This window comes from Mesorhizobium sp. P2_F8, assembly GCF_056403655.1.
The window spans coordinates 168,809-280,660 of sequence record NZ_JBFUFB010000002.1 but is presented as its reverse complement, the minus strand read 5'-3'; the positions used below and the strand labels follow the sequence as shown (position 1 = coordinate 280,660).

Sequence of the window (111,852 nt, the reverse complement as noted above, 5' to 3'; positions counted from 1 at the left end):
ATCGACAAGATTTTATTACCCGGCTAATGTAATGTCGTCATCCTGGTCACTGCCATGAACATGATTCGCACCCTCGTTTCCCCCACTGATCGCCGCGCTTGTCGCATCGCGCACCCCGTTGTCCGCATGCGGAAAGCGACATGAGCGGTTCCGTCGTCCTTCTGCATCTGGCCGGCGCCGTGGCGCTGATGCTGTTTGCCACCCGCATGGTGAAAACCGGCGTAGAGCGCGCCTATGGCGACGTGCTGCGCCATCGTCTGCGCGCCACCATGCGCAATCCGATCATGGCGGTGCTAGCCGGCACCGGCCTCGCCATCGCCTTGCAAAGCTCCACCGCCGTCACACTACTGGTCGGCTCCTTCGCCGGCTCCGGCATCGTCTCGGGCGCTGCCGGGCAGCTTGCCGTGCGCGGTGCCGAAATCGGCTCGGCGCTGGTGGTCAAGCTGCTGACCTTCGATCTCACCCTGCTGGTGCCGCTCTGCCTGATCACCGGCACGGTGATGTTCATGGCCACCGAGCGGCGCGACTGGCGCCAATCCGGCCGCATCCTGGTCGGTATCGGCCTTTTGATCCTGTCGCTGGAAATGATCGGCCAGGCATCGGAGCCGCTGCGCAACAGCCAGCTCATGCCGGTCATCATCAACTACTTCTCCAGCGATTCCATCACCGCCTATCTGTTGGCGGCGCTGATCACCTGGCTGTTCCAGTCGAGCATCGCGGCGGTTCTGTTGATGGCGACGCTGGCCGGCCGTGGGCTAATCACGCCGGAACTCGGCGTCGTCCTCATCCTCGGCGTCAATCTCGGTTCCTCGATCATCGCGCCGATGCTGACGCGCTCGGCGGGGCCTGCCGTGCGCGTCGTGCCGATCGGCAATCTCCTAATGCGCGGGCTTGGCTCGCTGGTCGTGCTGATCCTGTTCATGACCTTCAGGCCGCATGTCGCCTTCCTCGGCACGACGGCGGCGGACCAGATTGTCAACGCTCACATCCTGTTCAATGTGCTGATCCTGCTCGCCGGCTTGCCGCTGGCCGGGTTCGTCTACCGCGCCTCGGAGAAGATCGTGGCACTTGGCACCAAGCCGGCGCCGGCCGCCACACTCGATGTCGTCGAGCTTTCCGCGCTCAACGAGAGCGCGCTGGACGTTCCAAGCCAGGCATTGGCCAATGCCACGCGCGAGGTGGTGCGGGTCTGCGAGACCGTCGAGATCATGCTCAAGCGCATCATCGAGCTGTACGAGAGCGCCGACGCCGACAAGATCAAGGCGCTGGCAGCACTCGACGACCGCGTCGACCGCAAGCACGCGGCGATCAAGCTCTATCTGGCCAAGCTTACCAGGAATCCGCTGACCGAGGACGAGGCGCTGCGTTGCCAGGAGTTGATCGGCGCCTGCGTCAAGCTGGAGCAGGTCGGCGACATCATCGTGCGCAACATGCTGGTGCATGTGAAGAAGAAGCTCGAGCGCGGGCTTGAGTTCACGCCCGAGGGCTGGCGCGAACTCTGCGCTTTTCACGCTTCGGTGCTGGCCAATGCTCGGCTCGCCTTCAACGTGCTGGTATCACGCGATCCCGAGACCGCCCGCCAGCTGGTGCTGGAAAAGGACCAGCTGCGCGACCGCGAGAAGGAAACCAGCGCCAGCCATTTCGTGCGGCTGCGCGACGGAACCGCCAAGAGCGTCGAAACCAGCTCGATCCACCTCGACACCATCCGCGACCTGAAGCAGATCAATTCGCTGTTGGCGTCGATGGCCTATCCGGTGCTGGAAGAGCGCGGCCTGCTCACTGGATCGCGGCTGAAGGCGAGCGGAGGTTGACCCTGCCGGTCTCCCCGCGAGGGAGATCGGCGTTCCACGCCCGCACGCCCACTCAAGAAAACCTAAAGTCGCGACAAAAATTTCTGGATTGCCCGCAACGCCCATCCGTGGTTTGAGGCCGTTCCAGCTAGGGCCTTCCCATGTCGCTTCCGCTCATCGCCCTGTTCATTGCTGCCTTCGCTTTCGGCACCACCGAATTCGTCATCGCCGGCGTGCTGCCGCAGGTGGCGGAGGGGCTTGGCGTCTCGGTTCCATCGGCCGGTTATCTCGTCTCGGGCTATGCCTGCGGCATCGCCATCGGCGGTCCGCTGCTGGCGCTCGCCACCAAGTCGCTGCCGCGCAAGACCTTGCTGCTCGGCCTTGCCGTCGCCTTCACCATCGGCCAGGCGGCCTGCGCGCTGGCACCCGATTTCACCTCGATGCTGTTGCTGCGCATTGCCGTGGCGATAGCGCATGGCGCGTATTTCGGCGTCGCCATGGTCGTGGCGGTCGGTCTCGTGCGCGAGGACCAGCGCGGCATGGCGGTCGCCGTCATCCTGTCCGGGCTCACCGTCTCCAATGTCATCGGCGTGCCGGCCGGCACCGCGATCGGCAACGTCTTCGGCTGGCGCGCGACCTTCTGGGTGATGGGTGCGCTGGGTGTCGCGGCAACGCTTGCCATGGCAGCGCTTTTGCCGCGAACCGCTGGATATCAGGCCAAGCCCGCCGGCCTTGCGCGCGAGGTTCGCGTGTTGGCGCGCCAGCAGGTCTGGACTTCGCTGATCCTGATGCTGATGCTGATGATCGGCCAGTTCGGCCTGTTCACCTACATCACGCCGACATTGCTCGAAATCACGGGCCTTGATGAAAGCCTGGTGCCGTGGGTGCTGCTGCTCAACGGCGTCGGCGCCACGCTCGGCGTCTTCCTCGGCGGCAAGCTCTCCGACTGGAAGCTGATGCCGTCGCTGATCACCATGCTAGCCCTGCAGGCGGTGACGCTGGCGGTGATCTATGCCGTCAGCCCCTACCCCTTGCCGATGGTTGTGGCGATCGTCGTCTGGGGCGGTCTCAACTTCGCCATCGGCACGCCGATCCAGACCCGTATCCTGGCCTGGACCGCCGATGCGTCCAATCTCGCTTCGTCGCTCATTCCATCCGGCTTCAATGTCGGCATCGCGCTTGCCGCATCGCTGGGCTCGGCAATGCTGAATGCCGGCTACGGCTACCGCAGCCTGCCGCTGCTTGGCGCCATCGCCATGCTGGTCGCCATCGCGGTGGCGCTCGCGTCTTATGTCTGGGAAGGACGCAGCAACGCCACGCCGCCGCTCACGGCCCCAGCCGAGTAGAGCACAAGACAAAAGCGCGTCACCCGCGCCAACGTAGCAGGCGCATGGCGTTGGCGGTGACCAGCACGGTGGCGCCGGTGTCGGCCAGGATCGCCGGCCACAGGCCGGTGATGCCGGCAATGGTGGTGACCAGGAACACCGCCTTCAGCCCGAGCGCCACGGTGATGTTCTGGCCGATGTTGGCCATCACCGCCCGCGACAGCCGCACCATGCGCACGACATCCATGACCCGGCCATGCAGGATCGCCGCATCGGCCGTTTCCAACGCCACATCGGTGCCGCCGCCCATGGCAATGCCGATGTCGGCGGCGGCGAGCGCCGGTGCGTCGTTGATGCCGTCGCCAACCTTGGCCACCCTCAGCCCCCCGCGCTGCAATTCGCCGACGATGCGCAGCTTGTCCTGAGGCAAGAGCTCAGCCCGCGCCTCGATGCCGAGCGAAGCGGCGATGGCTTCGGCCGTGCGTCGGTTGTCGCCGGTCAGCATCACAGCGCGGATGCCTTCGGCCTTCAGCGCCGCAATGCCGGCCGCCGCATCCGGCCGCGGCTCGTCGCGCATGGCGATCAGCCCGGCCACCACGCCATCGGCCACCAGCACCGAGACGGTCTTGTCCTGGCCGTTGAGGCTGTCGATGGCAAGACGCTGCGCCTCGGTCATCGTAGCGCGTTCGCCCGCCGCCTGGCCGGATCCGAGGAAGGCCGCGACGCCGCCGACGCTACCCTCGACGCCCTTGCCTGAAATCGCCTTGGCGGCCAGGGCCGGCGGCACCGGCGCCTTGGCGGCCTTGGCCTTGTCCAGTATGGCCACCGCCAGGGGATGGCTGGAGCCCTGCTCAAGTGCTGCCGCCAGCGCCAGCACGGTGCGTTCGTCGCGCCCATAGGCCACGATGTCGGTAACCACCGGTTTGCCCGCGGTAAGCGTACCGGTCTTGTCGAAGGCGACGGCTGTGATCCGGCGAAAGCCTTCCAGCACGGCACCGCCCTTCATCAACAGGCCATGCCGCGCGCCGGTGGCCAGGCCCGCGGCGATCGCCGCCGGCGTCGAGATGACCAGTGCGCAGGGGCAGCCGATCAACAGGATCGCCAGGCCTTTGTAGATCCATTCGTTCCAGTCGCCGCCGGCAACCAGCGGCGGCAGCAGCGCCACCAGCGCCCCAACCACCAGCACAGCAGGCGTATAGTACCGTGAGAAGCGATCGATGAAGCGCTCGGTCGGCGCCTTGGCTTCCTGCGCTTCCTCCACCAGCCGCACCACCCGAGCGATGGTGTTGTCCGACGCTGCTGCCGTCACCCGAACCTTGAGCACACCGTCGGTGCTGATCGTGCCGGCGAAGACACCGTCCGAGACACCCTTGCGCTTCGGCGTGCTCTCGCCGGTCACAGGTGCTTCGTCGATAGCGCTCGCTCCCTCGACGATCTCGCCATCGGCCGGGATACGATCACCTGGCCGCACCACGATCACATCGCCGACGGCAAGGTCTTTGGCTGGGACTTCGACCGTGCCGCCTGCCCGCTCGACGATTGCCGTCTTCGGCACCAGGTCGGCAAGGCGTTGGATGCTGGCCCGTGCCCGACCGGCAGCGACGCCTTCCAGCATTTCGCCGATCAGGAACAGCACAACCACTGCGGCGGCTTCCTCGGTGGCGCCGATCATCACCGCACCGCCGGCGGCGATGGTCATCAGCATCTCGATCGAGAACGGCGTGCCGGCCAGTGCCGCCATCAGCGCGCGCCGGGCGATCGGCACCAGGCCAACCAGCAGTGCGGCCAAGAAGACCCAGCGCTCGGCCGCCGGAAACAGATGGCCGATGCCGTAGGCGGCAAGAAGCGCTGCAACACAGGCCAGCGTCAGCGCCGCGCGGCGGCTGCGCCACCACGCCTGCCTCGACTCGGCATCGCCGTGGAGATGGGCGGAACCGACGGTCCGCTCGCCGACCGGCTCGCCGCCATGGTCGTGGCCTTCATGATCGTGATCAGCATGATCATCTGCCTTGGCCACTAAAGCACGCCCGTCGATCTTGGCTTCCGCCCTGGCGATGGCATAGCCAAGCCGCGTCACCTGCTGCAGCACTTTGTCTTCGGGCAGTACACCGCCGTGGCTGACCGTCATGCTGGCGCCGGTCACCGAAACCGAGACGTCGGCGACGCCATCGAGACGGCGCACCGCCGTCTCGATCTTGGCCGCGCAGGAGGCGCAGTCCATGCCGTCGATCTTGAACCGTGTCTGCCTGATACTTGGCTGCCTGAGGGGAGCCGTCATCGCATCACCTGTCTGGCTTGCCCGCGCGGCCTGCCGCCGCGTGAGTCTTGAACCCTGATGTCGGACACTGTAATTGCTCTAGTCACTAGAGCTTCAAGAGGCAAAATCATGTTTTCGATCGGCGATCTCTCCCGCCGCACCGGGGTCAAGGTGCCGACGATCCGCTACTACGAGCAGATGGGCCTGGTTGCCGCACCCGAGCGTTCGGAAGGCAACCAGCGCCGCTATGGCCGGCAGGAGCTCGAGCGGCTGGCCTTCATCCGTCACGCCCGCGACCTCGGCTTCGCCGTCGAGGATATCCGCTCGCTCATCGAATTGAGCGGCCACCCCGAGCAGCCCTGCGGCCATGCCGACCGGATCGCCGGGGAGCAACTGATCTCGGTGCGGGAAAAGATTGCCCAGCTGCAGCGGCTGGAGGCCGAACTCGAACGCATCGCATCTTGCTGCCACGGCAATACGGTCGGCGACTGCTACGTCATCCGCGCCTTGTCCGACCACGCGCTGTGCGCCGACGAGCACGGGTGAGGAGGGCTCGCGCGCCCGCTACAGCTCGATCCGGAACCGCAGGCTTTCCGCTCCGCCATAGGCGGCATCCTCGAAGAAACGCTCGACCAGCTTGCCGCCATTGGTCAGGATCACCTTGTGCGACGCCGGATTGCCCGGCTTGGCGGTGATCTCGACATAAGGCAAGGCGACCGCCCTCGCCTCGTCCAGCATCAGCCGCAGCGCCTCGGTGGCGTAGCCACGCCGTCGCTTCCACGGCACCACCGCATAGCCGATATGGCCGAGCACATGCGGCGGCAGCGCAGCCGTACCTGGCTGCCAGCGAAAGCCGATCGAACCTGAAGCTTCGCCGTCCCAGATCCAGCGCCGAAAGCCCGGCAGGCGCGGCACCTTTCTGCCGTCGGGCAAGGTTATAGGGCCGCCCTTGGCCAAGGGATCATCGAGGTCGGCGAGAAAGGCCACCGGATCCTTTTCGATGGCCGCAAGCTGCTCGCGCGTCGCTTGCTCGAGCCGCACATTGTCCGGCGACCAGCCGCGCTCGAGCGCCGCCTTGTAGGACGGCAAATGTTCAAGCGCGGGTTTGACGAGTTCGACCATTTTGCACCGGCGGAGTAGCTGCGCCGACAAAGTAGCAGCATTATCCGCGAAGGCACGGTCCACCGGGTGCGGCCTCTTGCGACAAGGCCGCATTCCCATCGCTGGAAACGCGGCCCTGGTCTTATCCCTTGGGAGGAAACGACGCTCTGGCGCAACCATTCCAGGCCGCGCCAGTGCCTTTTGCCGAGCTCAGGCGATATCAAAACGGTCGGCGTTCATCACCTTGGTCCATGCCACCACGAAATCCCTGGCGAATTTCGCCTTGGCGTCTGCGGTCGCATAAACTTCGGCCAGCGCGCGCAGCTGCGAATGCGAGCCGAAGATGAGGTCGGCACGGGTGCCGGTCCACTTGACTTCGCCGGTCTTGCGGTCGCGGCCTTCGAACACGTCCTTGGCGTCCGAGGTCGCCTTCCACTCCGTGCCCATGTCGAGCAGGTTGACGAAGAAGTCGTTGCTCAGCGTTTCCGGCAGCTTGGTGAAGACACCGTGCTTCGACTGCCCGGCATTGGCGCCGAGAACGCGCAGGCCACCGACGAGAACCGTCATCTCCGGCGCCGTCAGCGTCAGCAGTTGCGCGCGGTCGACCAGCGCCTCCTCGACGGTCAGCCGCTGCTTGCCGCTGACATAGTTGCGGAAACCGTCAACGGTCGGTTCCAGCGGTGCGAAGGAGTGGATGTCCGTCTGCTCCTGCGAGGCATCCATGCGGCCCGGCCAGAAGGGAACGTCGACGCTGTGGCCACCGTCCTTCGCGGCCCTCTCGACGGCGGCGCCGCCGCCGAGAACGATCAGGTCGGCAAGCGAGACCTTCTTGCTGCCGGTCTGCGAAGCGTTGAACGCCTTGCGGATCGCTTCGAGCTTGTCGAGCACCTTGGCGAGTTCCGCCGGCTGGTTGACGGCCCAGTCCTTCTGCGGCGCAAGGCGGATGCGCGCGCCATTGGCGCCGCCGCGCTTGTCGGAGCCACGGAAGGTCGAGGCCGACGCCCACGCCGCCGACACCAGCTGCGATACCGACAGGCCTGAGGCCAGGATCTCGGCCTTCAGCGCCGCAGCGTCCTCTTCGTCGATCAGCACATGATCGACCGCCGGAATGACGTCCTGCCAGGGCAGTTCCTCTTTTGGAACCAACGGGCCGAGATAGCGAACCAGCGGGCCCATGTCGCGGTGGGTCAGCTTGTACCAGGCGCGCGCGAACGCGTCGGCGAACTGAGCCGGGTTTTCATGGAAGCGCCGCGAGATCGTCTCGTAGGAAGGATCGAACCGCAAAGCGAGGTCGGTGGTCAGCATCGAGGGGGCGTGGCGCTTGGCCGAATTGTGCGCATCCGGCACGCTGCCAGCACCCGCGCCGCCCTTCGGCGTCCACTGGTGCGCCCCGGCGGGGCTCTTGGTCAACTCCCATTCGAAGCCGAACAGGTTGTCGAAGAAGTTGTTGCTCCACTTCGTCGGCGTCGTCGTCCAGGTGACTTCCAGGCCGCTGCCGATGGCGTCGCCGCCCTTGCCGGTGCCGAACGTGCTCGCCCAGCCAAGGCCCTGCTGCTCGATGTCGGCGCCTTCCGGCTCCACGCCGACCAGCGTCGCATCGCCGGCACCATGGGTCTTGCCGAAGGTGTGGCCGCCGGCGATCAGCGCGACGGTTTCCTCATCGTTCATGGCCATGCGCGCGAAGGTGTCTCTGATATCGCGCGCCGAGGCCAGCGGATCAGGCTTGCCGTTCGGTCCTTCCGGGTTGACGTAGATCAGGCCCATCTGCACGGCACCGAGCGGATCCTGGAGATCGCGGTCGCCGCTGTAGCGCTCGTCGGCCAGCCACTTGCCTTCCGGACCCCAATAGATGTCCTCCTCGGGCTCCCACACGTCGGCGCGGCCGCCGGCGAAGCCGAAGGTCTTGAAGCCCATCGATTCCAGCGCGACGTTGCCGGTCAGGATCAGCAGGTCGGCCCAGGAGATCTTGCGGCCGTACTTCTGCTTGATCGGCCACAACAGCCGGCGGGCCTTGTCGAGGTTGACGTTGTCCGGCCAGCTGTTCAGCGGCGCGAAACGCTGCTGGCCGGCTCCGGCGCCGCCGCGACCGTCGGCGATGCGGTAGGTGCCGGCGCTGTGCCACGCCATGCGGATGAACAGCGGCCCGTAATGGCCGAAATCGGCCGGCCACCACTCCTGCGAGTCCGTCATCAGCGCATGCAGGTCCTTGATCACGGCGTCGAGGTCGAGGCTCTTGAATTCCTCGGCATAGTCGAACGCCTCACCCATCGGATCGGACAGCGGCGACTGCTGGTGGAGAATCTGGACATTGAGCTGATTCGGCCACCAGTCGCGGTTGACCCTGCCGACGGCTGTGTGCACGACCGGGCATTTGCCCGTGCTGGGGTCGTCAGTTTGTGCGTCCATGTTTTTCTCCGATCGTGGCTGTGTTGAGCTGTTTCAACTGCTGCGTGAACAAGGACAAAGGATGTCCCTGGAAGCGGTCCGTTTCATGGCTGGCGCATGACCGTATGCCAGATACGCGACCGAATATCTTGGATGTTCCTGTCGCTGCGGGCACGCCCCGGACGAAGCCGTCCCGGCTGCTCCTCATCTCCCTTGCAGCTCCTATAGCAAAGCTGCGCGATTAATTTAAGTTGGATTTCCTGATTACAGCGATAAGGTGACATTATGACAAACCTGACGCTGAAGCAGCTGCGCTATTTCGAGGCGTTGGCGCGGCACAACCACTTCGGGCGCGCGGCCGACGCCTGCGCGATCTCCCAGCCTGCCATTTCGGTGCAGATCAGGGAACTGGAGGAAACGCTGGGCACGGAGCTTTTCGAAAGAGGCGCCAGACAGGTCCGGCTGACCAATTTCGGCGAAGAGTTCGCCTTGCGCGTCCGCGACATCCTGCGTTCGGTGGACGAGCTCGCCGATCTCGCGCGTTCCTCGCGCGACAGGCTGGTCGGCCGGCTGCGCATCGGCGTCATCCCGACGATCGCGCCCTACCTCCTGCCGACGATCATTGGCAACCTCTCGAGCATGCATGATGGCCTCGATATCCATGTGCGCGAGACGCAGACGCAGAAGCTGATCCAGGAACTGGCGGACGGTCGGCTCGATGCGGCCATCGTTGCCTTGCCGGTGTCCGAACCGTCGCTGACGGAAATCGTGCTGTTTGCCGAGGCCTTCGTCCTGGTCCGGCCCGGCGAAGACGAGGGAAAGCCGGTGCCCAATCGCGAAATGCTGCGTGAAATGCGGCTGCTTCTGCTGGAAGAAGGCCATTGCTTCCGCGACCAGGCGCTCTCCTTCTGCAACATGCATTCGGCACGGCCACGCGAGTTGCTGGACGGCAGCTCGCTGTCGACCCTGGTCCAGATGGTCAGCGCCGGCATCGGCGTCACCTTGATCCCGGAAATGGCCGTGCCGGTGGAGACGCGCTCGGCGTCGGTCTCCATCGCCCGCTTCAGGAGCCCTCAGCCGTCACGGACGATCGGCATGGTCTGGCGCAAGACCAGCCCGATCGCCAAACAGCTGCTGCGGATTTCGGAAGTCGTTCGGCAGTCGGCCGACGCACTGCGCGCACAGCACAATCCGACACCGATTGCGCACCTGCTGAACCTGACGGCAACCGCCTGACAAACACGCCTTGGTTTCCGGCTTCGCGTGGTTAGCTTGCGGATTGCCTGACCATTTTCAAAACACCGCTTGGGCGGCCTGCTAAACAAGTTGTGTTTCGCCGATTGGCGCGAGGCGATTTATAATCGATTCGCGGCGGCAACACCGCGGGGAATTGCGAACGGCGGGAGAAGTGATCCGGTGCGGTTGAGATCTGTCCCTCTGGGTATCGTCGCCAGCCTCCTCCTCGCTGTCATCGCTTTGACGGTGTCGGCGCGGTCGTTTGCCGCGCTTCCCGATGTTCCCGCCTGGTTGCAGGCCCATGTCGGCGACAGCGATGGTCAGATCTCGCAAGTGGTCCTGGAGCGGGCCCGCGCGCTTTACCTGAAAAAGGTGGCGCAAGGTGCGGTCAGAAACCCCTGCTATTTCGCCATGGACGCCACACGACCCGGCGATCTCGGCAATGGCGTGCTCGGGCGCCGGTATTATGTCATCTGCGAAGGCAGCCAGTCGTTTCGTGCAATTCCGTCGGGTCACGGCGGCGGCCGCAACCTCAAAGGCACTATCGATTTTTCAAATGGCAGGCGATGCTCGAAGAACTTCGGCAATGCCATGGATTCGGAACTGACCGCAGGCGGCGCCTATATGACCCGCGAGGCGAAAACTTCGTTCAAAGGCTTTTATCGCACCGGTGCGAAGCAGGACGCGGCCTTCCTGCGCACCTTCATACAGTTCGACGGCGAAGGCGAAGCCGCCAATGCCAGGCAGCGGGTGATCGGCGGCCATGCGGCGCAGGTGCTGCGCGCCCAGTGCATGCGCAAAAATCCGAACAGCTCATATGCCGACCATGACGGTTTGGTGCCGTTCGGCAAGCTGGTGGACTATCCTGGCGGCCGCAGCAATGGCTGCACTAGCTGGTCGCCGGCGGATGCACGGCAGATCATCTCGATGGTGAAGGACAACCCGACGACGCTCTACATCTATCCGGAATCACGCGACATTGCCGCGGTAGTGGCACACCGTTCGCAGTCGGGCGGTGTGCCCTACTGGAACGCATCCTGCCTGAAGGAAATCGGCGCGCCGAAATTCTGGCCGAGAAAAACCCTCGAGCCGATCATCGCCCAATACAAGACGGATCATCCGGCACCACCGCCCCAGCCACTGCCGATCTGCAAGGGGTCTTGAAGTCCGCACCCGGATAGGCTGCCGCCCAGCCAGGCGATGCTTTCGGCGCTCTCGGGAGAGCCTTTCAGGCAAGACGAGATCAGGCACCTGATCCGCATCGTTGTCGAAGGCATTGGTGAACGGTCAGGCCGAATTGGCAACCGCTGACGGTCGCAAGCCCCGGTCAGCGATGGGTGGCAAGCCTACTGCAGCAGGCCCTTAACGATGCCGCTCGCCTTGCCGAAGTCCATCTGGCCGGCATATTTCTGCTTCAGCGCGGCGATCACTTTGCCCATGTCCTTCTGGCTGGTCGCGCCCGTCGCCGCGATCGCCTCGCGCGCGGCCACGGCCACCGCGGCCTCGTCCAGCTGCGTCGGCAGGAAGGCGCGGATGATCTCCATCTCGCCGCGCTCCTGCGCGGCCAGTTCCGGCCGCTTGCCATCGTCGAAGGCCTTGGCCGACTCCTCGCGCTGCTTCACCATCTTGGCCAGGATCTGCAGGATTTCCTCATCGCTGGCAGGATCCTTGGCCGAACCACGATTGGCGATGTCGCGGTCGTGGATGGCCGCCTGGATCAGCCGCAATGTCGGCAGCCGGTGCTTGTCCTGCGCCTTCATCGCGCTCTTCAGGGATTCGGCGATTTTGCCACGCATGGTGCTTTCTCCTTCGATCGGCGCGGACAATAGCGCCGGGGACAGGCCAACGCAAACTCTGATATTGCCAGGCAAGCCACTGATATTGCTAGATGAAATAAATCGGAGCCGGATTGCGCATGGTCATTGACCGCTTTGCGCCCTTCCCCTATGTACTGGGCCTTGCATGAACTGAAGCTTGACTGCGTGGAAGCCGCGAAATCGCCGCTTCGCGCTATTTGCCGCGCACATGACCCGCCGGGCCGATTGCAGCGCGCAGACTGATAGGAGCGCCGCCATGGCTGAGATGACACCCGCTTGGGCAACCGAAAGGCCGACCGCCCTTCTGGTGCTGGCCGACGGCACCGTCATCGAGGGTCGCGGCCTGGGCGCCACCGGCTCCGCCGTCGCCGAAGTCTGCTTCAACACGGCGCTCACCGGCTACCAGGAAATCCTCACCGACCCGTCCTATGCCGGCCAGATCGTCACTTTCACCTTTCCGCATATCGGCAACATCGGCACCAATGAAGAGGACATCGAGGATCTCAATCCGGTTGCACGCGCCGGCGCTGTCGGTGCCGTGTTCAAGGCCGATGTCACCAACCCGTCCAACTACCGCGCCGGCACCGGTCTCGACCAATGGCTGAAGAAGCGCGGCATCGTCGCTCTGTCGGGCATCGACACCCGCGCGCTCACCGCGCTGATCCGTGAAAAGGGGATGCCCAACGCAGTCGTTGCGCATGCGCCCGACGGCGTCTTCGACCTCGACGACCTGAAGCAGCGCGCCGCCGCGTGGTCTGGCCTGATCGGGCTCGATCTCGCCAAGGAAGTCACTTCAGGTCAGTCCTCGGTCTGGCGCGAGACGCCATGGGTCTGGAACGAAGGCTTTGGCGAACAGGCCGAGCCTTCGATGCATGTCGTTGCCATCGACTACGGCGTCAAGCGCAACATCTTGCGCCTGCTCGCCGGCCTCGGCGCCAAGGTCACCGTGGTGCCGGCCAAGACCGGCGCTGAAGAAATCCTTGCCATGCAGCCCGACGGCATCTTCCTCTCCAACGGCCCCGGCGATCCCGAAGCCACCGGCGACTATGCCGTACCAGTCATCCGGGACCTGCTGAAGACCGACATCCCGGTGTTCGGCATCTGCCTTGGCCACCAGATGCTGGCGCTGGCGCTGGGCGGCAAGACGGCCAAGATGCATCAGGGCCATCACGGGGCCAACCATCCGGTCAAGGACCACACCACCGGCAAGGTCGAGATCGTCTCCATGAACCACGGCTTTGCCGTCGATGCGGACTCGCTGCCATCAGGCGTCGAGGAAACCCATGTCTCGCTGTTCGACGGCTCGAATTGCGGCATCACGCTGACCGGCCGTCCTGTGTTCTCGGTCCAGCATCATCCCGAGGCCTCGCCCGGCCCGCAGGATTCGCACTATCTGTTCCGCCGCTTCGTCAACCTGATCCGCGAAAAGCGCGGCGAAGAATTGCTGGCGGAGCGGGCTTAACCGGAAGCGGCGCGCGCCTCACGCGTCCGTCATCGCTCATATCTGCGCTCCATCTTCCGCCACGCTGGTGGTGACGTTTCTGACCGCCACCGGCTTTGCCACCTTGGTGACGAAGACGATGAGCGCCAGCGTCAGGAAAAACGCGCCAACCAGATAGGGCGCGCCGCCGAAGGTCACGGGCGCGCTCGGCCCGGTGAACCAGGAGAAGATCGCCGTATAGAGCAGCGGTGTGATGATCGAGGTGATCGAAAAGATCGAGGTCATCGCGCCTTGCAGTTCGCCTTGCGCCGAAGGCGGCACCTTGGCGGCGGCGAGGCTCCTCAGCGGCGGGTCGGCAAGCGCTTCCAGGCAGCCGACGACGATCACCGCATAGATCATCCAGCCTTGCGACGCGAAGGCGTATCCGAAGGCGCTGAGCGCCGTGAAGGCAAGGCCGATGGCTGCCGTCTTCCACTCGCCAAGCCTGAGGATCACGCGCGGCAGCACCGTCGCCATGACGATCGCCCCGCACAGGCCGAAGGCGCCGAGCGAAAAGCCGATCTGCTGCTCGCTCCAGCCATAGCGGTAGTTGGAGACGAACGACCACACCGCCGGGTACATCATGTGCCCGAGCGTCATCAGGAAGAAGACAAGCCCGATCCAGCCGATGCCTTTGTATTGGCGCATCTGCAGGAGCGTCCCAACCGGGTTCGCGCGTTTCCACTCGAAACGGCGGCGATGCTTGTCGTCGAGCGTTTCCGGCAACAGGAACAGCGCAATCAGGAAGTTCACGAAAGCCAGCCCGGCGGCGAAATAGAACGGTACGCGCGGCCCGAACGTACCGAGCAGGCCGCCCAGAACCGGCCCGATGACGAAGCCGACGCCAAAAGCGATGCCGAGCAGGCCGAAATTCTTCGCCCGGTTCTCATCATTGGAGATGTCGGCGATGAAGGCGGATGTGGTCGAATAGCTGGCGCCGGAAATGCCGGCCAGCACGCGCCCGATGAACAGCATGGGGAAGGACCAGGCGACGGCGCAGATCAGGTTGTCTATGGAAAAGGTCAGCACCGAGGCGAGCAGGATCGGCCGCCGTCCGAAACGGTCGCTCAAGCCACCCATGATGGGCCCAAAGAAGAACTGCATCGCCGCATAGACGAAGAACAGCCAACCGCCCTCGATCGCCGCTCCGCTGATGCTGACGCCAGTCAACTCCCTGAGATAGGCCGGCAACACCGGCATGATCATGCCGAAGCCGATGATATCGAGCAGCAACGTCGTGAAGACGAGCGCAAGGCCCCGTCTGGCGGTTTTGGGGTCGATCATAAAGGGTCAAGCTCCTCTGCTCGCCCTGGGGCGCAGGCGGACGCACCTTATAGGCGAGCTTGTCGCCCGGAACAATAAGGGAACAGGCTTGACATTTTCATCCTGACATCCCCTGACGGCGGTTCGCCCTCAGGTCGATCTCGGAAAACGGTCTCTCAGATCGGGCCGCTCAGCGTGTTGCAATCCGACAGCTTGCCGCTCTTGTAGCCGCGCGCCAGCCAGGTCTGCCGCTGCTGCGAGGTGCCGTGGTTGAAGCTTTCCGGCACGACATAGCCTTGCGTCTTCTTCTGCAGCGTGTCGTCGCCGATCTGCTTGGCGGCGTTCAGCGCGCTCTCTATGTCGCCCTGCTCCAATATGCCTTTCTGCGCGGTGTAATGTGCCCACACACCGGCGAAGCAATCGGCCTGAAGCTCGATGCGCACCGACAGTTGGTTAGCATCGGCTTCGCTCATGCCTTGCCGCATCTGGTTGAACTTAGACATGATGCCGGTCAGGTTCTGCACATGATGGCCGACCTCATGCGCGACCACATAAGCCCGGGCGAACTCGCCCGAGGCGCCGAATTGCTGGTCGAGCTGCTGGAAGAAGGTCATGTCGAGATAGACCTTGTGGTCGCCGGGGCAATAGAACGGTCCGGCCGCCGCGGAGGCAAAGCCGCAGGCCGAGCGGACCTGGCCGCTGAACAGCACCAGCTTCGGGTCTTCGTAGGTCAGGCCCTGCGATTTGAAGATGCCGGTCCAGGTGTCTTCGGTCTCGGCCAGCACGGTGGCGACGAACTGCTTCATCTCGTCGTTGGCGGGCGCACCCGCGCCGCTGTCCTGGCCGCCGCTGTCGTCGGTGATCTGCCCGCCGCCGCCCGGCAGCAGGCCGCCGTCGCCGCCACCCAGGATCGTCGACGGATCAAAGCCGAAATACCATCCGGCCAGCACCACCAGGATGACGAGGAAGATGCTGCCGCCGCCCCCGGCGCGACCACCGATGGGGATGCGGAACTGACCGGGGCTGCCGCCGCCGAGCCCGCCGCCGCTGTCGCTGCGGTCGTCCTCGATATTGTCACTCTGACGACGGCCTCTCCAGAGCATGGCAACTCCTCGCGCTGCGAACTTCCCCGTTGTTCCGGCAAGGCCGGCTCAACCCAACAAACAATTATCCCAATGGTTGCACCAAGTCACAGCATTTTTCGAGACTGCGCCCCTGCCGAATGGCTGCCTCGCCACTCTGGCAGAGACCACGGAAGGCCTGTAGCATCGCCGCAAACGGAGGGGTACGCGAGGCTTGAAGACGTTCGGTGAATTCGTGTCGCTGCTCGCGGCTCTGCTCTGCCTTGGTCTCGCAAGTGCCGGCGCGGTGACGCTTGATTCCAGTGTCGCCGTCACCGATCCCGCCACTTTGCAGGCACTGGAGCGTGGCGGCCTGTCGATCAGCCGCCTGCTCGGTCCGGCACTCGGCCTCACCCGCGAGGTCGACAATCGCGGCCTGTTTTCGGTGCCGGCGCTGGCCACCGTCCGCGACACCGTCAAGCTTGAGATCGCCGACGAACCGAAGACCAGCCCCGACCCCTATGTCGCGGCCATGGCAAGGTCGACCGACACCAGCCAGAAATTCAATCCGAAATACATCGACGACGACGGCTCGACGCTCGACCTGACCGGCGTCGTCAACCGCATGGACCGGGGCTATCTCGGCCACACCGAATGAGGCGAGATCCGGCTGATCTACCGCTTCCACTATTCGGTCGCGGAAAAGCTAGTGAAGGGAAAGGCGGGCCAGCGCATTTCTTCGCGCCTGCCGCTGACCATGAGCCTGGTGTTCAACGCCAAGCCCACGCGGGCCCAGGCCCGCGCTTCAAGGGATTTGCCGAGCGTAACGGACGTATCCTGCGCCGAAATCGCCAAGCGCTGGCTTGCCGCCGGGCAGAAGGATCTGCCGCCCGACCAGCTCGCGGCCTGGCTGCGCTCCGACGAAGGGCCGCTCTCCGGCTCCATGCTGAATTCGTCGCAGATCATGCGGCTTGAACTCAACATGCAGGTGCTCAGGCTATCGGCCTCGACGCGTCGCGATTTCGGCGGCCACGCCGAATATCTGTTGAAGATCTTCAAATGGAATCCGGCCACCTCGAGCTTCTACGAATCGAAAATGGAGAACCAGATCGACCGGGCGATCGTGCTGGCCGACAAGCCGTCCTTCGCCAAGTGGCTGCTCACCCACCGCAACATCTACGACCTCGATCATGGGCGGCTGGTCATCGACGAAAAGTTCCTGGCCAAGAGCGCCGTCTCCGTAGCACCCGGCGGCCTGAGCCGGTCGCAGAACAACATCGCCTATGGGCTGGTCGACGACGCCGATATCGACAAGGCGCTGAAGGACTACGTTGCCAGGGGCAACACGCTCTCCTCCGTCAAGTCGGTGGCTGGCTTCGACCTGCGGCTCAATGAGATAACCTGCACCGGCTGCCACCAGACGCATGGCATTGCCGGCTTCCACTATACCGGCGCCGACCCGGCCAGCGAGCCACGCCGCAACGCTGTCTTCGTGCCGGGCTCCGCCGTGTTCTTTGCCGACCTGCCGCGTCGACGCGCCATCGTCGAGCAGTTCGCCGCCGGCGGCCATCCGGATTTCACGCGTGGCTTTGCCGCCCGTCCGGACCAGAAATACGCCGAGGCGCTGAAGGGCACCGACCTCTACAATGGCTGGGGCTCGATCTGCTATCGCGGCGAGGATTTGAGCTTCAAGGACTGGAGCTGCGGCGAAGGCCTACGCTGCGCCGGCGTCCATGAAAGCGCCATCCATCCGGGGTTCGGCACCTGCGTCAGCGAGGCCGGGACGGCGGTCGGCGACCCCGTCGAGTTCGGCGAGATAAAAATGTCGACATGGGGCAACGACCAGTATTGCCGGCTTTCACCGGCCACCGCCAAGGCATGCGCCATCGATCCGGCGCGGGACAAGAAGCCGCTGGTCAAGCACGCCGGCTATGGCGCCGCACGCCAGCGCTACGACAATCCGCAGCAGAAGACCGGCGGCTTTCCCGGCGGCATGCTGCGCAAGGCAAGCTGTGACAAGCTTCCCGACGAGGCGACGTGCGGACGGTTGGCCAAAACCGGTTTCAACGACTGTATCGCGTCGGGCAAGGATCACAAATTCTGCACCAAGGAATTCACCAAGACCGCCGGCCTACGTGCCTGCGACAAGGCGCATCCCTGCCGCGAGGATTATATCTGCACCGCCGGCTATGACGACCTGCCCCAGGCCAAGCCTGGTGAAGGCACCTGCATCCCGCCCTATTTCATCTTCCAGTTCCGCGTCGACGGCCACCCCAAAAGCTGGGTGCAAGATGTCAGGGAGTGAGAGCCCGGTTTTGCCGTAGGGAAATTGATAGGCCCAGTGGTCCGTTCAAAGGGCTCGAACGCCGGGGCCATAGCCTAGGGACAAGCGGTCCTGCCACAACGAAGGTGCGGTTGCTACATCTCAGCAAACGGCTTTCGCCGACAATTGCCGATGTCTGCCCGACAGGCGCCTAATCCCTCTGCTTGGCGCCGGCGCTCTTACCATCGGAGCTCTTCGAGCGCTCCTCGAAACGCGCGGCGCCCTTCTTCAGGGGATGACCGGTCTCCGCCTCGGTCTTGCGCTCGTCCTTGGCCGCTGCCTGTTTCAGTCCCTTGGCCRCCTGCTTGCCCTTTGCGGTCGGTGCCTGTTCAACGCCCATCGCTTCCTCCCTTGGCGCGCGCCAATCGCGCGGTGTCAGGAGCAACGTGCGTAACATCAGGCGGTTCCCGCGCGGCTTCGTCGTTCGGGAAACGCGGCGCTGACGCAGCTCAGCGCGCCGCCGTCATCGCCTTGCGAAACGCTTCGAGCGTCTCGGCGCTGACATGGTGCTCGATGCCCTCGGCATCGATGCGCGCAGTCTCGGCGCTGACGCCGAGCGAGCGCAGGAAGGCTTCCACCGTCTGGTGGCGGATGCGGCTCTCCACCGCGACCTTGCGGCCGGCATCGGTCAGGAACACGCCGCGATAGGGTTTTCTGGACACCAGGCCGTCGGCGCACAGCCTGGTCAGCATCTTGGCCACCGTCGGCTGGGCGACGCCGAGCCGTGCGGCGATATCGACCTGACGCGCCTCGTTGCCGTCTTCGATCAGGTCGGCGATCAGCTCGACATAATCCTCGACCAAAGCGCTGCGGCGCGCTTCGCGCGTGTGCCTGAACCCCTCCGAATGGACATCGGCGTCAGGCAGCGGCTTTTCGCGCGGGACCGGTCTGTTCTTCAGCGCCAATGCGCGCCCCTCCTGGGAGTTTAGCCGTCCATGCATTCATAGCACGGGCTCTGATTCTTCAGGCCGTTTATTTGCATTCCGCCACAGGCGCAACCGGCGTTGTCGGCGACCGTTCCCGCGCCAGGTCACGGCTCGAACAAAAAGCACCGACAATGAAATATAGCATATTGCATAATGTTGAGCCATGGCATAGCTTAAGGGAATATCGATACGTCGCGCGGAAAGCCCCTCATGTCTGAAGTCGAAGCCACAGCCTCCCGATCCACTTGGCGGTTCGCCAGGCCCGAGGAGGACGACCAGCCGAGCCTGCGCGAGGTCAATTCTTCCATCGCGGTTCCGAATTCGGGCGTCTGGTTCCGCCGGCTGTTCGCCTTCATGGGCCCCGGCTACATGGTCTCGGTCGGCTATATGGATCCGGGCAACTGGGCGACCGACCTCGCCGGTGGCGCGCAGTTCGGCTACACGCTGCTCTTCATCATCATGCTCTCCAACCTGATGGCGATCCTGCTGCAGGCGCTGGCTGCCCGCCTCGGCATCGCCACCGGCCGCGACCTCGCCCAGGCCTGCCGCGCCTACTATCCGCGCCCCGTCAATTTCATGCTGTGGATCGCCTGCGAATTGGCCATCATTGCTTGCGACCTAGCCGAAGTCATCGGCACCGCGATCGCGCTGCAGCTTCTGTTCGGCATTCCGCTGATCGGCGGCGCCATGCTCACGGCGCTCGATGCCTTTCTCGTGCTTCTGTTGATGAACAAGGGGTTTCGCTATCTCGAAGCCTTCGTCATCGCGCTCCTGATCATCATCTTCAGCTGCTTTGCCATCCAGATCTTTGTCGCCGCCCCGCCGGCCGGCTCGATCCTGCATGCAATGTTCATTCCGTCGTCCGAGATCGTCACCAATCCGGCAATGCTCTACATCGCCATCGGCATCATCGGCGCCACCGTCATGCCGCACAATCTCTATCTGCACTCCTCAATCGTGCAGACCCGCGCCTATGAGCGCACCGACAAGGGCAAGCGCGACGCCATCAAATGGGCAACGACGGACTCGACCATCGCCCTGATGCTCGCCTTGTTCGTCAATGCCTCCATCCTGATCGTGTCGGCGGTCGCCTTCCACGACACCGGCCACCAGGATGTCGCCGAGATCGGCCAGGCCTTCGAGCTGCTGTCGCCGCTGCTGGGCCTCGGTATCGCCTCGATCCTGTTCGCCGTCGCGCTGCTGGCTTCCGGCCTGAACTCGACGGTGACGGCGACGCTGGCCGGCCAGATCGTCATGGAAGGTTTCCTGCGCCTGCGCATCCCCAACTGGGCACGCCGCCTGCTGACGCGCGGGCTCGCCATCATCCCGGTGGTGATCGTCACCGCGCTCTATGGCGAAAAAGGCACCGGCCAGTTGCTGGTGTTCAGCCAGGTGATCCTGTCGATGCAGCTGCCCTTCGCGGTTGTCCCGCTGGTGCAGTTCGTCTCCGACAGGAAGAAGATGGGCAACCTCGCCATTCCGCGCGGCGTCGCCGCACTGGCCTGGGTGGTCGCCGCGATCATCCTGGTGCTCAACTTCAAGCTGCTCTACGACACCATGTTCGGGGTCGGCTGAGACGCAAAATCGACTGCTCTGCTGAGAGATAGTCCGGCGACAAATCGGCAATCCGCGCTATCTTCTCCCGCGTCATGACCGGGATAGAAGACGTCAGGAAGTTCTACGCGAGGCTGATGGCCGCCAATGCCGGCTCGCCCGATCCGCGCCTGGAGGCGATCTTCGCCGAGGTGCCGCGCGAAGCCTTCCTCGGTCCTGGGCCGTGGACGATCATCGCCGGCAACGGCAAGATCACGACGCCGAGCGCGGATCCGGCTCACATCTACCAGAACGTGCTGGTGGCGCTCGACAACGACAAGGGCATCAACAACGGCGAGCCGTTCCTGCACGCCATGTGGATCGGCAAGCTTGCGCCGAAACCCGGCGAAGCCGTTTGCCATATCGGCGCCGGCACCGGCTACTATACCGCRGCACTGGCCAAACTGGTTTCGCCCGGCGGCACCGTCACCGCTTTCGAACTCGACAAAAACCTGGCCGAACTCGCACGACAAAATCTCGAAACCTATGGCAATGTGACCGTCGTCCATGGCGATGCCGTGACGTCGCCCTTGCCGCCATCCGACATCATCTACGTCAATGCCGGCGTCGCCGCGCCACCGGTGGGATGGCTGAAGGCGCTGCGGCCGGGCGGTCGCATGATCTTTCCCTGGCGCCCGGCCGAGCGCGTCCCGCTGGCAGTGATGGTGACCCGCACCGAAAAGGGCTTCGCCTGCGACCCCTTCATGCGCTCATGGTTCATTCCATGTGTCGGCGCCTCGGTTGCAGACCCCGCGGCGAAGATCCCGACGCGCGACCAGGCCGCGCGCAGCCGCTCGATCTGGCTGACGTCGGACAAGCTGCCGGACCGCACCGCCACGGCGATCTTCGGTGAGGTCTGGTTCTCCTCGCGCGTCCTGGATGCCAGGCCTCGCAGGTGACGCATCGACGGCGGGGCTGCCAAAATCTTGCCAGCGGTGTCGGACGGGCGGCGATCCGCGCGTCCTTGGGCTGAAGTCCAGCCGCGACGGCGTGGATTGAAGAAACCGGAGCATTGGAATGAGAAAGATCATCGCCGCGACATTCGTCAGCCTCGATGGCGTCATGCAAGCCCCAGGCGGTCCGGAAGAGGATCCGGCCGGCGGCTTCAAGTTCGGCGGCTGGACGTTCCACTACTGGGACGACGCCATGGGCGCGTTCATGGGCGAGACCTTCACCAAGCCCTTCGACCTGCTGCTCGGCCGCAAGACCTACGACATCTTCGCCGCGCACTGGCCGTACCAGGACAACGATCCGATCGCCGAAAGCTTCAACGCCGTCACCAAATATGTGGCGACGCACCGGCACGACACGCTGACCTGGAACAACAGCCAGTCGCTGGGCGACGACGTCGTGGCAACGCTGCGCAAGCTGAAGCAGCAAGACGGCTCGGACCTGCTCATCCAGGGTTCGAGCGACCTGATCCAGACCTTGCTCGCCAATGACCTGATCGACGAGATCAGCCTGCTGATCTTCCCGCTGGTGCTGGGCAAGGGCAAGCGGCTGTTCGGCAACGGCACAATGCCTTCCGCCTTGAAGCTGACCCGCTCGCAGGCCTCCAGCACCGGCGTCATCATGGCGACGTATGAGCGTGGCGGCGAGATCAAGACCGGATCGTTCGCGTCGGAAAAGCCATCCGAGGTAGAGATCGAGCGGCGCAAGAACTGGAAGTAGCTAGATCTGGTTTCAAGCCGCCATCAGCCGCCGCGCCAGCCCTTCGCGGATATGCCGCGCGAATTCCTGCGCTGCCGGCCCGACACCGTGCCTCGGCAGATGCAGGTTGATGGCAAAATTCGGCAGCGGCGGCAGGCCTGAATCGAACGGCAATATGTCGAGATCGGCCGGAACGGTGGAGGCCAGCCATGTGGTGACGGCGAGATCGGAACGCACTGTCGCCGTCGTCGCGTCGATGTTGCCGTTCTCGAACACGGTGCGCCATTCCAGCCCGTGCTCACCAAGCGCCGACAGCACCGCCGGCCGGAAGGCGCAGGTGTCGGCAACGATCGAAACCGGCAGCGGCCGCTTGGCGCGGGCAACGCCGCCCTTGGCGCCGACCCAGACCAGCCGGTCTATGGCCAGGCACTCGCCGGCCGAGGGGCCGACCCGTTCCTCGATCACCGCAAGGTCGATGGTGCCGGCCGCAAGGGCAGCAGTCAGTTCCGGTGACGAGGCGCAGACCAGCGATATCTCGACCTGCGGATAGGTCTCGGCATAGCGCTTCAGAACCGGCGCCAGCAAGGTGCCGACGAGATCGTAGGGCACGCCGAGCCGCACCTGGCCGGCCACCGGGGTGCCCGCCATGTCGGTCCAGATCTCGTCATTCAAGGCCAGCAGGCGCTTACCCTTGCCGAACAGCCGCTCACCGGCGCGCGTCAGTCTGAGGCCGCGCCGGTCGCGCTCGAACAGGCTGGCGCCGAGCGCCTCCTCCAGCCGCTTGACCTGCTGGCTGACCGCGCCTTGCGTCAGGTGCAGCGCATTGGCAGCCGCCGTCATGCTGGCCTTGTCGGCGACGGTGACGAAGGTGCGGATCAGCGCCATGTCGAGATTTCGGATCATAGCTGCATTATGTCTTCTAATGCCAAGCATAGCAAACATTGCATTTACTGAAGTTCTCGCGCGGCTAGGATGGCGGTGTCCGACAATGCATGTCGCCGAAAAGTGCGCAGCGGTTTTGGGAGAACGACATGCAGAAACAAAAACTTGAACCGTGTCGACGCGCTTAAGGGAAGCCGCATGCTCGAGCCGATCATCCCCCTCGTCCTGTTTGCGATCGTCGCCACCACCACGCCCGGCATCGCCACGACCTTGTCGACGGCCTCTGGCGCGCAGTTCGGCTTTCGCCGTTCCGTTCCCTTGCTGTTCGGCAGCGCCGCCGGCCTCGCCACAGTGACGGGAGCGGCCGCTGCCGGGCTCGCCGGCCTGCTGCTTGCGGTGCCCTCATTGCAACTGGCGATGAAGGTCGTCGGCTCGCTCTATCTCGTCTGGCTGGCGATCAAGATCGGCCGCAGCGGACCGCCCAACCTGGACGTCACCATGGCCAGTCCGAACAGCTTTCTGGGCGGTGCCGGTATTCAATGGATGAACCCCAAGGGCTGGGCGATGGGGCTCGGCGCGGCAGCCTCGTTCGCGGCTTTGGCCAGCGGCCCGCTGCAGCTTGCGCTGCTGCTCGGCGCCACCTTCGGCCTGGCGGCAGCGGCCTCGCTGTCGCTGTGGTGCATGGCCGGCATGCTGCTTGCCCGGCTGCTCAAGACCGAGTGGCAATGGCGCGGTCTCAACATCGTGCTGGCGCTGGTGCTTGCCGCCTCGATCATTCCGATGTGGCGGTCGGCCTGAACGCCAACCGCCACGCAGGGATCAAGCCGCGTAGCGCGCCGCCGGCTTGTTGGCATGCAGGCTGCCGTAGAAGGCTTGGCGCGCGCCGAGGAAAGTGTCCAGCTTGCTGGCGTCGGCAAGCCCCGGCACGGTGACCGTTTCGCCCTTGGCCAGGCCGACAAGTGCGGCATCGACCAGATCGTCCGCCGTCATGATGATCTCCTTCGGAAGGCTATCGATATCGCTGCCGGCAATTTCCCAGAAATCGGTCCGGGTCGCGCCTGGCAGCACGACCTGCGCTTTCACCTGCGTACCCGCAACTTCGCGCTGCAGGGCTTCGGTGAAGTTGACGACATAGGCCTTGGTGCCGCTGTAGATGCCGCCGAACGAGGTGTCGAAGGCAAGCACCGAGGCGATGTTGACGATGGCGCCACGGTTGCGCGCCACCAGACCTGGCAGCACCGCGCGGGTCAGCCGCGTCAAGGCGATGACATTGACCTTGATCATGCGCTCGACGGCTTCGGCATCGGCTGTCGCCACCACCTGCTGGCCGCCAATGCCGGCATTGTTGACCAGCACCGTCACGCTGTCGTCGGCGGCGATCGCCTGCTCGACCCGGCGGACGTCATTGTCGTCGGCGAGATCGGCGTTGATCACGCTGACCTTGCGGCCGTAGGCGTAGCGCAGCTTCTCCGCCAGTTCCTCGAGCCGGTCGGCGCGCCGCGCCACCAGCAGCAGGTCATAGCCCTGCCCTGCCAGCCTGTCCGCATAGACCGCACCGATGCCTGCGGAAGCTCCGGTGACCACCGCCGTGCCCTTGTTGCTCTGTCCACTCATTGTCCTGTTCCTTCTTCGACTGATTGCTTCGCTTCGACTTTTGCCGCCGGCACCGTGGGCAACTGCCCTTGCCTTGCCGCCAAAGCCATCTGATTTCATTTAGTGGCATATACCACTACCCTTGAAATAGGCATATGCCACTATCTTGTCAATGATCGGGACTGAGATTATTTAGGGGTAAGCGGTCGGGCGTGATGCAGCCGTCGCCGAGAGAAAGAGCCGAGGGAAAAACATGTCAAAAGATGCCCTACCCGGCCTGACGCTGTGCAACAACGCCATGCTGCGTCGCGCGGCACGCAAGCTCGGCCAGTATTATGATGATGTGCTTGCGCCTTCGGGCCTCAAGGCCACGCAGCAGGGCCTGCTTTACCAGATCCATATCGGCAACGAGCCGGCGATGGGTGCCATTGCCGCGTCCCTGATCATGGACCTGTCGGCGCTTGGCCACACGCTGAAGCCACTGATCCGCGACGGCTATGTCGAGACTTTCGCCGATCCGGACGACCGCCGCATCAAGCGCGTGCGGCTGACGCCGCAGGGTCTGGTCAAACTCGATGAGGCGATGAAGCTGTGGCACGTCGCCCAGCAGCGTTTCGAGGACGTGGTCGGCAAGGATCAGGCGGCAAAACTGCGCGCTGCGCTGGATGACATCGCCGCGCTGGATTTCGAGCTGCCGCCGGCCAGCTAAGGCAGCCGACGGGCTTCCGAGAAGACTACTCAGCCGGCATGGCAACCGGCCGCGCCGCCCAGCGACCGGCCAGCACGATGCCGAGCCCGATGATCGGGAAGGCCGCGGCGACCAGCCCGAGATCGGCCGGCGCGCCATAGCGCAGCACGGCGCCCCCGACCACGGCGCCCAGCGCCACACCGAGATAGAGCGCCGAGCCGTTGAGCGACAGTACGATCGGCGCGGCGTCGGGCGCCAGCTTGATGATGCGGCTGGCCTGCGCCGGCGGGAACGCCCAGCCGACGATGCCCCACGGCACCATCATCGCCATCAGCGCCGGTCCGGCAATATGGGACGGCAGGAAGGTCGGGATGACCGACAGCATGACCAGCATGGCCGCACTCAGCGTCAGCGACCAGCCGACGGTGCGCGTGGCGCCGAACCGGTCGGCTGCCTGGCCGCCGGCGATGTTGCCGATGACGGCGCCGACGCCGAAGGCGAGCAGCATGCCGGGCAGCGCGATCTGGCTGAGCCCGCCGCCCTCGATGGCGAGCGGCGCGACATAGGCAAAGACGGTGAAGGCGCCGGTCAGCGCCAGAAGCGTCGTCAGGAGGATCGGCATCACGCCGGGCCGCAGCGCCGCTGCCAGCCTGCGCTTCAGGGGCAGCCTGGTGCCGACGATGCCGCGTGGCAGCCGGTACCAAAGGATCGCGCCGGCAAGCGCGCCAAGGCCGGCAATGGCGTAGAACGTGCCGCGCCAGCCGGCGAATGCAGCGACCAGAGCGCCAAGCGGCGCGCCGACCGCGACAGCCACCGTAGTGCCACCGACGACGACGGCAATGGCGCGGGCCCGGTGATGGTCATCAACCAGCGCCACCGCCGTGCCTTGCGCGGTCGCAGCGAACAGGCCCGACGACAGCGCCATCACGATGCGTGCGATCAGCAGCAGTTCGAAGGAGGAGCTCAGCGCGGCGGCAATGTTACCGATGACGAAGAACACCAGCGTCCACAGGATGACGCGGCGCCGGTCCCATTCACCGGTCAGCGTCGCCAGGATCGGCGTGCCCACCGCATAGGCGACCGCGAAGGCGGTGATCAGCGTGCCGGCCAGCGGAATGGAGATGCCGGCGTCCGCCGCGATGTCCGGCAAAAGGCTGGAGATGACGAAGCCTTCGGTCGAGATCGTGAACGATCCGAGCGCAAGCCAAAAGAGGCGCTTGTCCATGGGGCGTGTCCTTAGTTCAAAAGTTATTGAACAATTGGACATGACAGGGCATGATGTCAATGAAGCCAGGGAAAAATAGCAGCACCCTCCTGACAGCCCTGTGTCAGCACAGTCGGTCAGCACGGATCGCAACGGAAGAACGGCGCGTATGCGCAGAGCAGGATGGATGCGTTGAAATCGGCCCGAACTGTGCTTAGTTTCCAGCCATGACCTTGCCACACCCCAATACCGACCAGATCAGCCTGCCGATCGTGCTCGGCGTGCTCGGTGACCCGACGCGGCTCGCCATCGTGCGCTATCTCGCCAGCAAGGAAGGCGTGGCGCTGAACTGCAGCCAGTTCCTCGACCTCGGCTCAAAGACCAATCTGAGCTATCATCTGGCCAAACTGCGCGAGGCCGGGGTCACCCGCGCCGAAGTCGTTGGCACCAACCGCATGATCACGCTGCGTCGCGCCGACCTCGACGCCCGCTTCCCCGGCCTGCTCGACAGCGTCATCGCCGCCGCCGGAGACGATCCCGCGCTGCCCGCGGTCGGTGGCCACGATCTTGAAGTTTCCGCCTGACCCTTGCAGGAATTGGGTTCCTCGCCCCGCATAGCGGGGGAAAGAGAAAACGCTGCCCCACGTTCGGAGCCACCCAAGATGCGCATCGCCGTCCTCGCAGATATCCATGGCAATGTGCTGGCGCTGGACGCCGTGCTTGACGATCTGAAGCAGCGCGGCGGTGCCGACCTGACCGTCAATCTCGGCGACAGCGTTTCCGGCCCGCTGTGGCCGCGCCAGACGTTTGCGCGGCTGGAAGCGCTCAACCTGCCGACGGTGCGCGGCAACCACGACCGTCGCGTCGCCGCCGATCCGGCCAGTGACGAGATGTGGCCTTCCGACGCCTATGCGCAGGAGCGGCTGACGCGGGCGCAGCGCGAGGCGCTGTTCGCGCAGCCGCTGACGCTGGAGATCGCGCCCGGCATCATCGCCTTCCACGCCCGCCCCGACCATGACGAGAAATACCTGCTCGATGCGATCACCGATGGCCAGCTGGTGCGCGCGCCATTGGCGGCGATCCGACGCCGGCTGAAGGCGCTCGACCCCGTCTGCCGCATCGCTCTGTGCGGCCACAGCCACCGGCCTGAGCTGATCCGCATTCCCGGTGGTCCGGTCGTCTTCAATCCCGGCAGCATCGGCTGCCCCGCCTATGACGATGCGACGCCACCGGCGCATGTCTCGGAGCAGGGCTCGCCGCATGCGCGCTACGGCATTGTCACCTTGGGCAGCGCCGGCCAGCCCGACCGCTTCGAGGCCATCGCCGTCGACTACGACCACGAGGCGGCGGCCAGACAGGCCGAACAGGCGGGACGCCCGGAATGGGCCCACGCGCTCAGGACGGGGTTCATGCCGGGCTGAGCGTAGCTCATGCCGGGCTGAACTCGTTGATGCCGCCAGCCTCCCTGACCCGTAAACTTGCAACGCCAAGCCGCCGCCGCTAGACACGAAATGCCCTCAGCCAGGCCGGGAGGATTGACCTGGCGAGGGGATCAGCTGGGGCTTCGCAAGGAGCAGCAGGGTTTCTCCCGTCCGCCCAGCACCATGGTTCGTTCGAATTTTCGGGCTTACATGGCGGCGCGCCGTCGCTTATAAAACCGGCCGGGCATGCGACGGGCTCGATCCGTAACGTGCACGGTGTCTTTGAGTATCAGCGCACGGCCGAATGATGAGGCGCACAGTTACGCTCCGAACAACCCTGCATGCGCTGATTGCGGCTCCGCTTCTGATGGCGGCCTGGCCGGCTGTTGGCCCCGCCATGGCCGAAGAATCGCCGGATCTCGTCATCTCCATCGTCACCGGCCTGGCGCCGGATGACCTTCTCAATATCCGCACAGCAGCATCGCCGGTCGCCACGGTCGAAGCGCGTCTGGCTGGAGGCGCAAGCGTCACCAATCTCGGCTGCAACGACGTCAACGGCAACAAATGGTGCAAGGTCGAGAGCATGGGCAAGGACAAGCTGAGCGGATGGGCGCCGGCGCGCTACCTCATCCCCCTCAATCCGGCTCCCTATGTCGAAGGCCAGGCAAGACCGGCCGACGCACCGATGGTCGCCTCCACTGGCAATGAGGCCGATCAGGCATCGGCGCTGGACAAACCACAAACCGGCGACCCCGCCAAGCCCCAGCCGCCGATCGCACCGCCGCCCGACCTGGCGGCGCGTCTGGGTGGCGCGGGTCCGGAGGCTGGCGCCGAAAGCACGCAGAAATCAGCCGTCGAAATCGGCCAAACGGCCATGCGGGATGCCTACGGCCTGGCCTTCGCGGTGCAGGAAAACCCGACGACCGGCGAGATCGAAAAGCCGCCGGCCGCGGCATCCATTGCCCCGCCGCCTGACTCGCAAGCCGTGGCGCGGCTGGAACCGCCATCTGGCCATGCCACCCCATCTGACCACGCCACCAATGAAATTCCCTGCGCCCGCTATGTCGGCGAGCCGATGACGCGCTGCGCGGTCAGCGTCGTGCACGCCGGCACGGACAAGGCCGACGTCACCGTCACCTGGCCCGACGGCGGCACCCGCGTCATCTCCTTCGTCGCCGGCAAGCCGGCCGGCTCCGACGGGCAGAGCGACTTCCGCTTCACCCGCGAGGGCAGCCTGAACATGATCCGCATCGGGGTGTCGGAGCGCTTCGAGATCACGGACCAGCTTGCGCTGGGGGATTAGCCACGCACGCCGGCGGGACAGCGCCCCCCTCTGTCCTACCGGACATCTCCCCCTCCAGGGGGGAGATTGGATCGCATAGCCGCTTTCGCCAATTTTCAACGTTCAAAGAAGAGGCAGTGAAATCGAAGCTGCCAATCTCCCCCCTGGAGGGGGAGATGCCCGGCAGGGCAGAGGGGGGCGCGACGGAACGAGACGCTTGTCTGCTCGGTTGTGAGGCCCCTCATTTTCGGGGTTACATCGGGCAAAACTCTTCCCTATAAGGCCCTCCTAGCCTGATACCAGAATCGCGAGCACAACCGGCCGGGTCTTCCCGTCCCGGTTTTTTGTGCAAGCCGCCCGCCGAATGGAACTTATCGCCCATGCCAAGACGCACTGACATCAAGTCGATCCTGATCATCGGGGCCGGCCCCATCGTCATCGGCCAGGCCTGCGAGTTCGACTATTCCGGCACCCAGGCCTGCAAGGCGCTGAAGGAAGAGGGTTTTCGCGTCATCCTGGTCAATTCCAACCCGGCCACCATCATGACCGACCCGGAACTGGCCGACGCCACCTATATCGAGCCGATCACCCCGGAAGTCGTGGCCAAGATCATCGCCAAGGAGCGGCCCGATGCGCTGCTGCCGACCATGGGCGGCCAGACCGCGCTCAACACCGCTCTGTCGCTGCGCCGCATGGGCGTGCTCGAGCGCTACAATGTCGAGATGATCGGCGCCGACGCCACGGCGATCGACAAGGCTGAGGACCGCGCGCTGTTTCGCGAGGCGATGAAGAAGATCGGCCTGGAAACGCCGAAGTCGATGCTGGCCAACGCCACCGACGTCAAGAACACCGACCGCAAGACGCATGAGGCCGAGCGCGCCGCCGTCAAGGCTGAGGCCCCGGCCGATCTCGACGCCGCGCTCGACGCGCTGGAAACCCGCTGGAACCTCGGCGAAGGCGACCGTAAGCAGCGCTACATCAGCCATGGCATGGCGATCGCAGCCCAGGCGCTCGACCATGTCGGCCTTCCGGCCATCATCCGCCCGTCCTTCACAATGGGCGGCACCGGCGGCGGCATCGCCTACAACCGCGCCGAATTCTACGACATCGTCCAGTCCGGCCTCGACGCCTCGCCGACCACCGAAGTGCTGATCGAGGAAAGCGTGCTCGGCTGGAAGGAGTATGAGATGGAGGTCGTCCGCGACAAGGCGGACAATTGCATCATCGTCTGCTCGATCGAAAACATCGACCCGATGGGCGTGCACACCGGCGATTCGATCACCGTCGCCCCTGCCCTCACCCTCACTGACAAAGAATACCAGATGATGCGCAACGCCTCGATCGCGGTGCTGCGCGAGATCGGCGTCGAGACCGGCGGCTCCAACGTGCAGTTCGCCGTCAACCCGGCCGATGGCCGTCTGGTCGTGATCGAGATGAACCCGCGCGTCTCGCGCTCGTCCGCCTTGGCTTCCAAGGCGACCGGTTTCCCGATCGCCAAGATCGCGGCCAAGCTCGCCGTTGGCTACACGCTGGACGAGCTGGAGAACGACATCACCGGCGGCGCCACGCCGGCCTCGTTCGAGCCGTCGATCGATTACGTCGTCACCAAGATCCCGCGTTTCGCCTTCGAGAAATTCCCCGGCGCCGAACCGGTGCTGACCACCGCCATGAAGTCGGTCGGCGAAGTCATGGCCATCGGCCGCACCTTCCAGGAATCGCTGCAGAAGGCGCTGCGTGGTCTCGAAACTGGCCTCACCGGCCTCGACGAGATCGAGATCCCCGGCCTCGGCCACGGGACCGCGATCGCCAACCATGCCGACGATCGCAACGCCATTCGCGCAGCACTGGGCACGCCGACGCCCGACCGGCTGCGCATGGTTGCGCAGGCGATCCGCATGGGCACCTCGCTGGAAGACGTGCACGCCATGTGCAAGATCGACCCGTGGTTCCTCGAGCAGATCGCCGGCATCGTCGCCATGGAAGCCCGCATCCGCGAGCACGGCATCCCCGGGGACGCCGTCAATCTGCGCATGCTGAAGGCGATGGGCTTTTCCGACGCACGCCTGGCGTCGCTGACCAGGACCGACATCGAAGTGATCGCGAAGGTCCGCGAAAAGCTCGACGTTCATCCGGTCTACAAGCGCATCGACACCTGCGCGGCCGAGTTCGCCTCGCCCACCGCCTACATGTATTCGACCTATGAAGTGCCGTTCGCCGGCGCGCTGGCCAACGAGGCGCAGGTGTCGGCGCGCAAGAAGGTCGTCATCCTCGGCGGCGGGCCGAACCGCATCGGCCAGGGCATCGAGTTCGACTATTGCTGCTGCCACGCGGCCTTTGCGCTGCGCGACGCCGGCTATGAGGCGATTATGATCAACTGCAACCCCGAGACCGTGTCGACCGACTACGACACCTCGGACCGGCTCTATTTCGAGCCGCTGACGGCGGAAGACGTGCTGGAGATCCTGCGCGCCGAGCAGGCCTCGGGCGAACTGGTCGGCGTCATCGTCCAGTTCGGTGGCCAGACGCCGCTGAAGCTGGCGGATGCACTGGAAAAGGCCGGCATCCCGATCCTCGGCACCTCGCCCGACATGATCGATCTCGCCGAAGACCGCGACCGCTTCCAGAAGCTGCTGCACAAGCTCGGCCTCAGCCAACCGAAGAACGGCATCGCCTATTCGGTCGAGCAGGCGCGCCTCGTCGCCGGCGAGCTCGGCTTCCCGCTGGTGGTGCGCCCCTCCTATGTGCTGGGCGGTCGCGCCATGCAGATCATCCATGACGAGGGCATGCTGCAATCCTACCTGCTCGACACCGTGCCCGGCTTGGTGCCGGAGGACATCAAGCAGAAATACCCCAACGACAAGACCGGCCAGATCAACACGCTGCTGGGCAAGAACCCGCTGCTGTTCGACACCTATCTCAGTGGCGCCATCGAGGTCGATGTCGATTGCCTTTGCGACGGCAAGGCGACCTTCGTCTCCGGCATATTGGAGCACATCGAGGAAGCCGGCATCCACTCGGGCGACAGTGCCTGCTCGCTGCCAGTGCACTCGCTGCCTTCGGAGCTGGTCGACGAGCTGGAGCGCCAGACGGCCGCACTCGCCCGCGCGCTCAATGTCGGCGGGCTGATGAACGTGCAGTATGCGATCAAGGACGGCACGGTCTATGTGCTGGAGGTCAACCCGCGCGCGTCCCGCACCGTGCCCTTCGTCGCCAAGACCATCGGGCGTCCCATCGCGAAAATTGCTGCCCGCATCATGGCCGGCGAGACGCTGGAAGACGCCTTCGCCCATTACGGCGCCATGCCCGACCCCAGGAACCCCGGCCACATCGCTGTCAAGGAAGCGGTGTTCCCCTTCGCCCGCTTCCCCGGAGTCGACATCCTGCTCGGCCCGGAAATGCGCTCGACCGGCGAGGTCATGGGCCTCGACCGCGATTTTGCGCTCGCCTTCGCCAAGAGCCAGTTGGGCGCCGGCGTCGACCTGCCACGCTCGGGCACGCTGTTCGTCTCGGTGCGCGACGAGGACAAGAAAGGCATCTTGCCGGCGGTGAAGCGCCTCGCCGGCCTCGGCTTCAAGGTGATGGCCACCTCAGGCACGGCCCGCTTCCTCGCCGAAAACGGCGTCGTCGCCGAGAAGATCAACAAGGTGCTGGAAGGCCGCCCCCATATCGAGGACGCCATCCGCAACCGCCAGGTGCAGATCGTGTTCAACACGACGGATGGCCAGAAGGCGGTGTCGGACTCCAAGTCGCTGCGCCGCGCGACGCTGATGCAGAAAGTGCCGTATTACACGACGCTGTCGGGCGCCGCTGCTGTGGCGGAGGCGATTGCAGCGCTGAAGGCGGGGAGCCTCGAAGTGCGGCCGCTGCAGGAGTATTTTGCGTAAAGCAATTCCAGGAAAAGTGTGAAACGGTTTTCCCGGGAAAAGCGCAAAGCGCTTTCCCTAGGGAATTGCGTCAAAACAAAGCTCTAGAGCGAAGCCACGGCTGCCATGGCTTCGGCATCGGCGTCGTAATTCCAGACCCAGGCGCGTTCCTGCGGCTGAGCGTCAAGCTTGCGGTCGCGGGCATGCAAGTCGCCGCTGGATGCGTCATAGCGAGCACCGTTCATGCGCGCCATGCGCTGGACGCCGGCAGTCCGCTCGCGCCGCAGCTGCTCGTAAATCAGCAGCGCCCGTGGGGCCGACTTGCGGTCTGCGTGGCTCAGCACGGTCGCCAAGGCAACTGCGTCTTCGATGGCCTGATTGGCTCCTTGTCCCAAATGCGGCAGCATTGGGTGGGCGGCGTCGCCCAGCAGGGTCAGGCGTCCGCGAGTCCAGGTTGCGAGCGGCTCACGATCGAACAGGCCCCACCGAAACGTCGTTTTCAGTTGGGCAATGACCGTCTCAACCATGGGATCCCAACCGGCGAACTCCCGAGCAAGGGCGGAGGGATCGCCCCGTGCCGACCATGACTCCTTCATCGGCTCGTCAGTCGTCACAAAGCCGACGTAGTTGATGAGCAGGCCGGCGCGCACCGGATAGACGAGAAAATGCTTGCCTGCACCAAGCCAGTTGCGCATCGCTCCCGGCGGCCACGAGACACCAGCCGCCGGGATCACCCCTCGATAGGCGACCGATCCCGAATAGAGAGGGGCGGACGGGGCAACTACGAACTGCTGAAGGGTAGAATGGATACCGTCAGCCGCGATCACGACGTCGGCCGTGGTGCGCAAACCATTGGCGAAAGTGATGACGGCCTGCTCATCGTCCTGTTCGAAGCCGATACATCGATGGCCGGCCTTCACAATTTCGGCAGGTAGCCGGTCGACGAACATTGCCAGCAAATCGGCGCGGTGCATGCCATAGAACTCGATTTGGTTGGCAAGCGCGGGGGGCCACATCGCCGCCGCATAGGATCCATCGGCGCGACGAAACTGTGGGTCGATCCATCTGGCCCCCGAGCGGATCAGCTCGTCACCGAGGCCGAGCCGCCGAAGCATCCGGACACCGTTCGGTTGGATCACGACGCCGACGCCGACCTCGGCCAGGGCCGTAGCCTGCTCGTAGAGACGGACGTCCATGCCACGTTGAAGCAGGGCGGCAGCAGCGGCGGCGCCGCCGATGCCGCCGCCAATGACCGCCACACGTAGCGGGCTCGTGCTCATTGCTCCGGCTCGTCAAGCATTGTCAGCCCTTGGCGCGTGCCGCCACCCGCGGCCGCCCGTGAATATTGGCAGCCTAGCGCCGGCGCACAGCGCAGGCAAACGGCGATCATGTTGTAAGGGGTGCGTCGTCGCCGAGAACAAGGTGCTGGAAAGCCGCCCCAACATCGAAGACGCCATCCGCAACCGTCAGGTGCTGATCGTCTTCAACACCATGGGCGGACAGAAGGCGGTGTCGGACTCCAAATCGCTGCGCCGCTCAAGCCACCGCCACACACTCGATCTCGATATCGAACTCCATCGGCCATGACGCCACCGGCACGAAGCTGCGCGCCGGTGGGTTGGTCGAAAAATACTTGGCATAAACCCGGTTGATGGCGTTGTAGAAGCCGGAATTGACGGCGTAGATGCGCACCATCACCACGTTTTCCAGCGAAGTGCCGGCCGCTTCCAGGCAGTGTTTCAGCGCCTTCAGCGACGCCTCGGTCTGCGTTTCGATGTCTCCGCGCACCATCTCGCCGGTCACCATGTCCACCGGCGGCGTCGCCGAGATGAACACGAAGCCGTTGGCCTTCACAGCTGTCGAACAGGGCAGGCCGAGCGCCCGCACCTTGGCCGACATGACAGGCACTTCGATGACTTCCTTCTTCACGGCAATCCTCCCTGGGTTTGCCGGAAGCTTATCGCGCCACCGCCCGAACGCCAGTGCGGACACATGGTCCAGAGCCGCTCAGCTCAAACCACCGCCACACATTCGATCTCGATATCGAACTCCATCGGCCATGACGCCACCGGCACGAAGGTCCGCGACGGCGGGTTCTCGGGAAAATGCCTGGCATAGACGCGGTTGATGGCGTTGTAGAAGCCGGAATTGACGGCGTAGATGCGCACCATCACCACATTGTCCAGCGAGGTGCCGGCCGCTTCCAGGCAATGCTTCAGCGCCTTCAGCGACGCTTCGGTCTGCGTTTCGATGTCGCCCTTGACCAGTTTGCCGGTCGAGATATCGAGCGGCGGCGTGCCGGACACGAAGACCAGTCCGCCGGCTTTGGTCACCAGCGACAGTGGCACGCCCAGAGCACGCACGGCTGCCGACAGCACCGGCACTTCGATGATTTCTTTCTTCACGGCAATCCTCCCTGGGTTTGACGGGAGCTTATCGCGCCGCCCGGTGAACGCCAGCGCGGATGCATGGGCCAGAGCTACCCCTGCCCCGGATAGCGCGTGCCGTCCTTGTGCAGGAAGCGGCCGTCGGAGCTCGGGCTCATCATGTCGATGTCGGAGCATGTGATGACATCGTCCGGGTTGCGCGAGCCGACCTCCAGATAAAGCGCCGTCGTGGACGACCGGTTGATCAGGTGATGACCGTTGCCGCTGTTCTTGGCGAAGGTCGCGCAGTCGCCTGCCTCGAGCAGCGTTTCGCCGCCGTCCTCGACCAGCGTCAGTTCGCCCTCCAGCACGGTGACGAACTCGTCTTCATGGCTGTGCCAGTGGCGCTGGCTGGACCAGCCTCCGGGCGGCAAGGTCATCAGATTGACGCCGAAATCGGTGAGCCCGCCCGCATCGCCCAGCCGCCGCCGCGTGCGGTCGGCACAGGGTTGATCGAAAGGCGCGGGGTAGCCGGAGCCCTTGCGGATGGGCACGGCTGACAGGTTGATCTTGGGCATGGAATGCTCTCCCGGTTTGTGCCGACATTGTAGACAAGAACCGCTTGGCACAGACAACCTTGCCGACGTCGGCGCTGCCCCTCATTGCCCTGCCGGGCATTTCTCCCCGTGGAACGGGGAGAAAGAGGCCCGCCGCGACGTCGGCTCTCTTCCTGCAGCGCTTGCGATTGGCGAAAGCGTCGATTACAGCTCCCCTCTCCCCGTTCTACGGGGAGAGGATGCCGGCAGGCAGGTGAGGGGCGGCGCCAGCGTCCGGAAGGTGCGAACCAACCTGAAGCGATTGCCCACCGTACAGAACGAGCCCCTGCCCCCTTAGTGACAACAAGCCTCGCTATACTGCAGCTGCTCGTTCCAGTTCGGCCGGCCCTCGGGTGTGAAATCCATCAGGTTCCACAGCGGCTCGCAGGTGCCGACGCCACGCGGATCCTGGCCTGGGTCCGTTGGCGCGAAATCCAGTTCGGAACTCCAGAAATGGCGGATGCCGTCGGCGTCGCGATGGAACACCGACAGCAGCGGCGACTGTGCGCCGTCGGCTGCCTCCGCATTGTAGTCGCGCTTGAAGCCGTTGTTGGCCGAAGACACCAGCCGCATGTTGCGCCAGCCTCGGTCGCGACCGAGCGTGAGCAGGTTTTCGAGCGCGGTTTTCGCCACCACGGCGAAAGTGAAACCCGCGGCCTCGAGATGACCGACCGCGCCGTCGAACTGGTCAAGCAGCGCCGTGCAGGACGGGCATGGCTGGTCCGGCCGCGCGAGCTTCGCCGTGCCGCCGCTGGTCGCCACGTCGCGCGCCTCGCGCGGGTGACGGGGAAACATCATGTTGTAGAGGATGAGCGAATCCTTGCCGGGCACAAACAGCTCCGACAGTTTTACCTTCCCGGGCTTGCCGTCCGGTCCCAGTGCGTCGAACACATAATCCTGCGGCACCAGCCCACCGGGCGGCAGCGCGCGCCGTGCAACCGCAACCTCTTCCATGGCGCGGCGCAGCCCGATTTCCTTCTGCAGCAGTTTTTCGCGGGCGGTGCGGTATTTGGCGGATTCGTTGGGAAAGGTGATCATGATCGGCTCCTTCGGTCGCGGCGCCGGCGTCCCGGCGCGGTTGCTCTGCGACCCAAGGACGTTTGGCGGCGATCGGCTCCGACATTTTTGCAAATGGCCGAAACGACTTTCTCGCAGCGGAACCTCGCTCTCTTCCCAGCATTCTCCCCACAGGATAAGCCAGCAGTCCGGGGGACAAAATGCACGACGACGATGACGACGAGATCGACCTGCGCTGCCCGCAAGTGGTGGCCGACAATGCCGCCAAGGGCCTGCGCCTGCGCGGCGAATTCGGCCGTGGCGGCACCGAGATCGGCGTGGCCCGCGCCACCGAACTGAAGAACCGGGAAAAGCTCGCGCCCTCCACCATCCGCCGCATGGTCAGCTATTTTGCCCGCCACGAGGTCGACAAGCGCGGCAGGAACTACGGCAACGAGCAAAACCCGTCGGCCGGCTACATCGCCTGGCTGCTGTGGGGCGGCGACGAGGGCCGCGCCTGGGCACTGGACCTCAAGCGGAAGATCGGCAACGCGCCGGACATCTGAGCGCCCCGCTCAGCTGTACCAATCGACCTCGAACATGCCGAGCCGATCGTAGAGCCGCACTGCCGCGGCGTTCTCTTCGGTGTTGGTCTTTAGGTCGACATAGTCCGCACCGCGTGCGCGAAAGGTGGCGAAGGCGTGCCACATCAGCGCTTCGGCAATGCCCTTGCCGCGCGCCTCGGGATGGACGGCGAGGTCCTTGACGAAGGCGCGCGTCCAACACAGCGCCGCTGCCGCGAGCCGCCCCTTGGCGTCGATGACCAGGAAACACAGCGCCGGGTCGAATTCGGGATCGCCTGATATGCGCGGCCACCATTCGTCGAACGGGCCGTCGGCACCGTCGTCGAACACGTCGGTCAGGAGCGCATGCAGGGCCGGCGCATCACCGGGCTCGAAGCAGCGCATCACAAAGCCTTCCGGCCAGTGCGCGGGAACCAGCGTCTCGTCGAGGATCTTGCGCAGCCGGATATCGTTCAGGGCCGGCGGCCGCGGTTCCGGCATCGCGCTCAGGCGTCGGGCTGCAGACGGCTGCGCTGGCGGTCGCGGCCGAGCCCGGTCGCCTCGAGCAGGCCCTTGCGCTTGGCGTCGAAATAATAGCCGGTCTGGTAGAGCCAGTCGGCCCGCTTGGCGTTGCCGCCGGACACCAGCCAGGCGCCACGCAGATATTTGACCGCGTATTTCAAATTGGTCTCGGCGTCGAACAGGCCCTTGGCCGGTCCGTCATAGCCCATGCCGCGCGCCGTCGCGTGCTTGATCTGCATCAGCCCCCAATGGCCATTGTTGTAGGCTTTCGGGTTGAACGTGCTCTCGCGGTTGACGACATGGCGCACCAGATCGACCGGCACCTGGTAGAGGGCGGCGTATTTCTCGATCAGACGCTCGACGTCACCACGCACGCCCGGCGCGTGCTCTTCTTCGGCAGGTGCCATCGGGAACTGGACGAGCGCAGCCGGGTTCTGCGGCACCATATAGGCGACCTGCTGGACGCCTGGCACGACCTTCCGGTCGCCCTTGGCGGTCGCGGGCATGACGAGCCCGGCGGTCGAATAGGTCTCGGCCGTCTTGACGGTCTCGCCTGCGGTCGCCGGCGGCGGCGCTTGCCAGGCATTGGCGGTCATGATGGCGGGTACCGCCGGCGCTGCCGGGGTCGATCCGGCGAAGGCGGCGGTCGCGGCAGCCGGCTGGACGGCGGCATCGGGTGCCGGCGTGGCCGGGGCGGGCGTCAATTCAGCCGTCTGAACGGGCGCGATTCCCGATGATTCCGGCAGCACCGAAACCGTCTCCGGCAGCGGTATCGTGAAGCCGGCGTCAGCACCGGCGGCAGTCGCGGTTTCGGTCAGGGCAGGCGCGGGTTTCATCTGCGAGGTCGACGTGCAACCGCTGATGCCGGCGGCAGCCAGGATCATGCCGATCGCGATAAGAGTGTGTTTTGCTGGCAAGCCGCGCTCGGGTCCGATTTGTCGGGTTATTAAGAAATTCCTTACACCAGCGATTCACGACCGGCAATCGGGGCCCTCAGGTGGTTTTCGGGTGGCGAGACTTGAGGCCTGATGCCATATTGTTCTGGATATGTACCGGGACGAATGCCGGATTTCGCCACTTTGCGGAAAGGAACGCATCATGGAAACGACATCTTCGATCACAGCCGGCCACGCAGTGTTAGAAACAGTGATCGGCTTCATGGGCATCGCCTGGAGCGAAAAGGGCCTGATCCGGCTCTGCCTGCCTGAACGCAGCCGCGAGGCGGTGGAACGGCGGCTGATGCGCCATGCCGGCGTTTCCGCCTCCACAACCCAGCCGCCATGGGTCGTCGACCTGATCGCCTCGATCAAGGCCTATGCAGCCGGCGAGGATGTCGACTTCACCGGCGTGCCGGTCGATCTCGACGGCATCGACGACTTCCGCCTTGCCATCTACGACGCGGCGCGAAAGCTCGGCTATGGCGAAACCACCACCTATGGCGAACTGGCCAAACGCGCCGGCCATGGCGGTCTGCCGCGCGAAACCGGTGCTGCCCTTGGCGCCAATCCGGTGCCGCTGGTCATTCCCTGCCATCGCATCCTTGCCGCCGGCGGCAAGATCGGCGGCTTCTCGGCACCCGGTGGCTCGAACACCAAGGAGAAGATGCTGGCCATGGAAGGCGTGCGCGTCGGCCCGCCGCCACCAGCGCAGGTTTCCTTCGGGTTCTGAACCATCTCTCTGTCTTGACGCAATTTCCCTAGGCAAAGCGCTACGCCCTTTCCCGGAATTGCCCTAGTCGTTGTGGAAGAAGCGCCGGCGGAAATGCCGATCATAGTCCGGCCGCTTGCAGGTATAGACCGGACAGGACCTGGTGTCGGCGCTCGGCACGTAGGCGCGTGCCCTCACCTCGCCCATGGTGCAGAACTGCTCGCTCTGGACATAGCGGTCATAGAGCGGCAGGCCCGGCACCCGCGTCGACTGGTAACGCAGGATGACGGCGCCGTGCCGCGCGATCGTCGACTGGACACGCCCGCAGCTCATACGCGTCGGATCATAGCGCGAGATCGCCTGCGCCTCGGCGGCCACCAGCGTCAGGCAGGCGGCAAGCAGAATGGTTTTCATGGTCCTCTCCCCCAAGCTCCTCCCGGATTGAACACCGCCGGGGCCCGATCCTGTTGCGACGCTCTCACGCGATTGGGGCGGCCATTGGGCGGCATCCTGATCACGGCCTTCTCACGCAGTCTTGTTTTTCGTGCGAAAGCAGCCTATATGCGTTCCATTGATATTTCGGCCGATCGATCCGGGCCTCGCGATAATCGCGTTTGCTGACGTCTATCTCCAAAATCTCGATGCACACCGGCTGGACTTCGGTCCGGTCAATCTAAAGCAAATGTGAAGGACTATCTAAATGGCAACTGGAACGGTCAAGTGGTTCAACGCCACCAAGGGCTTCGGCTTCATCCAGCCTGACGCGGGCGGCGCGGACGTATTCGTCCACATCTCCGCTGTCGAGCGTGCTGGACTGTCGACGCTGGTCGAAGGYCAGAAGATCAACTWYGAGATCGARCAGGACCGCCGCACTGGCAAGTCGTCCGCTGGATCTCTGAGCAAGGCAGCCTGATTTTGCGAATGGCGCGCGCCGGGCGAGAGCTCGGGGCGCGCGGCAAGTCACGGATGTACTGACAGTCGCGCGAGAAGCGCGCCGGAGCGGAAAGACCCGACAGACTGGATCAGCAGATAGCTGCCAGCCYGGACCGGACGCTCCCGATCAGGCTACCGAAAATGGGAAGGCGGGATTTATCCCGCCTTTTTGTTTGTCTGGGGTTCAGACACCGACAATTGGCTAAACCGGCGATACAGCGTCCTTCTCCCCGTCCCTATACGGGGAGAAGTGCCCCGCAGGGCGATGAGGGGCAGCGCGACGCCTCAAGATTGCCTATCGCCAAACCAAGCCCAACTACGACAAAGGCTGGCGCCGCCCCTCATCTGGCTGCCGCCATCTTCTCCCCGTATAGAGACGGGGAGAAGGACGCTCCGGCCGAAGCTTTCGCCAATCTCCAAAGTTGCTCACCCCACCCAGTCCATCGGCGCGTGCCCTGGATCCGCTTCCACCCGGCCAAGCCAGTCTGTCACCGCTGGATAGGCACCAAGCTGGAAGCCGCCCTGCTCTGCCGTATGCGTATAGGCATAGAGCGCGATGTCGGCGACGCTGTAGGCACCGCCAGCGAAGAACGCATTGGTTTCCAGAAATTTGTTCATCACGCCGAGCGCCTTGTTGCCGCGCTCCAGCGTCACCGCCAGCCGCTCCGGCGTCGCATCCCGGGCGCGTTCAGGAAAGGTCAGCAGCGCCTTGCGCACGGCAATATAGGGCTCGTGGCTGTATTGCTCGAAGAACAGCCATTGATAGGTCAGTCCCCGTTCGTACCTGTCCGTCGGCAGGAAGCGCGTGCCTTCGGCGAGATAGAGCAGGATGGCGTTGGATTCGGCGAGCCGCCGGCCGTCATCGAGCTCGAGCAGCGGCACCATGGCGTTCGGGTTCTTGGCGACATAGTCCGCTTTTCGCGTCTCACCCGTATGCGAACTCACCTCGACATTGGTGAAGGCGAGGCCAAGCTTGGCCATCAGCAGCCGCGGCTTGTAGCAATTGCCGCTGTCGATCATGCTGTAGAGTATCATTGCCGTGCCCCCGTGCGCTGCCTCTGCCGGCGGATTATCGCAGCGGCTCCCGCCGCAACCAATGATTTGTTTTGGCACGACCATCAGCGCCGCTGATGTGTGAACGCATGAGGGCGTTCAAGGGCGTGACGAGATTCAGGTCAGGCCGAGTCGAAAACGGTGGATTCCGAGAACCGGAACGGAGCGTACATTTGGGTACGTGAGTACCGGAAGCGCAGGAAGCTGCCGTTTGCAGGCCGGCCTCACCTGAATATCGACGCGCCCTAGCCGAACAGCGGCACAACCTTGCTATCCCTGCCAAGCAGCGTGTCGATGGAGAGCGGCTCTTCGTTGAAGATCGTGCCGGCCAGCGCCGGGCGGGCGAGAAGAAACCCCTGCAGCAGGTCGACACCGCCTTCGAGCGCGACGCGCAGGTGTGTGGGCTGCTCGATGCCTTCGACCAGCACCTTGGCGCCACGGTCGTGCAAGGTCGAAACCAGCGGGCGGAAGAACCGTTCGGCGGCGGCATGGCGGCAGAACTCGGCGAACCAGGTACCGTCGATCTTGACGATGTCGGGATGGAGCAGGCTGACCCGCTCCTCCGTCGAGTGGCCGGTGCCGAAATCGTCGATGGCGATGCGGATGCCATCGCGCCGCATTTCGCGCACCAGTCGGATGAGAAGCGCGTCGTCGGCCGCCTGTTCTGTGATTTCGCAGACCAGCATGGCCGGCGCGAGGCCGAAATCGCCGAGATACCTGGTCATCAGCCGGATCTCGGCCAACGCCCGCCCGGGATGGTCGTTGATCAGCGGATTGTAGTTGAAAAACAGATCGAGCCCGTCGACGCCGATGTTGTGAAAATTCCTGAGGTGAAGCACCCGGCACATGGTCTCGACAAACAATCGGTCGGAGGCGGCGATGCTTTCGAAAAACACCTTCGGCGCACCGGGGCGGCCGGCACGGTGCGGCTCGATCAGGGCTTCGACCGCGACGGCGTGAAGGAAGCGGCCGCGCGGAGCGAAAATCGGCTGATAGGCGCTGCGCAGCCGGAACTCGCCATGGATGCCGTATTCGATACCGACTTCGTCGACCTGGATCGCGTTGCCGACATCGCGCCGCCGCTCGCGCTTCATGGCGCCACCTTGCGCCCGAAGGCTTTTGCTGGCCGTGTCGTGTGCGGTGAGGTCGGTTGGACAGGCGCGGCTTCAACGGCCGCGGGGGCGGTTTGCTGCGAGGTTTTGCCGAAGACGCGAAAGCTTGTCGGCGCAAGCTCGGGCCGCGCCAGCACGAAACCCTGCACCATCGATGCTCCCGATTTCTCGGCGAGTTCCAGTTGCCACCCCTCCTCGATGCCCTCGAACACCGTTCGGATGCCTTGCTGCTCGAAACTTTTCACCATGGTGGTCAGCAACGCGAAGCCGGCCCCGGACTCCATCAGCTGCGTGATCCAGAAGGCGTCGAATTTGACGATGTCGGGCTTCAGTTCCTTGATGCGGTTGATGTCGGAATCATCGGCGCCATAGTCGTCGACGGCGATGCGAAAGCCGTTGGCCCGCAGCGCGGTGACGAAACTGTGCAGGGTCTCCTGCGACGCCGAGCGCTGCTCGGTCACTTCGCAGACCACACGGCGCGGATCGATGCCAGCCTCGTGCAACACCAGCCGCATTTCGCGCAAGGCATTGTCGGCAACGGTGCGCTCAGTGAACACCGACGGGTCGAAATTGACGAAGATCGATGCTTCTTCAGGCAGGCAGGCGCCGGCGTTCAGAAGATGCAGCGTCCTGGTCAACGCCTCGACATGGAGGCGGTCGGCGGCCGGGCAGGTGCTGAAAAAGCTCATCGGCGATTGCGGCTCGCCGTCGCGGAACGGCCGGATCAGCCCTTCGAACGCGGCCACCGACAGCTTGCCTTCGTTGAAGGCGAAGATCGGCTGGAAGGCGCTTTGCAGCGTGTAGATGCCCCAGACACCGGTGGAGGTGCCGTCGTCCTGGCGGATGATGTGGGCAAGCCCGATGCTGCGCGACACGGTTCCTCGCTCCGCAAACTGGCGGTCAAACTGTGATCCTGTCACGCAAGCCTCTACCGCCCGTTAATGAATTTATCGTTGCCGATCACGGGTCCTTGAGGCCTGGATCAGCCGACAATGCTTGCACTGCGCGAAATCATGCGACATGAGAAGCGCCGCGGCCGCTCCTGGCCCGCGCCGACCTTGTTTGGAGATATCCGGTCATGGCCTTTCTTGCCGACGCCCTTTCCCGCGTTAAGCCTTCCGCGACCATTGCGGTGACGCAGAAAGCGCGCGAGCTGAAAAATGCCGGCCGTGACATTATCGGCCTCGGCGCCGGCGAACCGGATTTCGATACGCCCGACAACATCAAGAATGCGGCGATCGAGGCGATCCGCCGTGGCGAAACCAAATATCCGCCGGTGTCGGGCATCGTGCCGCTGCGCGAGGCGATCGCGAAGAAGTTCAAGCGCGAAAACAATCTCGACTACAAGCCCGAGCAGACCATTGTCGGCACCGGCGGCAAGCAGATCCTGTTCAACGCCTTCATGGCGACACTGAACCCCGGTGACGAGGTCATCATACCGCGCCCCTACTGGGTCAGTTATCCCGAGATGGTGGCGATCTGCGGCGGCACCTCCGTGTTTGCCGACACCTCGATCGACAACGGCTTCAAGCTGACCGCAGCTGTGCTGGAAAAGGCGATCACGCCACGCACCAAATGGCTGCTGATGAACTCGCCGTCGAACCCGTCGGGTGCCGCCTATACCGAGGCTGAATTGCGCGCGCTGGCCGACGTGCTGTTGAAGCATCCGCATGTCTGGACGCTGACCGACGACATGTACGAGCACCTGACCTAAGGCGAYTTCGTCTTCAAGACCATCGCCGARGTCGARCCGAMGCTYTACGAGCGCACGCTGACCATGAATGGCGTGTCGAAAGCCTATGCCATGACCGGCTGGCGCATCGGCTATGCCGCGGGTCCTGTGGCGCTGATCAAGGCGATGGACATGATCCAGGGCCAGCAGACCTCGGGCGCCTGCACCATCGCGCAATGGGCATCGGTCGAGGCGCTCAACGGCCCGCAGGACTTCATCGCCCGGAACAAGGCGATCTTCCAGGGCCGGCGCGATCTCGTCGTGTCGATGCTCAACCAGGCGCGCGGTATAAGCTGCCCGTCGCCTGAAGGCGCCTTCTACGTCTATCCGTCCTGCGCCCAGCTGATCGGCAAGAAGACCAAAGCCGGCAAGGTGATCGACACCGACGAAACCTTCTGCTCGGAACTGCTCGAGGCCGAGGGGGTCGCGGTGGTGTTCGGCTCGGCCTTCGGCCTCGGCCCCAACTTCCGCATCTCCTACGCCACTTCGGAGACGCTGCTTGAGGAAGCCTGCACACGCATCCAGCGCTTCACGGCATCGCTGACCTGATAAGGCCAGTCTTGGAATTAAAACCCGGCTTCACCGCCGGGTTTTTTGTTGGCAACGACGCCGCCTCACGGGGCTCGGCACTCAGCCGCCATATTGGACTGACGTCACCTCTTCCAGCCAGTCGGCGTGGACACCGTCCAGCGCCTCCTGCATGGCAATATGCGTCATCGCCGACTTCGGCGCCGCACCGTGCCAGTGCTTTTCGCCAGGCGCGAACGAGATGACGTCGCCGGCCCTGATCTCCTGGACTGGTTCGCCCCATGTCTGGGCAAGGCCGGCGCCTGACGTGACATAGAGTGTCTGGCCGAGCGGGTGCGTGTGCCAGTGGGTGCGAGCGCCCGGCTCGAAGCTGACCAGCGTGGCCCGCAGCCGCGCCGGCGCCTCCTTCTCGATGATCGGCGTCTGCAACACGCGGCCGGTGAAATACTTCTCCGGCGCTATGATGGTCGGCACGCTGCCGCAGGCAATGATCTTCATCGGGGTAATCCTGGTCTGGTGAAGCGATCGGCGACAGACGCCGCCCGACATGTGACGAAAAATGCATTCTCGGCCGTTATCATCCCAGGCGCAACCGGCCGTTTCGCGCACCGCCGCAAGACCGATTTTTCTCCTTAACCATGAACGCTCCCCGCACCGTGTCGCGGCACGGAAAGATGGCGAATTAATGTCTTCTTAACAGCTGCGCTCTAGCCCTGAGCCTGCATTTCAAGGGGCGATGAGATGAGCATATTGGCGACGATCAAGGATCACAGCGGCGGATCTACCGCGGCATCCAGTTGCTGCTTCTGATCAGCATCGGCGCCGCGATGCTTGGCGCGGTCGACCTGTCGCAAGACCAGCCCTCCAGCGACGCCTTCGCTGTCTCGATCCTCGCCACCAGCCTGGCCCTGATGGCCCTGATGTATATGCGCAGCAGCGTCGTCCATCGCTTGCGGTCGGCCGCCGCCGCAGAGGCGGAAAAGCATCATTCCTGACCAGGGACGCGCTGACCGGGGCGATGACCCGCCGCTATTTCCTCGAAGCGCTGCACGACAGTCTCGGCAGCATGCGCGACCGGCGCGATGCGACCTTGCTGTTGATCGACGTCGATCACTTCAAGCAGCTCAACGACACGTTCGGACATCAGTTCGGCTACCTCGCTCTGGCGCATCTGGTCAAGACGGCCGAGCGCATCTTTGCCGGAGGCATGGTCGGACGGCTCGGCGGCGACGAATTCGGCGTCATCGTCCCGCACAACGACCTCGCCATCATCAACAAGAAAGTCAGGCGCTTGCTGGATGCCATGCGAGCCGGGAAATCGCATGAGGGCAAGACCATCCCGCTCTCCATTTCCGTCGGCGTGGCGCTGGCACCGGCACATGCCTCGAACACCACGGAACTGATGCTGGTCGCCGACCTGGCGCTCTATGAAAGCAAGGCGGCGGGCCGTGGCCGCGTCACCGTGTTCGACGAGGAGATGCTGTCCGACAAGCGCTATCGTCGCCTGGTCGAGCGGGAGTTGCGCGCGGCGGTCTATCTCGGCGAACTCGAGCTGCACTACCAGCCGATCGTCAATCCGGACAGTTCCACCTGTGGCTTCGAAGGGCTGATCCGCTGGCGCCACCCGGTTCGTGGTCTGATCTCGCCGGCCGAGTTCATTCCGATCGCCGAACGCTCGACCCTGATCGACATGCTCGGCGAGTGGGTGTTCAAGCGGGCCTGCGCCGATGTCAATCATTTCCCGGGACGCCGCATCTCGATCAACGTCTCCGGCGAACAGCTGAAGCGCGACGAGATCGTCACCATGTGCGATCGCGTGCTGAAGGAAACCGGCCGCTCCGCCGCGCAATTCGTCATCGAGATCACCGAAACGGTGGCGACCGCCGCCACGCCCGAAATCCTGCGACGCCTCGAAGCGTTGCGCGGCCTCGGCTTCCACATCGCGCTCGACGACTTCGGCACCGGCCATTGCGGCTTCAACTATCTGAAGACCTTGCCCGTCGACAGCATCAAGATCGATCGCTCCTACATCCGCAGCCTCGCCCATGACCAGGTGGCGCAGATTTTCGTTTCGGCGCTCGCCCAGATCGCACGCATCCAGGACGTCACCATCGTCGCCGAGGGCGTCGAGACGCAGGAGGAATTCGCCCTGGCCAAGACTGCCGGCTGCAATCGTTTCCAGGGCTATTTCTTCGGCCGGCCGGCGCCGCGCGACAAGCTTGGTCCGTTGAGCGCCGTCCGTGCCGAGCCGCTGGCGCTGAGCGCCTGAGGCCACACCGAAGAGTTTCTATTTTTCTTGCCCTGCCGGCAAACAAGTGGGACGATGGTTTCGGGCAGGTGGCCAAACCAAAAGAACCCCGCCCGCGACGGTCGAACAGGCCGGCCGCCGCTCAGGACCGATTGACCAAGCCTGAACCATGCATGCCAGTCGGTCCTACGGGAAACGCCTGAGTGGAGGTCAGTCATGGGTACTCGCGCCGGAGGACGACGCACGGGACCGAAATGCATTGCCATAATCGGTCCCTTCGCCAGCGGTAAGACGACACTTCTCGAAGCCATATTGGCCCGCACGGGCTCAATTCCCCGACAAAACCCCGTCTCATCGGGCAACACCGTTTCAGATCATTCGCCAGAGGCGCGGGCCCACGCGATGAGCGTCGAGGCGACCTTCGCCACCACCGAATTCATGGGCGAGCAGCTTACTTTCGTCGATTGTCCCGGCTCCATCGAATTCTCCTTCGAGGCCGAGCCGGTGCTGGCCGCCTGCGACCTCGCGGTGGTCGTTGCCGAGGCCGACGAAAAGAAGATCCCTGCCCTGCAGCTGATCATGCGCAGGCTCGACGATCTCGGCGTGCCGCGCATCCTGTTCCTCAACAAGGTCGACAAGGCAATCGCCGGCGTGCGCGACACGCTGAAGATGCTGCAGCCGGCCAGCGCCGTGCCGCTGCTGCTGCGCCAGATTCCGCTGCGCAAGGATGGCGTCGTCATCGGCTCGATCGATCTGGCGCTGGAGCGCGCCTACATCTATCGCGAATATGCCGAAAGCGAAGTGGCCGAAATACCTGGCGATGACAAGGCGCGCGAACTGGAGGCGCGCTTCTCCATGCTGGAGACGCTGGCCGATCATGACGACCAACTGATGGAACAACTGCTCGAGGAGATCGAGCCGCCCAAGGACGCCATCTTCGACGACCTCGCCGCCGATCTGCGCGATGGCGCGGTGACGCCGGTGCTGATCGGTACCGCCGAGAAAGGCAATGGCGTGCTGCGCCTCTTGAAGGCGATCCGCCACGACGCGCCCGACATCGAGGCGACCCGCAGGCGGCTGGGCGCGCCCGACGGCGCGGCCACCGTGGCTCAGGTGATGAAGACCATCCACACGCCGCATGGCGGCAAGCTGTCGGTGTCGCGCATCCTGTCCGGCCAGGTCGTCGACGGCTCCGAACTCTGGCTGCCCGGCGGCAACACGGCGAAGGTTTCCGGCATCTACCGAATGCTCGGCAAGGATCAGTTCAAGCTCACCATCGCCAAGGCCGGCGACACTGTGGCGCTGGGCAAGCTGGATGAGGTCAAGACCGGCCAGACGCTGAGTTCGGCCAAGGGCGGCATCAAGCCGCTGCTTGAGTTCGAGCCGCCGCAGCCGGTCTTCGCTTTCGCGCTGCGCCCCAAGGAGCGCAAGGACGAAGTGAAGATGTCGGCCGCCATCCAGCGCCTGGCGGAGGAAGACCCCTCGCTCAGCCTGCGCCACAACCAGGACTCGGCCGAGACCGTGTTGTCGGGCCATGGCGAGATGCATCTGCGTGTCGTGCGCGAGCGGCTGGAAGGCAAGAACCAGATCCCGGTCGAAGGTCATGCGCCGGCGGTGCCCTATCGCGAGACGATCCGCAAATCGGCGCAGCAGCGCGGCCGTCACAAGAAACAGTCGGGTGGCCATGGCCAGTTCGGCGACGTGGTGATCGAGATCAAGCCGCTGCCGCGCGGCTCCGGCTTCCAGTTCACCGACACCATCACCGGCGGCGTCGTGCCGAAGACCTATATCCAGTCGGTCGAGACTGGCGTGCGCGACTATCTGAAATCGGGTCCGCTCGGCTTTCCCGTCGTCGATGTCGCAGTCAACCTCTCGGACGGCTCCTACCACGCGGTTGATTCCTCCGACATGGCCTTCCAGATGGCGGCCAGACTGGCGATGAAGGAAGGCATGGCCGCCTGCTCGCCGGTGCTTCTGGAACCGGTGATGAAGGTCGAGATCGTCACGCCCTCCGACGCGACCTCGAAGATCATCGCGCTCATCCCGCAGCGGCGCGGCCAGATCCTCGGCTATGATGCGCGGCCTGACTGGCCGGGATGGGATGTTGTCGAGGCGACCATGCCGCAGGCCGAGATCGGCGACCTGATCATCGAGTTGCGCTCGGCGACCGCTGGCGTCGCCAGCTACCGCGCCGTCTTCGACCACATGGCCGAACTCACCGGGCGTCTCGCCGACGAAGCGATGAATGCCAACGGCAAGGCTGCCTGATTCGGTCTTCCCCTCGAACCCCGGTTCGAGGGGGCCAAATGAAAACGACGCCCGGCGGGGACCGGACGTCGTCTTGTTCGCGAACCGTTGCCCGGTAGGTAAAACGGAGGTCCGCCGCATCTGGCGCCGCCTAGCTTCGGCGGCGGAAATGGTTCGGACGCGGTAGCCGCCTGAGCCCGGGCCGTTCGAGTGATGCCCCCATCTCCCGCACGACCACACCGCGTCCTATGGTCTGGATAGCACGTGTCGGGCGTCCATGTCATGTTACCTGAGGTTACATGTCACTGTTACGTGGCAATTCTGATGAATTTTCGAGTTGCTCCGGCAGGGCTCAGGCAACAAAAAAGCCGGATCAACGAAGATCCGGCTGAGTTTGATTGGAAGTGCCTGTTAAGGCTAACCTCCAGAGGGGAACACTCTAGGGCGCTAATGGGAGGAGAACGCGCCCAGGAGATGATCTACATATGTGCTCATCATGCCCAAGAAACAAGCATCTATTTTGCAACACACGCATGCAAAAAGACGCAGGCTGTGGTCTAACCCATATCCGAGACCAATAGGACCAGCAGAATCAGCAAAACGGAGCGCACGGAGGCGCGATTCTCACTACAGAATCGCCAATCGCGATCGATTTCTGTGCCCAAATGCCAAAACCGCGCAATGATGTGGAAGCAGGCAGCAGCCGTTCATTTATCAGGCAGTCAGGGAGGAAACACCAATGCGGACGTTTTCTGCGATCGCCGGCAGCGCGGCGTTCTTCATCGCCGCACCCGGCGTGGTTGCCGGGCTGGTGCCCTGGCTGTTGACCGATCATTGGGGCTTGCCATGGTCGAGCCTGCCGGGCTTTGTGCCTGTTGGCGGGCTCCTGATCGTCATCGCGATCGCTGCACTGCTGCATGCCTTCGGCCGCTTTGCGCTCGAGGGGCTGGGCACGCCCGCTCCGGTTGCACCGACCGAGAGACTGGTGGTCGGCGGCATCTATCGCCATGTCCGCAACCCGATGTATGTCGCGGTGCTGTCGATCATCCTCGGCCAGGCGCTGCTGTTCTCGAGCTGGACGCTTGCCGCCTACGCGATCATCGGCGCGATCGCCATGGTGTCGTTCGTCCGGCTCTACGAGGAACCGACATTGGCCCGCCGCTACGGTGCGCAATACGAGGCCTATCGCCGCGCCGTGCCCGGCTGGCTGCCGCGCCTGACGCCCTGGCGGGGGTGATTCTAGAACTGGATGAAGACCAGAAAGTCGGACGCCAGGGGTGGATCAGAAAGACCAGCTACGGGCCTTGGCGATGATGAAATCGCGAAAGACGTGCAGCTTGGCCTGGTTCTTCATCGCGTCCGGATAAGCGAAATAGGTGTCGAAAGACGGCACCTCGGTCTCCGGCAGCAGTTGCACCAAGTCGGAGTCCTTGTTGATCACATAGTCGGGCAGCATGGCGATGCCGGCGCCGCCCTGCACCGCGCGCTTGATCGACAATATGTCGTTGATCTGCAACGTCGGCACCCTTTGTCCGCCTTCGAAATCGCCAATCGTTTCCAGCCAGTTCAGCTCCGACAAATGCGATGGCACCGGCACGCCGAAGGTGACGATGCGATGGCTCTTCAGTTCGGCCACCGAAGCCGGCTTGCCGTGCTTGGCGACATAGGTGGGCGAGGCATACAGGTGGAAATGCACGGTGAAGAGGCGGCGCTGGATCAGGTCCGGCTGCTGCGGCTGGCGCAGCCGGATGGCGCAATCTGCCTGGCGCATGGTGAGATCGAGTTCCTCGTTGGCGAGGATCAGCTGCAGACTGATTTCGGGATAGAGCTCTATGAACTCCTGCACCCGCTCGGTCAGCCAGCCGGCGCCCAGCCCGACGGTGGTCGTCACCCTGAGCACGCCGGACGGGCGATCCTTGGTCTCGGTCAGCCGCGACTTGATGGTTTCTAGCTTCATCAGCACGTCGTGCGCCGTGCGAAACAGCATTTCGCCCTGCTCAGTCAGCACCAGCCCGCGGGCGTGGCGGTTGAACAGCGGCACGCCGACATCATGTTCGAGCGCGCTGACCTGCCGCGAGATCGCCGATTGCGACAGATGCAATGTCTCGGCCGCATGGGTAAACGACCCTGCCTCCGCCGCAGCGTGAAACACGCGTAGCTTGTCCCAGTCCAACGCCATGCTACCCCTCGTTCTGTTTTGGCGTCTGAATGAAAAATCAGGCTTTTACACGGCGTTTCTAAGTCGCCTTCTGAACTCTTTATTCCGCCGCTTCGCGGTGCACTTCGATGCCGGCCAGATACTTCTCCGCCTCGAGTGCCGCCATGCAGCCGAGCCCCGCCGCGGTCACCGCCTGGCGGTAAATGTCGTCGGTCACGTCGCCAGCCGCGAACACGCCGGGAACGTCGGTGCGGGTCGAATCCGGCGCCGTCCACAGATAGCCGTTCGGCTTCTGCTTGAGCTTGCCGGCAAACAGTTCGACCGCCGGCGCGTGGCCGATAGCCACGAACACGCCGTCTACCTTGAGATGCGTTTCCTGGCCGGTCACCGCATGCTTGAGCTTCAGCCCTTCGACCGAAGGCGGCAAGGGCGCCTTGCCGGGACGGCCGGTGATCTCGTCGACGATCGTGTCCCAGATGACGCGGACATTGTCCTTCTTCAGGAGCCGCTCGCGCAGGATGCGCTCGGCGCGGAAATCGCTGCGCCTGTGGATGACCGTCACGCTCTTGGCGAGGTTCGACAGGTAGAGTGCCTCTTCCACCGCCGAATTGCCACCGCCGACCACCGCGACATCCTTGCCGCGGTAGAAGAAGCCGTCGCAGGTGGCGCAGGCCGAGACGCCAAAGCCCATGAAGGTCTGTTCGGTCGGAATGCCGAGCCATTTGGCCTGCGCGCCGGTGGCGATGATCAGCGCGTCGGCGGTGTAGGTGGTGCCGGAATCGCCCTTGGCGCGGAACGGCCGCACATTGAGGTCGACCTCGGTGATGATGTCGTTGATGATGTCAGTGCCGACGTGTTCGGCCTGCTTCAGCATCTGCTCCATCAGCCACGGCCCCTGGATGGGGTCGGCGAAGCCGGGATAGTTCTCGACATCGGTCGTGATCATCAGCTGGCCGCCCTGCTGCAGGCCGGCGACCAGCATCGGCTTCAGCATGGCGCGGGCGGCGTAGACCGCCGCCGTATAGCCGGCGGGGCCGGAACCGATAATGAGAACGGGCGCGTGCTTGGTGGTCATCGGGAAGCCTCTGCGGAGGGCTGCCGGCAATTGCGGCATGGAAAACTCGTCGATATCGCGCGTAATGTAAGTGTTGCCCACGGCGCCAGCAAGGCAGGTTGGCATTCGTCCCCGGAAAGCTTTGTCGCACCCCTGTCGCCGCTTTGATCGGCCGAAATATTCCGAGCGAGGGATGGAATGGACAGCGAAGTCGTTTAATTACAAGATCACGCAAGATTCTTGCGTATTGCCCCTGACTTATCGAGAGCCCTCATGCCGCTCAAGGCCGATCTCGACGCCATCGACTGGAAGATCCTGCGCGAGCTTCAGGCCGATGGCCGCATGACCAATGTCGAACTGTCGAACCGCGTTGGCATTTCGGCGCCGCCGTGCCTGCGCCGCGTCAAGCGGCTGGAGGAAGCCGGCATCATCCGCGGCTACCGCGCCTTGCTCAACGCGCCGGCGCTCGGCCTCGATGTCGTTGCCTTCTGCCTGATCGGCCTGCATCACCAGGCCGACGCCGAACTGCGCACCTTTGCAGAGCGCACCCGCGGCTGGCCGATCGTGCGCGACGCCTGGATGGTATCGGGGGAATCCGATTTCCTGCTGCACTGCGTGGCGAGCGACCTGGGGGCCTTCCAGACCTTCGTCATCGAGGAACTGACTTCGACCCCGAATGTCGACACGGTGCGCACCGCGCTCACCATCCGCCGGGTCAAGGACGAGGGGCTGGTCTCGTTTGCACAGCCTTGAGGCTGGTCGACGGCAGCACCACATCGTCCCCGCTCGATGCGAATTCCCGGCTTCGCCATACCAGGGCCGCTTTCGCATTCGACAGGCTCTGGTGTAGAAAGCCGGAGCGTTCTGACGGACGTGGCTGCTTTGTTGGTTTCCTAAGGCAATTTCAGGAAAGTGTGACGGGTTTTTCGACAGGGCTTGCATAACAACAGATGGCGCAAGCAGCGTAATTTCACAGAACAGTGTGCTGTAGAGTGGGATCATGACTCGATTTTCTAGCCCGGTTTCGGCGCTCATCATCTGCATGAACGAAGCCGACATGATCGGCCCCTGCCTGGAGAGCGTCGACTTCTGCGCCGACATCGTCGTCGTCGATTCGGGTTCGACGGATAACACCCTGGTCGTCATTCAGGAGTTCATCGCCAAGGGCTACCCGATAAGGCTGTTTCACAACGATTGGCCGGGTTTCCCACGTCAGCGGCAATTCGCGCTTGATCAAGCCAAGCAGCCATGGTGCCTTTCGATTGAAGCCGATGAGGCCGTCGACGACCTGCTCAGGCGGTCGATCGTGACCGTGACGCAGCCTCACAACGAGGCCATCGACGGATGGTTCGTAAGACGCCGCGACAAGCTGAAAGGCTATGGCTATGCGCACCGCTGGGTGCTGCACAACAGGCTGCTGCGTCTGTTCCGCCGCGACAAGGCCACCATGGACATTGACCTGCGGGTCCATGAATCGTTCGAGGTGCCGGGCGAAACCGGTACGATTGAAAATGGCGTGTTGCTGCATCGCCGCGAAATGACTGTCGCGGAGGATCTGGCAAGGGCCAACACCTACTCCAGCCTCAAGGTTGCCACGCTGGTCGAGAGGGGCAAGAAGCCAGGCTTGATAAGGCTGGTCCTGTCGCCGCTCGGTAACTTCCTGAAATTCTACCTGGCCAAGCGCTACTTCCTGTGCGGCCGGCATGGCTTCGTCTATTCGATGATGGTGATGGTGTATTCGTTCGCCACCGAGGCCAAGCTTTATGAAGCTTCGCGAGACAACGATCGGACTTGAGGCCAAATTCCACTTTCGGAATTATGCCCCCCTTGCTTTGATGCAATTCCGGACGGAAAGCCGTTTCACACTTTTCCCGGAGTTGCTCTAGCCCGACATAGCGCCGAGTGCCGCTATTGCGGCGAGCAGGCCACCCAGATCCTCGTGGTCGCGCCAGGGCTGGACTGTAAAGCCCGATTGAACGGCCGCTTCGCCGTCGACCAGCCAGCCCTGCAAAAGTCCGGCGCGCTGTCCCGCCTCCATGTCCGCCTGCTTGTCGCCGACGATCAGCGATCGCTGCAGATCGAGCCCGAGACATTTGGCCGCCTCCAGCAGCATGCCGGGATTGGGCTTGCGCATCGGATGATTGGCGATCGCAAGCGGCCCCTCGCCCGCCTCGTGATAGGCGCAGGCAAGGACCATATCCACGAACGCGTCGTCGGCGCGCAGCAGGTCGAGCACGCGGCCATTGACGGCGGCGAAATCGCTCCAGCCGTAGTAGCCGCGCGCGATGCCCGACTGGTTGGTGACGATGATGACGGGAATGCCGGTCTGATTGGCGGCACCGATCGCAGCGGCGATATCCTCGCGCAGCACCATTTCGGCCGGGTCATCGGGATAGCCGGTGTCGAGATTGATGGTGCCGTCGCGGTCGAGAAACAGTGCAGGCGTACCGGTCGGAAAAATCCTGCTATCGATCCGCTCTACCCACAGTCCGGGCTCCTTGAGCGGATAGGGTTCGAGCTTCACGACCAGGTCCCGTCAGCCATTGCTGAGACGCGCTTCGACCACTTCGCACAGATGATGATAGAGGCACAGATGCCCCTGCTGGATGATCGGGGTCGAGGTCGAGGGCACGTTGAGCAGGATGTCCGATAGCGGCTTGAGCTTGCCGCCGGTGTCGCCCGTCAGGCCGATCACCGTCATGTCCATCATCCGCGCGTGCTCGGCAGCGGCGAGAATGCTCGGCGAATTGCCGCTGGTCGAGATTGCCAACAGCACGCCGCCCGCCGAGCCATGCGCCTCGACCTGGCGCGAAAACACCGTGTCGAAGCCATAGTCATTGCCCCAGGCGGTCAGCACCGCGGCATTGGCCGGGAGTGCGATGACATTGTAGGCCTTGCGCTCCTTGAGGAAGCGGCCGACCAGTTCGCCGGCGATGTGGATCGCATCGCTGGCCGAGCCGCCATTGCCGCAGATTAGCAAGGCTTTGCCCTGCGAAAGAGCCGTCACGATGGCGCTCACCGCCCGCTCCATCTCGCTCGTCAGGTCGCGCTCGACCATGGCGGAAATCGCGGCCGCCGAGCGGACCAAGTAGTCGTTCAGGTCAGACATGAATTCCTCAGCTTGTGGTGCCGCCGGCGCGCAATTTGCCGATGGTGTTGGTGGTGCTTCTGCCGGCGACGAGATCGATCAGCACGACGCGGCCGCCCGCCTTCCGCACCACATCGGCACCGACCACGGTGTCGATCGTGTAATCGGCGCCCTTGACCAGTATGTCGGGCAGCAGCGCTTCGATCAGCGCCAGGGGCGTGTCCTCCTCGAACACCACGACCGCATCGACCGAGGCAAGGGCGGCGAGCACGCAGGCGCGGTCATGCTGGTCGTTGACCGGCCGCCCGGCGCCCTTCAACCGCCGCACCGAAGCATCGCTGTTGAGGCCAAGCACCAGCCGGTCGCACTGGCTGCGCGCCGCGTGCAAGAGACCGACATGGCCGGCATGCAGGATGTCGAAGCAGCCATTGGTGAAGCCGACGCTCAAGCCCTCCTCCTTCCACGCCGCGACCATGCGCGCGGCCGACGTAGCGTCGAGGATGGCATCCTTGTGGGCGGTCGGCCCGTGCGAACGAAACAGCGCACCGGTGAGTTCCTCGACCGTCAGCCGCGCGGTGCCGCGTTTGCCCACCACGACGCCGCCGGCGGCATTGGCGATCGATGCCGCCGCGACAGGGTCGGCACCAGCCGCCAGCGCCAATGCAAAGCTCGCGATCACCGTGTCGCCGGCGCCCGAAACGTCGAACACTTCGCGCGCCTGGGTGGCGATATGGCGCGCCTCGGTCGGGTCGACCACGCTGATGCCCTTTTCGCTGCGCGTCGCCACGACGAAATCGAAGCCATGCGCTGAAATCAGCTGGCGTGCCGCCGCGACGATCTCGTCATCGGCGAACACCGCATGGCCGACAGCTTCGCCAAGCTCCTTGCGGTTGGGGGTGATGGCGGTCGCTCCGGCATAGCGCGCATAGTCTCGGCCCTTCGGATCGACCAGCACCGGCTTTCCCGCCTCACGGCAGATGGCGATCAAATCGCCGGCGACGCCGTCGAGCAATATGCCCTTGCCATAGTCGGACAGGACAACGATGTCGGCGCGCGTCAGCGCTGCGCGGAAATGCCGGATCAAACCGTCGCGCTCCGCAACATCGAGCGGCTTGATCTCCTCTTCGTCGAAGCGCAGCACCTGCTGGTTGAGCGCGCTGAAGCGGCTCTTCGACGAGGTCATGCGGCCACGCGCCTGCGCCAGACCGGCAGTGTCGGCGCCGAGTTCGCGCAGCATGCGCACGAGATTGTTGCCGGCAGCATCAGTGCCGATCACCGACACGGGAACGGCGGATGCGCCAAGCGAGACGATGTTGGCGACGACATTGCCGGCGCCGCCCATCGTCGAGGTTTCGCCGCGCCGGTGCAGCACCGGGATCGGCGCTTCCGGCGAGATCCGCTCGATGACGCCGTTGACGAACCGGTCGAGGATGAAGTCGCCGACCACCAGCACGGTGGCCTGGCCAAACCGTGCGATGGCGCGGTGCAGGGGTTCGGGAGAAGGCGGATTGTGCTTGATCATGTCACTGGCAACGCGTGGAAATGGCCGATTTCAACCTTGCGGGTAATCATCAATTGAAGGGCCGGTTCGTTCATGGCGAAGCCGATATACCGCAAATCCACGCAGCGCAACGGCTGGCCATGACCACGATGGCCGGGCAGTCAGGTCTTTTGCAGGGCGACATGGACACCCAGCCCGACCAGCACCGCCCCACCGGCCCGCTGCATCAGGCGCTGTGCACGGCTCGAACGCCGCAAGCGGCCGATCACGGCACCGGCCAGGAACACACAGACGATATCGGCCGAAGAGAACATCAGATTGACGATGGTGCCCAACACGACGAACTGCAGCCAGACCGGTAGCGCCGCCGAGGTATCGATGAACTGCGGCAGGAAGGCCATGAAGAAGATCGCCGTCTTGGGATTGAGCACCTCGACGGTGATGCTTTCGAAAAAGGCGCGCCGCGCCGATTTCCGCTCGATCGCGGGCAGCGCCATGTCGCCCTCGACGCGCTTGCGGAACAGCGAAACGCCGAGCCAGATCAGGTAGAGCGCGCCGACCAGCTTGACCGCCAGATAGAGCGGCGGCACGGCGTGAAACAGCACCGACAGGCCTGCAGCAGCGGCAAAGACATGCACATAGCCGCCCAGATGAATGCCAAGTGCTGCCGTCAAGCCGGACCAGCGGCCGCGCGCCATCGTCTGCGCGGCGGCGTAGAGCATGGCCGGGCCGGGAATGTAGGCGAAGATCGCCGTGGTGGCGAAAAACGCGATGAGCAGGTCGGTCGACGGCATTCTTCTGTCCCTCACGATCGTCCCGGGTGGCACAAACCGACTGAAGCGGAAGCTTTGCGGCGCCACTGTGACATCCGCTTCGCTGCCTGCTTTATCGACAGCTCACCCTGCCTCCCTTATAAGGGCCGGAATCGGCAAGCGAAACGCGTATCAGGGCCAACAACATGATCATCGTCACGGGCGGCGCCGGCATGATCGGCTCCAACATCGTCGCCGCGCTGAATGCCGAAGGCCATGACGACATCCTCGTCGTCGACGACCTCACCGATGGCCACAAGATCGCCAATCTCGCCGATCTGCGCATCGCCGACTATCTCGACAAGGACGATTTCCTGGGCCGTATGGAGGCAGGCTCGTTCGGCCGCATCGAGGCCGTGTTCCACCAAGGCGCCTGCTCGACCACCACCGAGTGGAACGGCAAGTTCATGATGGAGGTGAACTACGCCTTCTCGAAGCGGCTGCTGCATGCCTGCCAGACGCTGCGCGTGCCCTTCCTCTACGCCTCCTCGGCGTCCGTCTATGGCGGTGGCGCCGAATTTCGCGAAGACCCGGCGCTCGAGCGGCCGCTCAACGTTTATGCCTATTCCAAGAAGCTTTTCGACGACTATGTCAGGCGCACCGTCTTCGACCCAAATCGTTCAAAAAATGGTCATGCGCAGGTTGCGGGCTTGCGCTACTTCAATGTCTACGGCCCGCGCGAGGCGCACAAGGGCGCCATGGCTTCGGTCGCTTTCCACCTGTTCAACCAGGTCGAGCGGGGCGAGAACCCGAAACTGTTCGGCGCTTATGATGGCTTCGGACCGGGCGAGCAGAGCCGCGATTTCATCCATGTCGGCGACGTTGCCGACGTCAACCTGTGGCTGTGGAAGCGCGGATCGAGCGGCATCTTCAACTGCGGCACCGGTCGCGCCCAGCCCTTCCGTGCCATTGCCGAAACCGTCATCGACACGCTGGGCAAGGGCGAGATCGAATTCATCGAATTTCCGGACCATCTCAAGGGCAGCTACCAGAGCTTTACGCAAGCTGATATGTCCCGTTTGCGCGCGGTCGGTTACAATGGCCAATTCCGGACAGTGGAAACCGGTGTCAGAGACTATGTCGAATGGCTGAAAGCCCAACGATCCTCGTGATCGGCCCACGCTGGGTGGGCGACATGGTGATGGCGCAGTGCCTGTTTTCGGCGCTGAAAGAGCTTCATCCCAACGCCGCGATCGATGTGCTGGCGCCGGCCTGGGCCGCACCGCTGGTCAAGCGCATGCCCGAAATCCGCCAGCAGATCGACTTTCCGCTCAAGCCCGGCGCGCTGGAATTCACCATTCGCCGGCGTTTTGGCCGACTGCTGCGCGGCCGCTACGACATGGCCTATGTCCTGCCGGGCAGCTGGAAATCGGCGCTGATCCCGTTCTTTGCCCGCATTCCGCGCCGTTTCGGCTATTTGCGCGAAATGCGCTACGGCCTGCTGACCGACATCGTGCCGCTGCCCGACAGCGTCAAACGACGCACGGCGCAGGCTTATTTCGGCCTCGCCCAGGGCGGCCATTTCCGGCCGCCACGCCTGACCGTTGACGCGAAGAACCAGGCCGCCCTGCTCGACCGCTTCGGGCTCGCGCCCCAGAAATTCGCAGCCCTGATGCCTGGCGCCGAGTTCGGCCCGGCCAAGCGCTGGCCGAGCGAAAGCTATGCCGGGCTTGCCCGTGATCTTATGGCGAAGGGTTTGAAGGTCGCGCTGTTCGGCTCGAAGAACGACCGCGACGTGGCGGCGGAGATCGCAGCCCTTGCCCCCGGTGTTGTCGACCTCGCCGGCCAGACCCGGTTGGAGGACGCCATCGACCTGATCTCGGCGGCAAGGCTGGCGGTGTCCAACGACAGCGGGCTGATGCATGTCGCGGCGGGAGTCGGCACGCCGATCGTTGCTGTCTACGGCTCGACCTCGCCACAGAATACGCCGCCGCTGGCGGAACGGTGCGAACTGGTCTGGCTCGGCCTGTCCTGTTCGCCTTGCCACCAGAAGGTCTGTCCGCTCGGCCACCTCAACTGCCTGAAGACGCTTGAAGTGGAGCAGGTCGTGGCAGCGGCGAAACGCCTGCTGGAAATCCCGGCAGCCGCATGAAGGTCCTCATCGTCAAGACGTCGTCGATGGGCGACGTCATCCACACCTTTCCAGCCGTCGAGGATGCCCGCCTCGTCAGGCCCGACATAACCTTCGACTGGTGCGTGGAAGAGGCATTCGCCGGCATCGTGGCGCTGCATCCGGCGATCGACAGGATCCACACGGTGGCGATCCGGCGCTGGCGCAAGACATTGCTCGACGGCGGTACATGGCGCGAAGCGGCCGCCTTGCGCCGCACCTTGCGCGATTGCCGCTACGACCTCGTCATCGATGCACAGGGCCTGCTGAAATCAGCACTGGTGGCCAGGCAGGCCGGTGCGCCGATCGCCGGCTTCGACCGGTCGAGCGCGCGCGAACCTTCTGCGTCGCTGGTCTACGACGTCACCTACGCCGTGCCGCGCGACCTGCACGCCATCGAACGCACGCGGCGGCTGTTCGGGCTGGCGCTCGGCTACCAGCCCGATCTTTCGAGGCTGGACTCCGGCATCGTTCCGCCGCCCGGCAATCTGGCCGGCATCAGTGGCAGAATCGCCTTCCTGCTGCACGGCACCAGCCGCGAAGACAAGAAATGGCCGGTTCAAGACTGGATCGAAACCGCCCGCCTGCTGGTTGAAAGGGAAACGACGCCGGTCACCACATGGTCGAACGAGCGCGAAAAGGCCGTCGCCGAAGCAATCGCTGGAGCCATTCCGTCAACGGTCGTGGTGCCCAAATCGCCGCTCTCCGACATCGCCGCGGTCATCGGCCGCTCGACGCTGGTCATTGGCGCCGACACCGGGCTAACCCATCTCGCCAGCGCCTTCGGCCTGCCGACGGTTGCGGTTTTTCTTGCCACCGAGCCGGGTTTGACCGGGCCGCGCGGGCCATACGCGTCAACGCTTTTGGCCGCACCTGGGGATCATGTAACGCCGGGGCAAGTGGTAGCGGAGGCAGAGAGGCTGCTGGAGCGCCGGGCGCTTGGTCAAGTTAACGCAGATTGATTTTATTCAATCAATTCAATCGGAAACGCTGACGCTGCCCCTCATTGCCCTGCCGGGCGTTTCTCCCCGTATAGTGACGGGGAGAAAGAAGCCGGCCGCAACGCCCGACGCCTTCCTTGCAACGTTAGAAATTGGCGAAATCATTGATGAAGGCGTCCTTCTCCCCGTTCACGGGGAGAAGATGGCGGCAGCCAGATGAGGGGCAGCGGGGGCGTTTGGGATTGATACAAAGGCCCTCGCTTCGGACCCCTAGATAAACTGCACCTGGACGATCTCGTAACCCCTTGCGCCGCCTGGCGCGTTGACCTCTATGGCGTCGCCGACTTCCTTGCCGATGAGCGCGCGCGCGATCGGCGAGGAGATCGAGATGCGGCCAGACTTCACGTCGGCTTCCTGGTCGCCGACGATCCGGTAGGTCTTCTTTTCCTCGGTGTCCTCGTCGACCAGCACCACGGTGGCGCCGAACTTGACCTTGTCGCCGCTGAGCTTGCTGACATCGATCACTTCGGCGCGCGCGATATAATCTTCAAGTTCGTTGACCCGGCCCTCATTGAGGCTCTGCGCCTCTTTTGCGGCATGGTATTCGGCATTTTCGGAAAGGTCGCCATGCGAGCGCGCCTCGGAGATCGCCTCGATGATGCGCGGCCGCTCTTCCTGCTGGCGCCAGCGCAGTTCTTCCTTCAATGACGCGAACCCCTCGCCTGTCATCGGGACCTTGTTCATGATGCCTGACCTTTCCTGCTGCCACCCCCGCGTTTCGGGGAAAGCCTTGTCAATGGGTACAAAAAGAAAACGGTCCGAGAGCCTCGGGCTAACGGAACCGTTTCACCGCAATTTCCCTGAATATAGCAATCTTCGCAGGTTTTTCACGCCCAAAAATCGGTTTTGCGAAAATGTTCTCCGGCTTTCACAAATGCCGGTCGCTGCTTTCGCAAATACGGTCGCGGCAGGTGCGAACCGGCGATGGCCGGCAACAAAAAATCCGGCCGCGATCGCTCGCGGCCGGATTGAGAAATATTGGGCGCCGAAATCAGCTTCGCATGAAATGGTCGATCTGCTCCGACAGCATACCGTATTCGCGCGAACCCTTGCCGGTCCGCTTCTCGATTTCCATCAACTGCTGCTGGGCACCGGCCAGATCGCCGATCTGCAGATGCGCTTCGCCGAGATATTCGCGCACCAGCGTGTAGTTGGGGTCGATGCGCAGCGCTTCCTCATAATAGCCGAGGCCGACGGTGACGCGGCCAGAATGGCGGTGCGAATAGCCGAGATAGTTGAGGATGCGCGGATCCTGCTTGTTGGCAGCGAGGCTGAGCACGGCGATCGCCTCGTCATAGCGCCCGGCCAGCGCCAGCGAATGCCCAGCATCATAGATGCTGTCATCATCCAGCATGCCTTCCTGGGGTGCGACGCACTTTTTCTTCTTCTTGTCCCAGACCTGGCCCTTCTTGCACTGGGTCACGGTCTGGTCGCTGCCGCCGCTACTGCCGGCGGCGTACACCGGAACGGCAAGGAACTGCAGTGCGACAAGGGCAGTCGCCGCCTGGATCAGCATTCTTTTGTGCATCGAAGCCTCCTTGAGGGGTGAGAATGCAACACTAACGCCGGACGCCCTCGGTTTCATCCCGGAAAAAAAGCATATCGGAGAACATCAGGTGACGGATGCTGCAAATCCGCTATCATTCAAGCAAACGACCTGACGGAGACGGAATGTGCAGCGGCGCCTTGAAAAGGATTGGGAGCTTTCGATCGGCCCCGACTCCGTGCGCCTGTTCATCCTCAAGGCCAAGGCATTGAGTGCGGCCGTCAATGAAGACTATGCCGGTGGCGCCGAGCATGAGGTCGAACTCGACGGCGAGGCCCATGCCAACCACCATCATGACGGCCTCGCCGAGGAAAGTTCCGAAAACCTCACCGAGGAAGAACTGCGTGAGTTGATCAACGACCTCAATGTCGATGAGGCAGCCGAACTCATCGCCTTGGCCTGGATCGGTCGCGGCGACTACGATGGCACCGAATGGGCGGATGCGCTTGCCGCGGCGCGCGAACGCGCCAACAAACGCACGGCAAAGTACCTGCTCGGCATGCCGCTGCTTGCCGACTGGCTGGAGGAAGGGCTGGAAGCGATCGGCGCGTAACATCGTGGTTACCGTTCGTGATGGGGCCAAGGCAACCTCCTTGCGTCCGCGCCGTTGACGGCCATGGGGTCGATTGTCTTTTCCCAAACCTGCAGGATTGCACTGGTCGTAGCCATCGCGGCTGTGCTTGTTGCGCCCGCCGACGCCAGACATCGCCATCGGCACCACAAGCCCCAGGTGGAGCAGCCGATGTCGCTGCGGGCCGACCAACCGCTGGAACCGCGGGGCAAGCATCGGCTGAAACGGCGGGGCTCTCAGCACGTCACGCCGGGCCCGACACAGATACAGCAGAAAACGCAGGATCCGCTGGCATCACCAGCCGAGGTTCCGGTGCCGGAGCCACGTCCCCCAGACGCGCAGAAGGCCGACGTTTCAAAGAAGGACGAGCTGAAGACGCAAGCTCCAAAGACCGGCGGAGCGGTTGACCGGCTCAATGAAGAAAAGTCGCATCAAAAAAAGCCGCCCCGCCCCGAACCATTGGCCGATACGGAAAACGAACCGGAGCCGCCTTCCGTGGCGCCGACGCCACCACCAAAGCCTGGGACCGTGGAGCCCGAGGTTGAGCCTCCGGCCGTCGCCCCGCAGCCGCCGCAAAAGCCGGCGGATGCGGGCGACGAGAAAATGCTGCCCGACCCGCGCTCGGCCGATCTCCCCGACGACAAGATGCCCGACGAGGAAGTCTCTTGCCGCGAGCGGCTGAAGACGCTCGGTGTCGAGTTCGAGGAACACAAGGCAGAACGCAATCCCGACATCGGCTGCTCGATCCCCTACCCGATCGTGCTGAAGACAATCGGCAAGTCGATCGCCATCGGCCCCGGCACCGAGCTCAATTGCCCGATGGCCGAAGCTGCGGCGCGTTTCGCCGCTGACGTCATCCAGCCGGCGGCGAAAGCCGAATTCGGCGCGGATCTGCAATCGATCGGCCAGGCATCGGCCTTTGTCTGCCGGCCGCGCCACGGCACGAGAAAACTGTCGGAACACGCCTTCGGCAACGCGCTCGACATCGCCAGCTTCACGCTGTCGGACGGCAAGAAGATCGAAGTCGGCCCGGCGCCGCCGGAAAAGGACGCGAAATTCCTCAACGCCGTGCGCAAGGCCGCCTGCGGACCGTTCAAGACCGTGCTCGGACCAGGCGCCGACCCCGACCATGCCTTGCATTTCCATCTTGATCTCGAACCGCGCCGGCATGGTGGCACCTTCTGCCAGTGAGCCTGGTGGGCCGACACTGCATGCCGCAATTCGGCCGCAGGCATGAACACGGGCGCTGAGTTTTCCTTTACCCTTGATCGTTAAAATGCCGGATATCCGTGAATGGGATTTCCGCCAATGGCCGGCAAATTTCGCGTCGTGTTTTCCACCGCCGCGCGCCAATCGAAACATGCTGCGATGGTCGCCGCCGGCCTTGCCCTCGCGGCGGTTTCGGCCTGCAACACCGGCAGCGTGCTGTCACTTGAACCGGCCGTCGATGTCGGCTCGCAGACCGCTGCCGTGCCGCAATACACGGGCATGCAGAAGCTTGTTCCGTCCAATCCGTATATGACGAGCGCCGCCTATCCGCGCATGGATGAGCCGATGTCGCCGGTCGAGCAGATGCCGGCCAGCGAAACCGACTGCCGCCAGCAGTTGAAGCGCCTCGATGTCGCCTACACCGACCTGGCGCCGATCCATGAAGGTCAATGCGGCATCGATTATCCGGTCAAGGTCACTGCCATAGGCAGCATCCAGATGAAGCCTGCCGCCACGCTGACCTGCGACATGGCCGCGACCTTCGCGGGCTGGACGAAGAACGAACTCGTTCCCTCCGCCCGCTGGCGCTATTTCTCCGGCGTCAAGACCATCCACCAGGGTTCCAGTTATTCCTGCCGCAACATTGCCGGCGAAGGTGTGCTGTCAGAGCACGGTAAGGGCAATGCGCTCGATGTGATGAGCATCGAACTCAACAATGGCGACGACATCGACGTGCGCAAGCCCGGCCTGTTCGCCTTCCGCACCCGCGGTTTCCTCAACAATGTGCGCGCCGACGGCTGCCAGTATTTCACCACCGTGCTCGGCCCCGGCTACAATTACGACCACCGCAACCACTTCCACTTCGACATCAAGAACCGCAGGAACGGTTATCGCGCCTGCCGCTAGAGCGTCGGACAACAGCATGTCGACGCCCTTTGCCGGCGAAACACGACATCGCATAGAGTGATGCCGGAACGTTCGGGCGACGGTGATGAGCCAGCGAAGTTTTCGGCGACGCATTGCAATCTGGGTGGCGGCCTTCCTGGCCGCCTATCTGGCGCTCGCCTATTTCGCCGCGCCGGAATTCTGGACATTCCGGGATCGCGGCTTTCGCACTCAGCGCTTCGAGATGGTGACGCACACGCCGCAGGGCATTCCGGGTGATCCGATCAATGTCGGCCTTGTCGGCACCAAGAAGGAAGTGGTCCATGCCTTCGCCATCGCCGGCTGGGACACTGCCGACGCCGTGACCTTGACGACCGCGATCGAGATCGGTGAAAGCGTGCTCTTCGACCATCCCTATCCCGATGCGCCGGTCAGCCGGCTGCTGTTCGACGGCCGAGCCCAGGATCTTGCGTTCGAAAAGCCGGTGGGAGCCAGCCCCGACCGGCGTCATCATGTCCGCCTCTGGCAGACAGGCGCGAGCGGCGACGACGGCCGGCCGCTGTGGCTCGGTTCGGCCAGCTTCGATCGCGGCGTGGGGCTGAGCCACGATACCGGCGCCATCACCCATCACATTGGCCCCGACATCGATGCCGAACGCAATTTCCTGATGCGCGATCTGGCCACCGCCGGCATGCTGATCTCGACCAGAGACATGGCCGGCATCGGCGCCACCAACAGCGGGCGCAATGGCGGCGGCGATCTCTATTTCACCGACGGCGAGGCCGTTGTCGGCGTGTTGAAGCAACTGCCGTGAGATCATGTGTTCTGAGACCAGATGGTCCGGGATCGACCTGAAAATTGGCCGTGACCCCGATGCCGCAGACGACATCGGTTGAGAGCTGTCATTGTCATCTTCTAAAAATCTTGGCGGACTATTTTCGAAAGCCGCGCCGCAATGCTATTGACCGCTCATGCTATACGTCGAAATCGCTATCGTGGTCGTCCTCATCTGTGTGAACGGCCTTTTGTCTATGTCCGAGCTCGCCATCGTCTCGTCGCGCCCGGCCAGGCTCAAGGCGATGATCGACCGCGGCGTCAACGGCGCCGGCCGGGCTCTTGAACTTGGCTCCAATCCCGGCAAGTTCCTGTCCTCGGTGCAGATCGGCATCACTTTGGTCGGCGTTCTCTCCGGCGCGTTTTCCGGCGCCACGCTGGGCGACCGGCTGGCCACCTTCCTGGCCTCGACCGGCATGCGCGAAAACGTCGCCGATCCGGTCGGGGTCGGCATCGTCGTCGCCGTCATCACCTATTTCTCGCTGATCGTTGGCGAGCTGGTGCCCAAGCAGATCGCCTTGCGCGATCCCGAGCGCGTGGCCGCGCGGGCGGCCCCGGCAATGACCATCCTCGCCACCGTCTCGGCTCCTCTGGTCTTCCTGCTCGACATTTCCGGCCGCGCCATATTGTGGCTGCTCGGCCAGCGCGGCGAAAGCGAGGAGAAGGTCACCGACGAGGAGATCAAGATGCTGGTCGCCGAGGCCGAGCACCATGGCACCATCGAATCCGACGAGCGGCGCATGATCGCAGGCGTCATGCGGCTTGGCGACCGCGCCGTACGCGCTGTGATGACGCCGCGCACCGAGGTCGACTGGATCAATCTGCAGTCCGACGAGAGCACCATCCGCAAGCTTTTGATGGAGACCCAGCATTCGCGCCTGCCTGCGGGCGACGGTGGCGTCGACGTCATGGTCGGCGTCGTCCAGACGCGCGACGTGCTCGCCGCGCTGCTTGCCGGCCATGTGCTCGACCCGCGCAGGCATGCGCGCGCCGCCCCCATCGTCTATGACCAGGCCGACGCGCTGGACGTGTTGCAGAAGCTCAAGGAATCCGACGTGCCGATGGCGCTGGTGCATGACGAGTACGGCCACTTCGAAGGCATCGTCACCCCGGCCGATATTCTCGAAGCCATCACCGGCGTCTTCAGGGCGGACATCGATGCCGGCGACGAGGAGAATGCCGTCAAGCGCGAGGACGGCTCATGGCTGCTCGCCGGCTACATGCAGGCCGACGAAATGGCCGAGATTCTGGGCTTCGACCTGCCGGAAAACCGCGACTACGAGACCGTCGCCGGCTACGTGCTGGCGCACATGCACCATCTGCCGACGACCGGCGAATGCGTCGACGCGCAGGGCTGGCGCTTCGAGGTGGTCGATCTCGACGGCCGCCGCATCGACAAGCTGATCGCAACCCGCCTGCCCGGCTCGCACCGAGAAGCCGTGCGCTAACGAATGGCCTTCCGGCTCCCTGTCTGATTCGTTCGATCGTCGCTTTGATCCCGCCTCAATGTGCGTCCGGAGGCGGCGCCTTAGGCGTGACGTTGCGCAGGAACGGTACGAGAGCCGTCGCGATGACGAACGCGACCATGATCACCAGGAACGCATCCGCGTAAGCCATTGTGGATGCCTCGCGATAAGCCAGCTGCCACAGCTGTTTCAGCGAAGCAGTGTGACCGTCGGCCACTGCGCCCGGGATCTGGCCATAGCGTTGCGCGACGCCGTCGACCAGGCGCATGGCCGCCTCATTCTGTGGCGTCAGGTGCGATGCGATCATCAGGAAATGGAAGTTGGTGCGGTCGTTCAGGATCGCGCCGCAAACGGCGATGCCGACCGCGCCGCCGAGATTGCGCATCGTGTTGAACAGGCCACTGGCATATTTCAGCCGTTCGGGCGGCAGGCTGCCAAGGCCGAGATTGACGCTCGGCGCGACCGCGAAGACCTGCGGGAAGCCACGAAAGATTTGCGGCAGAAGCAGCTGCGCGGCGCCCCATTCGCTGGTGATCGCGCTAAAACTCCACATCGACGCACCAAAGGAGGCAAGCCCGAACATCATCAGCCAGCGCGTGTCGAAGCGCTTGGCGAGGAAGATGTAGACCGGGACGCCGACCATCGAAGCAACGCCGGTGGAAAAGACCGCCAGCCCGGTCTGCAGGGCGTCGTAGCCGCGCACGTAACCGAGAAACAGCGGCGTCAGGAAGATCGTGGCAAAGATGCCGACACCGGTTATGAACGAGAGGAAACAGCCGATCGCGAAATTGCGGTTGCCGAAGGCACGGAAATCGACCACCGGCTGCGAATAGGTCAGGCTGCGGACGACGAACAGAACCCCGGTGACCCCGGCGAGGATGGCGCCATTGCGAATTGTCGCATCATCGAACCAGTTCCAGCGCGAGCCTTCCTCGAGAACATATTCAAGTGTGCCCAGGCTGACCGCCATCAAGACGATGCCGATGTAGTCGGCGCCCTTCAAAAGGGACGGATCGGGTTCGTCGATCTTGACCAGGACGGCAACGAGGATGGTGATGATGGTGCCGGGAATGACGTTGACATAGAACAGCCAATGCCAGCTCAGCGTATCGGTGATCCAGCCGCCGATGACAGGGCCGAGCGTCGGCGCGATCGAAGCGATGCTGCCAACCACCGCGGCCGCATAGACACGCCTCGGACCCTGGAAATAGTGGAACGACGAGGTGAAGACCGTCGGGATCATCGACGCGCCGAGCAGCCCCTGCAGTGCGCGGAAAGCGATCATGCTTTCAATGTTCCAGGCCAATCCGCAAAGCATGCTTGCCAGGGTGAAGCCGGCCGCCGAGATGGTGAAAAGCCACCGGGTCGAGAACACGCGCGTGAGCCAGCCCGACAGCGGGATCACGATGATTTCAGCCATCAGCTAGGATGTCTGCACCCAGCCGATCTGATCCTGGGCAGCCGACAGGCCGCCGCCGATATCCTGGAGCGAGGACGCGACGATCTGGATGTCGAGAAGCGCGATGAACATCCCCACGCACATCACCATGAACGGCAGGATGCTCGCGAAGAAGGACTGCGGGACGGCACGCTCTGACATGGCGTTCTCAGTCCGACGCGGTGTCGACCGTCACGGCGGTCGACAGACCCGGCCTGAGCGCAACTTTCTGCGCCTGGTCCTGGTCGATCGTGATCCTGACGGGAACACGCTGGACGATCTTGGTGAAATTGCCGGTCGCGTTCTGCGGCGGGATCACACTGAAGATGGCCCCGGTTGCCGGCCCCAGGGCGGTGACGTGACCTCTGAGCGGCTCGTCGGGTGCAATGTCGGTATAGACCGTCGCCGCTTGCCCGTCGGCCATGTGGCGCAGCTGGTCTTCCTTGAAATTGGCGTCGACCCACAGCCCCGATGCCGGAACGATCGTCAGAAGATAGCTGCCGGGTGAAACATAAGTGCCGACCTGCGCCAGCCTGTTGCCGATGATGCCATCGATGGGCGAGCGGATTTCGGTGAAGCCGAGATCGAGCTGCGCGGTGTCGACATCGGCCTTGGCTGCCGCGACCGCGGCGGTTGCTTCCGAGATCTGGGTGTTGAGGACGTCGAGCTGTTGCTTCGCCGCCGCAAGTCCCGCCCGAGAGGCGGCGACCGACGCCTTGGCCTGGCCATCGGCGGCAAAGCTTCTCTCGGCGTCCTGCTGCGAACCGGCGCTGGTGCTGGCCAGCACTTCATAGCGCTTCGCGTCCTGAGCGGTGAAAACGGCGGCCGCGCTCTTGGCCTCGAGATCGGCCTCGGCCTGCTCGATCACCGAATTCTGCAGCGAGATTTGGGCATGAAGGTTGTCGAGAGCCGACTGCTGCTGCTGGACCGATGCCTGCGCATGCTCCAGCGTCGCCTTGAAGGACCGGTCGTCGATGCGGATCACGAGCTGACCCGCCTCGACATGCTGGTTGTCCTCGACAAGTATCTGGTCGATATGACCGGCGACCCGTGGCGCCAGCGGCGTGACGTTGCCGCCGACATAGGCGTCATCGGTCGAGACGAGAAAGCGGCCGGCCTGCCACCACTGGACGCCGTACCAGCCGGCGACGCCGATCACGACAAGGCCTGCCAACATCAGCAGCGGCCTGCGACGCTTCGTGGCGGGCATGGGAGTGGCGGCAACGGAAATGGCAGGCGTGAGATTTTGGGCGACCGATGGCTGCAATTCGGCCGGCGAGAGAACCTTGTTCATCTGCCGCGCCCCTCTTCCTGGCTGTGCTGAAGCAACGCGTTGTCGACCAGCGGAAGGCCTGAGCCTTCGCTGCTGAAGCGATATCGCCGCCGCATGCGATCGGTGGCCTTGGGTGCCGTTGCCATGGCGAAGTCCTCGCTGTCGAGTTCCTTGCCGGTCTGGCGATCGACCAGCACCGGCTCGGCCCAGCGCCCGTCAGCCTTGTCCACAACGACGAGGCTGGGGCCCTCGGGCGCCAGATGCTTGTTGCCCCAAGCGAGCAAGGAAAGCAGGACCGGGCGGAAATCGCGCGCCTTGGAGGTCAGCACATATTCATGGCGAAGCGGCCGTTCGCAGTAGACGCGTTTCTCGAACAGGCCGCGCTCGACCAGGCTGTTCAGCCGCCGCGTCAGGATGTTTGGCGCAATCTCCAGGCTCTTCTGAAACTGGTCGAAGCGCGTCAGGCCCTGGAACGCATCCCGCAGCAGAAGAATGCTCCACCACTCACCCACATCGTCGAGGCTGCGCGCGATGGGGCATGGGCGGGTTTCGAAGCTTGTTTTGGCAACCATTGTCGCTGGTCTCTTTCAAAATGAAAGTGACTCATAGCCTAGTGGATTGCATTATGCAAGTGACTTGTGAGGATCGAGGGCTGGAACAAGGTTTTCAACGGAGATCGGCTAAAACACCAAGACGTCGATTCCGCCCATCGGATGGACGGCGGCGCCGTGCGCCACACCCTGGATACGGATCGCGACGACGTCACGTCAAAATGATTGGGTCATGTGCTCGACCAAAGGCCTTAGCCTCGGCATGCTTGCCGGCCCGCGTCACATCCCGGAGGTAGCGTGAATGGCCGCGGCGGGCCGGCCCCATGCCGGCCCGCGTGCGTTTCATCGACAAGTTCCTCGCCACCCGCCTGCCAAGCCGCGCTGATAATTGTCGAGAAGCGCTGACATCCATGAAACCTTTTGATTTTTAAGCCGTTGTCGGCCTATGTCCGGGGTCAAATCCAAGCCGAAATCTGTCAACGGTGCCAAACCACGCGGAGCTGAAAAGTCGCGCCAGGAAAAGGCATCGACCGTCGAAGCCGCGCCCAAGGCCGACGGGCATGCCGCGCCCGAGGTCAACGGCCAGGCCGCGCCGCCGCCCGATGTCATCGAACCCGATCCGGAACTGACGCCCGAGGAGGCCGAGCTGGCGCGCAAGAAATACTTGTTGAAGCGCTTCTGGATCAGCGCGCGCGGTTACTGGGGCAGCGGCGGTGACAGGCTCGCCTGGCCGTTCACGATCGGGCTGTTGATCCTGATATGCGTGAACGTCGGCTTCCAGTATGGGATCAATCGCTGGAACCGGGCGATTTTCGACGCCCTTGAGCAACGCGACGCCCACACCGTGTACTTCCTGAGCGCCGTTTTCGTGCCGCTGGTGCTCGGAAGCGGAAGCCTTGTTGTTACGCAAGTCTTTCTTCGCATGACGATTCAGCGCCGCTGGCGTTCCTGGCTCACCACCGCGGTCATCGCGCGCTGGCTTGCCAACGGCCGCTACTATCAGTTGAACCTCGTCGGCGGCGACCACCAGAACCCTGAAGCCCGCGTTTCGGAGGATTTGCGGATTGCCACCGAATCCCCGGTCGACTTCACCGCCGGTGTCATCAACGCGTTTCTGTCGGCCTCGACCTTCATCGTGGTGCTGTGGACGATCGGCGGGGCCCTGAGCTTCACAGTCTCGGGGTCGACCATCACGGTTCCCGGCTTCCTCGTTATCACGGCGATCATCTATGCCGCGATCACGTCTACTTCGATGGCGGTGATTGGCCGCCATTTCGTCCACCTCTCCGAGGAAAAGAACCAGGCGGAAGCCGAATTCCGCTACACGCTGACGCGCGTGCGCGAGAACGGCGAGAGTATCGCATTGCTCGGCGGCGAGGAGGAGGAGCGCAGCGGCATCGACAAGAGGTTCGCCCATGTGCTCAGACAATGGGCGCTCCTCACGGGCCAGCACATGCGCACCGCACTGGTGTCGCAGGGGTCGAGCCTGTTTGCGCCGGTCGTGCCGGTTTTGCTTTGCGCTCCAAAGTTTCTCGAAGGCAGCATGACACTTGGACAGGTCATGCAGGCAGCCTCCGCCTTTGCCATCGTGCAGGGCGCGTTCGGATGGCTGGTCGACAACTACCCCCGTCTCGCCGACTGGAACGCCTCGGCAAGGCGCATCGCCTCGCTGATGATGTCGCTCGATGGGCTCGAGCGCGCCGAGCAGAGCGACGCCCTGGGACGCATCCAGCGCGGCGAAACCGAAGACGGTGCGATGCTCAGCATCGACAATCTCTCCGTGACGCTCGACGACGGCACGTCCGTGGTCAAGGAAACCAAGGTCGTGATCGAACCAGGCGAGCGGGTGCTGGTGGCCGGCGAATCTGGTTCAGGCAAGAGCACGCTGGTGCGGGCCGTCGCGGGCCTGTGGCCATGGGGTGGCGGCAGCGTCAATTTCCACGCCGACAGACGGTTGTTCATGTTACCGCAACGACCCTACATCCCCTCAGGCACGCTTCGCCGCGCCGTCGCCTATCCCGCCGCCGCCGACAACTGGACGATTAAGGAAATCAAGGCTGCACTTGATAGGGTGGGCCTCGCCTATCTCGCCGACAGGATCGAGGACGACGCGCCATGGGACCAGACCTTGTCGGGTGGCGAAAAGCAGCGGCTCGCCTTCGCGCGTCTCCTGCTGCACAGCCCCGACATCATCGTGCTGGATGAAGCAACCGCGGCGCTCGATGAGAAGAGCCAGGGCAAGATGATGGAGGTGCTCATCCAAGAATTGCCGAAGGTCACCATCATAAGCGTGGCGCATCGCGCCGAGCTGGAAGCGTTCCATAGCCGCAAGATCACATTGGAGCGGCGCGAGGGCGGCGCAAAGCTCGTCAGCGATGTCGATCTTGTCCCACGCAAGGGCAGACGCAACTTGATCGGGCGCGCCTTGTGGGGCTCTGGCCGAAAGGCAGCGTGACCATGGGTAAAGCGGTCTCTGCAGGCGATTGATCGACCAAAACTAGGGGATCAGCACCACCTTCCCCGTCGAGCGGCGCTCGTCCAGCAAGCGGTGCGCTTCGCCAGCCTGGTCGAGCGGGAAGCGGCCGCCGATCGCAACCTGGAGCCGACCGCTTGCCGCCAGTTGGAACAGCTCGGACAGGCTGGCTTTCAGTACGTCCGTGGACAGCAGCGGCAGCAGCGCGAAACCTCTCAAAGACTGGTTGCGGCCGATCATCGCCTCCAGGTCGGAAGCCGCAAGCGTGTAGCGGCCAAGTGCGGCGAACACCAGTTCGCCGCCGGGTGCCAGAGCCTGCAGCAACGCAGCCGTCAGTGCGCCGCCGACCGTGTCGTAGATGACATCGGCGCCCTGCCCGTCCGTGATGTCACGGAGTTGAACAAGCCAATCCGGCTTGAGATAGTCGACGGCGGCATCGGCGCCGAGCGACAGAGCGAGATCAAGCTTGGTCTTGCCGCCGGCGGCCGCGATCACCTTGCGTGCGCCCTTTAGCCTGGCCAGTTGGACAAGCAGCGAACCGACGCCACCCGAAGCGGCCGGCACCAGCACCGACTTGCCGCCGGGCGGGCTTTGCCGCAGCAGGTGAAGGGCCGTCAGCCCCTGTACCATCAACGCCGTGGCATCCTCGAACGACAGGGCGTTCGGCAGCGGTACGACGAGATCGGCGTCGATCGTCACCTCCTCCGCATAACCGCTGTGAGGATGCTTTGAAACGAACAAGGGCGCGGCGACACGGGCTCCCAGCAGCGACGCATCCACCCCGTGTCCAACAGCCTCGACGAAGCCCGCGGCCTCGACCCCAAGGATCATCGGCAGTTGCGGCGTCACCGCGTAGCCATCCCTGCGCATCAGCACTTCGAAGAAATTTATCCCGGCGGCATGGACGCGGATCAGCACCTCGCCGGCCTGCGGCACTGGCGACGGCAGGTCGACCGCCTCCAGCACGTCGGGACCGCCGAAGCGGCTGAGTTGAATGGCTTTCATGGCAAACTCCGATCGCTATGGCATCGGCCACGGTTTGCCACTATCTGCGCAGCCTCGACTACACACTCATTTGTCCCCTGCTGACCACGAGGTGACCATGGCCAATCCAGGCAAGAGACTGCCCATCAAGCGATTGCCGATGCTGCCGGCGGAACGCGCCCTGAAAGTGATCGCTGGGCGCTGGAAGGCGGTCATCCTCTACCATCTCTTCGACGGCCCGCGACGACTGTCGGTGCTGAAAGCGATGATGCCCGGCATCACCCAGAAGGTGCTGATCCAGCAGCTGCGCGAAATGGATGAGCACGGCCTCGTCAGCCGCGAGATCTTTGCCGAAGTGCCTTCACGCGTAGAATATTCCGCGACAAGTCTCGGCCTCAGCCTCGAGCCGATCCTGCTGGCGCTCTGCCAATGGGGCCAGCACCACGCCGACGAGCTGAACGAAAAGGATCGCCTCGCCGATTGCATCATCCGCCCAAGGCCGGCGCTGGAGACGCACGCCTCCCACAATTGAAAAAGGGCGGCGCTAGCGCCGCCCCGGATCCTTGGGAGGACAATTCGAACCGGCGGTCAGGCCGCCTTGACTTCTTCGGCGACGGCGTCGGCCTGACGTGCTGCCTTCAGCACCTTGGCCCACCACGCGACGTCGTTGACCAGCGCCGTGGCGGCCTGGTTCAGGTGCTCGAGCTCTTCGAGCTTCTTCTCGCCCTGGCGGACGGCGAGGAAGTCGCCCCAAGCGATATGGACGGCTGACTTGACCGGCGCCATCTGCAATTCGACCGCATGAAGGCGCAGTTGCTCGACGGCGCGGGAGCCGCCGACACTGCCATAGCCGACGAAGCCGGCCGGCTTCTTGTTCCATTCGTTGGCAGCGTAGTCGATGGCGTTCTTCAGCACGGCCGTCGGACCATGATTGTATTCGGCGGCGGTGAAGATGAAGCCGTCGAATTCGGCGACCTTCTTCTGCCAGCGCTTCGCCACTTCATTCTGCGACGGTGCCCAGGCGGAGGATGCGACCTCGTCGAAGAACGGCAGCGGGAAGTCGCGCAGATCGACGATCTCGACGTCGATATCGGCATGCGATTTGGCGATCTTGGCGATCCACTGGGTTGGTACGTCGGCGAAGCGCGCGGCGCGCGTGGAACCGACAATGATGGCGATCTTGGGTTTTGACATGGGGCTCTTCCTTGCAAGTAAAGCTGGTATCGTTTGGATACCGGCGCTATATGAGATACTGTCAACTCGCGGCGCAAGGAGGCACCTTTTTGTTACTGAGGAACCCGCTCAACACTGAAGATTGCCGCGCCGTTTCGGAAATCCTGCAGCGCGTCGGCGATAAATGGACCGTTCTCGTGGTCGGAAAGCTCGGCCAAGGACCGTTGCGATTCAATGAGTTACGCGCTGCTGTCGGCGGCATCTCGCAGAAGATGCTGACCACCACCTTGCGCGGATTGGAGCGAGACGGCTTCGTCACCCGCACGGTGTTCCCGACCATTCCGCCACGCGTCGATTACGAGCTGACAGAACTCGGCCATGAGTTGCTGATCCCGGTCAGCGCACTCGGTGAATGGGCGCGCGTCAACACCACGCGCGTGCGGGCAGCACGTGAGAAATTCGACGCGACGCATGCCTGAAGCCTTTGTCTTGCAATGGTTTTCGCCGATGGCTGCGCTAGCGACATTGCATTCCGTCGGCGGCTGTTGACCGATTTCGGGTCTGGCTTTCAGACGAACACCGTCAGCGGACAAGGACAAAGCCGCGGCGGTACCTGCCAGCGCGGCGTTCAGCAATCGTTGACTGATTGTCTTCGTTCATCAACAGACCGTGCGCGCGGCCCGTTTCGCATCTGCCGCGTGTTCACCGCGGCATGGCTGTGCGCCGAAGCCCCCGGTCAGGCTTCCGCCGGAACCGCCTTTGGCTTGCCCTCGCCATCCAGCGCCACCATGACGAAATCGGCATGGGTGACCTTCTCCATCAGGTCTGAGAGATAGCGCTGCGCCCAGGCTTCGACCTTGAGCGTCATCGAGGTGCGGCCGACACGCTCGACATGGGTGTAGATGCACAGCGTGTCGCCGATCTTCATCGGCTTGGCGAACGACATCTCCTTCACCGCCGCCGTCACCACGCGGCCCTTGGCGCGCTCGGCAGCACGGATGCCGCAGGCAAGGTCCATCTGCGCCATCACCCAGCCGCCGAAGATGTCGCCGGCCGCATTGGCGTCCGAAGGCATGGCCAGCGTGCGCAGCGTCAGATCGCCGAGCGGCCGTCCTTCAGCGTAGTGCACCATGGGGGAAATCCTTCGAGGTCAATGCCCTCGATCCCGTAGCGTCATGGCGTCGAGAGGTCAACGCGCCACCCACCGAAGTCTCGCTTGGCCGCTAGAAGTAACGCTCGAGGTTCGAGCGAATGCGATCCAGGACGCTATGCCCAGACAGGTCGGGAGAGAATCCCCTGCCGGTGATCGCCTCGTAAGCCTGCGCATAGACCCGCGATGCCTGCTCGACGATCTCGTCGGGTATCTCAGGTATAGGGTCGCTGTAAGGATCGCACCTTGCCGAGACCCACGACCGGATGAAATCCTTGTCGAAACTCTCCGGCCGGCTGCCGCTGGCGAGGGCTTCCTCATAGCCCCTGGCGATCCAGTACCGGCTGCTGTCCGGCGTGTGGATTTCGTCGGCAAGGATTATGGTCCCGTTCTTGTCGGTGCCGAATTCGTATTTCGTATCGGCGAGGATGAGGCCGCGTTCAGCGGCGCGCTGCTGTCCACGGGCGAACAGCCGCAAGGCATAGCCCGACACGGTATCCCACTGCGCCTGGGTGAGAAGGCCCTGGTCAAGGATCTCGGCCTTGGACAACGGCTCGTCATGGCCACCGTGCAGGGCCTTGCTGGTCGGCGTGATGATCGGCTCGGCCAGTTTTTCATTGTCGCGCAGGCCGTCCGGCAGGGTCATTCCATACATGTCCCGGTCACCGCGCCGGTACCTTGTCAGGATCGAGGTGCTGGTGGTTCCCGCCAGATAGCCACGCACGACGATCTCGACCGGCAGGATGTCCAGCCTTGTGCCGACGACGACGTTTGGGTCGGGGTGTTCGAGAACATGGTTCGGGCAGATATCGGCGGTTTCCTCGAACCAGTACCGCGCCGTCTGGGTGAGGATCTCCCCCTTGAACGGGATCGAGGTCAGGATGGTGTCGAAGGCACTGAGACGGTCGGTGGCGATGATGATGCGCCTGCCGTCCGGCAGGTCGTAGTTTTCGCGGACCTTGCCGCTGTAGTGGCCCGGCAATTCGGGAATGAAAGCATCAGGCAAGGTGCGCATATGATTCCTGCCTTCCGCAGATCGGCTGATATCATCGCATAAGCTGTCGACCCCATGCATATCAAGCGCGATTGTCGGGATTCCCCGCAACTCGACCCGGCATCGCGGTCGCTTTTTTCACAACCGATGCCGGAAGGCGCGGCGACGCGGCCGACCCGTCGCGTCTAGGCTGTGGCCAGATTTCCGGAGCCGCCCACCAATCATGCAGACCTATGACTTCATCATCGTCGGCTCCGGCTCGGCCGGCTCGGTCCTGGCCGACAAACTGTCGGCCTCCGGACGCTTTTCCGTGCTGGTGCTGGAAGCCGGCGGCACCGACCGCCGCTTCTACGTGCAGATGCCGCTCGGCTACGGCAAGACCTTCTTCGATCCGGCGGTGAACTGGAACTACAAGGCCGAGCCGGACCCCGGCCTGGCGGGCAACGCCGACCACTGGCCGCGCGGCAAGCTGCTTGGCGGCTCGAGCTCGATCAATGCCATGGTCTGGATCCGGGGCGCGCGCGAGGATTTCGATGCCTGGGCAGCCGCCGGCAACCCAGGCTGGGGCTATGACGATATCTTGCCCGCCTTCAAGGCGCTGGAGGACAATCAGGCCGGCGCCGACGCATGGCGCGGGGTCGGCGGCCCGCTGCATGTCACCGATTGTTCGGACGCGGTCCACCCGCTGACCAAGCGCTATCTCGCCGCCGGCCAGCAGGCCGGTCTGCCGCTCAACCCGGATTTCAACGGTGCTGCCCAGGAAGGCGTCGGCGTCTACCAGATCTCGACCAGGAACGGCCGGCGCATGTCGGCGGCGCGTGCCTTCCTGCGCCCGGCGATGAAGCGCGCCAACGTCCGCGTCGAGATGAACGCGCTGGCGACCCGGGTGCTGTTCGAAGGCAAGCGCGCCGTCGGCGTCGAATATCTGCAGAACGGCGAGACGAAGACGGCGCGTGCCGGGCGTGAGGTCATCCTGTCGGGCGGCTCGGTCAACTCGCCGCAATTGCTGCAGCTGTCCGGCGTCGGCCCCTCGGCGCTGCTCAAGGGGCTTGGCATCGCCGTCGTCCACGCCAACGAGAATGTCGGCGCGCATCTGCAGGACCATGTCGGCATCAACTACACCTTCAAGGGCAGGCTGCCGACGCTCAACCAGACACTGCGTCCGTGGTGGGGCAAGCTCCTGGTCGGCATGCAATACATCCTGACGCGGTCCGGGCCGCTGTCGCTGTCGATGAACAATGCCGGCGGCTTCTTCCGCACCGACCCGGCGGCGACCCGCCCCAACATGCAGCTCTATTTCCAGGCCTTCTCGACCGTCATTCCCAAAAGCGGCGAGCGTCCGATCCTGACGCCCGACCCGTGGCCCGGCTTCTCCATCGGCCTGTCCAATTGCCGCCCGTCGAGCCGTGGCGAGATCATGATCCGATCCAGCAATCCGCGCGACTATCCCAGGATATCGGCCAATGCGTATTCGACCGAGGCCGACGTCGCCGAGATGCTCGACGCGGTGAAGTTCGTGCGCAAGATCGCCTCGATGCCGGCAATGGCCGAGATCATCGAGGAAGAGGTCCTGCCGGGGCCGTCGATCACTTCCGACACCGATCTGATCCAGGATTTCCGGAAGCGCTCGGGCACCGTCTATCACCCGGTGTCGACCTGCCGCATGGGTCCCGATCCCACGCGCGCCGTGGTCGATCCGCGCCTCAAGGTGCACGGTATCGAGGGCTTGCGCGTCATCGACGCCTCGATCTTTCCCGACAACATCACCGGCAACACCAACGCCGCCTCGATCATGACCGGTTGGAAGGGCGCCGAACTGGTTCTGGAGGACCAAAAATGAAAATCACCGACGTCAAGACCTGGGTTGTCGGCAACCCGCCGCCCGGCATCGGCGGCAAGTATTTCATCTTCGTCAAGCTGACCACCGATGGCGGTGTCGTCGGCTATGGTGAGGCTTACAACGCCACCTTCTCCGCCCATGTCACGGCGAAGATGGTCGAGGACATGGCCGAGCGCTATTTGATCGGCCGCGATCCGCACGACATCGAGAACTTCTTCCGCCGCGCCTATTCCTCCGGCTTCACCCAGCGCCCGGATGTGTCCGGCATGGGCTGCTTCTCGGCGCTCGAAATGGCCTGCTGGGACATTGTCGGCAAGGAAGCCAACAAGCCGGTCTACAAATTGCTCGGCGGCCAGGTGCACGAGACGCTGCGCTCCTACACCTATCTCTACCCGCACACCGGCAGCGTCCACTCCGAGGATGCACGCGGCAAGAACGTCTACAACGACCCCGATCTCGCCGCCGCCTGCGCGCTCGAATATGTCGAGCAGGGCTTCAATGCCGTCAAGCTCGACCCGGCCGGCCCTTACACCGCCTTCGATGGTCACCAGCCGCGCCTCGTCGACATCGATCTATCGGCGCGTATGATCAAGGCGATCCGCGAGGCGGTTGGCACCCGCGCCGACATCCTGTTCGGCACCCATGGCCAGTTCACCGCCTCCGGCGCGCTGCGCCTGGCCCGCGCCATCGAACCCTATGACCCGCTGTGGTTCGAGGAGCCGGTGCCGCCCGACATGCCTGAAGTGATGGCGCAGGTGGCGCGAGGCACGTCGATCCCGATCGCCACCGGCGAACGGCTGACGACCAAGTTCGAATTCGCCCGCGTCATCGAGAACCGCGCCGCGACCATCCTGCAGCCCGACCTTGGCCGCTCCGGCGGCATCCTCGAAACCAAGAAGATCGCCGCCATGGCCGAGGCCTACCACATCCAGGTCGCCCCGCACTGCTATTGCGGGCCGATCGTCGGTGCTGCCAACATCCAGCTGGCGGTAACGCTGCCCAACTTCCTCATCCTGGAATCGCTGAAGCAGTGGGATGGGTTCCACGCGACGCTGCTCACGAAGAAGATCGAGTGGCAGGACGGCAATGTCATCCCGTCGAAGGAGCCCGGCCTCGGTGTCGAACTCAACGAAGCAGTCTGCGACGCGCATCCCTACACCGGCAAGGAACTGCATCTGCAGATGATGCAGACGCCGTTAATGCCGTGAGCGAAAGCTACGCCTTCATCGGCCTTGGCCATCTCGGCGGCAATCTTGCCGCCAGCCTGATCCGCAACGGTTTTGCGGTCACCGTCTTCGACCGCGAGCCCGCTGCTGTCGAGCGCCTCGTCAAGCTCGGCGCCACCGCCGCCAACAGTCCCGCCGAGGCCGCCGCGCGAGGCGGCAATGCCGTAACCTGCCTGCCCTCGCCCAAAGTCAGCGAAGCGGTGTTGGCCGGTCCAGGCGGCTTGCTCGAGGGCCTGCCCGAAGGCGGCACCTGGATCGAGATGTCGACCAACGGCCGCGACGAGATCGTGCGTCTGGCCGCGCTCGCCTCGGCCAAGGGCATTGAGATGTTGGAATGCCCGGTCACCGGCGGCGTGCATCTGGCGGCGATCGGAAAAGTCACCGCACTGGTCGGTGGCGACGCGGCACTCTATGCCCGCCATCGCCCGGCCATCGAAGCGATGTGCGCGAAGTCGTTCCTGATGGGTCCGGTCGGCTCAGCGGCGGTGATCAAGGTGATCACCAACATGCTCGCCTTTATCCATCTCGTCGCCGCCGGCGAGGCCTTGATGCTGGCCAAGCAAGGCGGGCTCGACCTCGCCCAATCCTACCACGCCATCGTCGCCTCCTCCGGCAACAGCTTCGTCCATGAGACCGAAAGCCAGCTCATTCTCAACGGCTCCTACGACATCGGCTTCACCATGGACCTGGCTCTGAAGGATCTCGGCTTCGCGCTCGCCATGGGCGAACAGTCTGGCGTGCCGCTCGAGCTGGCATCGCGCGTCAACGCGATTTTTGAGCAAGGCAGGCAAGCCTATGGCGGCGCCGCGTGGTCGACCCAGATCGTCAAATTGCTGGAAGATGCTGTCGGCACTGACCTGCGCGCTCCCGGTTTTCCAGCCAAGCTCGAAGTCTGACACCAGGCAAGAAATCAAGCGATTTCAGTTGGTTGGACCCATCTCCGGACTCACCTGAATCGATCTGTTAACGACTTGATTCAATATCTGAGCGTCAGCGCGCCGGGCAGGATCTCGAAGGTCGCCGGTATGCGTCCTGGCGACTCGCCATCGATGTCGACCATCGCGCCGTTCGTCTCGACATCGCCGAGTGGCTCGACCACCACTTTCCGGCCGCGCAGGATGGTGATCGCGGGATGGTTGCGGTGCCGGCCGCCATAGAGCAGCCGGATATCCCAGATCAGCTTCAGCTTGCCGGCGGCGCGCAGGATGACGATGTCGAACTGCCCGTCGGCCAGTTCAGCATCCGGCGCGATCATCATGCCACCGCCGAAGAACTTGCCGTTGGCGACCGCCACCAGCGCCATGCGCGCCTCGACCGGCGTGCCGTCGTCGACCGTGATCCTGACATGCTGGAAGCGGTAGCGGATGAATTCGACCACGGTGCGCCACAGGAACAGCGTCTTGGCCKACATCTTGCCCTTGCGCTTGTCGGCGTTGACGGCGCGGTCGGTGGCGCCCGACAGGCCGAGGCTGGCGATGTTGATGAAATGCCGGCTGGCCAGCGCGCCATGGTCGTCGATGTAGCAAATGCGCCCGGCATCGACTTTCCGAGGCTTGGTCTCGGCGAGCCGCTTCAGCACCGCATCAACCTCGCGCGGCAGGCCGAGCCCGCGCGCGAAATCGATGCCGGTCCCGCACGGCAAGAGGCCAAGCTCGGTTGTCCTGCGGCCTTCCTTGGACGCCTGCAGCAGCCCGTCGGCCACCTCGCTGGCAGTGCCGTCACCGCCGGCCGCGATCACCAGGTCGAAACCGTTTGCTGCGAGATCGAGCGCCAGTCTTTCGGCGTCACCTTCGGCCTGCGTCTCACGCAGCTCGAATTCGCCGAAATGCTTTTTCAGCGACGCGGCGACCTCTGGCCAATGCCGTTTCAACCGGCCGCCGCCGGCAATCGGATTGAGGACCACTCCGACTTTCAAGCACACCCTCCCGCAAGGACATCAAGGCGCCCGGCGCCTCGAATCCTTGCCGGCATTGAAACCCGCGCCCGCCGACAGGGCAAGGGCGAATGTCCACTGCTGCCGCCCGTCATGGCGGACCGGAAAATCCGTTGTCCTGCTTGATCCCCGATAATCCCGCTATCCACAGGCTTGCCGCAGTGTCGCCCACCACTTACCCGGCGTACATTGAACCCATCTCAGGCGGCTACCGATCGCCCAGCCGAAAGGCGAAGTGAAAGGCGGATTTCCTGAGGCCCGTACGGCCCTGAGCGAGAGCAGGCTTGCCTGTTGGAGGGACGGATGCCGAGACCTACGGGGCCGCGGAAAGCGTGCCAACGCCGACGGCGGACCGATGCTGCCATGAAGGACGGCAAAAACCTTCGATGGTGCGCAGGGCAAAGCCCGCAAGGGCCGAGACCGGCGTGGTCCCGAACGGGCGCTGCTCTCGGGTGGCGGGCTGGCAGGACCGTCAAAATCAAGGCCGGCATGGCGCGACGACTTTACGGAAGTTGCTGCCGCGACCGTGTCCTGATCTGACAGGGAGGCGCTGGGAGAGATCCCGGCGCCGACTGTCGCTTTGGCTATCCCCTACAATTTTTACGCTGTTTCCGGATATGGCTGCAGCCGGCGCTGAAATCAGCTAACGTTCGGCGTCGTCGGAGTCCGTTTGATAACGCGCTCTGCAGAGGCGCATGGCGTGGGTTTCGAGAACCGAAGCGCAGCGGACATTTGGGTCCGTGAGCATCGGAAGCACAGGAAGCCGCGTCAGGCGTCCGGCAGAGTGGCGTTAGCGAATGGGCTCCCTGAAGGGGGATACTTCATGACGTTGATCCAGAAGCTTGCCGTTGCCTATGCTTTCCTGTTCTTCGCCGTCGTCGCCATCGGCTACATACCGGCGTTCAACGATGCCAACGGCAATCTGTTTGGCCTGTTCTCGCTGCAATGGTACGACGACCTGCTGCACGCCTTCTCCGGCGTCTGGGCGCTGGCCGCCGCCTTCATCTCGCATCGCCAGGCGGTGTTCTATTTCAAGCTGTTCGGGTCGGTCTATCTGTTCGATGGCGTGCTCGGCCTGATCACCGGTTCCGGCTGCCTCGATGCCGGCATCTTCATCAACGGCTTCCGCTCCCTCAACGATATCGAATTCCCGGCCCGCTTCTTCGCCAACCTGCCGCACATCGTCATTGGCGGCTTCGCCGTCTATGTCGGCTTCTGGCTGTCGAAGCGCATACACGACCACTTCGCCACGGCCTGATCCGGCAATGTTCCTGTTTCGCTGGCTGAAGCGCATCGTCAAGACGATCCTGTGGCTGATCGTCATCGTCGTCCTGATCCCGGTCGTCGGGCTGAGCTATGGCTTCCTGACGACGTCGTCACTCGACAAGGCGCCGCTGCCCGGCATTGCCGACGGCGCGCCGCCCAAGGCGCTGGCCGACAAGGTTCGCGCCGAAATCCCCGGCTATCAGCGGCCGGAGGAATCGACCTTCCTCACCTACCCGGAATGGGCGATCGTCTACGCCGCGCGCGAGTATGCCGGCTTCGTCGACAAGAACCAGCCGAGCGGCTTTCCCTATTGGTCCTATGTCGGTCGCTTCTGGCAGGACTACGCCATGGTGATCCGCGCCAGCTCTGCCTACAATTTCAACTTCGCCAACCACCAGATGCTGGTCATCATCGGCACCAGCCACAGCATCGAACACATCCTGCAATGGGCCTATGAGAACACGGTCGGTCGCGTAACCGAGGCGACCGCCGGCAAGCGCACCGCCGCCGACATCTATCAGGCCAAGGTGGCGGCCGACTATGCCGCTTTCCTCGACCAGGTGCCGTGGTATCAATTTCCCTATGCGCAGAAGCGCGCCGGCCTGTTTGCCGTGCAGCCGGCGCCAGGCGACAGTTCCATCCGCACCAGCGAACGCAAGCTTGCCTTCGGCCTTGCCGACACCATCAAGCAGGGCTACGCCGACCTGATCAAGCAGGCACTCGCAGCCACATCCCCACCAGCCTTCCTCGACATCCATGTCTGGGCCAAAGGGCCGGTCGGCGAAGCGACGCGCAACGAGCCCGATACCTTGCTGGAGCGCGACTACGGCGCCGACGGCGCCGTAGTCGTCACCAAGCGCTACCAGGTCTTTTCCGACATGATTCCGCGCCTGATCGACAAGGGCGTCTCCTTCGTCGAAATCGGCGGCAATGACGAGATCATGGTCACCGTGCTTTCGACCGACTCGATCGCTGTCCCCGATGGCATCCGCATCCTGTTCAGCTATCCGCTGCCGGCAGACCCGGCGACGCGCCGCACCGGGCTGACCGTCGCCGTGCGCAAATTGCATCTCGTGCTGCCGGCTCTGATCAAGTCAGGTGCAAAGCTCGAACACGTCTATGATTATTGAAACGATAGCCAGGCAATGCGCAGACTGATCCGCATCGTCGGCTGGCTTGCGCTCACGCTGGTCGCGCTCATTGTGGTCGTGCTTGTCGGCTTTCGCGGCGCGGCGGCGCTGCGAGAGAACCTGTCACCCGAGGAGGCAGCTCCGGCGGGAGCGCTGTTTGCCACCGTCGATGGCCTGAAGATCCACTACCAGGTCTGGGGACCGCAGGACGGGCCGCCGCTGCTTCTGTTCCACGGCACGGCCTCCTGGGCCGAGACCTACCGCGATATCGCCGCGCCATTGGGAGAACAGGGCTTTCGCGTCATAGCGCCCGACATGCCTCCCTTTGGCTATTCGCAAAGACCGGCCGACCAGGACTATTCCCGTGCTGCCCACGCAAAACGCGTCCTCGGTTTCGCCGACGCGCTCGGCCTGCGCCATTTCAGCGTCGGTGTCCATTCCTATGGCGGCGGTGGCGTGATCGAAGCCGCCTTCGAGGCTCCGGATCGCATCGACGCTCTGATCCTGCTCGACGTCGCACTTGGCCTCGGCCGGACCGAGGCGCCGACAATGCCATTTGCCGCTCTCCTGAACCTGCGATGGCCTCGCGAACTGCTCACTGCCTCGACCTTCACCAATCCGCTCATGGTCGGACCGGGTCTGCGCTCCTTCATCGAGAACGACGACGTGGTCACGGCTGAACGCATCGCGATCTACGCGCGGCCTCTCAATGTCGAAGGCACCACCGATGCGGTCGGCCATTGGCTGTTCAGCGGCCTGTTCAACGACGAACGAAAATCCCTTGCCGCCAACCCCGCGAACTATCGCACCTTCACGCCGCCCGTCCTCGTCGTCTGGGGGCGAGACGATACGACCACGCCCCTGGCACAGGGTGAAGAGATTGCCGCGTTGTTTCCGCACGCCGAACTGGCGGTTCTCGATGGCGTCAACCACATCCCGCAGGTCGAACGTCCGCACGATGTGGTGCGGCTGATCGCGAATTTCCTCAAACGAATCGCGCCGGCCGCTCGATAGATCGACCGTTCGGCGCTCCGCCACGCTCATTCCACAATCGAGGCCAAATCCCGCCTTGTTCACGCGCGATGGATTGTTGCACCTCGCCCAAAAAAGCGGAAACCGGGTTTGGGACCGCGACATGCACCGAAATGGGCTGCCGGGGGCATCTCGAAGGGACAAGACCGTGATCAAGACCGCCCTTGTCGCCATGACCATTGTCGGCTGCGACTGCGACGCCAAGCTTTGCGAATATATCGGCGAGACGCCGGCCAAGTGGTCGACGATCGCCGAATGCGAAGCGGCGATGAAGAGCCAGATGCTGCACGAGCGCAATTTCAACTATCCGCTCATCTCCGGCATCTGCCGCGCGAAAGGCTCGTCGTCCTCCTCGCAACTGGCCGCGACCGCGTCGCGCCCGGACCTGACGCCTGCCAGCAGGGTCGTTGAAACCGAAAGCCCGCTGCCGCCGGAATTGAGCCGCCGACCGAGCGTTCCTGTCGGCGCGCCGACGACGGCCGTGGAAGCGGAGGCCGCCCGGCCCGTCGCCTATGAACAAGTGGTCGATGGCGGAACCGGCGTGCTCTATCGCACGAAGAACGGCTACGCCGTGGTCAAGACCGATCTTGGCCGCGCCGTGTCGGCGACCGCCGATGCGGCGAAGCGGTCGGCCAACTGGCTGGCCGGACTGGTGCCGAAGGGCCTGTAGAGCAACTCCAGGGCTAGTGTGAAGCGGTTTTCCCGGGAAGAGCGCATGGCGCTTTACCTCAGGGGATCGCGCCGAAACAACGCCCCTACAGCTTGACCTTCAGGCTCTGCCAGAACTTGTCGATCAGCGGCTTTTCGGTGGCCGCATCCTCGCCGGCGACGCGGGTGATGAACAACAACCCCTGATCGGCAAGTCCGAAGCCGACGATCTCGAAATCGGCGGTGTCGGTGCGTGTCTTCATCTTGGCGAGAATGCCGGTCAGTTCCTTGCCGTCGGCGAGCTTGCGCGTTGTCGGCTCCTGCGTCAGCTTCGCACCAGCCTGCACCGATTCCTTGGTCATCTCCTGCAGCATCAGTTGGTTGAGCGACACCGGATTCATCTTGTCGTATTTCTGCACGACGACGATTGTGCCCAGCGCCGACGCCATCAGATACTGCGTGATGTTCTCGCCGAGATCGGTCTTGGTCACCGAGATGTCGCTCGGATGGACGAAGGAGAAACTGCCGCCGGAAAAGGTGGCGAAGTCGTTGCGCTCGAGCGTCACCTTGCTCTGTTTGCCGCCGGGCAGCGTCACGTTTGTGCGCTCGCCGGGATCGATATCGACCGTCACGCCGTCGATCGTCAGCTTGAAAGCCTTGAGATCCTCGGCTCCGGCCGGTCCAGCGCACAGCGCGATGAGGGTGAGTGCCGCCGCTGATACCATCCGCATTGGTTGTTCTCCTGAAGTCTATACCACCCCGCTCAGCGCCTTGATGGCACGGTAGAAGGTCGAGGAAAACAGTTCCGTGGGGTCATATTGCCGCTTCGCCGCCAGGAAGGCCGGCAATTCGGGATAGGAGGCCAGCAATTCCCTGGCGGTGTAATGCAGCTGATAGGGCAGGAAGAACCGACCGCCATGCTTGATCGTCACGTCGATCAGCGCCCGCGTCAGCGCCCGCATTTTCGCATTGCCGTCGGCATCGGTCGGCTGGTTGATGTAGAGCACCAGCGAATAGGCCGGCTCCGGCGCGTAGGTCAGCGCAACATCCTCCTTGTGGACAATACGCACCGAAGCGTTGAGCACCGGCAGCGGCTGGTTGCGCAGGATTTCGCGCGCTTCGGCGATGAACTCGATATAGGCGGCGCGCGGAATAAAGTATTCGTGCAGGATGTCGGTCTCATCCATCAGGTCGTTGAACAAATAGGGCACCGAATCGTGCATCGGGTTGTTGCGGGTGACGAGACAGGCCTCGCCCTCGGCCATGGCTGAAGTGCGCGCCACCGTGCAGCTTTCGAATTTCGGTTCCAGCGTCTTTTCGGTGAACCACTTCAACTCCTGGAACAGGCTGCCCCATTTCGCCAGATTGATGAGCACCCGCTTCAGCCCCACCGAATCCGGCTCGCCGATCTCAGGCTGGTCGGCCGGCGGCTGGTCGGCCACCTTGTCGTAGCGATAGACGATCATATCCTCGAGGAAATTGCCCGGCGCCGTCGACAGATGGCCGTAGAACAGGCCGATCTCCTTGTTCGGCTCCAGCACGTCGGCGAAGAATTTAGGGAAATCGTCCGATTTGATGATCTCGCGTGAGGTGCGGTAGACTGTGTTGTCGACGATATCGAGCGTCGCCTCCAGCACCACGCCGAACAGGCCGTAGCCGCCGACGACGTGGCGGAACAGCTCGATGTTCTCGGTTGGCGAGCAGGTCGTCACCGAACCATCGGCCAGCATCACCCGCATCGAGCGGATCGAGCCGGCAACTGAACCCGCCTGATGGTCCATGCCATGCGCGTTGACCGACAGCGAGCCGCCGACCGAGAAGATGTCGGTCGACTGCATCGCCTTCACCGCGAAGCGCGGATGCAGGAGGTTCTGGATATCGTGCCAGCGCGCGCCCGGCTGCAGGGTCATGGTCTTCGCCGCGGCATCGACGGTGACCTTGTTGAACTTTCTGAGGTCGAGCACCAGCGCGTTGTCGTCGAAGGCATGCCCGCCCATCGAGTGGCGGATGGCGGCCAGCGAGATTTTCAGCCCGTTGGCGCGCGCGAAGGCCAGCGCCTTGGCGATGTGGTCTTCCTCGCTGACCTCGACCACGCCATAGACCGGCGTCTTCGACAGGCCGCTGGCGTCGTTGATGTCGCCGCCTTTTGCCGACCAGGGCAGCGAAGGATCGAAGGCCGGCGGGCTGGCAATCGGCTTCAGCGGCAGCGCGATGCCATCGACTTCGGCGATGCGCCCGGCGTTCTTCGGTCCCGAAGGCCCTCGCGCCAGCCGCGCCACAGTGGTGCCGCCCCACAGCACCGCGCCGCCGAATACGGCCGCACCCAGCAGCAATCGCCGCGACAGGCGAAACCCTTTTTGTTCCTCGGCCATGGATATCCCCCCGTTGGCCAAGGGATAACGCGGCTCTTTGGCAAAAACCATAGCAGTGCATGGCGGAGCCGAGGCGTTGTTACGGGATCAAGGCGGCCAATGATGAGGTTCAGGCGTCACAAAGGTGATCTCGAAGAGTTGCGCTGCCCCTCATCCGCCTGCCTGGCGATGAGGGACAGCGCCCTATCCATCAAAGATTGGGCTTACGAAGACTTCTTGATCGACGTCACCATGCCGGTCTTGTCATCGACCGTCACCGCCACCTTGGCGCCGACCTTCAGTTTGCCGACCGTCGCTTCCGGCGACAACTGGTAGATCTTGCCATCGTCGAGGGTGATCGACTTGGTCGTCGGATCGACCGACTGGATGGTGCCCTGAACGGTCGCGGCATAGGCCGTGCCGAGGAAGGCGAGCAGGGCGGCGGTGGTTGCGAGGGTCTTCTTCATCGGTAAGCACTCCGTACTGTTTCGGTTTTCCGGGGCCGCCGTCTTAAGCAACGACAGCACCGAACGGCCTGAAACTGAAACGGAAAGCTCCTCCTCCGCAAATCACGTTGAGTGAATTTTCGCAAACAATATCATAGGCTTAATTCCGACACATTGCCTGCCGTCGATGCAACTGCCGGCCGCTTCGGTTCCCTCAAGCAAGTGCACTTCCTTCCACGAAAAGAGTCACTTGGCCGATTGTGGCGAGCGGCTTTCGATCACCACGCAGCCGCCGCAATCCACCTCGGGCGGCATCACGAAACAGACTGCTGGCCGATCATCGGTACAATTTTTGTTTCATGGATCAGTTGAAACCGACCCAAAAAACGGATGAAACTCGCGTTCTGGTTGCAAACCGGGAACGGATGCAGGATGATGTCGACCGCTGCGATGAAGGGGGCATTCCATGAAGCTTGCAGTCCGGACCGTGATATCCCTGTTGCTGGCGTTTGCTCCGGGATTGGCCGGCGCACAAGGCATAGATCCGGACGATGACAAGACGGTCATCTTTACCCCCGACGATCCCGATATGGCTCTGGCTATCGCGAAGGCGCGCGCCAGACTGGATGAATTCCTCGCCTTGTCCGAGGCTCCTCCCCCTGGGACAGACAGGTTCAAACTGAAGGTCAAGGTGCGGGACGGGAATGTCACCGAACACTTCTGGGTCATACCGTTCCGCCGCACCGAGACCGGTTTTGTCGGTATATTGGCGAACCAGCCGGAAGGGGTGCACACCGTCGTCCTCGGCCAGAACATAGAATTCACCAGGGACGATATTTCCGACTGGGGATACACGCGCGGCGGGCGTTAGTTCGGCAGCTTCACTGTCTGTGTGATGTTCAAGAAAATGTCGAAAGAAGATGCGGATTACATGCGCGACAAGTACGGCTTCGACTGCTGACGGCGATCAGCCGATCTCGTCCTTAGCGCCGATCTTGCGCACCAGCGCTGCGGTCGCCAGCATGGCGCCCATGTCCGCGATCATCGGCGCGACATGCCTGGAATAGTCGAGCGGCACCGAGATAGCCGGCAGCTCGAAGAAATTCTTCGTCTGCGGCAGCAACAGGAAACCGTCGCTGCCGTTGAGCGCGACGCGGGCCGGATCGTCCGGCCAGGTTTCGCCCAGCCATTTCAGCGCCTGCGCCAGCCGGCCGGTCACCAGCGGCCGCGCAGCCTCGATGTTGTCGGTGCGGAATTCATAGGCGGCGTCGAGCTCGGGCACACCGGACGACAAGTCCTGCATCTTGCTGGCGAACATACCGCGGAAGAAGCCGACGACGGCATTGGTCCGCCGCGTCGCCACCAATATTCCTGGGAACGGCTCGATCGCTTCGAAAGCAACGACGACACCCTTGAAGGCTGTCGATGAACCCTTGCCCGACCCTTCCCGCAGTTCTGCTTCGTAAAGCTCGAACGGAAACTCTTCGTAGCGGCCGGAAACGACATCGTCGAACGACTGCCGGTTGAAAGGCCCAACCGCCTCGCGCGGCAGCCGGTCGAAGGAGTTCGGCCTGCCTCCATGCTGGTAACGCATATCCGCGATGAAGCCGAAGATGATCGGCAGCACCGTCTCGCGGAACGATTGCTGCAGCCGCGTCGCCGGTTTCATGGCCTGGAAATAGAGAAGGATCGAAGCCGCGAAGCCGATGACGTAGAGAAACACATGCGGCGTCGAGAACCATTGCTCATTGGGGTCGGCGACCTTGTTGAACAACCAGGCGATCAGCACCACGAACACCAGCACCAGGCCGACGAACAGCGGCACCCGCCAGCACACCTGCCGGACCGCCGAAGCCTTCGCCGCCTCATAGGTCTCAATGTCTTTCCGGATGCCGGCCGTGACCGCCTCGCTCGGCATGAAATCCGCCGTTTCCATCGCCACCCCCGCAAGCCTGCCGCTGCCGGCGCATGATAGTCGGTTTTGCCGGGGCCGCCAGACGGTTAAGCGGTGACCCCTTCCTCGCTTGTGGAAGGGAAAATAGCCTCCAGCCGGCCTTTGACCTTGCCGAGCATTCGCCCCTTCAACCCTTCCACCGGCAGCAGCCGCTCATGATCACCGGCGCGCAGCCGCACAAAGGGATGCAGATGGTACGACGCAATGGCGCCGCGCGTGCCCGCATCGGCACTGACATCGACGATGAATATTCCTCCAATGCGCCCCGGCCATGGCTGGCGGACAAGGGCAGTGCCGAGGAAATCCCCGAGCCCATAGGCGACGAGCGTCTGGTCGATCCGCTCCACCGGTTGTATGACATGGGCATGATGGCCGGCGATCAGCCCGACGCCCTGCCCGGCTAGCCGCCTGGCCAGCGCCTGCGTCTCGGCGCGCGGAAAATGCCGGAACTCCCAATCCCAGTGCGGCACCGCGCAGAGGAGATCGACGGCTTCGCGCGGCCAGTGCGGTGAATCGCTTTCCATCGACACGCGGCCGGCAAACAGGTCTTCATCGGCGTTGCGCCACAGCGTGAAGGCCGCGAAGCCGAATGTCAGCGGGCCGACGGTGACAGGCACTAACGCACCATTGGCGGCCAGGCCGATGCTGCGGATGCCGAGCCGTTTCAGTGCGGCCACCGTCGCATCGAAACCGGCGACGCCCTGGTCGAGCACATGATTGTTGGCCAGCGACAGCACGAGCTTTTCGTGTGCGATGCCAACGGCCGCCAACGCCTCGACCAGAAAGCGTTCGCTCATTGCATGATGCGTGCCGAGTTTGGTCCCCAGCACCGCATTTGGTCCGTCGACGATCGGGCTTTCGCAATTGCCGATCACCAGGTCGGCAGCGCTGAGCAACGCCTTGATCGCCGGATCGCAGTCCGGCGCGCCGCGGTTGGCCACCGCCGAGATGTCGCCGATAAAGGCGAGCCGCACCGTCCGCCTCGGCGGCGGTGTCATCATCGTCGCGGCCATCGGCGCGAAACCATTGGCATCACCGCCGAGCGAGGGCTTCAGAAAGCGCGGAAGCCACGACAGTTTGTAGGAAAGCGGATAGTTCRACACGCCCAAGCCCAATCGTTTGCCCCTGTGTAGACCGTCGGGCTCGAGGGTTGAAGCGCATCCGTCGACAATCGTGGATCTGCGCCTCGGCGCTGAGAGGCGCGGCACCGCAAATGCGTGTATGTTCGCAGACGCGACAAACGCATGGGGGAAAAGATGACACGAATAGCAAGCCTGCTGGCATCCGCTTTCATTCTGCTGGTGCCGTTGTCTTCCGCGCGCGCCGCAATGCCCGAGGCGGCAACCGCCTTGTTCGAGGCCAGGACCGTGGCCGCGCGCGACACCGCCCTGTCGACGCTGGAGGCCGCCGCACCAAAAGATCCGGCGTCAGCCTACGCGGCCGGCGCCGGCGAGTTCTTCACCGCGCTGGAGCTGCTGGCCAGCGGCCTGCACCGCCATGGTTTCGAAAGCCCGCAATCCTTCATGCTGCCATTGATGCGGCTACCTGTGCCGGACAATCCCAACCCAGAGCCGCTGACCTATGAGCAGTTCCGCGCCATCCTGGTCGGCTTCCGCGACCAGCTGGAGAAATCCGCCGCCACGCTCGGCTCGGTCCCGGCCGATGCCGATATTGGCATGGTGCTCGACCTCACCCATGTCGGCATCGACCTCAACGAGGACGGCGCGATCAAGCCGGATGAGAGCATGGCCGCCATCATGGCCTCGCTGTCGCGCGCCGGCAGCGCGCCGGACGGAGCAGCACCCGCGCTCACCTTCCGCTTCGACCGCGCCGACGGCTATTGGCTGCAGGGCTATGCCGAATTCCTGATGGCGCAGGCCGATTTCTGGCTGGCGCATGATTTCAGGAGCACCTTCGACGGATCCTTCCACATGCTGTTCCCGCGCGCCAGACTGCCGTTGCAGGACATTCTCGTGCCGCCGAGCAGCGACATGGGCAGCAGCATCTTCACGTCGGAATGGCGCATCGCCGATTTCATCTCGCTGGTGCATCTGGTCAACTGGCCGATTGTCGAACCCGAGCGCCGGCAAGCGGCGCGTCGCCACCTGCTCGAAATGATCCGGCTGTCGCGCGAGGACTGGAAGGCGATCCGCGCCGAGACCGACAACGACCGCGAATGGCTGCCGGGACCGCAACAGAAGGGCGAGAACCCGCTCACTGGCCTTGAAGTCGGCGAGGAACAGGTCGAGGCCTGGCTCGCCACCTTGACCATGGCCGAGGATCTCCTGGAAGGCCGCTTGCTGCTGCCGCATTTCCGCATCACCGGCAAGGGCATCAACATGAAGCGCTTCTTCGACGAGCCAAAACCCTTCGACCTGGTGCTGTCGATCACCGGCCCGGCCATCGCGCCCTATCTCGAAAGCGGCAAGATCCTGACCAGCGACGAATTCAACCAGATCCAGCGCCAATTCGGCGGCAGCGGATTTTTGACATTTGCGCTGTGGTTCAACTAACGCGCAAATCCGTGCAGCCGGCCGAGCAACCATTGCAATGGATTGGCGACGAAGGCGCGGGTGACGAAACTGTCGTGGGCGGCGTCCGAGGCAAGCAAGGCGACGGTACCGGCTTCGAGGCGGCGCGGCGGATCCGAACTGGCGTCGATGCCCTGGCCCGCCAGCAACTGTCTGATTTGCACATTGCCGGAGGCGGAAGATTTTCCATAGGCGCTGACGAAGAAGCTCTTCCTGTGGCGCGCGGCCCAGTTGGCGAAAATGTCGGCCTCGTCGAACACGGCGTCGAGCAGGATGACGCCGAGCAGGCGACCGTCTATGTCGCCATTCCCTAGCACGAAGGCGGCGGGATTGTAGCCGCCGCTATAGGCGACGAGCACCGCCGGCATGGCGTCGAATTTAGCCGCCTTGGCGCCGGTCAACTTGCCCAGGCCTTGCGCTGCCTCGGCCATGAACATCGCAAAGTGACCGGGCGTCCAGAAATTGCCGGCGCTCGAGTCCTGCGCGTTGCTGGCGAACTGCGGCGCCACCAGCACGGCGTTGAGGCCGGACGCTTCGACCTGCGCGACAACCCGCTGGCGGCCGACGACATCGCGCTGCAAGGTGGCGCCATTGCCATGGAAGAACACCACGATGACCGCTGGCCGGGCCGGATCGAACCCTCGTGGCGCCGCCAGCAGCGTGCTGCGGTCGGAATAGGTCTCGTCTTCCCAATAGACACCGCCACGCGGCGAGGTGTGGCCGCGCCGGCCGTTGGCCGTGACGTCGAGAAAAGGCCCGGAGCCATCGGGCAGCTTTCCCCCGTAGGGAAAGGGTGATGTCTTGAACGGCACGATGGCCGACATGGCCCTGCGCAAGCGCGCGCCCTCGCCCGACGCTGGAAACGCCGCCGCGGCCAGCAGTCCGGCGACGATGGTGCGCCGGTCGGGCATCAGGCCGTCACCAGCCGGATGGCTGGCGCCTTCGACGGCAACAGCACGGCAAAGAAGGCCGGGATGGCGACGAGATAGGCGATCGCCGCCCATTGCAGCACCGCGCTGAGGCCGAAGCTTGTGGCGACGATCGGCACGGCAGCCGAGCCAATCACCGAAAAGCAGCCGTTGATGCCCCAAGCCCAGACGAACAGATGCTCCTTGCCGAGCCGCGCCAGCCAGGTCATGGCGGTTGCCATCGGCATGCCCATCAGGAAGGCCGGCGGCGACACCAGAAGGAAGCAGAGCAGCAGCCGGACGGCATAAGGATAGGCGCCGATCCAGTCGAGCACGGTCGACAGATAGAAGCCGTAGGCTAGCAGCAGCACGCAGATCGCCAGCAGCAGGACAGGCAACAGTGTCCGGGCACGGTTGAAGATGCGCTCGGCAAACAGGCTGCCGAGACCGGAAAACACCAGCATCGATGAGATCAGCACCGAGGCCGACACGGTCGGATTGGCGAGCGCCACGGTGAAGCGGCTGATCAGCCCGACCTCGACCATGATGTAGCCGAGGCCGAGGCAAGCGAAGTAAAGGATGGTGCCTAGCTTGCCACGCGAGCGCGAGAACACGATCCGCCAGCCGAAGATGACCGGCAACAGCACCAGCGACGCCGCCGTGATGCAGGCGATGCCGAGCGTCGCCCAGATCAGCAGATAGCCCCAGTCGTCCTGGAACAGGTCGAGCCTGTCCAGTGTCAGCGGCAGGTCGGCGACCTTCACGTAAGCGGCGAAGTAGGGCTGGTCGTTGCTCAGCGGACGCACGTCGAACACATAGTCGCTGGCAAGCTTCGCCCAACCACCCGTCAAAAGGGCGTGCCAGGTCATGCGCTGCAGCGCGGTGGCCGGCAGCACGTCGGGGCCGGCATCGCCGCCAGCATCGGCGCAGGCATCGAGGGTCGGATCCGGCGCGGTCGGGTCGCAGGCTGCTTTGGGAGCGGTCGGGTCGGCCGGCGCCGTCGCATCGGCGGCGGGTTGGGTCAGCGTCGCATCCTGTCCGCTGCCAAAGATCGAGGCGCGATAGTCGTCGAGGATTTTCTGCGCCGTCGAGCCGTCATAAGGCATGCTGGGGTAGTAGACCTCTTCCCACGACATCGACTTGGTGTAGTCGCGCAGCGTCTTGATTTCCTCCGCGCTGAAACCGCCGCGCTTGAACAGCACCGTGGTCGTCGAGAGATAGCTCGACACGGCGAAGATATCGTTGGCGGCACCTTGCGGATCGAACATCCGGGCCGCCTCGGCGATGGTGGAATAGAGCTTCAGCACCGATTTCGGCGGCTCTTCCTTGTTCCACAAGGTCACCGACAGCACGCCGCCGTCGGCCAGCGCATGCATGTAACTCAGCATTGCCTCGTGCGTGTAGGCGTATTTCTCCGAGATGGCGAAGCCGCCCGGATTGGACAGGCCGACACTGTCGGCTAGGCTGAGATCGATGACGTCGTAGCGCTCGCTGGTGTTGGCGAGAAACAGACGCCCGTCAAAGTCGATCACCTTGAGGCGCGGCTCGGCCAGGATGTCGCCTGTGACATCCTTCAGCAACGGGTCGCGGAACGCCCGCAATGTCATCGGATTGCTCTCGGCGACGGTCACCGAGGTCGATCCGGCATTGAGCGCGGCCTGGGTGGAGATGCCGCCGCCGAACTGCACGACGAACGTCCTGGGCTTCGCCTTGATGACATAGGGGTAGTGCATCGGCAGATAGCGGAAATAGACCTGCTCGGCCGGCGCCAGATTGCGCATGATGCCTTCCGGCCCGTCGCCGTCGCGATACATGCCGACATAGGTGTTGGCTGGAACTTCCGGCATGCCGAAGGCGGCATTGTCGCTCAGGCCCGGCGCGAAATGCATGTAGGAACTGGCATAGACCTGCAGGTCGCCAAACGGCGAGACGCTGCGGTAGATGCGCTTTCCGTCCGGAAAGTTGCGGGCATAGGCGACGCCCTTGTACAGCGACACCGCGATGTCGGGTATGCCGAGCAGGCCAGGCAGCATCAGGTAGCCGGCGATCGACAGCGCCGCGACAACCGCGCCGGCGACAACACGCTTCCAGGCACCGAAGGCGAAGAACCACAGCAGCGAACCGGCGGCCCACAACAGCAGCGGCACGACGATGATGGTTTCAGGGGAAAACAGATACATCGACACCAGCACGACGAGGCCGGCGAGCCCGGAGCCGGTGAGGTCGGCGAAATAGACGCGACTGAAGGCGGTGCGGCTTTTCAGGAAGACGATGCCGAGAAAGAACGCGCCGGCCAGGAACGGCAGGAGATAGAGCAGGAAATTGGCCAGCAGCCGCCATTTCTGCTCGGGATCGGAGACCAGGAAGATGGCGTTGAAAGGCACCGTCTGGGCAGCGAGGTTGGAGGCGACGGCAAGCGGGCCGACCAGCAGCAGCGCCGCCGTGGCGGCCCCTTGCCAGTGCCGGTCGAACCAGTCCTTGCCGGCGAAGATGACGACGCTGGACAGCGAGAAGCCAAGCATGGCGAGGCTGACCACCAGCGAACCGAAATGCGACCAGCTGCCGACGGCGAACACCCGCATGACCGATATCTGCAGCGCGATGATGGCGCCGGCAATCAGCCCGATTGCGAGGTAATGCGCGAGGCCAGGCGCCTCCAGCGAGGCGATGCTTGGTCGGGAGATCGGTGCGACGGCTGCCATGCGGGCCTTTTTATCTGGCGGTTCAGCAAGGCCTTACCAAACGGCCAGCTCAGCTGTTGTGCGTGCCGACGATCTGGTCGCCTTCCATCTTGGTGAAGGGCACGAAAGGCACCACCTTGCCATTATAGATGTCCGAGCGGACGATGTTGAACGTGCCGTCGGTGAGATGCTCTTTGATCACCTTGAGCACGTGCTGGGCGCCTGGCGGACCGACCGGTATGACCATGACGCCATTCGGCTTGAGCTGCTGCAACAGCGATGGCGGAATGTGGTCGATGCCGCAGGTGACGATGATCTTGTCGAACGCCCCAACACTTTCCCAGCCGTAGTAGCCATCGGCGTTGCGGCTGGTGACCGAGCCGAACTCGCTGTAGCCGCGCTCGATCAGCGCGTCATAGGTGCGGCGGGTGCGCTGCGCCAGCGGATTGATGATCTCGATCGTGTGCACCTTGTCGGTCAGGTTGGCCAGATAGGCCGACTGGTAGCCGGAGCCGGTGCCGATCTCGAGCACGGATTCGCCGAGCTTGACGTCGATGGCCGTCGTCATGCGTCCGACCAGATGGGGGCCGGAAATGGTCACGCCAAAGCCGATGTCGAGGAAGGCGTGATCATAGGCACGCGCCAGATTCTGCGGCAGGACGAACTCCTCGCGCGGCGTCAACAAGAAGGCGCGCTTGTTGCGGTCGTCCAGCACGTCCTTGTTGTAGACCATGATCTGGAAGCGATCGAAGCGCTCGGCCAACAACTTCGGGTCCTCGCCGCGATTGGCCACCATCCATTCGATGAACGCCTTCTTGTCGTTCACCGGCACTTCGGCGTTGCGATCATACGGCACCGGCACGCCAGCCCTAGCGGCGCCCGGAAGAATGGAAAATGCCGCCGCCCCCGCCGACAGCGTCAAGAAGTCCCGACGCTTCATGGAAAAGCCTCCAAAAGTGGCCTTTGCCACCTCAAACCCAAGCATTTCAATCCGATTGCACTGCCTCCCAAAACGAGTCAATGGCCGTCGAGGGGCAACCGTCCGGGCGATGAATTTGTTGCAGGCGGGCAACAGTTTTGCCGGTGCCGACGGCCTGTTCAGCAGCACTCAATGGCGCGCGACATTGTCGCATGACTCGCTGAACGGCCTTTTTGGTAAATTAGCAAAGGCTGTTTTGCTTGACTTGGGCGACAAAAACAGGCAGCAAAACAGCATTGGAGGGGCTCCAATGCCGCGTTGATGGTCGTGGACAAGCCTTTTGAGGCAAAAAGTCCACGTCGTTCGTTTGGTTTTGAGAGGGATTGATTAACCAACTTTGTCCATATTTTGAAGCAATCGGCAACTAACGACAGGCGCGACAAACGCGTCGGGGACCACCTGGGATCACTCACAGAATGGTCGTCGCGGCTATCACAGCCGCGGACGTGGGAGCCGATTGGAGCAAGATTGGTGCATGGCGTTCTTGAGTAAAAAAATTGGCGGGGACGAGCGTTGGGACGGTGAGACCGCCTGCGACGCGCCACGGTCCTCTTCCTTCAACCCTGAACGGATCGTCCGCTGGGTCGCGGTGCCCGGTGTCAGCGCGGCCATTGGCCTGTGGCTGGTCGGTACCATGGCTGGCCTGAGTTCCGTCGGCGCCTCGCTGTCGGCGACATCAGGCGGCCTGCCGCAGACGCTTTCGATGCCGGGGGCGCTTGCCCTTGCCGATCCGTTGAAGCAGCGCTTTCTGACATCTTCGGCGCCGTTCGTGCTGGCCAGTGCCCATGGCGGCACGCAGGCGCTGCATGATCATGCCGTGCAATGCGGCGCGAGTTGCTTCAAGCTGGCTGCGTTAAACCCTCAGGCTGAGAAATCAGCTCGCCTCGTGGCGCAGGCAAAGCCAGCCCCGATGGTTGTAAAGTCGAAATCGCAAGAGCGTTTCGAGCGCATGGAGGCGTCGCTGTCGCCGGCCAAACTCGCCGCTGCCTTTGCCGGCGCCGGAAAACCTGTCGTCGCGGCCGACGCATCCGCGCGCCCGGTCATTTCCACCGTTGCGCCGCAAATTGCTGAAGCGTCCCTGGTCCCGTCCGTCAAGGTCATGGCCAGCCTGTCGGATGACATGCCGGCTCCAGCGGCCGAACGCTTCGCCCGGATGGATACCGGCTCCGTCGTCGTGCAGACGGCGCCGCAGCCGATGGGCTTTGCCCAGTCGGACGCACAGACGCCAGACAGCGCGCAGTTGGCGCTTGCCCTCGTCCAGTCGCTGCAGGTCGACGACGAGGCGTTCGCCTCGCCGCTGCCTATGACCGAGTCCTCGGCCGATGTCGCGGTTTCGCCTGTCGAAACCCAGCAGGCACAGCCTGGCGATGCCGCCTCGCTGCCGGATGCGCTGACCGACGACGTGCCGTTGCCGACCCGGCGCCCGCAATTCGACGCGCCGCAGCAGCCCAAGGTCGTACAGCAGTCGACGAAACCCATCCAGCAACAGTCGAAGCCCATCCAGCAACCGTCGAAGCCCGTCCAGCAGCAGAAGCCCGCCCGTGAGACGGTTCAACAGGCCCAGCCCTCCAGGCCGGCGCGGCAAGGCAGGCCGGGCGAGGGCGACGTGCTGGCCTATGCCAAGCCCGACACACCTTCCGGCGGCCTTGGCCAGGCATTCAAGAACCTGTTCAACTCGCCGGGCTCCAGCAGTGGACCCGGCAATGGCGTCGCCGTCTACGACATCAGCGCCAAGACCGTCTACATGCCTGACGGCTCGAGGCTCGAGGCGCATTCGGGCGTCGGCGCCATGGCGGACCAGCCGCGCTATGCCGATCAGAAGAACCGCGGACCGACACCGCCCAACACCTACAATCTGTCGCTGCGCGAGTCGCGCTTTCATGGTGTGGAGGCTTTGCGCCTGACACCGGTCGATGGCCGCAACAAATACAATCGCGACGGCCTGCTGGCCCATACCTACCTGCTTCGGGGCCGCTACGCCCAGTCGAGCGGTTGCGTCGCCTTCAAGGACTATGCGCGCTTCCTCGCCGCCTTCAAGAAGGGCAAAATCAAGCGCCTCGTTGTGGTGCCGCGCCTGTCGTCTTCGCCGACGCAGGTCGCATCCGCCGCCAGGGGCGCGTAATACCAAGAAGCATTCGGCCGCACTTTCTGCCCTGCTCCTGACAGCCTACTGTCAGGAGCAGCGTTGTCCGATACGCCTCTCCCCATCGCGCTCTTTCCATTTTGGCCGGGAAATCCCATATTCGGGACATGGCCAAATCCCCCGACAAAAAAACGCCGCCGACGGCGAGTGACGACCGCGCCGCCCCGAAGCGGCGCAGCCCGCTGACCGATTTCCTCGACGCCTCGGAGCCGCTGCACAAGGGCGGCTTCGCCGAGATGCCGCAGGCCGAACTGTCGGGCACGCCGCTGGCTGGTTCGATCGCCGATTGGGCCGAGCAGATCGAGCAGGAAGCCGAGAAAGAGGGGCGCCTCGGCAGCAGGAGCGACGGCGGCAAATCGCCGAAGCCATCGAAAAAGATCCCCGAGCGTTCGTCGTCGCCCGGCCGCACCGCGCGCGGCACCTCGATGGGCGGTGCAGCGACAGCCAGGGAGCGCACGGCCGCTGGGCTCAACCCGGTCGCCGGCCTCGACATTTCGCTGGAAGAAGCCGAGACGATGACCTCGAGCGGCGTCACCGCTACGGTGGCCGCGCTGTCGGCGCTGATCGAATCCGGCAATCCCCTGCACAAGGATGGCGTGTTGTGGACGCCGCACCGCCCTGCCCGCCCGGAAAAATCCGAAGGCGGCATCGCCATCAAGATGGTGTCGGATTTCGAACCTGCCGGCGACCAGCCGACGGYGATCAAGGACCTTGTCGAAGGCGTCGACAACAGCGATCGCACCCAGGTGCTGCTCGGCGTCACCGGCTCCGGAAAAACCTTCACCATGGCCAAGGTGATCGAGGAGACGCAGCGCCCTGCCCTGATCCTGGCGCCGAACAAGACGCTGGCCGCACAGCTCTATTCCGAGTTCAAGAAATTCTTCCCCGAAAACGCCGTCGAGTATTTCGTCTCCTACTACGACTATTACCAGCCGGAGGCCTACGTTCCGCGCACCGACACCTTCATCGAGAAGGAGTCCTCGATCAACGAGCAGATCGACCGCATGCGCCATTCGGCGACGCGCTCGCTGCTCGAGCGCGACGACGTCATCATCGTTGCCTCGGTGTCTTGCATCTACGGTATCGGTTCGGTCGAGACCTACACGGCAATGACCTTCCAGATGCAGATCGGCGACCGGCTCGACCAGCGCGCGCTGCTCGCCGACCTCGTCGCGCAGCAGTATAAGCGCCAGGACGTCAACTTCGTGCGTGGCTCGTTCCGCGTGCGCGGCGACACGATCGAGATCTTTCCGGCCCACCTTGAGGATCGCGCCTGGCGCATCTCGATGTTCGGCGACGAGATCGAGCAGATCACCGAGTTCGACCCGCTGACCGGGCAGAAGACCGGCGAGTTGAAGAGCGTCAAGATCTACGCCAACTCGCACTATGTGACACCGCGCCCGACCCTCAACCAGGCGATCAAGTCGATCAAGGAAGAGCTCAAGCACCGGCTGGTGGAACTTGAGCGCGCCGGCCGGCTGCTCGAAGCACAACGGCTGGAACAGCGCTGCCGCTTCGATCTGGAGATGCTCGAAGCCACCGGCTCCTGCGCCGGCATCGAGAACTATTCGCGCTATCTCACCGGCCGCCAGCCGGGCGATCCGCCGCCGACGCTGTTCGAGTACATTCCCGACAATGCGCTGGTCTTCATCGACGAAAGTCACGTCACCGTGCCGCAGATCGGCGGCATGTATCGCGGCGACTTCAGGCGCAAGGCGACGCTGGCAGAGTATGGCTTCCGCCTGCCGTCCTGCATGGACAACCGGCCGCTGCGCTTCGAGGAGTGGGATGCCATGCGCCCGCTCTCCGTCGCCGTCTCGGCAACGCCGGGTGGCTGGGAGATGGAACAGGCCGGCGGCGTCTTCGCCGAGCAGGTCATCCGCCCGACCGGGCTGATCGATCCGCCGGTCGAAGTGCGCCCGGCCAAGACCCAGGTCGACGATGTCGTCGGCGAGATCCGCGACACCACCAAGGCCGGCTACCGCACGCTGGTGACCGTGCTGACCAAGCGCATGGCCGAAGACCTCACCGAATATCTGCACGAGCAAGGCATCCGCGTGCGCTACATGCACTCCGACATCGACACGCTGGAGCGCATCGAGATCCTGCGCGACCTGCGGCTCGGCGCCTTCGACGTGCTGGTCGGCATCAACCTGTTGCGCGAGGGCCTCGACATTCCCGAATGCGGCTTCGTCGCCATTCTCGATGCCGACAAGGAAGGTTTCCTGCGTTCGGAAACCTCGCTGATCCAGACCATCGGCCGCGCCGCCAGAAACGTCGACGGCAAGGTCATCCTCTATGCCGACCAGGTCACCGGCTCGATGGAACGGGCGATGGCCGAAACCGGCCGCCGCCGCGAAAAGCAGATGGAATGGAACGCGGCCAACGGCATCACGCCGGAATCGGTCAAGTCGCGCATCTCGGACATCCTGGACTCGGTCTACGAGAAGGACCATGTCCGCGCCGACATCTCGCAGTTCACCGACAGCGCCGGCGCCATGATGGGCAACAATCTGAAGGCCCATCTCGACGCCATGGACAAGCAGATGCGCGACGCCGCCGCCAATCTCGATTTCGAGAAGGCAGCCCGCATCCGCGACGAGATCAAGCGGCTGCGCGAGATGGAACTGTCGATCTCCGAAGACCCGCTGGCGCGCGAGATGGAAGGCCAAAGTCCCGCCTCGGGCCGCGAAAAGGGCAAGCACAACAAGGGCGTGGCCAAACATCGTACGACGGAGGAACAGGAGCGTTTCCGCAAGCTCGACGCAGCACGTGCCGCCGAAGAGGCGGCCAAGGCTGCCCGGCCCAACCTCTTCCGCAAGCCGTCGCTCGACGCCATGGGACCGGGCACCGACATGCCCACGCCCGCAGGCGCGGTGTCCCGTTCGCTGTTCAAGAAGCAGTCGGCCGAAGAGGCGCACGGTTCCGATTTCGGCATCCCCGGCGACGCCACCAAACCGCTGTTCAAGAAGAACTCGCTGGATGAGATGACGGTGCGGCGGACCGAGACACCCATCGAGGGCGACAAACCGGTCAAGCGCGAGCGCGCCGGCATTGGCTCCTATGAGGATCCCGGCGACGCCCGCCGCGAAAAGCGCCGGCCAGGCAAGACGGGCAGGCCGGGACGGTAAGGCTTGCATGCCGGCTTGAACGGTAGATTTCGGCTAGTTGCGGACTTCCAAAGCCATCACCTAGAATAGGTGATGCTCGTCGTTCGCAGACTTGATGAAAAGGAGTTCAAGGCTTGCTTCACTGAGCCGATGACGAATGTCACCGCTACCGCGAATGCCATCGTGGACATATGGCCTTATGTCGACGCACTAAATCTCGACGAAATCGGCGTGCCCTATCTGAACGACGTTCACTATGTTTACCGAGACGCCCAAAATCGGTTTGATCAAGTCTTGATTGGCACCGGCCGGTTCAACGCCCTTCTAGTGATCGTTGTTGATCTTGGCAACAGCACGGTATTCGGCCATTTCCTTCTCGACCTCAACAAAGAACATGGATTGAGTGGCGGTCACTTGAGACCTGTCTGATCTCGGAGCCGCACGGTCGGCCGGCTGGACCATGCGCCAGCCCTTGTCAGTTGCCGGTCGAAACGATACGGGCCGTGACAGCTTCTCTCCTTCCACCTGCAAGCCCCACGGCCCTCCACACAATGAAGCCCAAGGACATCGCTGCCTACGTCTTCCTGGCCGTCACCTGGGGGCTGTCGTTCCTGGTGCTGCTCAAGGTGGTGCATGCCTTCGGCTGGATCGGTGCGGTGACCTTGCGTTCCCTGATCGCCGGCATCACGCTTCTGCTGCTGGCAGGAGCAACGAGGCGCCGGCTCGACTTCAGCGCCGGCTGGTCGCACTTCGCCGTTGTCGGCGCGACGACGGTCGCGGCACAGTTGATCGGCCTGTCCTATGCCACTCCGCGCATCGGCACGGCGATGGCGGCCATCCTCGTTGCCGCCATCCCGCTGTTCTCGATGATCATCGGCCAGTTGTGGGGGCTTGAGCGCATCACCGTCCGCGGGCTGGCAGGGCTGCTGCTCGGTGCCGCCGGTATCATCATTCTCGTCGGCTTCCCGGCAGTGCCCGTCACGACATCCTTCGCGCTAGGTTGTGCCGCATCGCTGTTCAGTTCCTTCTCGGCGGCCTTCGGCAGCAACTATGCCAACCGCCATCTGCGCTCGGCCGGCTCGCTCGAACTCACCAGCGCCGCCTTCCTCTTCGGCGGACTGATGACGCTGCCGCTCCTGCTGGCCGTGCCGGTGCCGGCGATGCCGCGCGCCATCGACTTCCTCTATCTCGCCATCCTTGCCGGCGTCATGAGCGCAATGACCTATGTCGTCTATTTCCGCCTGGTCGCCAGCATCGGCGCCACCAGGACGATCAGCGTCGAATTCGCCGTGACCGTGATTGCCGTACTGGTCGGCACGGTCATGCTCGGCGAGTCGCTGACCATCGTCCAGGGCTTCGGCGCCGTGGCGATCATCGGCGGCTGCATACTGGTGCTCGATCCGTTCCCGCGCCGGATGAAAGCGGCAGCCTTGCCATCGGCCTCGCCCTTGGTGTAGTCATCTCCCGTACTCGAACGTCTTGAAAGGAGGGCTCACGTGTTTACGTTTTTTCGTCACCATCGTCAGCGTGGCCCGATTTCTGCCCTGCGAGCTAGCTTGCAGGGCTGACCAGGGACGGTCGGGGTTTTTCCCGCTTCGATTTTTTGGTCTGCCCTTCGTGGTGCTGCAACGCCGAGCCTGATGGCCAGCACGCGCACCGTCAAAGTGCATTGAACCGGACTTGGCTCCGGCAAGACCAGAGAAATCAAAATGGCCCTGATCAGCCTCAAATCCCTCGGCGTGACCATGAGTGCGCCGCTCTTTGCCAATCTCGACCTCACCATCGGCACCGGCGACCGGCTCGGCATCGTTGCCGCCAATGGCCGCGGCAAGTCGACCTTGCTGAAATGCCTGACTGGCGAGATGGAGCCGACCTTTGGCGACATCACCCGCACGCGCGGCCTGCGCGTCGGTCATGTCGAACAGTCCGTTGCATCGGCCCTTCTCGACCGTACGTTCCACCAGGTGGTGGCCGACGCCTTGCCGCCCGAGCAGGCCGAAAGCGAGATGTGGCGCGTCGACGTCGTTCTCGATTCGCTCGACGTGCCCGAGCCGATGCGCGAACGGCAAATGCTGGCGCTGAGCGGCGGCTGGCAGCGGCTGGCGTTGATCGCCCGCGTCTGGGTCACCGATCCGGATGTGCTGCTGCTCGACGAGCCGACCAACCATCTCGACCTAGCCAGGATCAGCCAGCTCGAAACCTGGCTGAACACGCTGCCGCGCGAGGTGCCCGTCGTCATCGCCAGCCATGACCGCGCCTTCCTCGACGCCACCACCAACCGGACGCTGTTCCTGCGCCCGGAACAGTCGCCGGTGTTTGCCCTGCCCTACTCCAGGGCAAGGCAGGCGCTCGACGACGTCGACGCCTCGACCGAGCGCAAGTTCCAGCGCGACATGAAGGTAGCGCAGCAATTGCGCCGGCAGGCCGCCAAGCTCAACAACATCGGCATCAATTCGGGCAGTGACTTGCTGACGGTCAAGACCAAGCAGCTCAATCAGCGCGCCGAGCGCCTGGAAGAGGCGGCTGCCCCGGCGCATCGCGAGAAATCGGCCGGCGCGATCAAGCTCGCCAATCGGGGCACCCACGCCAAGGTGCTGATCACGCTCGACGATGCAGCTGTCGACACACCGGACGGCACGCTGCTGTTCAGGACCGGCAAGCGTCACATCTGCCAGGGTGATCGTATTGTCCTGCTCGGCCGCAACGGCGTCGGCAAGTCGCGCTTCGTCACCCTGATCCGCAACGCCATCCTCGAGCCAGAGACGGTGCAGAACGTGAAGGTGACGCCGTCGACCGTGCTTGGCTACAGCGACCAGTCGCTGTCGGGCATCGGCGGCGACGACACGCCGCTGGCGATGGTCTCGCGCCGCTACGATGTCGGCGAACAGCGCGCCCGCTCGCTGCTCGCCGGCGCCGGCGTCGGCATCGATATGCAGGAGCGCCGGATTGGCGTGCTGTCCGGCGGTCAGAGGGCGCGGCTGATGATGCTGGCGCTCAGGCTCGCCAACCCCAATTTCTATCTGCTCGACGAGCCGACCAACCATCTCGACATAGACGGCCAGGAGGCCCTGGAAGCGGAGCTGCTGGCGCATCAGGCAAGTTGCGTGCTCGCCTCGCATGACCGCTCCTTCATCCGCGCCATCGGCAACCGCTTCTGGCTGATCGAGAAACGGCGGCTGACCGAAGTGGAGGATCCCGAACAGTTCTTCCGCTCAGTGGCCGAAGCGGATGGCTGAGGGTTGGCGGCAGGATGAAAACGCCTATCGTATCATAGCATGAGACGTTCTCTTGACTTCCGAGACGTATCATGTGAAGATACGTGTATCGGATACGGCAGATGATACGCTCGTTCAAGGACAAGACCAGCGAGGCCGTATCAAACGGCAAGGCTCCGAAGGGTTTCCCGTCGGACCTAGTCCGATCAGCCCAGCGGAAGCTGTTCATGATCGACAATGCCGCCGAACTATCAGACCTGAAGACACCTCCAGGCAACAGGCTTGAGCCGCTGAAAGGCAACCGTGCGGGTCAGCACTCGATCCGCATCAACGACCAATTTCGCATCTGCTTTCGCTGGGTGGACGGGCAGGCCGAGGATGTGGAAATAACCGACTACCATTGAGGTTTCAAATGCTGAACATCAATCCACCTATCCATCCCGGAGAAATCCTCCGCGAGGAATATCTCGTACCACTTGGCTTGAAGCCTTACACATTGGCCAAGAAGCTGCATGTGCCGCGCACGCGCATCGAGCGCCTGGCCAGCGAGACGACACCGGTAACGCCCGACACCGCTCTGCGCCTCGCGAAGTTCTTTGGAACCACGCCGCAGTTCTGGATGAACATGCAGGCGAGCTACGACCTTGCTGTCGAGGGAGAGGCCAAGAAGGCAGATCTTGAAACGATCGAAAGCCTGGAGACTGCGGCTTGAGGCAGGCGGCCCGCCTAGAGCCACCGACGGTGCGGCGAAAAAAGGTTCCGACGATCTGTCGGATCGCCTCAGCCTGCCGCGTCCTTGGGATGCCGACACGATGATGCCGGCTTCAAGCAAGGAGAATGCATCATGTTCAACCTGTCATCCATCGGTCGCATAGCGACCCGTTACGCCGCGGCCCGCGCCCGCTACCGCTCCGAGCGCGAACTGCTTTCTCTACCGATCGAATTGCGCAAGGACATCGGCTTTCCGGAACTCTTCGACGCGCAGAACAGCCGCCGCGCAGCCACCTTCTCGGCCAAGGTCATATGACCACGACCAGTCAACCCATGCCACTGTCGCTCAATCCAGCCGGTTGCCCGGTCTGTCCGGGCCCGGCCGAGAAAAATTTCGCGGCCCTGTAGGATTGCCGTCACCTCATGCGTCCTATGGTTGGCAAGGCCAAGCCAAACGCAAAGAGGAGCAAGACATGACTGACCAGACCCCCGTTCAGCCCGCGCAGAAAGTGCTCGGCGGATTGACCCCCTATCTGCAGGTGGACGGAGCCTTCAAGGCCGCTGAATTCTACAAGAAGGCCTTCGGCGCCGAGCAGGTGTTTGCCTATCCGCCGGACGAAAAAGGCCGCACCATGCACATCCATCTCTACATCAATGGCTCGACGCTGATGCTGGGCGACGCCTATCCCGAGCATGGCCACCCGCATCAGAACCCGCAGGGCTACACCATGCAGCTGCATCTCCAGGACGACACCATCGAAAGCTGGTGGCAGCGCGCCATCGACGCCGGCTGCGAAGAAGTGGTGCCGCTGCAGGTGATGTTCTGGGGCGACCGTTGGGGCCAGCTGCGTGACCCCTTTGGTGTTGCCTGGGCGATGAACGCCCCGGTGAAGTAATAGGCGAGCAACAGCACCTCTTTCCCCAGGAGTGATGCGCTCACCTGCGCCGGGCCGCGTCCCTGCAGGCTCGGCGCCCGATTTTCAGCAAGAGGAATATGCCATGTCCTATGTCGATGGTTTCGTGCTTGCCGTGCCCAAGGCCAAACTCGACGACTACAAGAGGCTGGCCAACCTCGCAGGCCCCATATGGATGGAACACGGCGCGCTCGCCTATGTCGAATGTATCGGCGACGACGTGCCCTATGGCGAGGTCACCTCGTTTCCGCGTGCCGTTCAGGCAACTGACGACGAGATCGTCGTCTTCGCCTGGGCGGTCTATGAATCCAGGCAAAGCCGAGACACGGTAATGGCCAAGGTGATGGCCGACCCGCGTTTGACACCCGATTGGGGGCCCATGCCGTTCGATATGAAGCGCATGATCTTCGGCGGCTTCCAGCCCTTCATCGAGCTTTGAGCAACTGAGCCCCCATCGCTTCGTCATCCTATGGCGGAGCAAGGAGCGAAGCGACGCGGCGCAGACCATAGGATCCATGCCGTTACGTTAAAGCATTGAAAACGGTTAAGAATTCCGCTCCGCTGCATCCTTCGATCGAGGTCCCGGAATGGATCCTCGGGTCTGCGCGACGCCGCTTCGCGGCTGCTCCGCCCGTGGATGACGAAGCTGGGGTTAATCTGCCACCCGCGCGCTAATCCAGCCTATCCAGCAGCGGCTTGAGCCGATCGCCATAGCGCTTCCATAGATCGACCGAGCCCTGATACATCGGCTGGCGCACCTGCGCGGCGGATGCCGTGCGCACCGGCCGGTCGGTCTCGTGGAACGACAGCACCGCATCGTCCCACGGCAGGCCGAGATGGGCGATAAGCGCCCGCGTCTGCCCTTCCTGGTCGGCGACGAAATCCTCGTAGCGCACGTCATGCACCACCCCAGGCAGCACGGCATGCCAATGCGCCATGATGTCGGTGTAGAGGTTGTGGAAATCGGCGAGTTCGCCGAGGTCGTAGCCGTAGCGATGGCTGTCGCCGCGGAAATGCACCTTGTAGATCGACAGGCACGTCGCCGCCGCGTCGCGGGCGCAATGGACGATCTTGGCTTTCGGCAACATCAGATGGAGGAAGCCGACGAGCAGGAAATTGCCCGGCATCTTGTCGGTGACATGCTTGAAGCCGGGATAGCGGGCGTGCAGCATGTCGAGATAGGCTTCGCCGGCCTCGGCAAAAGCCTTGTCGGGCATGTCGGCGATCCCAGCCGGAAAGCCGCCCTTCATGGTCAACGGAAACTGCTTGCCCACCGCCATCTTCAGGATGCTGAGCTCGCCGGCGCCATAGACCTGGGGATGGCTGGCGATGATCTGCTCGATCAGCGTCGTGCCAGAGCGCGGCATGCCGACGACGAAGATCGGCGTGTCGTCGGCAATCGAGCTGGGCTTGTGTTTCTCGAAGAAGCCGGCATCGAAGGTTGCCTTCATGGCCTCGAATTCGGCACGCGTCCTGGCCGCATCGTAGTCGATGCCCTTGCGGCGGATCGCATTGCCTTCGGCGAAATAGTCGAAGGCCCTGCCGTAATCCTTCAGATCGTCATTGGCCTTGCCGAGGCCGAAGGACAACTGCATGCGCGCCAGGCTATCCTGCGGCGCCTTGGCATGCTGAGCCTCCATGCCGGTCAATTCGCTGTCGCGCTCCTTCTGGCGCTTGACCTGCGTCAGCATCAGCCAGGCTCTGGCCATGCCGGGGTCGACCGCCAGCGCCTGCCGGAACAGGTCGGCGGCTTCATCGAGCTTGCCCTTTTCCATCAGCCCGACGCCCAGCCCGTGCAGCAGGTCCGCGTCCTTCGGCCGGATGGTCAGCGCCTCGCGGAAGACGGCGAGCGCCTCGTCCAGACGTCCGGCTTCTTGCAGCGTTTCGGCAAGTCCGATGCGGGCGCGGACATGGAAGGGATTGCGACTGACCGTGCCGCGATAGATCGCTTCGGCCTCTTCGAACTGGCCGAGCTGCTTCAGCGACGAGCCAAGATTGTCGCGCGCCGCGAGCTGGTCCGGCCGGATTTCCACCGCACCGCGAAAGAAATCGATGGCGGCTGCGATGCGGCCGAGATCGCGCATCACCGTGCCGAAATTGTTGAGGAAATCGGGGTTTGTGGGCTGCAGGCTCACCGACTGTTCGATGAGATCGAGCCCCTCTTCGCTGCGCCCGGTCTGGTGAAGCAGCAGGCCGAGGAAATGCGCCGCGGCCGCGTGATTGGGCTTGCGCGCCAATACCTGGCGGTAAAGCGCCTCGGCTTCCTGCCGTCGCCCGGCCTGGTGCAGCTGCAGTGCCTGCTGCACATACTGGTCCAGCCCCAGCGGTGGCTGTCCTCCAGCGCCAGATCTGGCTCCCGCGCCCGCCGCTCTTCTCTGATCTCTATTAATGGGAAACCTGCCGTGTTTTTCCGCCGGCCGCGATCTAAAGCAATTCCAGGAACGGTATGAAACGGTTTTCCGTCCGGAATTGCACCAAACAAGGAGATAGAGCGGTTCGGCGTTTCAGTGAAACGATGAACCGATCTAGGCCATCGGCGCTTCAGGTTCAAGGCTCGCTTGGTATCCGTCAGCGCAGAAGCGATCAAATCAGCCGGTTGGCCTCCGCAACTTGCCTGGCACGCCGGAGCGTTCCGTCGGTATCGGCGACCCTTCGCTTTGCCGCTTCGTCACTCCTGACGGTCAGCCGCGGCGACAGGATGGGCGTTGCCGTCGCTTGTTTAGCCAATGGGCCGATCGCGACTGTAGCTCCTGCCGATGTTGTTTCGTTAATCATGAAATCTCGTCCTTTCATACGTAAATAAAACAAAAATACCGGGAGAAATGTTCCCGCCAGACTTCAAATAATTTTTGATATCTACGGGCTTGTATCATCGTTTTC

Annotated in this window: 108 protein-coding genes and 1 pseudogene; 60 read left to right on the top strand and 49 right to left on the bottom strand. The window is 63.7% G+C overall.

Annotated features, from left to right (window positions below; all coding sequences use genetic code 11):
* Positions 1-140: 140 nt before the first annotated feature.
* Positions 141-1,811 carry a Na/Pi cotransporter family protein gene (locus tag AC1DZP_RS05055; protein WP_477300535.1) on the top strand — a complete coding sequence of 557 codons (1,671 nt, stop codon included), beginning with the start codon at positions 141-143 and terminating at the stop codon, positions 1,809-1,811.
* Between the two features lie 140 nt (positions 1,812-1,951).
* A complete protein-coding gene (locus tag AC1DZP_RS05050; RefSeq protein WP_477300533.1) occupies positions 1,952-3,136 on the top strand; it encodes an MFS transporter in 1,185 nt (394 codons plus the stop codon).
* 19 nt (positions 3,137-3,155) lie between these two features.
* On the opposite strand, the gene AC1DZP_RS05045 is transcribed toward AC1DZP_RS05050, so the two are convergent.
* A complete protein-coding gene (locus AC1DZP_RS05045; protein ID WP_477300531.1) occupies positions 3,156-5,393 on the bottom strand; it encodes a heavy metal translocating P-type ATPase in 2,238 nt (745 codons plus the stop codon).
* A 108-nt stretch (positions 5,394-5,501) separates the two neighbouring features.
* Between AC1DZP_RS05045 and AC1DZP_RS05040 the strand changes: the two genes are divergently transcribed.
* Positions 5,502-5,918 (top strand): MerR family transcriptional regulator, encoded by a 417-nt coding sequence (locus AC1DZP_RS05040; RefSeq protein WP_477300529.1) that lies wholly within the window; start codon positions 5,502-5,504, stop codon positions 5,916-5,918.
* Positions 5,919-5,936: 18 nt separating this feature from the next.
* Here AC1DZP_RS05040 and AC1DZP_RS05035 read toward each other — a convergent pair whose 3' ends face one another.
* Positions 5,937-6,494 (bottom strand): GNAT family N-acetyltransferase, encoded by a 558-nt coding sequence (locus AC1DZP_RS05035; RefSeq protein WP_477300527.1) that lies wholly within the window; start codon positions 6,492-6,494, stop codon positions 5,937-5,939.
* Positions 6,495-6,683: 189 nt separating this feature from the next.
* Entirely contained in the window at positions 6,684-8,879 is a 2,196-nt protein-coding gene (katG, locus tag AC1DZP_RS05030) for a catalase/peroxidase HPI (RefSeq protein WP_477300525.1), read from the bottom strand.
* Positions 8,880-9,143: 264 nt separating this feature from the next.
* Here katG and AC1DZP_RS05025 point away from each other — a divergent pair, with 264 nt between their 5' ends.
* Both AC1DZP_RS05025 and AC1DZP_RS05020 read left to right on the top strand, forming a co-directional pair.
* A complete protein-coding gene (locus tag AC1DZP_RS05025) occupies positions 9,144-10,094 on the top strand; it encodes a hydrogen peroxide-inducible genes activator (RefSeq protein ID WP_477228129.1) in 951 nt (316 codons plus the stop codon).
* Between the two features lie 180 nt (positions 10,095-10,274).
* Positions 10,275-11,258 carry a hypothetical protein gene (locus AC1DZP_RS05020; RefSeq protein WP_477300523.1) on the top strand — a complete coding sequence of 328 codons (984 nt, stop codon included), beginning with the start codon at positions 10,275-10,277 and terminating at the stop codon, positions 11,256-11,258.
* Between the two features lie 182 nt (positions 11,259-11,440).
* On the opposite strand, the gene AC1DZP_RS05015 is transcribed toward AC1DZP_RS05020, so the two are convergent.
* Positions 11,441-11,890, bottom strand: a complete 450-nt coding sequence (locus tag AC1DZP_RS05015; RefSeq protein ID WP_477300521.1) for a GatB/YqeY domain-containing protein — start codon at positions 11,888-11,890, stop codon at positions 11,441-11,443.
* Positions 11,891-12,167: 277 nt separating this feature from the next.
* On the opposite strand from AC1DZP_RS05015, the gene carA reads away from it, so the two are divergent.
* Positions 12,168-13,373, top strand: a complete 1,206-nt coding sequence (gene carA, locus AC1DZP_RS05010; RefSeq protein ID WP_477300519.1) for a glutamine-hydrolyzing carbamoyl-phosphate synthase small subunit — start codon at positions 12,168-12,170, stop codon at positions 13,371-13,373.
* 36 nt (positions 13,374-13,409) lie between these two features.
* Here the strand turns inward: carA and AC1DZP_RS05005 are convergent, their stop codons facing one another.
* Both AC1DZP_RS05005 and ypfJ read right to left on the bottom strand, forming a co-directional pair.
* Positions 13,410-14,675: a TCR/Tet family MFS transporter gene (locus tag AC1DZP_RS05005; protein WP_477300517.1), complete on the bottom strand. Its 1,266-nt coding sequence runs from the start codon at positions 14,673-14,675 to the stop codon at positions 13,410-13,412.
* 155 nt (positions 14,676-14,830) lie between these two features.
* Positions 14,831-15,757 (bottom strand): KPN_02809 family neutral zinc metallopeptidase, encoded by a 927-nt coding sequence (ypfJ, locus tag AC1DZP_RS05000; RefSeq protein WP_477228134.1) that lies wholly within the window; start codon positions 15,755-15,757, stop codon positions 14,831-14,833.
* A 193-nt stretch (positions 15,758-15,950) separates the two neighbouring features.
* Between ypfJ and AC1DZP_RS04995 the strand changes: the two genes are divergently transcribed.
* Positions 15,951-16,373 carry a hypothetical protein gene (locus AC1DZP_RS04995; protein WP_477300515.1) on the top strand — a complete coding sequence of 141 codons (423 nt, stop codon included), beginning with the start codon at positions 15,951-15,953 and terminating at the stop codon, positions 16,371-16,373.
* A gap of 51 nt (positions 16,374-16,424) precedes the next feature.
* Positions 16,425-18,020 (top strand): hypothetical protein, encoded by a 1,596-nt coding sequence (locus tag AC1DZP_RS04990; protein ID WP_477300513.1) that lies wholly within the window; start codon positions 16,425-16,427, stop codon positions 18,018-18,020.
* Positions 18,021-18,189: 169 nt separating this feature from the next.
* On the opposite strand, the gene AC1DZP_RS04985 is transcribed toward AC1DZP_RS04990, so the two are convergent.
* Together AC1DZP_RS04985 and mntR are read right to left on the bottom strand one after the other, a co-directional pair.
* Positions 18,190-18,378 (bottom strand): hypothetical protein, encoded by a 189-nt coding sequence (locus AC1DZP_RS04985; protein ID WP_477300511.1) that lies wholly within the window; start codon positions 18,376-18,378, stop codon positions 18,190-18,192.
* Between the two features lie 109 nt (positions 18,379-18,487).
* Positions 18,488-18,943 carry a manganese-binding transcriptional regulator MntR gene (gene mntR / locus AC1DZP_RS04980; protein ID WP_167392353.1) on the bottom strand — a complete coding sequence of 152 codons (456 nt, stop codon included), beginning with the start codon at positions 18,941-18,943 and terminating at the stop codon, positions 18,488-18,490.
* Positions 18,944-19,174: 231 nt separating this feature from the next.
* Here mntR and AC1DZP_RS04975 point away from each other — a divergent pair, with 231 nt between their 5' ends.
* The 3 genes from AC1DZP_RS04975 to AC1DZP_RS04965 all read left to right on the top strand — a co-directional run bounded on the left by AC1DZP_RS04975 (position 19,175) and on the right by AC1DZP_RS04965 (position 22,228).
* Positions 19,175-20,539: an Nramp family divalent metal transporter gene (locus AC1DZP_RS04975; RefSeq protein WP_477300509.1), complete on the top strand. Its 1,365-nt coding sequence runs from the start codon at positions 19,175-19,177 to the stop codon at positions 20,537-20,539.
* 74 nt (positions 20,540-20,613) lie between these two features.
* A complete protein-coding gene (locus tag AC1DZP_RS04970) occupies positions 20,614-21,456 on the top strand; it encodes a protein-L-isoaspartate O-methyltransferase family protein (RefSeq protein WP_477300507.1) in 843 nt (280 codons plus the stop codon).
* A gap of 118 nt (positions 21,457-21,574) precedes the next feature.
* Positions 21,575-22,228, top strand: a complete 654-nt coding sequence (locus AC1DZP_RS04965; protein WP_477300505.1) for a dihydrofolate reductase family protein — start codon at positions 21,575-21,577, stop codon at positions 22,226-22,228.
* Positions 22,229-22,240: 12 nt separating this feature from the next.
* Here the strand turns inward: AC1DZP_RS04965 and AC1DZP_RS04960 are convergent, their stop codons facing one another.
* Positions 22,241-23,110, bottom strand: a complete 870-nt coding sequence (locus AC1DZP_RS04960; protein ID WP_477300503.1) for a LysR family transcriptional regulator — start codon at positions 23,108-23,110, stop codon at positions 22,241-22,243.
* 177 nt (positions 23,111-23,287) lie between these two features.
* Between AC1DZP_RS04960 and AC1DZP_RS04955 the strand changes: the two genes are divergently transcribed.
* Complete coding sequence (locus AC1DZP_RS04955) at positions 23,288-23,887, top strand: LysE family translocator (RefSeq protein ID WP_477300501.1); 600 nt, start codon at positions 23,288-23,290, stop codon at positions 23,885-23,887.
* A gap of 21 nt (positions 23,888-23,908) precedes the next feature.
* Here AC1DZP_RS04955 and AC1DZP_RS04950 read toward each other — a convergent pair whose 3' ends face one another.
* Complete coding sequence (locus AC1DZP_RS04950) at positions 23,909-24,703, bottom strand: SDR family NAD(P)-dependent oxidoreductase (protein ID WP_477300499.1); 795 nt, start codon at positions 24,701-24,703, stop codon at positions 23,909-23,911.
* A 232-nt stretch (positions 24,704-24,935) separates the two neighbouring features.
* Here AC1DZP_RS04950 and AC1DZP_RS04945 point away from each other — a divergent pair, with 232 nt between their 5' ends.
* Complete coding sequence (locus AC1DZP_RS04945) at positions 24,936-25,391, top strand: MarR family winged helix-turn-helix transcriptional regulator (RefSeq protein WP_457152521.1); 456 nt, start codon at positions 24,936-24,938, stop codon at positions 25,389-25,391.
* Between the two features lie 25 nt (positions 25,392-25,416).
* Here AC1DZP_RS04945 and AC1DZP_RS04940 read toward each other — a convergent pair whose 3' ends face one another.
* The gene (locus tag AC1DZP_RS04940) at positions 25,417-26,595 is read right to left on the bottom strand and encodes an MFS transporter (RefSeq protein ID WP_477300497.1); all 1,179 of its coding nucleotides are present in this window, start codon (positions 26,593-26,595) and stop codon (positions 25,417-25,419) included.
* 206 nt (positions 26,596-26,801) lie between these two features.
* Between AC1DZP_RS04940 and AC1DZP_RS04935 the strand changes: the two genes are divergently transcribed.
* From AC1DZP_RS04935 to carB, 4 genes are all read left to right on the top strand, one after another.
* A complete protein-coding gene (locus AC1DZP_RS04935; protein WP_457152519.1) occupies positions 26,802-27,158 on the top strand; it encodes an ArsR/SmtB family transcription factor in 357 nt (118 codons plus the stop codon).
* 78 nt (positions 27,159-27,236) lie between these two features.
* Entirely contained in the window at positions 27,237-27,995 is a 759-nt protein-coding gene (locus tag AC1DZP_RS04930; RefSeq protein ID WP_477300495.1) for a metallophosphoesterase family protein, read from the top strand.
* Between the two features lie 397 nt (positions 27,996-28,392).
* Complete coding sequence (locus tag AC1DZP_RS04925) at positions 28,393-29,298, top strand: SH3 domain-containing protein (protein WP_477300493.1); 906 nt, start codon at positions 28,393-28,395, stop codon at positions 29,296-29,298.
* 359 nt (positions 29,299-29,657) lie between these two features.
* Positions 29,658-33,161 carry a carbamoyl-phosphate synthase large subunit gene (gene carB / locus AC1DZP_RS04920; protein ID WP_477300491.1) on the top strand — a complete coding sequence of 1,168 codons (3,504 nt, stop codon included), beginning with the start codon at positions 29,658-29,660 and terminating at the stop codon, positions 33,159-33,161.
* 83 nt (positions 33,162-33,244) lie between these two features.
* Here carB and AC1DZP_RS04915 read toward each other — a convergent pair whose 3' ends face one another.
* Positions 33,245-34,399: an FAD-dependent monooxygenase gene (locus AC1DZP_RS04915; protein ID WP_477300489.1), complete on the bottom strand. Its 1,155-nt coding sequence runs from the start codon at positions 34,397-34,399 to the stop codon at positions 33,245-33,247.
* Between AC1DZP_RS04915 and AC1DZP_RS04910 the strand changes: the two genes are divergently transcribed.
* On the top strand, positions 34,389-34,727 hold the full coding sequence (locus AC1DZP_RS04910; protein ID WP_477301184.1) for a hypothetical protein: 339 nt from the start codon (positions 34,389-34,391) through the stop codon (positions 34,725-34,727). The genes AC1DZP_RS04915 and AC1DZP_RS04910 overlap by 11 nt on opposite strands.
* Here AC1DZP_RS04910 and AC1DZP_RS04905 read toward each other — a convergent pair.
* The 4 genes from AC1DZP_RS04905 to AC1DZP_RS04890 form a co-directional block, all read right to left on the bottom strand.
* Positions 34,677-35,069, bottom strand: coding sequence for a RidA family protein (locus AC1DZP_RS04905; RefSeq protein WP_477300487.1), 393 nt, complete (start codon positions 35,067-35,069; stop codon positions 34,677-34,679). The genes AC1DZP_RS04910 and AC1DZP_RS04905 overlap by 51 nt on opposite strands.
* A gap of 83 nt (positions 35,070-35,152) precedes the next feature.
* Entirely contained in the window at positions 35,153-35,545 is a 393-nt protein-coding gene (locus tag AC1DZP_RS04900; protein ID WP_477300486.1) for a RidA family protein, read from the bottom strand.
* Positions 35,546-35,619: 74 nt separating this feature from the next.
* The gene (locus tag AC1DZP_RS04895; RefSeq protein ID WP_477300484.1) at positions 35,620-36,084 is read right to left on the bottom strand and encodes a cupin domain-containing protein; all 465 of its coding nucleotides are present in this window, start codon (positions 36,082-36,084) and stop codon (positions 35,620-35,622) included.
* Between the two features lie 312 nt (positions 36,085-36,396).
* Positions 36,397-37,140: a DUF899 family protein gene (locus tag AC1DZP_RS04890; protein ID WP_477300482.1), complete on the bottom strand. Its 744-nt coding sequence runs from the start codon at positions 37,138-37,140 to the stop codon at positions 36,397-36,399.
* Positions 37,141-37,319: 179 nt separating this feature from the next.
* Between AC1DZP_RS04890 and AC1DZP_RS04885 the strand changes: the two genes are divergently transcribed.
* Complete coding sequence (locus AC1DZP_RS04885; RefSeq protein ID WP_477300480.1) at positions 37,320-37,664, top strand: hypothetical protein; 345 nt, start codon at positions 37,320-37,322, stop codon at positions 37,662-37,664.
* 9 nt (positions 37,665-37,673) lie between these two features.
* Here AC1DZP_RS04885 and AC1DZP_RS04880 read toward each other — a convergent pair whose 3' ends face one another.
* Both AC1DZP_RS04880 and AC1DZP_RS04875 read right to left on the bottom strand, forming a co-directional pair.
* A complete protein-coding gene (locus AC1DZP_RS04880) occupies positions 37,674-38,162 on the bottom strand; it encodes a GNAT family N-acetyltransferase (protein WP_095090942.1) in 489 nt (162 codons plus the stop codon).
* A 5-nt stretch (positions 38,163-38,167) separates the two neighbouring features.
* Positions 38,168-39,100 (bottom strand): transglycosylase SLT domain-containing protein, encoded by a 933-nt coding sequence (locus AC1DZP_RS04875; protein WP_477300477.1) that lies wholly within the window; start codon positions 39,098-39,100, stop codon positions 38,168-38,170.
* A 181-nt stretch (positions 39,101-39,281) separates the two neighbouring features.
* Here AC1DZP_RS04875 and AC1DZP_RS04870 point away from each other — a divergent pair, with 181 nt between their 5' ends.
* Positions 39,282-39,851 (top strand): methylated-DNA--[protein]-cysteine S-methyltransferase, encoded by a 570-nt coding sequence (locus tag AC1DZP_RS04870; protein WP_477300475.1) that lies wholly within the window; start codon positions 39,282-39,284, stop codon positions 39,849-39,851.
* A gap of 63 nt (positions 39,852-39,914) precedes the next feature.
* On the opposite strand, the gene AC1DZP_RS04865 is transcribed toward AC1DZP_RS04870, so the two are convergent.
* Entirely contained in the window at positions 39,915-40,244 is a 330-nt protein-coding gene (locus AC1DZP_RS04865) for a hypothetical protein (RefSeq protein ID WP_477300473.1), read from the bottom strand.
* A gap of 286 nt (positions 40,245-40,530) precedes the next feature.
* Between AC1DZP_RS04865 and AC1DZP_RS04860 the strand changes: the two genes are divergently transcribed.
* The gene (locus AC1DZP_RS04860) at positions 40,531-40,743 is read left to right on the top strand and encodes a cold-shock protein (RefSeq protein WP_477300471.1); all 213 of its coding nucleotides are present in this window, start codon (positions 40,531-40,533) and stop codon (positions 40,741-40,743) included.
* Between the two features lie 446 nt (positions 40,744-41,189).
* Here AC1DZP_RS04860 and AC1DZP_RS04855 read toward each other — a convergent pair whose 3' ends face one another.
* The 3 genes from AC1DZP_RS04855 to AC1DZP_RS04845 all read right to left on the bottom strand — a co-directional run bounded on the left by AC1DZP_RS04855 (position 41,190) and on the right by AC1DZP_RS04845 (position 43,803).
* Positions 41,190-41,798: a glutathione S-transferase family protein gene (locus tag AC1DZP_RS04855; protein ID WP_477300469.1), complete on the bottom strand. Its 609-nt coding sequence runs from the start codon at positions 41,796-41,798 to the stop codon at positions 41,190-41,192.
* Between the two features lie 263 nt (positions 41,799-42,061).
* On the bottom strand, positions 42,062-42,910 hold the full coding sequence (locus AC1DZP_RS04850) for an EAL domain-containing protein (protein ID WP_477300467.1): 849 nt from the start codon (positions 42,908-42,910) through the stop codon (positions 42,062-42,064).
* Positions 42,907-43,803, bottom strand: coding sequence for an EAL domain-containing protein (locus tag AC1DZP_RS04845; RefSeq protein WP_477300465.1), 897 nt, complete (start codon positions 43,801-43,803; stop codon positions 42,907-42,909). The genes AC1DZP_RS04850 and AC1DZP_RS04845 overlap by 4 nt, the downstream gene beginning before the upstream one ends.
* 203 nt (positions 43,804-44,006) lie before the next feature.
* On the opposite strand from AC1DZP_RS04845, the pseudogene AC1DZP_RS04840 reads away from it, so the two are divergent.
* Positions 44,007-45,209, top strand: a pseudogene (locus AC1DZP_RS04840) (pyridoxal phosphate-dependent aminotransferase).
* Positions 45,210-45,290: 81 nt separating this feature from the next.
* On the opposite strand, the gene AC1DZP_RS04835 reads toward AC1DZP_RS04840, so the two are convergent.
* Positions 45,291-45,686 carry a (R)-mandelonitrile lyase gene (locus tag AC1DZP_RS04835; protein WP_111542955.1) on the bottom strand — a complete coding sequence of 132 codons (396 nt, stop codon included), beginning with the start codon at positions 45,684-45,686 and terminating at the stop codon, positions 45,291-45,293.
* 299 nt (positions 45,687-45,985) lie between these two features.
* Here AC1DZP_RS04835 and AC1DZP_RS04830 point away from each other — a divergent pair, with 299 nt between their 5' ends.
* The 4 genes from AC1DZP_RS04830 (at position 45,986) to AC1DZP_RS04815 (ending at position 50,920) form a co-directional block, all read left to right on the top strand.
* Positions 45,986-46,183 carry a hypothetical protein gene (locus AC1DZP_RS04830; protein ID WP_477300463.1) on the top strand — a complete coding sequence of 66 codons (198 nt, stop codon included), beginning with the start codon at positions 45,986-45,988 and terminating at the stop codon, positions 46,181-46,183.
* A gap of 23 nt (positions 46,184-46,206) precedes the next feature.
* Positions 46,207-47,457 carry a putative bifunctional diguanylate cyclase/phosphodiesterase gene (locus AC1DZP_RS04825; protein ID WP_477300461.1) on the top strand — a complete coding sequence of 417 codons (1,251 nt, stop codon included), beginning with the start codon at positions 46,207-46,209 and terminating at the stop codon, positions 47,455-47,457.
* 195 nt (positions 47,458-47,652) lie between these two features.
* Positions 47,653-49,704 (top strand): elongation factor G, encoded by a 2,052-nt coding sequence (locus tag AC1DZP_RS04820; RefSeq protein WP_477228157.1) that lies wholly within the window; start codon positions 47,653-47,655, stop codon positions 49,702-49,704.
* A gap of 718 nt (positions 49,705-50,422) precedes the next feature.
* Positions 50,423-50,920: a methyltransferase family protein gene (locus tag AC1DZP_RS04815; protein WP_477300459.1), complete on the top strand. Its 498-nt coding sequence runs from the start codon at positions 50,423-50,425 to the stop codon at positions 50,918-50,920.
* A gap of 45 nt (positions 50,921-50,965) precedes the next feature.
* On the opposite strand, the gene AC1DZP_RS04810 is transcribed toward AC1DZP_RS04815, so the two are convergent.
* A complete protein-coding gene (locus tag AC1DZP_RS04810) occupies positions 50,966-51,862 on the bottom strand; it encodes a LysR family transcriptional regulator (protein ID WP_095090930.1) in 897 nt (298 codons plus the stop codon).
* Positions 51,863-51,941: 79 nt separating this feature from the next.
* Positions 51,942-52,916, bottom strand: a complete 975-nt coding sequence (gene trxB / locus AC1DZP_RS04805; RefSeq protein ID WP_477300457.1) for a thioredoxin-disulfide reductase — start codon at positions 52,914-52,916, stop codon at positions 51,942-51,944.
* Positions 52,917-53,168: 252 nt separating this feature from the next.
* On the opposite strand from trxB, the gene AC1DZP_RS04800 reads away from it, so the two are divergent.
* Entirely contained in the window at positions 53,169-53,648 is a 480-nt protein-coding gene (locus AC1DZP_RS04800) for an Lrp/AsnC family transcriptional regulator (protein WP_095090929.1), read from the top strand.
* A 247-nt stretch (positions 53,649-53,895) separates the two neighbouring features.
* On the top strand, positions 53,896-54,690 hold the full coding sequence (locus AC1DZP_RS04795) for a glycosyltransferase family 2 protein (protein ID WP_477300455.1): 795 nt from the start codon (positions 53,896-53,898) through the stop codon (positions 54,688-54,690).
* Between the two features lie 87 nt (positions 54,691-54,777).
* Here AC1DZP_RS04795 and AC1DZP_RS04790 read toward each other — a convergent pair whose 3' ends face one another.
* The 4 genes from AC1DZP_RS04790 to AC1DZP_RS04775 all read right to left on the bottom strand — a co-directional run bounded on the left by AC1DZP_RS04790 (position 54,778) and on the right by AC1DZP_RS04775 (position 58,278).
* On the bottom strand, positions 54,778-55,419 hold the full coding sequence (locus AC1DZP_RS04790; RefSeq protein WP_477228161.1) for an HAD-IIIA family hydrolase: 642 nt from the start codon (positions 55,417-55,419) through the stop codon (positions 54,778-54,780).
* Between the two features lie 12 nt (positions 55,420-55,431).
* Positions 55,432-56,004, bottom strand: a complete 573-nt coding sequence (locus AC1DZP_RS04785) for a D-sedoheptulose-7-phosphate isomerase (RefSeq protein ID WP_477228162.1) — start codon at positions 56,002-56,004, stop codon at positions 55,432-55,434.
* A 7-nt stretch (positions 56,005-56,011) separates the two neighbouring features.
* Positions 56,012-57,505 carry a D-glycero-beta-D-manno-heptose-7-phosphate kinase gene (gene rfaE1 / locus AC1DZP_RS04780; RefSeq protein ID WP_477300453.1) on the bottom strand — a complete coding sequence of 498 codons (1,494 nt, stop codon included), beginning with the start codon at positions 57,503-57,505 and terminating at the stop codon, positions 56,012-56,014.
* Positions 57,506-57,645: 140 nt separating this feature from the next.
* Positions 57,646-58,278, bottom strand: a complete 633-nt coding sequence (locus AC1DZP_RS04775; protein WP_477300451.1) for a LysE family translocator — start codon at positions 58,276-58,278, stop codon at positions 57,646-57,648.
* A 164-nt stretch (positions 58,279-58,442) separates the two neighbouring features.
* Here AC1DZP_RS04775 and rfaD point away from each other — a divergent pair, with 164 nt between their 5' ends.
* Genes rfaD through AC1DZP_RS04755 form a run of 4 tightly spaced genes read left to right on the top strand, consistent with a single transcriptional unit; the run spans position 58,443 to position 61,567 of the window.
* Positions 58,443-59,408: an ADP-glyceromanno-heptose 6-epimerase gene (gene rfaD / locus AC1DZP_RS04770; RefSeq protein ID WP_477300449.1), complete on the top strand. Its 966-nt coding sequence runs from the start codon at positions 58,443-58,445 to the stop codon at positions 59,406-59,408.
* Positions 59,381-60,388, top strand: a complete 1,008-nt coding sequence (gene waaF, locus AC1DZP_RS04765; protein ID WP_477300447.1) for a lipopolysaccharide heptosyltransferase II — start codon at positions 59,381-59,383, stop codon at positions 60,386-60,388. Before rfaD ends, waaF begins: the two co-directional genes overlap by 28 nt.
* Positions 60,385-61,368, top strand: a complete 984-nt coding sequence (gene waaC, locus AC1DZP_RS04760; RefSeq protein ID WP_477300445.1) for a lipopolysaccharide heptosyltransferase I — start codon at positions 60,385-60,387, stop codon at positions 61,366-61,368. Before waaF ends, waaC begins: the two co-directional genes overlap by 4 nt.
* Positions 61,346-61,567, top strand: coding sequence for a hypothetical protein (locus AC1DZP_RS04755; protein ID WP_477300443.1), 222 nt, complete (start codon positions 61,346-61,348; stop codon positions 61,565-61,567). Before waaC ends, AC1DZP_RS04755 begins: the two co-directional genes overlap by 23 nt.
* 50 nt (positions 61,568-61,617) lie before the next feature.
* Here the strand turns inward: AC1DZP_RS04755 and greA are convergent, their stop codons facing one another.
* Both greA and AC1DZP_RS04745 read right to left on the bottom strand, forming a co-directional pair.
* Positions 61,618-62,091 (bottom strand): transcription elongation factor GreA, encoded by a 474-nt coding sequence (gene greA, locus AC1DZP_RS04750; RefSeq protein ID WP_095090920.1) that lies wholly within the window; start codon positions 62,089-62,091, stop codon positions 61,618-61,620.
* A gap of 307 nt (positions 62,092-62,398) precedes the next feature.
* Positions 62,399-62,935 (bottom strand): tetratricopeptide repeat protein, encoded by a 537-nt coding sequence (locus tag AC1DZP_RS04745; protein ID WP_095090919.1) that lies wholly within the window; start codon positions 62,933-62,935, stop codon positions 62,399-62,401.
* 145 nt (positions 62,936-63,080) lie between these two features.
* Here AC1DZP_RS04745 and AC1DZP_RS04740 point away from each other — a divergent pair, with 145 nt between their 5' ends.
* The 5 genes from AC1DZP_RS04740 to AC1DZP_RS04720 all read left to right on the top strand — a co-directional run bounded on the left by AC1DZP_RS04740 (position 63,081) and on the right by AC1DZP_RS04720 (position 67,900).
* Complete coding sequence (locus tag AC1DZP_RS04740) at positions 63,081-63,506, top strand: DUF3775 domain-containing protein (protein WP_477300442.1); 426 nt, start codon at positions 63,081-63,083, stop codon at positions 63,504-63,506.
* A gap of 177 nt (positions 63,507-63,683) precedes the next feature.
* Entirely contained in the window at positions 63,684-64,715 is a 1,032-nt protein-coding gene (locus AC1DZP_RS04735; protein ID WP_477300440.1) for an extensin-like domain-containing protein, read from the top strand.
* A 117-nt stretch (positions 64,716-64,832) separates the two neighbouring features.
* The gene (locus tag AC1DZP_RS04730) at positions 64,833-65,639 is read left to right on the top strand and encodes an extensin-like domain-containing protein (protein ID WP_477300438.1); all 807 of its coding nucleotides are present in this window, start codon (positions 64,833-64,835) and stop codon (positions 65,637-65,639) included.
* Positions 65,640-65,724: 85 nt separating this feature from the next.
* On the top strand, positions 65,725-66,432 hold the full coding sequence (locus tag AC1DZP_RS04725) for an LssY C-terminal domain-containing protein (RefSeq protein ID WP_477300436.1): 708 nt from the start codon (positions 65,725-65,727) through the stop codon (positions 66,430-66,432).
* Between the two features lie 157 nt (positions 66,433-66,589).
* Positions 66,590-67,900: a hemolysin family protein gene (locus AC1DZP_RS04720; protein WP_477300434.1), complete on the top strand. Its 1,311-nt coding sequence runs from the start codon at positions 66,590-66,592 to the stop codon at positions 67,898-67,900.
* A 55-nt stretch (positions 67,901-67,955) separates the two neighbouring features.
* Here AC1DZP_RS04720 and AC1DZP_RS04715 read toward each other — a convergent pair whose 3' ends face one another.
* From AC1DZP_RS04715 to AC1DZP_RS04700, 4 genes are read right to left on the bottom strand one after another with little or no spacing between them, the layout of a single operon-like run.
* Complete coding sequence (locus AC1DZP_RS04715; protein WP_477300432.1) at positions 67,956-69,338, bottom strand: DHA2 family efflux MFS transporter permease subunit; 1,383 nt, start codon at positions 69,336-69,338, stop codon at positions 67,956-67,958.
* Positions 69,339-69,341: 3 nt separating this feature from the next.
* Complete coding sequence (locus AC1DZP_RS04710) at positions 69,342-69,518, bottom strand: hypothetical protein (protein WP_477300430.1); 177 nt, start codon at positions 69,516-69,518, stop codon at positions 69,342-69,344.
* A gap of 7 nt (positions 69,519-69,525) precedes the next feature.
* Positions 69,526-70,650, bottom strand: a complete 1,125-nt coding sequence (locus AC1DZP_RS04705; RefSeq protein WP_477300428.1) for an HlyD family secretion protein — start codon at positions 70,648-70,650, stop codon at positions 69,526-69,528.
* Positions 70,647-71,201 (bottom strand): winged helix-turn-helix transcriptional regulator, encoded by a 555-nt coding sequence (locus AC1DZP_RS04700; RefSeq protein ID WP_477300427.1) that lies wholly within the window; start codon positions 71,199-71,201, stop codon positions 70,647-70,649. The genes AC1DZP_RS04705 and AC1DZP_RS04700 overlap by 4 nt, the downstream gene beginning before the upstream one ends.
* Before the next feature lie 424 nt (positions 71,202-71,625).
* On the opposite strand from AC1DZP_RS04700, the gene AC1DZP_RS04695 reads away from it, so the two are divergent.
* Positions 71,626-73,635 carry an ABC transporter ATP-binding protein/permease gene (locus AC1DZP_RS04695; RefSeq protein WP_477300425.1) on the top strand — a complete coding sequence of 670 codons (2,010 nt, stop codon included), beginning with the start codon at positions 71,626-71,628 and terminating at the stop codon, positions 73,633-73,635.
* A gap of 42 nt (positions 73,636-73,677) precedes the next feature.
* On the opposite strand, the gene AC1DZP_RS04690 is transcribed toward AC1DZP_RS04695, so the two are convergent.
* Complete coding sequence (locus AC1DZP_RS04690; protein ID WP_477300423.1) at positions 73,678-74,658, bottom strand: quinone oxidoreductase family protein; 981 nt, start codon at positions 74,656-74,658, stop codon at positions 73,678-73,680.
* Between the two features lie 97 nt (positions 74,659-74,755).
* On the opposite strand from AC1DZP_RS04690, the gene AC1DZP_RS04685 reads away from it, so the two are divergent.
* Complete coding sequence (locus tag AC1DZP_RS04685; RefSeq protein ID WP_477300421.1) at positions 74,756-75,169, top strand: winged helix-turn-helix transcriptional regulator; 414 nt, start codon at positions 74,756-74,758, stop codon at positions 75,167-75,169.
* Positions 75,170-75,225: 56 nt separating this feature from the next.
* On the opposite strand, the gene AC1DZP_RS04680 is transcribed toward AC1DZP_RS04685, so the two are convergent.
* Positions 75,226-75,831, bottom strand: a complete 606-nt coding sequence (locus tag AC1DZP_RS04680; protein ID WP_379100766.1) for an NADPH-dependent FMN reductase — start codon at positions 75,829-75,831, stop codon at positions 75,226-75,228.
* Positions 75,832-75,920: 89 nt separating this feature from the next.
* On the opposite strand from AC1DZP_RS04680, the gene AC1DZP_RS04675 reads away from it, so the two are divergent.
* The gene (locus AC1DZP_RS04675) at positions 75,921-76,289 is read left to right on the top strand and encodes a winged helix-turn-helix transcriptional regulator (RefSeq protein WP_167392347.1); all 369 of its coding nucleotides are present in this window, start codon (positions 75,921-75,923) and stop codon (positions 76,287-76,289) included.
* A gap of 257 nt (positions 76,290-76,546) precedes the next feature.
* Here the strand turns inward: AC1DZP_RS04675 and AC1DZP_RS04670 are convergent, their stop codons facing one another.
* The gene (locus AC1DZP_RS04670; protein ID WP_095090906.1) at positions 76,547-76,942 is read right to left on the bottom strand and encodes an acyl-CoA thioesterase; all 396 of its coding nucleotides are present in this window, start codon (positions 76,940-76,942) and stop codon (positions 76,547-76,549) included.
* A gap of 91 nt (positions 76,943-77,033) precedes the next feature.
* Entirely contained in the window at positions 77,034-77,975 is a 942-nt protein-coding gene (locus AC1DZP_RS04665) for a phosphoribosylaminoimidazolesuccinocarboxamide synthase (protein WP_477300419.1), read from the bottom strand.
* A 202-nt stretch (positions 77,976-78,177) separates the two neighbouring features.
* Between AC1DZP_RS04665 and AC1DZP_RS04660 the strand changes: the two genes are divergently transcribed.
* The 3 genes from AC1DZP_RS04660 to AC1DZP_RS04650 are packed head-to-tail and all read left to right on the top strand — an operon-like array spanning position 78,178 to position 81,916.
* The gene (locus AC1DZP_RS04660) at positions 78,178-79,794 is read left to right on the top strand and encodes a GMC family oxidoreductase (RefSeq protein ID WP_477300417.1); all 1,617 of its coding nucleotides are present in this window, start codon (positions 78,178-78,180) and stop codon (positions 79,792-79,794) included.
* The gene (locus tag AC1DZP_RS04655; protein ID WP_477300415.1) at positions 79,791-81,002 is read left to right on the top strand and encodes a mandelate racemase/muconate lactonizing enzyme family protein; all 1,212 of its coding nucleotides are present in this window, start codon (positions 79,791-79,793) and stop codon (positions 81,000-81,002) included. The genes AC1DZP_RS04660 and AC1DZP_RS04655 overlap by 4 nt, the downstream gene beginning before the upstream one ends.
* Positions 80,999-81,916, top strand: a complete 918-nt coding sequence (locus AC1DZP_RS04650; RefSeq protein WP_477300413.1) for an NAD(P)-dependent oxidoreductase — start codon at positions 80,999-81,001, stop codon at positions 81,914-81,916. The genes AC1DZP_RS04655 and AC1DZP_RS04650 overlap by 4 nt, the downstream gene beginning before the upstream one ends.
* 80 nt (positions 81,917-81,996) lie before the next feature.
* Here the strand turns inward: AC1DZP_RS04650 and AC1DZP_RS04645 are convergent, their stop codons facing one another.
* Entirely contained in the window at positions 81,997-82,935 is a 939-nt protein-coding gene (locus AC1DZP_RS04645; protein WP_477300411.1) for a diacylglycerol/lipid kinase family protein, read from the bottom strand.
* A gap of 841 nt (positions 82,936-83,776) precedes the next feature.
* Between AC1DZP_RS04645 and AC1DZP_RS04640 the strand changes: the two genes are divergently transcribed.
* From AC1DZP_RS04640 to AC1DZP_RS04625, 4 genes are all read left to right on the top strand, one after another.
* Positions 83,777-84,211, top strand: coding sequence for a DUF4383 domain-containing protein (locus AC1DZP_RS04640; protein ID WP_095792823.1), 435 nt, complete (start codon positions 83,777-83,779; stop codon positions 84,209-84,211).
* A gap of 7 nt (positions 84,212-84,218) precedes the next feature.
* Positions 84,219-85,349, top strand: a complete 1,131-nt coding sequence (locus AC1DZP_RS04635) for a hypothetical protein (protein WP_477300409.1) — start codon at positions 84,219-84,221, stop codon at positions 85,347-85,349.
* Between the two features lie 15 nt (positions 85,350-85,364).
* Positions 85,365-86,363 (top strand): alpha/beta fold hydrolase, encoded by a 999-nt coding sequence (locus AC1DZP_RS04630; RefSeq protein WP_477300407.1) that lies wholly within the window; start codon positions 85,365-85,367, stop codon positions 86,361-86,363.
* Between the two features lie 166 nt (positions 86,364-86,529).
* Entirely contained in the window at positions 86,530-87,051 is a 522-nt protein-coding gene (locus tag AC1DZP_RS04625; protein WP_457153642.1) for a hypothetical protein, read from the top strand.
* A gap of 85 nt (positions 87,052-87,136) precedes the next feature.
* Here AC1DZP_RS04625 and AC1DZP_RS04620 read toward each other — a convergent pair whose 3' ends face one another.
* The 3 genes from AC1DZP_RS04620 to AC1DZP_RS04610 all read right to left on the bottom strand — a co-directional run bounded on the left by AC1DZP_RS04620 (position 87,137) and on the right by AC1DZP_RS04610 (position 89,847).
* Positions 87,137-87,760, bottom strand: coding sequence for a hypothetical protein (locus AC1DZP_RS04620; protein WP_477300406.1), 624 nt, complete (start codon positions 87,758-87,760; stop codon positions 87,137-87,139).
* Positions 87,761-87,778: 18 nt separating this feature from the next.
* Positions 87,779-89,401, bottom strand: a complete 1,623-nt coding sequence (locus AC1DZP_RS04615; RefSeq protein ID WP_477300404.1) for an FAD-binding oxidoreductase — start codon at positions 89,399-89,401, stop codon at positions 87,779-87,781.
* A gap of 203 nt (positions 89,402-89,604) precedes the next feature.
* Entirely contained in the window at positions 89,605-89,847 is a 243-nt protein-coding gene (locus tag AC1DZP_RS04610) for a DUF1344 domain-containing protein (RefSeq protein WP_184874625.1), read from the bottom strand.
* 445 nt (positions 89,848-90,292) lie between these two features.
* Here AC1DZP_RS04610 and AC1DZP_RS04605 point away from each other — a divergent pair, with 445 nt between their 5' ends.
* The gene (locus AC1DZP_RS04605; RefSeq protein WP_477300402.1) at positions 90,293-90,697 is read left to right on the top strand and encodes a YegJ family protein; all 405 of its coding nucleotides are present in this window, start codon (positions 90,293-90,295) and stop codon (positions 90,695-90,697) included.
* 96 nt (positions 90,698-90,793) lie between these two features.
* Here AC1DZP_RS04605 and AC1DZP_RS04600 read toward each other — a convergent pair whose 3' ends face one another.
* Both AC1DZP_RS04600 and AC1DZP_RS04595 read right to left on the bottom strand, forming a co-directional pair.
* Positions 90,794-91,762, bottom strand: coding sequence for a hypothetical protein (locus AC1DZP_RS04600; RefSeq protein ID WP_477300400.1), 969 nt, complete (start codon positions 91,760-91,762; stop codon positions 90,794-90,796).
* A 65-nt stretch (positions 91,763-91,827) separates the two neighbouring features.
* The gene (locus tag AC1DZP_RS04595) at positions 91,828-92,895 is read right to left on the bottom strand and encodes a CapA family protein (RefSeq protein WP_477300398.1); all 1,068 of its coding nucleotides are present in this window, start codon (positions 92,893-92,895) and stop codon (positions 91,828-91,830) included.
* Positions 92,896-93,036: 141 nt separating this feature from the next.
* On the opposite strand from AC1DZP_RS04595, the gene AC1DZP_RS04590 reads away from it, so the two are divergent.
* Complete coding sequence (locus AC1DZP_RS04590) at positions 93,037-94,293, top strand: hypothetical protein (RefSeq protein WP_477300396.1); 1,257 nt, start codon at positions 93,037-93,039, stop codon at positions 94,291-94,293.
* Here the strand turns inward: AC1DZP_RS04590 and AC1DZP_RS04585 are convergent.
* The 3 genes from AC1DZP_RS04585 to AC1DZP_RS04575 are packed head-to-tail and all read right to left on the bottom strand — an operon-like array spanning position 94,290 to position 98,840.
* Positions 94,290-95,222, bottom strand: coding sequence for a hypothetical protein (locus AC1DZP_RS04585; protein WP_477300394.1), 933 nt, complete (start codon positions 95,220-95,222; stop codon positions 94,290-94,292). The genes AC1DZP_RS04590 and AC1DZP_RS04585 overlap by 4 nt on opposite strands.
* Positions 95,222-97,921, bottom strand: coding sequence for a spermidine synthase family protein (locus AC1DZP_RS04580; RefSeq protein ID WP_477300392.1), 2,700 nt, complete (start codon positions 97,919-97,921; stop codon positions 95,222-95,224). The genes AC1DZP_RS04585 and AC1DZP_RS04580 overlap by 1 nt, the downstream gene beginning before the upstream one ends.
* A gap of 49 nt (positions 97,922-97,970) precedes the next feature.
* Positions 97,971-98,840 (bottom strand): protein-L-isoaspartate O-methyltransferase family protein, encoded by an 870-nt coding sequence (locus AC1DZP_RS04575; protein ID WP_477300390.1) that lies wholly within the window; start codon positions 98,838-98,840, stop codon positions 97,971-97,973.
* Here AC1DZP_RS04575 and AC1DZP_RS04570 point away from each other — a divergent pair.
* The 11 genes from AC1DZP_RS04570 to AC1DZP_RS04520 all read left to right on the top strand — a co-directional run bounded on the left by AC1DZP_RS04570 (position 98,839) and on the right by AC1DZP_RS04520 (position 109,411).
* Positions 98,839-99,141: a hypothetical protein gene (locus AC1DZP_RS04570; protein WP_477300389.1), complete on the top strand. Its 303-nt coding sequence runs from the start codon at positions 98,839-98,841 to the stop codon at positions 99,139-99,141. The two genes, AC1DZP_RS04575 and AC1DZP_RS04570, sit on opposite strands and share 2 nt — an antisense overlap.
* Positions 99,142-99,354: 213 nt before the next feature.
* Positions 99,355-101,001: a DUF2778 domain-containing protein gene (locus AC1DZP_RS04565; protein ID WP_477300387.1), complete on the top strand. Its 1,647-nt coding sequence runs from the start codon at positions 99,355-99,357 to the stop codon at positions 100,999-101,001.
* A gap of 128 nt (positions 101,002-101,129) precedes the next feature.
* Positions 101,130-104,153: an excinuclease ABC subunit UvrB gene (uvrB, locus tag AC1DZP_RS04560; RefSeq protein WP_477300385.1), complete on the top strand. Its 3,024-nt coding sequence runs from the start codon at positions 101,130-101,132 to the stop codon at positions 104,151-104,153.
* Positions 104,154-104,225: 72 nt separating this feature from the next.
* A complete protein-coding gene (locus AC1DZP_RS04555; RefSeq protein WP_457152799.1) occupies positions 104,226-104,561 on the top strand; it encodes a hypothetical protein in 336 nt (111 codons plus the stop codon).
* Positions 104,562-104,683: 122 nt separating this feature from the next.
* Complete coding sequence (locus tag AC1DZP_RS04550; protein WP_477300383.1) at positions 104,684-105,589, top strand: DMT family transporter; 906 nt, start codon at positions 104,684-104,686, stop codon at positions 105,587-105,589.
* A 252-nt stretch (positions 105,590-105,841) separates the two neighbouring features.
* A complete protein-coding gene (locus tag AC1DZP_RS04545; protein WP_477300381.1) occupies positions 105,842-107,368 on the top strand; it encodes an ABC-F family ATP-binding cassette domain-containing protein in 1,527 nt (508 codons plus the stop codon).
* Positions 107,369-107,469: 101 nt separating this feature from the next.
* Entirely contained in the window at positions 107,470-107,751 is a 282-nt protein-coding gene (locus tag AC1DZP_RS04540) for a type II toxin-antitoxin system RelE/ParE family toxin (protein ID WP_227345686.1), read from the top strand.
* Between the two features lie 8 nt (positions 107,752-107,759).
* Complete coding sequence (locus tag AC1DZP_RS04535; protein ID WP_477300379.1) at positions 107,760-108,059, top strand: HigA family addiction module antitoxin; 300 nt, start codon at positions 107,760-107,762, stop codon at positions 108,057-108,059.
* A gap of 132 nt (positions 108,060-108,191) precedes the next feature.
* Positions 108,192-108,374, top strand: a complete 183-nt coding sequence (locus AC1DZP_RS04530; RefSeq protein WP_477300377.1) for a hypothetical protein — start codon at positions 108,192-108,194, stop codon at positions 108,372-108,374.
* A gap of 157 nt (positions 108,375-108,531) precedes the next feature.
* Positions 108,532-108,954, top strand: a complete 423-nt coding sequence (locus AC1DZP_RS04525; RefSeq protein WP_477300375.1) for a VOC family protein — start codon at positions 108,532-108,534, stop codon at positions 108,952-108,954.
* 103 nt (positions 108,955-109,057) lie between these two features.
* Positions 109,058-109,411, top strand: a complete 354-nt coding sequence (locus AC1DZP_RS04520) for a DUF1428 domain-containing protein (RefSeq protein WP_477300373.1) — start codon at positions 109,058-109,060, stop codon at positions 109,409-109,411.
* 232 nt (positions 109,412-109,643) lie between these two features.
* Here the strand turns inward: AC1DZP_RS04520 and AC1DZP_RS04515 are convergent, their stop codons facing one another.
* Positions 109,644-111,278 carry a tetratricopeptide repeat-containing sulfotransferase family protein gene (locus AC1DZP_RS04515; RefSeq protein WP_477300371.1) on the bottom strand — a complete coding sequence of 545 codons (1,635 nt, stop codon included), beginning with the start codon at positions 111,276-111,278 and terminating at the stop codon, positions 109,644-109,646.
* Between the last annotated feature and the right edge of the window lie 574 nt (positions 111,279-111,852).

What these genes read in the sequence shown, in the direction of transcription:
- waaC (WP_477300445.1), top strand. Translation starts at nt 60,385, where the DNA reads ATGAAGGTCCTCATCGTCAAGACGTCGTCGATGGGCGACGTCATCCAC.
- AC1DZP_RS04730 (WP_477300438.1), top strand. Translation starts at nt 64,833, where the DNA reads ATGGCCGGCAAATTTCGCGTCGTGTTTTCCACCGCCGCGCGCCAATCG.
- carA (WP_477300519.1), top strand. Translation starts at nt 12,168, where the DNA reads ATGGCTGAGATGACACCCGCTTGGGCAACCGAAAGGCCGACCGCCCTT.
- AC1DZP_RS04565 (WP_477300387.1), top strand. Translation starts at nt 99,355, where the DNA reads ATGGCGTTCTTGAGTAAAAAAATTGGCGGGGACGAGCGTTGGGACGGT.
- AC1DZP_RS05025 (WP_477228129.1), top strand. Translation starts at nt 9,144, where the DNA reads ATGACAAACCTGACGCTGAAGCAGCTGCGCTATTTCGAGGCGTTGGCG.
- AC1DZP_RS04785 (WP_477228162.1), bottom strand. Translation starts at nt 56,004, where the DNA reads ATGTCTGACCTGAACGACTACTTGGTCCGCTCGGCGGCCGCGATTTCC.
- AC1DZP_RS04795 (WP_477300455.1), top strand. Translation starts at nt 53,896, where the DNA reads ATGACTCGATTTTCTAGCCCGGTTTCGGCGCTCATCATCTGCATGAAC.
- AC1DZP_RS04895 (WP_477300484.1), bottom strand. Translation starts at nt 36,084, where the DNA reads ATGCCCAAGATCAACCTGTCAGCCGTGCCCATCCGCAAGGGCTCCGGC.
- AC1DZP_RS04570 (WP_477300389.1), top strand. Translation starts at nt 98,839, where the DNA reads ATGGAAAAGCCTCCAAAAGTGGCCTTTGCCACCTCAAACCCAAGCATT.
- AC1DZP_RS04705 (WP_477300428.1), bottom strand. Translation starts at nt 70,650, where the DNA reads ATGAACAAGGTTCTCTCGCCGGCCGAATTGCAGCCATCGGTCGCCCAA.
- AC1DZP_RS04865 (WP_477300473.1), bottom strand. Translation starts at nt 40,244, where the DNA reads ATGAAAACCATTCTGCTTGCCGCCTGCCTGACGCTGGTGGCCGCCGAG.
- AC1DZP_RS05055 (WP_477300535.1), top strand. Translation starts at nt 141, where the DNA reads ATGAGCGGTTCCGTCGTCCTTCTGCATCTGGCCGGCGCCGTGGCGCTG.
- AC1DZP_RS04850 (WP_477300467.1), bottom strand. Translation starts at nt 42,910, where the DNA reads ATGAAGCGCGAGCGGCGGCGCGATGTCGGCAACGCGATCCAGGTCGAC.
- AC1DZP_RS04615 (WP_477300404.1), bottom strand. Translation starts at nt 89,401, where the DNA reads ATGGCCGAGGAACAAAAAGGGTTTCGCCTGTCGCGGCGATTGCTGCTG.
- AC1DZP_RS04555 (WP_457152799.1), top strand. Translation starts at nt 104,226, where the DNA reads ATGCTCGTCGTTCGCAGACTTGATGAAAAGGAGTTCAAGGCTTGCTTC.
- trxB (WP_477300457.1), bottom strand. Translation starts at nt 52,916, where the DNA reads ATGACCACCAAGCACGCGCCCGTTCTCATTATCGGTTCCGGCCCCGCC.
- AC1DZP_RS04550 (WP_477300383.1), top strand. Translation starts at nt 104,684, where the DNA reads ATGAAGCCCAAGGACATCGCTGCCTACGTCTTCCTGGCCGTCACCTGG.
- AC1DZP_RS04715 (WP_477300432.1), bottom strand. Translation starts at nt 69,338, where the DNA reads ATGGCTGAAATCATCGTGATCCCGCTGTCGGGCTGGCTCACGCGCGTG.
- AC1DZP_RS04880 (WP_095090942.1), bottom strand. Translation starts at nt 38,162, where the DNA reads ATGCCGGAACCGCGGCCGCCGGCCCTGAACGATATCCGGCTGCGCAAG.
- AC1DZP_RS04530 (WP_477300377.1), top strand. Translation starts at nt 108,192, where the DNA reads ATGTTCAACCTGTCATCCATCGGTCGCATAGCGACCCGTTACGCCGCG.
- AC1DZP_RS04940 (WP_477300497.1), bottom strand. Translation starts at nt 26,595, where the DNA reads ATGGACAAGCGCCTCTTTTGGCTTGCGCTCGGATCGTTCACGATCTCG.
- AC1DZP_RS04630 (WP_477300407.1), top strand. Translation starts at nt 85,365, where the DNA reads ATGCGCAGACTGATCCGCATCGTCGGCTGGCTTGCGCTCACGCTGGTC.
- AC1DZP_RS04815 (WP_477300459.1), top strand. Translation starts at nt 50,423, where the DNA reads ATGCGGACGTTTTCTGCGATCGCCGGCAGCGCGGCGTTCTTCATCGCC.
- AC1DZP_RS04670 (WP_095090906.1), bottom strand. Translation starts at nt 76,942, where the DNA reads ATGGTGCACTACGCTGAAGGACGGCCGCTCGGCGATCTGACGCTGCGC.
- carB (WP_477300491.1), top strand. Translation starts at nt 29,658, where the DNA reads ATGCCAAGACGCACTGACATCAAGTCGATCCTGATCATCGGGGCCGGC.
- AC1DZP_RS04930 (WP_477300495.1), top strand. Translation starts at nt 27,237, where the DNA reads ATGCGCATCGCCGTCCTCGCAGATATCCATGGCAATGTGCTGGCGCTG.
- AC1DZP_RS04580 (WP_477300392.1), bottom strand. Translation starts at nt 97,921, where the DNA reads ATGGCAGCCGTCGCACCGATCTCCCGACCAAGCATCGCCTCGCTGGAG.
- AC1DZP_RS04685 (WP_477300421.1), top strand. Translation starts at nt 74,756, where the DNA reads ATGGCCAATCCAGGCAAGAGACTGCCCATCAAGCGATTGCCGATGCTG.
- AC1DZP_RS05040 (WP_477300529.1), top strand. Translation starts at nt 5,502, where the DNA reads ATGTTTTCGATCGGCGATCTCTCCCGCCGCACCGGGGTCAAGGTGCCG.
- AC1DZP_RS04885 (WP_477300480.1), top strand. Translation starts at nt 37,320, where the DNA reads ATGCACGACGACGATGACGACGAGATCGACCTGCGCTGCCCGCAAGTG.
- AC1DZP_RS04535 (WP_477300379.1), top strand. Translation starts at nt 107,760, where the DNA reads ATGCTGAACATCAATCCACCTATCCATCCCGGAGAAATCCTCCGCGAG.
- waaF (WP_477300447.1), top strand. Translation starts at nt 59,381, where the DNA reads ATGGCTGAAAGCCCAACGATCCTCGTGATCGGCCCACGCTGGGTGGGC.
- AC1DZP_RS04600 (WP_477300400.1), bottom strand. Translation starts at nt 91,762, where the DNA reads ATGGAAACGGCGGATTTCATGCCGAGCGAGGCGGTCACGGCCGGCATC.
- AC1DZP_RS04575 (WP_477300390.1), bottom strand. Translation starts at nt 98,840, where the DNA reads ATGAAGCGTCGGGACTTCTTGACGCTGTCGGCGGGGGCGGCGGCATTT.
- AC1DZP_RS04700 (WP_477300427.1), bottom strand. Translation starts at nt 71,201, where the DNA reads ATGGTTGCCAAAACAAGCTTCGAAACCCGCCCATGCCCCATCGCGCGC.
- AC1DZP_RS05050 (WP_477300533.1), top strand. Translation starts at nt 1,952, where the DNA reads ATGTCGCTTCCGCTCATCGCCCTGTTCATTGCTGCCTTCGCTTTCGGC.
- AC1DZP_RS04680 (WP_379100766.1), bottom strand. Translation starts at nt 75,831, where the DNA reads ATGTCAAAACCCAAGATCGCCATCATTGTCGGTTCCACGCGCGCCGCG.
- AC1DZP_RS04660 (WP_477300417.1), top strand. Translation starts at nt 78,178, where the DNA reads ATGCAGACCTATGACTTCATCATCGTCGGCTCCGGCTCGGCCGGCTCG.
- AC1DZP_RS04585 (WP_477300394.1), bottom strand. Translation starts at nt 95,222, where the DNA reads ATGCCCGACCGGCGCACCATCGTCGCCGGACTGCTGGCCGCGGCGGCG.
- AC1DZP_RS04725 (WP_477300436.1), top strand. Translation starts at nt 65,725, where the DNA reads ATGAGCCAGCGAAGTTTTCGGCGACGCATTGCAATCTGGGTGGCGGCC.
- AC1DZP_RS04695 (WP_477300425.1), top strand. Translation starts at nt 71,626, where the DNA reads ATGTCCGGGGTCAAATCCAAGCCGAAATCTGTCAACGGTGCCAAACCA.
- AC1DZP_RS04910 (WP_477301184.1), top strand. Translation starts at nt 34,389, where the DNA reads ATGACCGCCACACGTAGCGGGCTCGTGCTCATTGCTCCGGCTCGTCAA.
- AC1DZP_RS05035 (WP_477300527.1), bottom strand. Translation starts at nt 6,494, where the DNA reads ATGGTCGAACTCGTCAAACCCGCGCTTGAACATTTGCCGTCCTACAAG.
- AC1DZP_RS04655 (WP_477300415.1), top strand. Translation starts at nt 79,791, where the DNA reads ATGAAAATCACCGACGTCAAGACCTGGGTTGTCGGCAACCCGCCGCCC.
- AC1DZP_RS04635 (WP_477300409.1), top strand. Translation starts at nt 84,219, where the DNA reads ATGTTCCTGTTTCGCTGGCTGAAGCGCATCGTCAAGACGATCCTGTGG.
- rfaE1 (WP_477300453.1), bottom strand. Translation starts at nt 57,505, where the DNA reads ATGATCAAGCACAATCCGCCTTCTCCCGAACCCCTGCACCGCGCCATC.
- AC1DZP_RS04605 (WP_477300402.1), top strand. Translation starts at nt 90,293, where the DNA reads ATGAAGCTTGCAGTCCGGACCGTGATATCCCTGTTGCTGGCGTTTGCT.
- AC1DZP_RS04800 (WP_095090929.1), top strand. Translation starts at nt 53,169, where the DNA reads ATGCCGCTCAAGGCCGATCTCGACGCCATCGACTGGAAGATCCTGCGC.
- AC1DZP_RS04640 (WP_095792823.1), top strand. Translation starts at nt 83,777, where the DNA reads ATGACGTTGATCCAGAAGCTTGCCGTTGCCTATGCTTTCCTGTTCTTC.
- katG (WP_477300525.1), bottom strand. Translation starts at nt 8,879, where the DNA reads ATGGACGCACAAACTGACGACCCCAGCACGGGCAAATGCCCGGTCGTG.
- AC1DZP_RS04975 (WP_477300509.1), top strand. Translation starts at nt 19,175, where the DNA reads ATGTCTGAAGTCGAAGCCACAGCCTCCCGATCCACTTGGCGGTTCGCC.
- AC1DZP_RS04690 (WP_477300423.1), bottom strand. Translation starts at nt 74,658, where the DNA reads ATGAAAGCCATTCAACTCAGCCGCTTCGGCGGTCCCGACGTGCTGGAG.
- AC1DZP_RS04870 (WP_477300475.1), top strand. Translation starts at nt 39,282, where the DNA reads ATGGAAACGACATCTTCGATCACAGCCGGCCACGCAGTGTTAGAAACA.
- rfaD (WP_477300449.1), top strand. Translation starts at nt 58,443, where the DNA reads ATGATCATCGTCACGGGCGGCGCCGGCATGATCGGCTCCAACATCGTC.
- AC1DZP_RS05045 (WP_477300531.1), bottom strand. Translation starts at nt 5,393, where the DNA reads ATGACGGCTCCCCTCAGGCAGCCAAGTATCAGGCAGACACGGTTCAAG.
- AC1DZP_RS04820 (WP_477228157.1), top strand. Translation starts at nt 47,653, where the DNA reads ATGGGTACTCGCGCCGGAGGACGACGCACGGGACCGAAATGCATTGCC.
- AC1DZP_RS05015 (WP_477300521.1), bottom strand. Translation starts at nt 11,890, where the DNA reads ATGCGTGGCAAAATCGCCGAATCCCTGAAGAGCGCGATGAAGGCGCAG.
- AC1DZP_RS04745 (WP_095090919.1), bottom strand. Translation starts at nt 62,935, where the DNA reads ATGCACAAAAGAATGCTGATCCAGGCGGCGACTGCCCTTGTCGCACTG.
- AC1DZP_RS04955 (WP_477300501.1), top strand. Translation starts at nt 23,288, where the DNA reads ATGCTCGAGCCGATCATCCCCCTCGTCCTGTTTGCGATCGTCGCCACC.
- AC1DZP_RS04935 (WP_457152519.1), top strand. Translation starts at nt 26,802, where the DNA reads ATGACCTTGCCACACCCCAATACCGACCAGATCAGCCTGCCGATCGTG.
- AC1DZP_RS04545 (WP_477300381.1), top strand. Translation starts at nt 105,842, where the DNA reads ATGGCCCTGATCAGCCTCAAATCCCTCGGCGTGACCATGAGTGCGCCG.
- AC1DZP_RS04890 (WP_477300482.1), bottom strand. Translation starts at nt 37,140, where the DNA reads ATGATCACCTTTCCCAACGAATCCGCCAAATACCGCACCGCCCGCGAA.
- greA (WP_095090920.1), bottom strand. Translation starts at nt 62,091, where the DNA reads ATGAACAAGGTCCCGATGACAGGCGAGGGGTTCGCGTCATTGAAGGAA.
- AC1DZP_RS04835 (WP_111542955.1), bottom strand. Translation starts at nt 45,686, where the DNA reads ATGAAGATCATTGCCTGCGGCAGCGTGCCGACCATCATAGCGCCGGAG.
- AC1DZP_RS04855 (WP_477300469.1), bottom strand. Translation starts at nt 41,798, where the DNA reads ATGATACTCTACAGCATGATCGACAGCGGCAATTGCTACAAGCCGCGG.
- AC1DZP_RS04720 (WP_477300434.1), top strand. Translation starts at nt 66,590, where the DNA reads ATGCTATACGTCGAAATCGCTATCGTGGTCGTCCTCATCTGTGTGAAC.
- AC1DZP_RS04665 (WP_477300419.1), bottom strand. Translation starts at nt 77,975, where the DNA reads ATGCGCACCTTGCCTGATGCTTTCATTCCCGAATTGCCGGGCCACTAC.
- AC1DZP_RS04775 (WP_477300451.1), bottom strand. Translation starts at nt 58,278, where the DNA reads ATGCCGTCGACCGACCTGCTCATCGCGTTTTTCGCCACCACGGCGATC.
- AC1DZP_RS04540 (WP_227345686.1), top strand. Translation starts at nt 107,470, where the DNA reads ATGATACGCTCGTTCAAGGACAAGACCAGCGAGGCCGTATCAAACGGC.
- AC1DZP_RS04620 (WP_477300406.1), bottom strand. Translation starts at nt 87,760, where the DNA reads ATGCGGATGGTATCAGCGGCGGCACTCACCCTCATCGCGCTGTGCGCT.
- AC1DZP_RS04520 (WP_477300373.1), top strand. Translation starts at nt 109,058, where the DNA reads ATGTCCTATGTCGATGGTTTCGTGCTTGCCGTGCCCAAGGCCAAACTC.
- ypfJ (WP_477228134.1), bottom strand. Translation starts at nt 15,757, where the DNA reads ATGCTCTGGAGAGGCCGTCGTCAGAGTGACAATATCGAGGACGACCGC.
- AC1DZP_RS04965 (WP_477300505.1), top strand. Translation starts at nt 21,575, where the DNA reads ATGAGAAAGATCATCGCCGCGACATTCGTCAGCCTCGATGGCGTCATG.
- AC1DZP_RS04590 (WP_477300396.1), top strand. Translation starts at nt 93,037, where the DNA reads ATGACACGAATAGCAAGCCTGCTGGCATCCGCTTTCATTCTGCTGGTG.
- AC1DZP_RS04710 (WP_477300430.1), bottom strand. Translation starts at nt 69,518, where the DNA reads ATGTCAGAGCGTGCCGTCCCGCAGTCCTTCTTCGCGAGCATCCTGCCG.
- AC1DZP_RS04950 (WP_477300499.1), bottom strand. Translation starts at nt 24,703, where the DNA reads ATGAGTGGACAGAGCAACAAGGGCACGGCGGTGGTCACCGGAGCTTCC.
- AC1DZP_RS04960 (WP_477300503.1), bottom strand. Translation starts at nt 23,110, where the DNA reads ATGATCCGAAATCTCGACATGGCGCTGATCCGCACCTTCGTCACCGTC.
- AC1DZP_RS04810 (WP_095090930.1), bottom strand. Translation starts at nt 51,862, where the DNA reads ATGGCGTTGGACTGGGACAAGCTACGCGTGTTTCACGCTGCGGCGGAG.
- AC1DZP_RS05005 (WP_477300517.1), bottom strand. Translation starts at nt 14,675, where the DNA reads ATGATCGACCCCAAAACCGCCAGACGGGGCCTTGCGCTCGTCTTCACG.
- AC1DZP_RS04525 (WP_477300375.1), top strand. Translation starts at nt 108,532, where the DNA reads ATGACTGACCAGACCCCCGTTCAGCCCGCGCAGAAAGTGCTCGGCGGA.
- AC1DZP_RS04610 (WP_184874625.1), bottom strand. Translation starts at nt 89,847, where the DNA reads ATGAAGAAGACCCTCGCAACCACCGCCGCCCTGCTCGCCTTCCTCGGC.
- AC1DZP_RS04945 (WP_457152521.1), top strand. Translation starts at nt 24,936, where the DNA reads ATGTCAAAAGATGCCCTACCCGGCCTGACGCTGTGCAACAACGCCATG.
- AC1DZP_RS04825 (WP_477300461.1), top strand. Translation starts at nt 46,207, where the DNA reads ATGACCCGCCGCTATTTCCTCGAAGCGCTGCACGACAGTCTCGGCAGC.
- AC1DZP_RS04925 (WP_477300493.1), top strand. Translation starts at nt 28,393, where the DNA reads ATGGCCGAAGAATCGCCGGATCTCGTCATCTCCATCGTCACCGGCCTG.